The sequence below is a fragment of the Pseudoxanthomonas sacheonensis genome (genome assembly GCF_031455975.1).
GTDB classification, from domain to species: domain Bacteria; phylum Pseudomonadota; class Gammaproteobacteria; order Xanthomonadales; family Xanthomonadaceae; genus Pseudoxanthomonas_A; species Pseudoxanthomonas_A sacheonensis_A.
Map to the genome: position 1 here is coordinate 171,556 of NZ_JAVDTT010000002.1, position 115,343 is coordinate 286,898.

Annotated in this window: 91 protein-coding genes, 2 pseudogenes and 1 riboswitch (2 of these 94 only partly in view); of the genes and pseudogenes, 41 read left to right on the top strand and 52 right to left on the bottom strand. The window is 60.8% G+C overall.

What is annotated here, in order from left to right; all coding sequences use genetic code 11:
* From J2W94_RS07920 to J2W94_RS07995, 16 genes are all read right to left on the bottom strand, one after another.
* On the bottom strand, positions 1–1,302 hold the 5' portion of the coding sequence (locus J2W94_RS07920) for a M16 family metallopeptidase (protein ID WP_310091929.1). Its footprint begins 1,605 nt before the window's first position; only the first 1,302 of its 2,907 coding nucleotides appear in the window; it begins with the start codon at positions 1,300–1,302; its stop codon lies off the left edge, out of view.
* Positions 1,303–1,468: 166 nt separating this feature from the next.
* A complete protein-coding gene (locus tag J2W94_RS07925) occupies positions 1,469–4,540 on the bottom strand; it encodes a TonB-dependent receptor (protein ID WP_310091932.1) in 3,072 nt (1,023 codons plus the stop codon).
* 127 nt (positions 4,541–4,667) lie between these two features.
* On the bottom strand, positions 4,668–5,678 hold the full coding sequence (locus J2W94_RS07930) for a FecR family protein (RefSeq protein WP_310091935.1): 1,011 nt from the start codon (positions 5,676–5,678) through the stop codon (positions 4,668–4,670).
* A 5-nt stretch (positions 5,679–5,683) separates the two neighbouring features.
* On the bottom strand, positions 5,684–6,325 hold the full coding sequence (locus J2W94_RS07935) for an RNA polymerase sigma factor (RefSeq protein ID WP_310091937.1): 642 nt from the start codon (positions 6,323–6,325) through the stop codon (positions 5,684–5,686).
* A gap of 225 nt (positions 6,326–6,550) precedes the next feature.
* Positions 6,551–7,003, bottom strand: a complete 453-nt coding sequence (locus J2W94_RS07940; protein WP_310091940.1) for an I78 family peptidase inhibitor — start codon at positions 7,001–7,003, stop codon at positions 6,551–6,553.
* 348 nt (positions 7,004–7,351) lie between these two features.
* Positions 7,352–8,359 (bottom strand): DUF3363 domain-containing protein, encoded by a 1,008-nt coding sequence (locus J2W94_RS07945; RefSeq protein WP_310091943.1) that lies wholly within the window; start codon positions 8,357–8,359, stop codon positions 7,352–7,354.
* Between the two features lie 153 nt (positions 8,360–8,512).
* Complete coding sequence (locus tag J2W94_RS07950) at positions 8,513–9,589, bottom strand: 3-deoxy-7-phosphoheptulonate synthase (protein ID WP_310091945.1); 1,077 nt, start codon at positions 9,587–9,589, stop codon at positions 8,513–8,515.
* A gap of 449 nt (positions 9,590–10,038) precedes the next feature.
* On the bottom strand, positions 10,039–10,701 hold the full coding sequence (locus J2W94_RS07955) for a lytic transglycosylase domain-containing protein (RefSeq protein ID WP_310091947.1): 663 nt from the start codon (positions 10,699–10,701) through the stop codon (positions 10,039–10,041).
* Positions 10,701–11,213, bottom strand: coding sequence for a S26 family signal peptidase (locus J2W94_RS07960; RefSeq protein ID WP_310091949.1), 513 nt, complete (start codon positions 11,211–11,213; stop codon positions 10,701–10,703). The genes J2W94_RS07955 and J2W94_RS07960 overlap by 1 nt, the downstream gene beginning before the upstream one ends.
* Positions 11,210–11,674 (bottom strand): DUF2840 domain-containing protein, encoded by a 465-nt coding sequence (locus tag J2W94_RS07965; RefSeq protein ID WP_310091951.1) that lies wholly within the window; start codon positions 11,672–11,674, stop codon positions 11,210–11,212. The genes J2W94_RS07960 and J2W94_RS07965 overlap by 4 nt, the downstream gene beginning before the upstream one ends.
* Positions 11,671–11,844 (bottom strand): ribbon-helix-helix protein, encoded by a 174-nt coding sequence (locus tag J2W94_RS18160; protein ID WP_430540574.1) that lies wholly within the window; start codon positions 11,842–11,844, stop codon positions 11,671–11,673. The genes J2W94_RS07965 and J2W94_RS18160 overlap by 4 nt, the downstream gene beginning before the upstream one ends.
* Positions 11,845–11,927: 83 nt before the next feature.
* Positions 11,928–12,575, bottom strand: coding sequence for a ParA family partition ATPase (gene parA / locus J2W94_RS07975; RefSeq protein ID WP_310091957.1), 648 nt, complete (start codon positions 12,573–12,575; stop codon positions 11,928–11,930).
* Between the two features lie 196 nt (positions 12,576–12,771).
* Positions 12,772–13,605 carry a replication initiator protein A gene (locus J2W94_RS07980; protein ID WP_310091959.1) on the bottom strand — a complete coding sequence of 278 codons (834 nt, stop codon included), beginning with the start codon at positions 13,603–13,605 and terminating at the stop codon, positions 12,772–12,774.
* A 9-nt stretch (positions 13,606–13,614) separates the two neighbouring features.
* The gene (locus J2W94_RS07985; protein WP_310091961.1) at positions 13,615–13,842 is read right to left on the bottom strand and encodes a helix-turn-helix transcriptional regulator; all 228 of its coding nucleotides are present in this window, start codon (positions 13,840–13,842) and stop codon (positions 13,615–13,617) included.
* A 109-nt stretch (positions 13,843–13,951) separates the two neighbouring features.
* Complete coding sequence (locus J2W94_RS07990; protein WP_310091963.1) at positions 13,952–14,674, bottom strand: DUF2285 domain-containing protein; 723 nt, start codon at positions 14,672–14,674, stop codon at positions 13,952–13,954.
* A 207-nt stretch (positions 14,675–14,881) separates the two neighbouring features.
* The gene (locus J2W94_RS07995; RefSeq protein WP_310091965.1) at positions 14,882–15,220 is read right to left on the bottom strand and encodes a DUF2958 domain-containing protein; all 339 of its coding nucleotides are present in this window, start codon (positions 15,218–15,220) and stop codon (positions 14,882–14,884) included.
* Positions 15,221–15,410: 190 nt separating this feature from the next.
* Between J2W94_RS07995 and J2W94_RS08000 the strand changes: the two genes are divergently transcribed.
* On the top strand, positions 15,411–15,716 hold the full coding sequence (locus tag J2W94_RS08000; RefSeq protein ID WP_310091968.1) for a helix-turn-helix domain-containing protein: 306 nt from the start codon (positions 15,411–15,413) through the stop codon (positions 15,714–15,716).
* A 191-nt stretch (positions 15,717–15,907) separates the two neighbouring features.
* Here J2W94_RS08000 and radC read toward each other — a convergent pair whose 3' ends face one another.
* Together radC and J2W94_RS08010 are read right to left on the bottom strand one after the other, a co-directional pair.
* On the bottom strand, positions 15,908–16,414 hold the full coding sequence (radC, locus tag J2W94_RS08005; RefSeq protein WP_310091970.1) for a RadC family protein: 507 nt from the start codon (positions 16,412–16,414) through the stop codon (positions 15,908–15,910).
* A gap of 387 nt (positions 16,415–16,801) precedes the next feature.
* Complete coding sequence (locus tag J2W94_RS08010; RefSeq protein ID WP_310091973.1) at positions 16,802–17,188, bottom strand: hypothetical protein; 387 nt, start codon at positions 17,186–17,188, stop codon at positions 16,802–16,804.
* 71 nt (positions 17,189–17,259) lie between these two features.
* Here J2W94_RS08010 and J2W94_RS08015 point away from each other — a divergent pair, with 71 nt between their 5' ends.
* The 3 genes and pseudogenes from J2W94_RS08015 to J2W94_RS18165 form a co-directional block, all read left to right on the top strand.
* Positions 17,260–18,780: an NAD(P)-binding protein gene (locus J2W94_RS08015; protein WP_310091975.1), complete on the top strand. Its 1,521-nt coding sequence runs from the start codon at positions 17,260–17,262 to the stop codon at positions 18,778–18,780.
* 190 nt (positions 18,781–18,970) lie between these two features.
* Complete coding sequence (locus J2W94_RS08020) at positions 18,971–20,722, top strand: esterase/lipase family protein (RefSeq protein WP_310091978.1); 1,752 nt, start codon at positions 18,971–18,973, stop codon at positions 20,720–20,722.
* A 112-nt stretch (positions 20,723–20,834) separates the two neighbouring features.
* A pseudogene (locus J2W94_RS18165) lies at positions 20,835–21,020 on the top strand (hypothetical protein); the annotation flags it as partial.
* 184 nt (positions 21,021–21,204) lie between these two features.
* Here the strand turns inward: J2W94_RS18165 and J2W94_RS08030 are convergent.
* Positions 21,205–21,855, bottom strand: a complete 651-nt coding sequence (locus J2W94_RS08030) for a DUF2971 domain-containing protein (protein WP_310091980.1) — start codon at positions 21,853–21,855, stop codon at positions 21,205–21,207.
* Between the two features lie 410 nt (positions 21,856–22,265).
* Here J2W94_RS08030 and J2W94_RS08035 point away from each other — a divergent pair, with 410 nt between their 5' ends.
* Genes J2W94_RS08035 through J2W94_RS08045 form a run of 3 tightly spaced genes read left to right on the top strand, consistent with a single transcriptional unit; the run spans position 22,266 to position 25,408 of the window.
* A complete protein-coding gene (locus J2W94_RS08035) occupies positions 22,266–22,877 on the top strand; it encodes a hypothetical protein (RefSeq protein WP_310091983.1) in 612 nt (203 codons plus the stop codon).
* A gap of 1 nt (position 22,878) precedes the next feature.
* Positions 22,879–23,982, top strand: a complete 1,104-nt coding sequence (locus J2W94_RS08040) for a hypothetical protein (RefSeq protein WP_310091985.1) — start codon at positions 22,879–22,881, stop codon at positions 23,980–23,982.
* Between the two features lie 10 nt (positions 23,983–23,992).
* Entirely contained in the window at positions 23,993–25,408 is a 1,416-nt protein-coding gene (locus J2W94_RS08045; RefSeq protein WP_310091988.1) for a hypothetical protein, read from the top strand.
* Between the two features lie 465 nt (positions 25,409–25,873).
* On the opposite strand, the gene J2W94_RS08050 is transcribed toward J2W94_RS08045, so the two are convergent.
* The 3 genes from J2W94_RS08050 to J2W94_RS08060 all read right to left on the bottom strand — a co-directional run bounded on the left by J2W94_RS08050 (position 25,874) and on the right by J2W94_RS08060 (position 32,553).
* Positions 25,874–30,562, bottom strand: a complete 4,689-nt coding sequence (locus J2W94_RS08050; RefSeq protein WP_310091990.1) for a hypothetical protein — start codon at positions 30,560–30,562, stop codon at positions 25,874–25,876.
* A 426-nt stretch (positions 30,563–30,988) separates the two neighbouring features.
* Positions 30,989–32,305, bottom strand: a complete 1,317-nt coding sequence (locus J2W94_RS08055; RefSeq protein ID WP_310091992.1) for a type II toxin-antitoxin system HipA family toxin — start codon at positions 32,303–32,305, stop codon at positions 30,989–30,991.
* Positions 32,305–32,553: a helix-turn-helix transcriptional regulator gene (locus J2W94_RS08060; RefSeq protein ID WP_310091993.1), complete on the bottom strand. Its 249-nt coding sequence runs from the start codon at positions 32,551–32,553 to the stop codon at positions 32,305–32,307. The genes J2W94_RS08055 and J2W94_RS08060 overlap by 1 nt, the downstream gene beginning before the upstream one ends.
* Before the next feature lie 267 nt (positions 32,554–32,820).
* Here J2W94_RS08060 and J2W94_RS08065 point away from each other — a divergent pair, with 267 nt between their 5' ends.
* Entirely contained in the window at positions 32,821–36,954 is a 4,134-nt protein-coding gene (locus J2W94_RS08065; protein ID WP_310091995.1) for a HigA family addiction module antitoxin, read from the top strand.
* A 292-nt stretch (positions 36,955–37,246) separates the two neighbouring features.
* Here the strand turns inward: J2W94_RS08065 and J2W94_RS08070 are convergent, their stop codons facing one another.
* The 6 genes from J2W94_RS08070 to J2W94_RS08095 all read right to left on the bottom strand — a co-directional run bounded on the left by J2W94_RS08070 (position 37,247) and on the right by J2W94_RS08095 (position 55,246).
* Positions 37,247–38,473 carry a hypothetical protein gene (locus tag J2W94_RS08070; RefSeq protein ID WP_310091997.1) on the bottom strand — a complete coding sequence of 409 codons (1,227 nt, stop codon included), beginning with the start codon at positions 38,471–38,473 and terminating at the stop codon, positions 37,247–37,249.
* Between the two features lie 4 nt (positions 38,474–38,477).
* On the bottom strand, positions 38,478–39,032 hold the full coding sequence (locus tag J2W94_RS08075; protein ID WP_310091999.1) for a hypothetical protein: 555 nt from the start codon (positions 39,030–39,032) through the stop codon (positions 38,478–38,480).
* 545 nt (positions 39,033–39,577) lie between these two features.
* Positions 39,578–40,942 carry a hypothetical protein gene (locus tag J2W94_RS08080; RefSeq protein ID WP_310092000.1) on the bottom strand — a complete coding sequence of 455 codons (1,365 nt, stop codon included), beginning with the start codon at positions 40,940–40,942 and terminating at the stop codon, positions 39,578–39,580.
* A complete protein-coding gene (locus tag J2W94_RS08085) occupies positions 40,942–44,664 on the bottom strand; it encodes a hypothetical protein (protein WP_310092002.1) in 3,723 nt (1,240 codons plus the stop codon). Before J2W94_RS08085 ends, J2W94_RS08080 begins: the two co-directional genes overlap by 1 nt.
* A gap of 18 nt (positions 44,665–44,682) precedes the next feature.
* A complete protein-coding gene (locus tag J2W94_RS08090) occupies positions 44,683–52,851 on the bottom strand; it encodes a DUF7507 domain-containing protein (RefSeq protein ID WP_310092005.1) in 8,169 nt (2,722 codons plus the stop codon).
* A 1,315-nt stretch (positions 52,852–54,166) separates the two neighbouring features.
* Entirely contained in the window at positions 54,167–55,246 is a 1,080-nt protein-coding gene (locus J2W94_RS08095; protein WP_310092007.1) for an IS3 family transposase, read from the bottom strand.
* Between the two features lie 631 nt (positions 55,247–55,877).
* Between J2W94_RS08095 and J2W94_RS08100 the strand changes: the two genes are divergently transcribed.
* The 6 genes from J2W94_RS08100 (at position 55,878) to J2W94_RS08125 (ending at position 61,889) form a co-directional block, all read left to right on the top strand.
* Positions 55,878–56,498, top strand: coding sequence for a hypothetical protein (locus J2W94_RS08100; RefSeq protein WP_310092010.1), 621 nt, complete (start codon positions 55,878–55,880; stop codon positions 56,496–56,498).
* Positions 56,499–56,653: 155 nt separating this feature from the next.
* The gene (locus tag J2W94_RS08105) at positions 56,654–57,205 is read left to right on the top strand and encodes a hypothetical protein (protein WP_310092012.1); all 552 of its coding nucleotides are present in this window, start codon (positions 56,654–56,656) and stop codon (positions 57,203–57,205) included.
* Positions 57,206–57,234: 29 nt separating this feature from the next.
* The gene (locus J2W94_RS08110; protein ID WP_310092014.1) at positions 57,235–57,681 is read left to right on the top strand and encodes a hypothetical protein; all 447 of its coding nucleotides are present in this window, start codon (positions 57,235–57,237) and stop codon (positions 57,679–57,681) included.
* Positions 57,681–58,478 carry a hypothetical protein gene (locus J2W94_RS08115; protein ID WP_310092015.1) on the top strand — a complete coding sequence of 266 codons (798 nt, stop codon included), beginning with the start codon at positions 57,681–57,683 and terminating at the stop codon, positions 58,476–58,478. The genes J2W94_RS08110 and J2W94_RS08115 overlap by 1 nt, the downstream gene beginning before the upstream one ends.
* A gap of 26 nt (positions 58,479–58,504) precedes the next feature.
* Entirely contained in the window at positions 58,505–60,445 is a 1,941-nt protein-coding gene (locus J2W94_RS08120) for a carboxypeptidase-like regulatory domain-containing protein (protein ID WP_310092017.1), read from the top strand.
* 388 nt (positions 60,446–60,833) lie between these two features.
* Positions 60,834–61,889, top strand: coding sequence for an IS3 family transposase (locus tag J2W94_RS08125; protein ID WP_310093650.1), 1,056 nt, complete (start codon positions 60,834–60,836; stop codon positions 61,887–61,889).
* A 74-nt stretch (positions 61,890–61,963) separates the two neighbouring features.
* Here the strand turns inward: J2W94_RS08125 and J2W94_RS08130 are convergent.
* From J2W94_RS08130 to J2W94_RS08165, 8 genes and pseudogenes are all read right to left on the bottom strand, one after another.
* Positions 61,964–62,077, bottom strand: a pseudogene (locus J2W94_RS08130) (cation:proton antiporter); the annotation flags it as partial.
* Positions 62,077–64,059, bottom strand: coding sequence for a ferritin-like domain-containing protein (locus tag J2W94_RS08135; RefSeq protein ID WP_310092019.1), 1,983 nt, complete (start codon positions 64,057–64,059; stop codon positions 62,077–62,079). The pseudogene J2W94_RS08130 and the gene J2W94_RS08135, both read right to left, overlap by 1 nt.
* A gap of 70 nt (positions 64,060–64,129) precedes the next feature.
* Positions 64,130–64,543, bottom strand: coding sequence for a GFA family protein (locus tag J2W94_RS08140; RefSeq protein WP_310092021.1), 414 nt, complete (start codon positions 64,541–64,543; stop codon positions 64,130–64,132).
* A 64-nt stretch (positions 64,544–64,607) separates the two neighbouring features.
* Complete coding sequence (locus tag J2W94_RS08145; protein ID WP_310092023.1) at positions 64,608–65,621, bottom strand: aldo/keto reductase; 1,014 nt, start codon at positions 65,619–65,621, stop codon at positions 64,608–64,610.
* A gap of 117 nt (positions 65,622–65,738) precedes the next feature.
* A complete protein-coding gene (locus J2W94_RS08150) occupies positions 65,739–66,518 on the bottom strand; it encodes an alpha/beta fold hydrolase (protein ID WP_310092025.1) in 780 nt (259 codons plus the stop codon).
* Positions 66,519–66,569: 51 nt separating this feature from the next.
* A complete protein-coding gene (locus tag J2W94_RS08155; protein ID WP_310092027.1) occupies positions 66,570–66,995 on the bottom strand; it encodes a putative quinol monooxygenase in 426 nt (141 codons plus the stop codon).
* A gap of 52 nt (positions 66,996–67,047) precedes the next feature.
* Entirely contained in the window at positions 67,048–67,902 is an 855-nt protein-coding gene (locus tag J2W94_RS08160) for a VOC family protein (RefSeq protein WP_310092029.1), read from the bottom strand.
* Positions 67,903–68,593: 691 nt separating this feature from the next.
* A complete protein-coding gene (locus J2W94_RS08165; RefSeq protein ID WP_310092031.1) occupies positions 68,594–69,700 on the bottom strand; it encodes an SMP-30/gluconolactonase/LRE family protein in 1,107 nt (368 codons plus the stop codon).
* A 132-nt stretch (positions 69,701–69,832) separates the two neighbouring features.
* Here J2W94_RS08165 and J2W94_RS08170 point away from each other — a divergent pair, with 132 nt between their 5' ends.
* The gene (locus tag J2W94_RS08170) at positions 69,833–70,621 is read left to right on the top strand and encodes an alpha/beta fold hydrolase (RefSeq protein ID WP_310092033.1); all 789 of its coding nucleotides are present in this window, start codon (positions 69,833–69,835) and stop codon (positions 70,619–70,621) included.
* Between the two features lie 2 nt (positions 70,622–70,623).
* Positions 70,624–71,253 (top strand): response regulator transcription factor, encoded by a 630-nt coding sequence (locus tag J2W94_RS08175; RefSeq protein WP_310092035.1) that lies wholly within the window; start codon positions 70,624–70,626, stop codon positions 71,251–71,253.
* A 13-nt stretch (positions 71,254–71,266) separates the two neighbouring features.
* Here J2W94_RS08175 and J2W94_RS08180 read toward each other — a convergent pair whose 3' ends face one another.
* On the bottom strand, positions 71,267–74,398 hold the full coding sequence (locus tag J2W94_RS08180; RefSeq protein WP_310092036.1) for a sensor histidine kinase: 3,132 nt from the start codon (positions 74,396–74,398) through the stop codon (positions 71,267–71,269).
* A 403-nt stretch (positions 74,399–74,801) separates the two neighbouring features.
* On the opposite strand from J2W94_RS08180, the gene J2W94_RS08185 reads away from it, so the two are divergent.
* The 5 genes from J2W94_RS08185 (at position 74,802) to J2W94_RS08205 (ending at position 76,894) form a co-directional block, all read left to right on the top strand.
* Positions 74,802–74,990: a hypothetical protein gene (locus J2W94_RS08185; protein WP_310092039.1), complete on the top strand. Its 189-nt coding sequence runs from the start codon at positions 74,802–74,804 to the stop codon at positions 74,988–74,990.
* A 187-nt stretch (positions 74,991–75,177) separates the two neighbouring features.
* Positions 75,178–75,396, top strand: coding sequence for a carbon storage regulator (locus tag J2W94_RS08190; protein ID WP_310092041.1), 219 nt, complete (start codon positions 75,178–75,180; stop codon positions 75,394–75,396).
* Positions 75,397–75,503: 107 nt separating this feature from the next.
* Positions 75,504–75,761, top strand: a complete 258-nt coding sequence (locus J2W94_RS08195) for a type II toxin-antitoxin system prevent-host-death family antitoxin (RefSeq protein ID WP_310092043.1) — start codon at positions 75,504–75,506, stop codon at positions 75,759–75,761.
* Positions 75,749–75,910: a type II toxin-antitoxin system RelE/ParE family toxin gene (locus J2W94_RS08200; RefSeq protein WP_310092045.1), complete on the top strand. Its 162-nt coding sequence runs from the start codon at positions 75,749–75,751 to the stop codon at positions 75,908–75,910. The genes J2W94_RS08195 and J2W94_RS08200 overlap by 13 nt, the downstream gene beginning before the upstream one ends.
* 720 nt (positions 75,911–76,630) lie before the next feature.
* Positions 76,631–76,894, top strand: coding sequence for a hypothetical protein (locus J2W94_RS08205; protein WP_310092047.1), 264 nt, complete (start codon positions 76,631–76,633; stop codon positions 76,892–76,894).
* A 40-nt stretch (positions 76,895–76,934) separates the two neighbouring features.
* Here the strand turns inward: J2W94_RS08205 and J2W94_RS08210 are convergent, their stop codons facing one another.
* The 3 genes from J2W94_RS08210 to J2W94_RS08220 all read right to left on the bottom strand — a co-directional run bounded on the left by J2W94_RS08210 (position 76,935) and on the right by J2W94_RS08220 (position 81,229).
* The gene (locus J2W94_RS08210) at positions 76,935–78,605 is read right to left on the bottom strand and encodes a phosphoethanolamine transferase (protein ID WP_310092048.1); all 1,671 of its coding nucleotides are present in this window, start codon (positions 78,603–78,605) and stop codon (positions 76,935–76,937) included.
* Positions 78,602–79,273, bottom strand: a complete 672-nt coding sequence (locus J2W94_RS08215; protein ID WP_310093652.1) for a phosphatase PAP2 family protein — start codon at positions 79,271–79,273, stop codon at positions 78,602–78,604. The genes J2W94_RS08210 and J2W94_RS08215 overlap by 4 nt, the downstream gene beginning before the upstream one ends.
* A 234-nt stretch (positions 79,274–79,507) precedes the next feature.
* Positions 79,508–81,229, bottom strand: coding sequence for an ArnT family glycosyltransferase (locus tag J2W94_RS08220; protein WP_310092050.1), 1,722 nt, complete (start codon positions 81,227–81,229; stop codon positions 79,508–79,510).
* Between the two features lie 144 nt (positions 81,230–81,373).
* On the opposite strand from J2W94_RS08220, the gene J2W94_RS08225 reads away from it, so the two are divergent.
* Positions 81,374–82,090 (top strand): response regulator transcription factor, encoded by a 717-nt coding sequence (locus tag J2W94_RS08225; RefSeq protein WP_310092053.1) that lies wholly within the window; start codon positions 81,374–81,376, stop codon positions 82,088–82,090.
* A gap of 24 nt (positions 82,091–82,114) precedes the next feature.
* Here the strand turns inward: J2W94_RS08225 and J2W94_RS08230 are convergent, their stop codons facing one another.
* Together J2W94_RS08230 and J2W94_RS08235 are read right to left on the bottom strand one after the other, a co-directional pair.
* Positions 82,115–82,450, bottom strand: a complete 336-nt coding sequence (locus J2W94_RS08230) for a lipid-A-disaccharide synthase N-terminal domain-containing protein (protein WP_310092056.1) — start codon at positions 82,448–82,450, stop codon at positions 82,115–82,117.
* 7 nt (positions 82,451–82,457) lie between these two features.
* Positions 82,458–83,177, bottom strand: a complete 720-nt coding sequence (locus J2W94_RS08235; protein WP_310092058.1) for a glycosyltransferase family 2 protein — start codon at positions 83,175–83,177, stop codon at positions 82,458–82,460.
* Positions 83,178–83,468: 291 nt separating this feature from the next.
* On the opposite strand from J2W94_RS08235, the gene J2W94_RS08240 reads away from it, so the two are divergent.
* Both J2W94_RS08240 and J2W94_RS08245 read left to right on the top strand, forming a co-directional pair.
* Positions 83,469–84,167, top strand: a complete 699-nt coding sequence (locus J2W94_RS08240; protein WP_310092060.1) for a response regulator transcription factor — start codon at positions 83,469–83,471, stop codon at positions 84,165–84,167.
* The gene (locus J2W94_RS08245) at positions 84,157–85,422 is read left to right on the top strand and encodes a sensor histidine kinase (RefSeq protein WP_310092062.1); all 1,266 of its coding nucleotides are present in this window, start codon (positions 84,157–84,159) and stop codon (positions 85,420–85,422) included. The genes J2W94_RS08240 and J2W94_RS08245 overlap by 11 nt, the downstream gene beginning before the upstream one ends.
* 130 nt (positions 85,423–85,552) lie before the next feature.
* Here J2W94_RS08245 and cydX read toward each other — a convergent pair whose 3' ends face one another.
* Genes cydX through J2W94_RS08260 form a run of 3 tightly spaced genes read right to left on the bottom strand, consistent with a single transcriptional unit; the run spans position 85,553 to position 88,464 of the window.
* The gene (gene cydX / locus J2W94_RS08250) at positions 85,553–85,708 is read right to left on the bottom strand and encodes a cytochrome bd-I oxidase subunit CydX (protein WP_310092064.1); all 156 of its coding nucleotides are present in this window, start codon (positions 85,706–85,708) and stop codon (positions 85,553–85,555) included.
* A gap of 8 nt (positions 85,709–85,716) precedes the next feature.
* Positions 85,717–86,865 carry a cytochrome d ubiquinol oxidase subunit II gene (cydB, locus tag J2W94_RS08255; RefSeq protein ID WP_310092065.1) on the bottom strand — a complete coding sequence of 383 codons (1,149 nt, stop codon included), beginning with the start codon at positions 86,863–86,865 and terminating at the stop codon, positions 85,717–85,719.
* Positions 86,866–86,877: 12 nt separating this feature from the next.
* On the bottom strand, positions 86,878–88,464 hold the full coding sequence (locus J2W94_RS08260; protein WP_310092071.1) for a cytochrome ubiquinol oxidase subunit I: 1,587 nt from the start codon (positions 88,462–88,464) through the stop codon (positions 86,878–86,880).
* 173 nt (positions 88,465–88,637) lie between these two features.
* Here J2W94_RS08260 and cydD point away from each other — a divergent pair, with 173 nt between their 5' ends.
* Positions 88,638–90,473, top strand: a complete 1,836-nt coding sequence (gene cydD / locus J2W94_RS08265; RefSeq protein WP_310092073.1) for a thiol reductant ABC exporter subunit CydD — start codon at positions 88,638–88,640, stop codon at positions 90,471–90,473.
* Positions 90,470–92,116: a thiol reductant ABC exporter subunit CydC gene (gene cydC / locus J2W94_RS08270; protein WP_310092074.1), complete on the top strand. Its 1,647-nt coding sequence runs from the start codon at positions 90,470–90,472 to the stop codon at positions 92,114–92,116. Before cydD ends, cydC begins: the two co-directional genes overlap by 4 nt.
* A 210-nt stretch (positions 92,117–92,326) precedes the next feature.
* Here the strand turns inward: cydC and J2W94_RS08275 are convergent, their stop codons facing one another.
* On the bottom strand, positions 92,327–93,100 hold the full coding sequence (locus J2W94_RS08275) for a Crp/Fnr family transcriptional regulator (protein WP_310092077.1): 774 nt from the start codon (positions 93,098–93,100) through the stop codon (positions 92,327–92,329).
* 373 nt (positions 93,101–93,473) lie between these two features.
* Between J2W94_RS08275 and J2W94_RS08280 the strand changes: the two genes are divergently transcribed.
* The 3 genes from J2W94_RS08280 to J2W94_RS08290 all read left to right on the top strand — a co-directional run bounded on the left by J2W94_RS08280 (position 93,474) and on the right by J2W94_RS08290 (position 96,026).
* Positions 93,474–94,838 (top strand): DEAD/DEAH box helicase, encoded by a 1,365-nt coding sequence (locus J2W94_RS08280; RefSeq protein WP_430540575.1) that lies wholly within the window; start codon positions 93,474–93,476, stop codon positions 94,836–94,838.
* Positions 94,839–95,014: 176 nt separating this feature from the next.
* Positions 95,015–95,368 carry a 6-carboxytetrahydropterin synthase QueD gene (queD, locus tag J2W94_RS08285; RefSeq protein WP_310092078.1) on the top strand — a complete coding sequence of 118 codons (354 nt, stop codon included), beginning with the start codon at positions 95,015–95,017 and terminating at the stop codon, positions 95,366–95,368.
* A 265-nt stretch (positions 95,369–95,633) separates the two neighbouring features.
* Entirely contained in the window at positions 95,634–96,026 is a 393-nt protein-coding gene (locus J2W94_RS08290; protein ID WP_093285472.1) for a phasin family protein, read from the top strand.
* A 196-nt stretch (positions 96,027–96,222) separates the two neighbouring features.
* Here J2W94_RS08290 and bioD read toward each other — a convergent pair whose 3' ends face one another.
* Entirely contained in the window at positions 96,223–96,906 is a 684-nt protein-coding gene (gene bioD, locus J2W94_RS08295; RefSeq protein ID WP_310092080.1) for a dethiobiotin synthase, read from the bottom strand.
* A gap of 141 nt (positions 96,907–97,047) precedes the next feature.
* Here bioD and J2W94_RS08300 point away from each other — a divergent pair, with 141 nt between their 5' ends.
* From J2W94_RS08300 to btuB, 3 genes are all read left to right on the top strand, one after another.
* Positions 97,048–97,533 (top strand): GAF domain-containing protein, encoded by a 486-nt coding sequence (locus J2W94_RS08300; RefSeq protein ID WP_310092083.1) that lies wholly within the window; start codon positions 97,048–97,050, stop codon positions 97,531–97,533.
* Positions 97,530–97,928 carry a TfoX/Sxy family protein gene (locus J2W94_RS08305; protein ID WP_310092085.1) on the top strand — a complete coding sequence of 133 codons (399 nt, stop codon included), beginning with the start codon at positions 97,530–97,532 and terminating at the stop codon, positions 97,926–97,928. Before J2W94_RS08300 ends, J2W94_RS08305 begins: the two co-directional genes overlap by 4 nt.
* 48 nt (positions 97,929–97,976) lie before the next feature.
* Positions 97,977–98,221, top strand: a riboswitch (cobalamin riboswitch).
* Between the two features lie 130 nt (positions 98,222–98,351).
* Positions 98,352–100,256 (top strand): TonB-dependent vitamin B12 receptor, encoded by a 1,905-nt coding sequence (gene btuB, locus J2W94_RS08310; RefSeq protein WP_310092087.1) that lies wholly within the window; start codon positions 98,352–98,354, stop codon positions 100,254–100,256.
* 130 nt (positions 100,257–100,386) lie between these two features.
* Here the strand turns inward: btuB and gph are convergent, their stop codons facing one another.
* The 4 genes from gph to mddA all read right to left on the bottom strand — a co-directional run bounded on the left by gph (position 100,387) and on the right by mddA (position 104,393).
* Positions 100,387–101,037 carry a phosphoglycolate phosphatase gene (gene gph, locus J2W94_RS08315; RefSeq protein WP_310092089.1) on the bottom strand — a complete coding sequence of 217 codons (651 nt, stop codon included), beginning with the start codon at positions 101,035–101,037 and terminating at the stop codon, positions 100,387–100,389.
* Between the two features lie 248 nt (positions 101,038–101,285).
* Complete coding sequence (dinB, locus tag J2W94_RS08320; RefSeq protein WP_310092091.1) at positions 101,286–102,359, bottom strand: DNA polymerase IV; 1,074 nt, start codon at positions 102,357–102,359, stop codon at positions 101,286–101,288.
* Positions 102,360–102,386: 27 nt separating this feature from the next.
* On the bottom strand, positions 102,387–103,502 hold the full coding sequence (locus J2W94_RS08325) for an aromatic ring-hydroxylating oxygenase subunit alpha (RefSeq protein WP_310092093.1): 1,116 nt from the start codon (positions 103,500–103,502) through the stop codon (positions 102,387–102,389).
* Between the two features lie 105 nt (positions 103,503–103,607).
* Positions 103,608–104,393, bottom strand: a complete 786-nt coding sequence (gene mddA / locus J2W94_RS08330; protein WP_310092095.1) for a methanethiol S-methyltransferase — start codon at positions 104,391–104,393, stop codon at positions 103,608–103,610.
* A 190-nt stretch (positions 104,394–104,583) separates the two neighbouring features.
* Between mddA and J2W94_RS08335 the strand changes: the two genes are divergently transcribed.
* A complete protein-coding gene (locus J2W94_RS08335; protein ID WP_310092097.1) occupies positions 104,584–105,633 on the top strand; it encodes an alpha/beta fold hydrolase in 1,050 nt (349 codons plus the stop codon).
* A gap of 31 nt (positions 105,634–105,664) precedes the next feature.
* On the opposite strand, the gene glmS is transcribed toward J2W94_RS08335, so the two are convergent.
* Positions 105,665–107,491, bottom strand: coding sequence for a glutamine--fructose-6-phosphate transaminase (isomerizing) (gene glmS / locus J2W94_RS08340; RefSeq protein WP_310092099.1), 1,827 nt, complete (start codon positions 107,489–107,491; stop codon positions 105,665–105,667).
* A 211-nt stretch (positions 107,492–107,702) separates the two neighbouring features.
* On the opposite strand from glmS, the gene J2W94_RS08345 reads away from it, so the two are divergent.
* From J2W94_RS08345 to J2W94_RS08380, 8 genes are all read left to right on the top strand, one after another.
* The gene (locus J2W94_RS08345; RefSeq protein ID WP_310092100.1) at positions 107,703–108,998 is read left to right on the top strand and encodes an efflux RND transporter periplasmic adaptor subunit; all 1,296 of its coding nucleotides are present in this window, start codon (positions 107,703–107,705) and stop codon (positions 108,996–108,998) included.
* 67 nt (positions 108,999–109,065) lie between these two features.
* The gene (locus J2W94_RS08350; protein ID WP_310092101.1) at positions 109,066–109,788 is read left to right on the top strand and encodes an ABC transporter ATP-binding protein; all 723 of its coding nucleotides are present in this window, start codon (positions 109,066–109,068) and stop codon (positions 109,786–109,788) included.
* A 71-nt stretch (positions 109,789–109,859) separates the two neighbouring features.
* Positions 109,860–111,170, top strand: coding sequence for an ABC transporter permease (locus tag J2W94_RS08355; protein WP_310092104.1), 1,311 nt, complete (start codon positions 109,860–109,862; stop codon positions 111,168–111,170).
* A 46-nt stretch (positions 111,171–111,216) separates the two neighbouring features.
* Complete coding sequence (locus J2W94_RS08360) at positions 111,217–112,449, top strand: ABC transporter permease (protein ID WP_310092106.1); 1,233 nt, start codon at positions 111,217–111,219, stop codon at positions 112,447–112,449.
* Positions 112,450–112,551: 102 nt separating this feature from the next.
* Positions 112,552–112,917, top strand: coding sequence for a DUF3471 domain-containing protein (locus tag J2W94_RS08365; RefSeq protein WP_310092108.1), 366 nt, complete (start codon positions 112,552–112,554; stop codon positions 112,915–112,917).
* Between the two features lie 25 nt (positions 112,918–112,942).
* The gene (locus tag J2W94_RS08370) at positions 112,943–113,452 is read left to right on the top strand and encodes a nuclear transport factor 2 family protein (RefSeq protein WP_310092111.1); all 510 of its coding nucleotides are present in this window, start codon (positions 112,943–112,945) and stop codon (positions 113,450–113,452) included.
* Positions 113,453–113,510: 58 nt separating this feature from the next.
* On the top strand, positions 113,511–114,848 hold the full coding sequence (locus tag J2W94_RS08375) for a sigma-54-dependent transcriptional regulator (RefSeq protein WP_310092113.1): 1,338 nt from the start codon (positions 113,511–113,513) through the stop codon (positions 114,846–114,848).
* Positions 114,845–115,343 carry the 5' end (the start) of a sensor histidine kinase gene (locus tag J2W94_RS08380; RefSeq protein ID WP_310092116.1) on the top strand. It continues 833 nt past the right edge of the window, so 499 of the gene's 1,332 nt are visible here — the first part of the coding sequence; its start codon is at positions 114,845–114,847; the stop codon falls past the right edge of the window. Before J2W94_RS08375 ends, J2W94_RS08380 begins: the two co-directional genes overlap by 4 nt.

A 115,343-nucleotide genomic window follows, 5' to 3' on the forward strand; every position in this document is an offset into this window, starting at 1 on the left:
TTGGACGGCCGCAGTCCGGAAGAAGGTTCTGTTGCGCGCGATCTCTTCGCTGATTTCGGCTTGCGTGAAACCGTGCTCGACAGCTCGGCGGAGTTCTTGTTCAGCGATTGTGAGTGCGCGCTCCCAATCTCCTGGTTGTGAAGCCAGATCTACTGCCGAGACGTCCACCGTATCGAGCATTTCCGCGCCACTGGCTTGTCCGCCGTGGAGCGGCGCCCCGGGGGCGCGAGCTAGCGTCTCGAGACGCCTGGAGACAATTGCGTTGCCTATCCTGCGTAATAGCGATCGCTGCACTGACGCACTTGTGTTGGCTTCTCGCACCGGCTCGCGCAAGGTTGTAACCGAAACTGCAGTAGGGCTGTGCGGATCATGGAAATATGCAGCTTCTGCGCCGCCGGCGATACTTCCCAAGTCTGGATCACCTGGGTCTGGCCGAGCAGGTTTCCAGTCGGCGAACATCTCCCGGATACGCACCTCCGTGGCGTCGATGTCGAGATCGCCTACGACGACAAAGAACGCACGCTCGGGGCGATAGTAGGATTCATAGAAATCCCTCAATCGCTGCGCCGGAGCGTTTCGGATAACGTCGACAATGCCGATGGGCGAGCGTTTGGAAAAGAGCGCGTGTGGAAGCAGTGCACGCCATCGCGCATCGGCTGCGCGGTAGGCCGGCGTATTCCGTGCGCGCTCTTCGGAGAGAATGACGCCACGTTCGCGATCCACAGCGTCGGGCGTGATGGCCAGCTTGCTGGCGAGTTCCCGCATTAGAGAAAAGGTTGTGCGCAACGTTGCTTCTTCGACATTGGGCGCGTCAAGCTTGTATACGGTCTCATCGAAACCGGTATAGGCGTTGGTATGCGCGCCAAACGAGAGCCCATGACGCTGCAGGAGCCGGGTCATCTCACCTTCGGGAACGTTCTCAGAGCCATTGAAGGCCATATGCTCGAGAAAGTGGGCCAGCCCTTGCTGGTCGTCCGCCTCCATGAGTGAGCCTACGTTGAAGCGCATGCGGATCGATACCGTCTTTGTGGGGGTGGCATTGGAGCGGATCGCATAACGCATGCCGTTGGCGAGGCGGCCATAGCGCACATTCGGGTCTGGTGTCAGATCGCTTTCTTGGGAGGGCCAATCAAGAGTGCGTTCCCCTTTCCGGGGCGTGGCGGCTGCATCGAGGAAGGCTTGGGTTTGGCTCCCGGCGGGGAACGAGACGATTGCCGCAAACACGATCGCGGCGACTACCTGGCCCAGCGCCTGAGAGACTGCGGCGATGCGACCTTCGACGCCGCGGGCAAGTGAGAGCATGCTTATTCCTTGAGTTAGGGGATATGGAGCCGGATCTGTGGGCAGCGCATTGCCGCCTCGCTTCAGAGCGTGGAGTATTGTTGGACTCGTCGTCTCATCACTTGCTCTGCGCCGAAGCGCATGGGCAAGCGGTCGTGAGACCTGATCGTCACTCAATCACGCGGTTCTAGAGCGATTTCCGAAAGGAAACGTAGAAACGCCGCATTCGGGGATCAAGGTTGGCGTAACCACCGTCGCCATCTGTGGGTGACGGAAGCGTGTCAAAGACATTGTTGACGCCGAACGTGATCCGCCAACCGCTAAGCAACCCCTTGTTCCGAACTAACTCGCCCAGGTCTAAGCTCGCTTGCAAGTCGAGGTTGAAAGATTCGTCGATCTTTCGCGGCAGATATCCGAAGTTCTCGTATGCGAGATTTTTCACTGCCGAGATATACGATGCCGTCCCGCCGATCTCGTAAGAGCCGCGCCTCCAGAATAGACTGGAGTTTGCCCGAACCCGTGGAATCGTAAGGCCGACGAGATCGATTACCTCGACGCCAGACGGCGCAACTTCCTTGTTGTCGATGTTGTAAGTGGCATTGATCATTGTGTCGAAATCGCCGTAACGATCGGTTTGAAAGCTGTGGCGAGCGCGCAGGTCAACCCCGCGGACTCTGGAAGCACCAATGTTCAGCGATCGCGCATCGATACGCGTGATGGCGTTTGTAGTGGGATCGCGCGTCAGCCGCTCCGGATTGAAGAGGACGAGCGCCTCTGGGTTCACTATCGGCCCGACCACACGGTTCCTGTAGTCGATGTCATACCAGTCGATTGAGAGCGATGCTCCTTTTAACCATGTCGGTCGAAAGACGAAGCCGACGTTCCATGACTCGGATTTCTCCGGGTCGAGGTCCGGATTTCCGCCGACAGTGACATCCACAAATCCAACCGTTTCACCAGTCACCGGATCCACGGTATTCACGTACTGGCTTGCCTCCCAGCCTCTGCTGAACATCACCTGCAAGCCTGGCGTCTTGTAACCCCGGCTATAACTTGTTCGCAGTGCAACGCTGTCGGTGGGATGCCATAGCAGCCCGATGCGTGGCGTCGCCACCGTGTTGCGAAATACACTCTCATAGTCCACGCGCCCGGCCAGGGTTAGCTCCAGAGATCGGGTGAATGGCGCGCCGCTTGTCGGCCCCAGCAATGGTACGGCTGCTTCGCCATAGACCGCGGCGAAATCCTGAGCGTAGTTGTCCTCGAGACTGAAAGCGGAATTGCCGACAGTGTTCTGATGGATATCCAACTGCTGGCGACGCAGTTCGCCACCGGCGGAAGCTCTTACCGGCCCAGCCGGCAAATCGAGAAGACGCCCATCGGTATTGAAGGTGACGGCCGTGTTCTCGGAGGTTTCCGAGTATTTATAGATCGTAAGCAGCTGGCGAATCAGCTCGTTGGTGTTTGGTGATGTCGTGCGTCCATCTCCAAAAACGTTCAGGGCTCTTGTCGGGTCGGTTTCCTGGAGCAGGTAGTAGCCTATCGGAGTGATGTAGGGCGAGTCCGGGTCGAAAATATCGACCGGGTAGGGATCAAGCCGTAAAGATCCCGGCAACGTACTGGTGTCTTCGGTGGTGCGACTATAGTCAGCACTGAACTCATAGTGCCAGCCATCGAGCCAGTCCCCCCTGATCCCGGTCGTTAATGTCGTGGCATCGGTGGTAACCGCTCTCCACGAGGGACCGAGTTCGTAGAAGACCTTGGCCACCCGAACATCCACACCGAAGGGATTGAATGGATTGCTCGCCGGCACGTCCATCGTCGCCATTGGCGGCAGATCCTCGGTGTATATCTTGTTGCGGGAGAACGATGCGTTCGTAAACCAGACGCCTCCATCCGGACTGAGGTCGAGTTCGCTGGCCAACGTCATCGACTGACGCTCATCGCTCGGCATGATCCAGCGGTAGCGGGACCGGTCCACTTCCGCCGGTTCGATCGGCGCGTTTTCGTCGAAATCGGCGGGGGTCAAGCTTCGCCCATCCTGACCTTCCGGGATCGCCACGAAATCGGTCCCCAAGCCCGGCAGCAGCATCCCTGGTCTACCAATCGCCGTAACGGTTCCCGCTCTGGCGTTGGGTTGGACCCGGTTGACCGTCCTCGGCGGACGTCCGCCGCTGCTGAAGTAGTCGGGTTGCGATGCGAACGATCTCTCACTGGCCTTCAACCCGGCGAAGTCATAGGCGTCAAAGCCCAGCGTGATCGAATATTGCCGATCACTCGCTGTCTGTCCGCTGCCTCCCCAAAGAGCGCTTAATTGTCGCTCTTCTGCGTCGTCCCTAGACGTCTGGCCGTACTGGCCGCTCAATTCCAGGCCGGAATAGTTTCCCCGGGTGATGATATTTACAACACCGCCGATTGCGTCAGAGCCATAAACAGCGCTGGCGCTATCGGTGAGCACTTCAATCCGCTCGATGGCGCTCAACGGGATACTGGCCAAGTTCACAGCATCATTGGGCGTGGTACCTCCACGGGACGTGCCGCGTCCTGTTTGCGGCATGCGCCTGCCGTTGAGCAAGACCAGAGTGGCTGCCGCACCCAGGCCCCGCAGATTTATCCTGGGCTTCGCGCTTTGAAGCTCCCCGTTGTGCTCACGATCCAAGACGTTGTGTTCATTCTGACTCATCCGGCCCAGAAAGTCGGCGATATTCACTGCTCCGGATCGTTCGATCTGCTCGCGATCGAAGATCGTAACCGGCGACACCGCGAACTCGGACGCTCCGCGACGAATACGCGAGCCGGTAACGACGATCGGCTCGAATTCGGTCGGGTCGGCTAGCTGCTCGACCAACGGCTCGACGCGCCCGCGTTCGCCTTGAGAAGATGTTCCCGCGCTCCCACCCGGCGCCGCATCGATCTGCTTGATCACAATGGTCTTGCCGTTGACCATCCCCCAGGTCAAACCTGTTCCTGTCAGCAGCTTCTGCAGTGCCTCACGCCATGTCTGCTGACCGCTGAGAGCCGTTGCCTTCTTTCCGCGCACCAGGTTGCCGGGGTAAACGATCTGCAGTCCGGCTTGGCTCGCCAGTTTATCAAGCGCATCACCCAGATCGCCTGCCGGAATGGTGTAACTCCGTGGCGCTTCACTGGTTTGTGCGAATACAGGGGCAGCGGCGGAAGCGCCGACCATGGCGATCAGAATGGCAGCGAACAAAGACCGCCGCGCGAGGATCTTCTTGGCGATGGGACGGTTGTTGTTGTTCATGTATTCCCCTAGGCAATACGGCCCGCCGTCCCACCGCACCATGCAGTGTCGTACAGCAGATGTATGCCTAGAACAATGCAGGGAGGGCGCAACCCCTCCATAGCATCAAAAAGTGCGCGCTTACGCGCTACCTGCGTCGCAGTACGATCCGATCATCGGTTGGCCGTTCAGCGCGGATCGGCCAGCCATACTCCAGGGACTGCGCGAAGGTCTGTGGATCGCTGGTCTTGAAACGACCGCTGATGGGCAGATCACGCAGAGCAGGATCACCCAGTTCCAGTTGGATGGCCGAGTAGCGGTTGAGTTCGGCCAGCACTTTCTCCAGTGGCCAGTCGCGGATCACAAGCTGCCCACCGGTCCAGGCGCGTAGGCGCGTCATGTCGGCTTCGCGTAGGCTCTGCCGCGGACTGAGCCGACCGTCGGACTCGAATGTGACGCGTTCGCCCGGCGCCAGCGTAGCGGTGGCACCAGAAAGTCCAGACGGCGCTGGTTGCGCGGCGACGACGACCTGTCCTTCCAGCAAGGTGACTGCGCTAACACCTTGCTCTGCTCGCACCTGGAAACGCGTACCAGTTGCGGTGACGGTGCCGTGTCCTACATGGACGACGAACGGCCGCGCAGGATCGTGCTGCACCTGGAACTCAGCCTGCCCGTGCATAAGAGTCAGGTTGCGTTCCCGTCGACCGTACTGCACCTCAACCTCCGTACCGGTGTCGAGTACGAGCTGCGAACCATCTTCCAGGGCGATGGTGCTCTGTTCGCCCATCACGGTGGCATATCGCACCTGTGGGGAGTCACCAGGCGCCAGATACAAAAATAGCCCCGCAACTACTACAACGATGGCGGCAGCTGCCGCCATCTGTGGCATCCAATTGCTCAGGCGGCGCGACCATGGCGGCTGTCGGGCTTCACGGAGTGCAGCAGCGAAGGCAGCGTCGTCATGACTGTGCACGGCTGTGCTGCGTTGCCATATGTCGAGCAGCTCGTCGTAGGTGGTCGCGTGAGCAGGCTCGGCCTCATACCACCGCCGAAATGCGGCGCGCTCGAACTCGGTGCAGTCGTGCCCATGCAACCGCGCCAGCCATCGCCGCGCTGCGGTGCTGACCTCCGCATCAATCGTCTGAGGATTCGTATGCATACTGATTACAATGCACCATCGGCTCTGCCCCCTACCCACTGCTGCAGCAGGGCAAGGGCATGGATGATGTGCTTCTCGACAGTTTTCACTGAGATCCCGCAGTGCTTCGCAATCTGCGGATATGTCAGACCGTCGACGCGGCTGAGCATGTAGACCTGCCGACAGCGAGGTGGTAGCGCGACGATGGCAGATCGCAGCAACGCTTCGCGTTGCCCCTGTTCGATCAGGTCTTCCTGGCTTGGCACCTGCGACACCAGAACCTCGTCGGCCAGAGACACGTGTTTGTTGAGACCTCGCACGGCGCCGCGGCGGAAGAACTCGGCTACGATGTTGCTGGCGATCCGGAACAGCAGTGGACGCCAAGTGCTAGCCGGCTCGCTGTTACGATAGCGTAGAAGCCGCATCAGACTTTCCTGGGCAGCGTCCTTAGCGTCCTCGTCACTGGGCAAGTGGCTACGAAAATAGCACAGCAGGTGGCTCTGCTGCGCACGGGCGAACGCATCGAAAGCTTCCTCGTCCAGATACTGCTCCTCGGCGGGAAAGTCTCGCCGGAGATCGAGGAGATTGGGTTGCCCATGCGCCATCGCGCGCCTTCTGTGATCGTCGTTCTGTGCCGGTTTTTTAACCCAGACAATGGTGCCGCGCAAATGCAGATGACTTCTTGGAGGAACATCAGCCCTACTCGGAGCTCAACCCAAGCCTATATAGATGCCGAAGAAGGCAGCCCCCCTACCTTGGGACGACCAATGCCGTGTTTTGGTGGCTTTCCAGCGACGGATCGGAAGCACGCATGCTGCAGTACAGCAAGCACTCGCGCTAAACTTCTTCGACGATGCTGAACAACTGGACTAGTGACCAATGCGACCGCTGACTCAACCGCAGGTCGCCCGGATGATGGTGTTGCGGGCGTCGACCTCAAGGTTGAGGCGGTCCTCGTTGAAGTCGTCGGTCACCGCATCGCCCGGCCTGATCACGCGTACGGCGCTCGATGTGCTGTCAGCGATAGCTCGGTCTATCACCTCCTGCGTGGCTGCCTTGCCAATTGCCAGCTGTGCGCGCGCGGCATCACAGCGCATCGCGCTGGTGTCGAACGGCGAATGCACGGGATCGGCGGGCGCCGCTGGTCCGGAGGAGACTGAAGGCGACAGCTCCGTTGCCGGGGGTGTAATGCTGACGGGTTCCGGCAGCGGCGCGGGATCCTCGCTCATCTGTGTGTTCTCCGCGCCCTCCTCCTGTGAAGACGTCGCGTTGCAAGCTGCAAGCGAACACGTCAACGCCGCGGCGAGGGCGATCAACAGCATGACGTGTGGGGACGATGGAAACATGGCCACACTCCTGCGTTTGTGGTCTTTGCGTTCGAGTCGCTCAGGGAACCTTATAACCCGCGGATGGCCATCAGGTCAGCTACTACGCAAGTACTCGCGCAGCTAATCGACGATCCTTCCATTGCCGCATGTTCGGTGACCAGGAGGCAAAGAGGGGCTACGCTTAGATATTAAGGCACCGGTTGCCACGATCGCTCCGGCGCGGGCGGTCGCGATCACGGAAGCGGCCGCCGATTGCTCCAAAAGCGCCACTGAAGTATCGGTCACTAATCCAAGCCTATAGCACGCCGTGATAGTGAAGAAGCTTTTATCCGACCGACACGACGACTGCAGAATGGCGCCACTTCGCTAACGCTCGATCCCGCGCGCCGACGTGCGCTGCGTCGTACGGATGAGATCGCCGCGTTCACCCATCGTCCGCAGTGCTCGCTCCGCGTCCGGCCGCAGAATCCAGTGTGGACCCTGTCTCTTCTCCGCTAAGCCAAGCTCGGACAAATACTGCAGCCGCCCAACCAGCAACGCCCTGCGCTTGCGCCGTCCCAGGTCACCAGGCACGTTGCGCAGATCGGCAACGCCGTCGCGGACGCCGGCCGACAGCGCCTGGTCCAGCTCTGTCCAGCGGTCCTGCCGAACGTCGCGCTCTAGTGCCTGCGTGATCTCGCGCTCGCTGCACCGGCCCAACCATTGCGTAATGAGTTCCGATGCTCGGCGTCGCATGCCAAAGGCAATATAACCGCGGGCGATGACCAAGTCGGCGCCACGATCGTCCTTGCCGCGTAATACCAGGTGGATGTGTGGGTTGTCGGTGTCCCAGTGATCGACGGCGACCCAATCAAGCTTAGTGCACAGATCGCGCTCGACCTGGGCCATGTGGGCGCGAGTGAAGGCCTTCAGATCGCCCAGCGCGACGGCCTCCTGCGGCGAGACGATTATGCGGAACTGGTGCCTGTCTTCACGCCCGCGTCGCTCGAAAGCGGCGCTGTTGGCGGCATCGGTATCCGGGCCGTATAGCTGACCGGGTCCACCTTCACGGGTCACGCCGTCACGCTCGATGTAGCGCAGGTGCTTCTCGGTGGAACGGGCGCCGGCCTGCTTGAGTACCACCAGCCGGGTCTTGATGATGACGCGGCGGGCGCGATGGTCGAGACCTCTGCCTGCCAACCTAGCGGCGGCATGGCCGCGCCCAAGCGCAGCGCCTGGATGCACCCGCGGCGGCGTCAGCGTGCGGCCGATAGAACGCCCGGCTTTGGACGAGGCCTTGAGTACCTGGCCGATGAATCGCGGCGCGCGAGCCTGATCGCCATCGCGTGGCGGTCCGAGGCGCACACCGAAGTACTCGTCTCTTGGCTCAGACACGATCCAGTTCTCGCATTTTCCCCAAGGACATTGGCTCACAAGCCTCCGCTCTTACAGTACGCATGGCATGTTTGCGAGGCGCCAACGTACTTCCCTGCACCTGTTAACGAAACCAAGTCGAGCGTAGTTCTTAGAGGTTACCAACCCCCTTCGCTAAGCGATAAGGGCGAGAGGTTCGAATCGGCGGCGCACCTCAACCGCCCGTGAAAGGCGTTCAAGTACGCGTACAGAATCGTCCCAGCCGAGGCAACCATCGGTAACGCTCTGCCCATAAACCAATGCGCAGCCATCAATCAGATCCTGTCGGCCGGCCACAAGATGGCTCTCAACCATCACGCCGATGACACGGCTCTCGCCTCCCTCTATTTGTTCGGAAACGTCGTTGATCACCGCAGGCTGCCGCTCGGGATGCCTGCCGCTATTGGCATGGCTGGCATCAATCATCACCCTGGGGGTCAAGCCCACGCTGACCATAGCGGCGCCGGCGGCGTCCACGCTGGCTGCGTCGTAGTTCGGCGTACGACCGCCACGCAGAATTACATGGCAGTCTTCATTTCCGAGAGTGGTGACAATTGCGCTGCGGCCTTGCTTGGTCACAGACAGGAAGCGGTGCGAATGCGCTGCCGCTTGAGCCGCGTCCACCGCGATTCGAATGTTGCCTTCGGTGCCGTTCTTGAAGCCCACCGGACACGATAGGCCGGAGGCCAATTCGCGGTGAACCTGACTCTCCGTCGTGCGCGCACCTATCGCTCCCCAGGCCACCAGATCGGCGATGTACTGCGGTGTAATCATATCCAGGAACTCGCAGCCAGCCGGCAATCCCAACGCATTGATGTCGAGCAGCAATCGGCGTGCTGTCTGCAGCCCTTCGTCGATGCGGTAGCTGCCATCCAGCCGCGGATCGTTGATCAAGCCCTTCCAACCCACGGTTGTGCGCGGCTTCTCGAAGTACACGCGCATCACGATCTCCAAGGTGTCAGCGAAGCGCTGACGCTGGTGCTGCAGACGCTGCGCATAATCGAGTGCGGCCTGCACGTCGTGGATTGAGCACGGCCCGATCACCACAATCAAGCGGTCGTTGCGTCTGTGCAGGATGTCCCGCAACGCACGCCGAGCGCGGTCAACGGTCATCGAAACAGCAGAAGTGGCGGGATAGGAGTCCATCACTACTTCGGGGGCGGTGATGGGCTGGATGTCGAGGATGCGCAGGTCGTCGGTACGTATGTTCAAGGCAGGGCTCCGATTGGGTGCCACTTCCCGACGACATTAAAAAAGCCGCCAGGGACGTTGGCGGCTTTTCAAGGGAAACTCGTGTGATCGTTAGATCGTGCGCACCCCTTCCGCCGCCGGCATTGGAAAGCCGTAAAACCAGAAATAGTCGCGGAGGATGGTATGGGTCACAAGGCGATTGATAGCACAGCTCGGGATGACAAGGCAATTGGCCAAGCATGTCGCCGACCGAAGACTCCAGCGTATCCCAGCGGGAACCGACGCAAACGGCACGCCTGATCGCCCGCGGGGACAAGCCCTTGGCAATGCGTGCGGCACCGAGCTGTCGCGATGCGTGCCGTGACAATGCTAGTGGTGACACACACTTACCCACGCGCGCGTGCCGTCCCCTTCTATCTTGCCCTCCGCTCTTCGGCACTCGCTTCCGCTCCCACCTCGGCGATTCGGGTTCACTCCTGCGTATCGGCCGACTCACTTTCAGTATGCCGATCGCGTCCATGGCGCAAGCGAACGAACAGGCGCTCATCCGGTGATTCGGTGGCAAGGGAGAGCGAAGCAGGACGCACGGCTCCATTGACCGCAAACAGCGGGTCGGCAGGAGGAAGGTCTGAGTGATTGACCACCGATGTCGGCGTCTCTGCAATGCCGGCATCGCTGGACACCTGCGCGAGGTAACGGCGGGTCTCCGGCGGCAGCGGCCGCCCAAGCAGGTATTTCTCATAGCGGGCAGGACCGGCGTTGTAGGCAGCGAATGCGCCCGGCGCACCGAAGCGATTCACCAGTTCCCCTAGATACGCCGTTCCGGCCAGGACGTTGTCGCGCGGATCGTCCGGATCTTCGCCAAACCCATACCGTTGCCGCAGTTCCGCCCAAGTCGCCGGCATCAGCTGCATCAGCCCGATGGCGCCGGCCGATGAGCGGATCGGACGACCATCTAGCGTAGCGCAACCTGCACTCTCGGCCTGCATAACCGCACGAATCCAGATTTTCGGAACGTCGTATTTCCGGGAAGCCTCGGCGATGTGCGACTGCCAACGAGCGAGATCGCAGGCCGATGCCGGCTGAGGGGGCAGTGCTGTCACCAGCATGCAGAGGGCAAGACGAGCTCGCATCACCATGTCCACAGCGGTACCGCCTCGCCCAGGATCGCTTCATGCTGGACCGGGCCGAAGTACCGACTGTCGAACGAGGCCCGGCTGCGCGTGGCGAACAAAAACACTTCTCCATGCGCCAGCGCGCGGCAGCCTCTCCAGGGCACCAGCGGACGGCCGCGGCCATCTCGCGTACGAGCGATGGCCACGATCCGCCGCTCAATGCGGACCAAGCCGTTCTCTGCACACACCCTCTGCCCTTCTATCGCACCGACGTGCTTCAAAATCGGCAGATGCCGCGGCAGATAACCGCGCCCATCAGCCAATGCCGCTGCGGCGGCCGGCAGGCGTGCGAATACCAGCGTGCCCGGTTGCAGCGCATGCACGGTTCGCTGGGTATACCAACCCCCCGGGGCACTTTCGCTGGGGTTGTAGATCAGCCAGACCGGCCACCGCACGAAAGCGGCCAGACTGATCAACGCCACCGCCGCGGCAGCGACGCCCAAGAGAATCTTGCGTCGTCGCTGTGTCATGACAACAGCTCGCGGCGACGCCGCACGGCGGCGTGCTCGGTGGCTGAGTACGCCGGCGGATCGATGCCTGCGACTAGGCGCTGGTGCAGCACGCGCCAGTAGTCTTCGCTTACCTCCTCAGGGTCGATGCCCTGGGTTTCGATCGCATCGATCAGCTGCAGCACGCGTCGTGTCTTGGCGGGTGTGGCTACGTGCAGCATCAACTGCGCGCCAGGTTCCACATCAGCGAAACAGGCGATACGTTCGCCGGGACCCGCGGCACGCAGGATGCTCAAGCACCAGCGCACCGTGCCATATTCGTTGGCCTGCCAGTCCACCAGCCCGAAAGTAGACCCCGGCGCGAAGTACACATAGCGGTAGTGTGGATCCGGCACGTCTTCAGCTATGGGCTTGCCGAAACGCAGCCACTGGTTGAGCCGGTCGGCCACGAATACCAACCGGACGCGGGTCAGGGGAGTCATGGCGCTCCCTCCTGCTCCGCTTCTGGAAACTCGCGCTCGAGCAATTGCCGCAGCATCTCGGCGACGGTCATGCCCTGCTGAAATGCCACGACCTTGATGCGCCCCCGCAACTCAGGGGTCACGTCGATGGTCAGCCGTGCGGTGTAGAGCTCGGCTTTGCTGGGCTGCATAGTTTCGCCGTTGCCACTGCGCACCCATGCGTCGGCGCCAGGGTCTTTTGCGGGCCGAGGCCCCAAGCCGATACGTCGACCGTTCACCGTAGCCATCCTCTGACCTCATCGGCGAAGCGGCTAACTTCCTGCGCCGCCCGGCTTCGATCGTCGATCTCATCGACTAGCCGCCCCAACGCGGCGGCTTCGGCAAACACCACACGCTGGCTCAGGGTCGAAGCGAGTACGGGGAGAGGCCGCGACTCCTGCTCGCCCAGCACTTCGCGCAACTCACGTCCGATGACGCTACGCACGATGCAGCGGTTCACCACGAACGCGGCCTTGAGCCAGGGTTTGAAGATCCGCGCCTCGTTGACCAAGGCCACGATTTCGCTGCTGGCCCAGACATCGAAGGGCGAAGGTTGTACGGGAATCAACACCAGGTCCGCGGCGAGGATCGCCGACCGGGCCAACGCGGTCACGCGCGGCGGCCCGTCGATGACGACATAGTCGGTACGCTGTGCCAGCTCTGGCACTTCCTGGTGCAACGTCTCGCGCGCCAAGCCGACCACGCCGAAGCGGCGGCGCCCGCCGGCCTGGCTGCGCTTCTGAGACCAGTCGAGCGCCGAGCCTTGCGGATCGGCATCGATCACTGTGACCTGCTTGCCGCCGTTGCTGAGCTCGCCAGCAAGGTGCGTGGCCAGCGTGGTTTTGCCCACGCCACCCTTCTGGTTGAGCAAGGCGATAATCATGGCCGATCACCGCTTATCCACAGATTTCGTGGAGCGCTCGACGTTAGCCTAAATCCATAGGATTTAGAGTTAGAAGCGTTACGGGTCCGAATTCCATAAGCAGGACAAGGACTTGAACCCTCTTCGCACGCCTGATAGCACGAGGCTGACACTCCTGATAGCACGATAGGGTTTGCGCCTGATAGCACGACACTGTTCAAGACTTGTCCACAGTGCCGTGCACGGCACGGAAGACCAGCACTTCGTTGCGATGAGCAGTGAAGACGATGCCCAGCACGTACCCGGGCAATGGCTGGCGCTGCACGATCCGCCGCAGATCGAAAGCGAAGTCGGCGTAGCGCGAAAGGCTTCCAGACTTGGCGTGTAGGTGGCGAAAGTCGAAACGCCATCCGCTCACCTGTCGCCCGCCGTGCTTGCGAACGACTCGATACAACCAGCGCTCCAGCCCGCCCGTCAACGCGAAGTACGCACGATCCAGCGTCAACACCAAATGCTCGTCGAGCACACCGGCATAGAACCAGTCCGGCAGGACCAACTCCACGCCCAACGGCCGCCCTCGTTCGCTGCGCTCCTTCCACTCGTTGAGCCAGGAGAAGCGATGCAGGCGCCGGGCGCCTTGCTGCCGGATCGAGGTGGCCACCGTGGTGGACTGCAGCCGGTCGAAGGCCGCGCGCAGGCGTTGGTAGTCGCGGAGCGACGTACCGCGGCCGATGAAGCGCAGGATCTCGTAGGGCGTGGTCACTATCAGCCGCGAGGTCTGCAGCCCGGCATCGCGAGCTTGTACGAGTTGTGATGCCGCCCAAATCAGCACGTCGGCGTCCCAGATCGTGGCCAGGCCGTGTTCGATCGTGCCTTCCATCCGAATCGATACGTCGCCCATCCGGAAGTCGATAGGTACAGTCCTCCGCGACTTGGCCAGCGAAAAGAACGGCCAAGCCATCAGATCTTGCACATCGCGTGGCGCAAACACGCCAGGCAAGGCACTGAAGCGCACCAATGACAAGCGCTCGTTGTCGCTGGGAAGTGACACCGCGCACGCTCAGCGCACCGGGTAGTTAGGATCGGAGGTCGTCTCGCAGGTTCGCTCGGCCGACCAGGTTTCCAGATCGGCAATGGCGTAGACCACGCGACGGCCGAACTTGCGAAAGCGTGGCCCTCCGCCGATCACGCGCTGCTTCTCCAGCGTACGCGGCGAGAGCTTGAGGAACTCGGCGGCTTCGGCGTTGGTGAGGTAAGGGGTATCGCGCGGGGTCGCAGCCTGGGACATCGAGACAGTCTCCTTCCACGGCGAGCGAAGCGCCGCCGGTTGGGGCCAGTCTTGTGAGGCAGACTACGGTTGTGCAGGGACAATCTGCGGAGTGGCAGATTTCTCCGGGTCAGTTCAGCAAGTCGCGGTAACCGCCTTCCATAAGCTCCCGCCCGCGCTGCACCAGATAGCGCACCTGTGCGCGCAACTCGCTATCCGGGTTCCATTGCTCGGCTACGCGTTCATCTCCGAACAACACCACAGCAATATCGCGCTGTGTGGCGCCTGCCAGCGTTCCATCCAGCGCCTGCAAGGCACGCATGTGGATCGTGGCGCTACGCGGTGGACGGTTAAGCGCGGTGACTGTGTTCGCCCGCGTCCCCTGCAACAAGCCGAGCGCCGTCTCCAGAGTGAATCGGTACTGCTTGTGCTCGGCACCGGCCGGCATCGCGTACGCAAAGGGTTCGCCGTTGCGCATGTCAGGGGACAGGGTCAGTCTGACCAGTTCCCGGCCTGAGGTTCCCTGTAACCAGAGGTGCTGGCCTTCATGTGTCAGCGACTTGCGGCCCGGAATGGCCCATAGATCGAAGCATTGAGCGGCAGGATCGGTATGCGGGATCAATCGTACGACGGGACGCTGGCCGACGCACCAGATCGGACGTGCCTGACGTGCATCGAGCGAAGGGTCTTCCGCGAAGGACAGCCCCCAATCCGAATCCTCGTCCGAGCCTTGCCATTGCTCGCGGTACCGCGGGTTCCGCCGCAGGAATTCCCAAGCGGTACTGGGCGCATCCAAATGCAGCACATACAAATAGGCAGCCGAGGGCTGCCAACTGCGGTGAATCTCCGTCATCGCATTTTTTGTGAGTTGTTCAAAACGGCAGTATTGTCGCCGCAGGCGTGCACTACAAGATGAATTGAGGTGAACCGCCTCAGAAACGGGAGCAGCTTCGCACTATTGCGTGCAGAAATACGTAGAAGCGTAAAGGCGTGTTTCCAACAATACGGTTATGTACGTTTTCTCATTCGTCCGTAGTGAAGGGCGTCTACGCCGAGCCGCTTACGTACGGGTCAATCCAAGCGCTTGCGCATCACGCAAGTAGGCACTGAGGGATTGCTTGGCTACGAAGGCGATATCACAACAGACAGGCTGCCCCGCTAGTGCCGCCAGATCCGATAGCCGGACGTAATCGAGCTTGGGGGCACCTAACCCCAGGTCACAAACACCATAAGCCAGGTCCGGGTCGTCCGGGTCCAGTTCGGTCAACAACCAAACTGCGCCAGCATCAGGTACGAACAATTTCACGACAGGAAATGGGTCGTGATCTTCGTGTCTGGCTGAGCGCGCACCGTTAGCTAACAACAGGGCGCGCATTTCGCTGGATATAAGAGAGTTCACGCTGGTGATCGCTGTCTATTGTTCCCGTCAATAAGCATCATCCGTGTGAAATATTTACGTATGACTGCATCTTGCGCAATTCCAGAGAATATGAAAAGCACATAGCCAATTGGTGGCATCGCGAGGCCAGCTCCCGAATGAGTTAAATATAACGTGGTTAAGATTGTGCTGGTCGCTGACGCTTTTGTCTATGCAAAAGCGCACGGTTCAACGTGGCCGGCCTACCGGCGCTACTACCTTTGAGGCCGAACCCGCGCTGGCATTCGGAGTGGCCGTTCGGGCGGCGCGCACCGCCCAAGGCATCGCTCAGGAAACGCTTGCCTTCCGGGCAGGCGTCGAGCGGTCGCACATGGGCAAGATCGAACGCGGGGAGCACATGCCAACCCTGTCGCTCATCCTGAAGATCGCCGCAGCGCTGGAATGCAGTTCTGCCCAGTTAATGTCGGCTACGGAAGCTGGCCTGTCGAAGACTTGGTTCAAACCTCCTCGCGGATGATCCGCAACATGGGCTTGACCACCTGAGCGCGCAGAGCCTGTCAACGGTTGATTGACGAAAATTGCAACGGCACGTGATACCGATTTTGTCTTCACGATCGATCTTCTCATACGTCAGGGAGCGGTCATGCCTGCGCTCCTTGGGGGCTCCACGGACGAATCAAAAAGAGGGAGCCGAAGCTCCCCCGAAGTTCAGACCCAGCCTCTTTCGGCCAGAGACATGATGTTCGGTCCGGCCACGACGAAATGATCCAGCAACCGTACATCGACAAGTGCCAGCGCCTGCTTCAGGCGTGCGGTGACCGCCCGGTCCGCAGCGGACGGCTCGGCATCACCTGACGGGTGGTTGTGAGCGATGATCACTGCCGCCGCATTGACCTTAAGCGCGCGCTTCACCACTTCGCGCGGATGCACTTCAGCCCCGTCGATCGTGCCGTGGAACAGCTCGGCGAAATCCAGGAAACGATGCCGGGTATCCAGACTTAGCATTCCGAACACCTCACGTTCGTAACCTGCTAGCTTCGTTCCCAGGAACGACTTCACCACCGCCGGCGAGGAAAACAACATGCCGTCCCGTACCTGCAGGTCGACCACCCGCCGTGCGATCTCCAGGATCTGCTCCCGTGTCGCCGGCAGGTATTGCCCTTGCTCATCGCGCAGGAACAGCGAAGAATCGATAAGGGAAGAAAACTGCATCATGTCTGTGCTCCGATCTCAGGGCGGAATTGCCCGGAACCGGCGCCAGCACGGCGCAGCGGAGCAGTCAGGGGTCGAAGACGGCCGGCAGGACACCAGCGCCAATGGCGCGCAGCCCTTGACGGCGAGAACGCCGTGGTACCGTGGAGGAAACAAAAAGGCTGCCCCGCTTTTAGCTCCAGAACGGCGAGAACTCTCTCCAGTGGCCGCGTGCAATGGCCATAGCCTCGCAGTTGCAGACCCGACTGTTTCGCGTTGTTTTTCCTCGCAAAGATGTAGTCAATAGCGCTGGAGCTTGACCAGACAATGTCGATAGAAAGATTCTTCTGAGGCGCGTACATCCAGGAGTAGCAGACGATGGCTTCATTTCGACCCGGTGAAGACTTTGCACTAGACGTCCTGGAAGTCGCACGTCGCCTCCTGCGCAAGCAGAGCGCTTGCCATGCCGCAGAAATATGGGCGGAACTTTCCAGGCTCCTCGGTGGCGGTGAGCACCTCGAATATCACTATCCGTATCACATAAGACGTTTCTGGCCAGAGAGCCCCGTAGCCGTGATCGAAGCAGCTCTTTCCAGGCTGGAGGATCTGGGCCTGGTCCGAAGCAATGCTGATCGTGAAGCATCGAGTGGCCTCCCGATATGGGGACTTGCGGACTCTTGGCAGCCCCCCGACCCGCCAGGTGACGGTGGCGATTTCAACGGTGGTGATCGACCAGGCGGCGGCGGTGATGGAAATGATGGTGATGGCGGTGGCGGTCTTGCCGAAGTCCTGGGACATCCAGTTCTGTTTGCACTCGCTGATGAGGATTTTGATGAGCTAGTAGACACGCTGTTCGATGGTGCCAATCCATGAACGCTGACTCGATAGATCTGGTTGATAGCCTGTCTCTGTTGTCCTTGAAAGTTGCCTCTAACGTTTTCGATCTATCGAGCGGGCAACATCACATCAGTATTCGCGATCAGATGGTGCGTGCGCAATTGGTGGTACGGGACCTAAAGCGTGGCGATCCCAACCTCAATTCACTGTTGATAGTCGGCGCCGGTGTCGCGGGCATCGCCGCTGCCCTGGAAGCTGTCGATCGCGGCGTCGAACATGTGCTCGTCGTTGATGCCGGCTCGGAACCATTCGGGCTTTTCAAGGGCGTGAGCGGACGCTTCGTTGGCCCTTACATGTACGAATGGCCCAGTTCCTTTTCCAACAACCAGTCCTATCCGGGACATAAGGGAACCCGCTGGAGCAACCTCTCATCCTCGCCATTGCGTTGGAACCGGAAAAACCCCATTTCCGCAAACGCGCTTTTCAACAAGCTAACCCGCCTGCTCAAGATCCGTTTGGGCGCCGCGACCGGCGGCACCTTCAAACCTACTATCTGCATCAACGTCAACAAGGGGAAAATTTCCGACTTCGTAAAGAAATTTGCAAACAACGAGTCCGCGCGGACAATCAGCCGGCTTCTAAAACACACGCCTCCGAAGCCGACTGTATTCGGATACTGGAATGACGCCACCTGGCCCAGCCTTGCAGAAGCGGAAGCAACCATTGCGCCGCAATACATACTGTTGGCGGCTGGCATGGGCAAAGAAACGGTAAAACTTGTCGCTAAGGACAGGTTCGGAAATACCTATAACGGCCAGAATTTCTTAGGCACCAACTTCTGGGCAAAAGACTCGCTGATGAGTCCGAACACTCCCAATCTGAGAGTGAGTATTTTTGGCGGAGGAGATGGCGCCTTGCAGGATTCACTCAGAATCCTGACACGCCGACGCCATCCGCTGGAGTTCATCGAGTACTTGCTGGCCGATCCTGCCGTCAAGAAGGCGATTGATTCCGTGACGCCCGACCTGCTTGCAATTGACCGGCAAGGCCGCCAGTTCGGAACCTGGACCCTCAAGAACGCATTTCGCACGGTCGATACCTGCTGTAGGGAGATGTCGTTTCAACTGGCAAGCAAGAAGTTCGTGGCCCAGCGGGTCGCTGCGGGGATTAGCCTCGGGACGGGCACGGTTTCACTGTTCGTACGTGACCCCTATTTTGACAAGGCCTATCTCCTTAATCGCTTCCTGGTCCACCTGATTGTCGAATGCAAGAAAGCCCACCCATCCCTGTGGTCAGGAAGAGTCAATTTCGAGGTCCACTTCAACCATCAGGCAGTGGCATACGCAAAGTCGGGTTCCAGTCACGAAGTGACGATTCTGGCCTCGACGTCCTCGTCCAGTCACACTCACCCATGTGACGTCATTGCGGTCCGTTATGGCATCACGCCGGGCACGGTTCCCGGCGCCCAGATGATTCAGGTCAGCAAGAGCATGTCCAGACAGCGCACCACGCTGGCCAGGGTCGAGCTTCCTTTCGTTGCCGAGAAAGACTAAGGCCTAGAAAGGTACCGGGGAACTCTCGCTGCTACTAACTAGTAGACTCTAAATCTGCGTCCAAATAGTTCATGACCGGCTTTTAAGGCGGGCTCCGTTGGTTCAAGCATCTGGACAGGGGAAGACTATGGCATCGCGCTTTTCATCCTACGGACTGCTGTCAGTTCTGCTTACGGCATCGGCAGTTGTAATGTTGGCCGGGTTGTCAGGTTGTGACGAAGAGTCGAAAGCCGGCAAGTCTGTTCCTGATACAACACTGTCCAAGAGCGCTAAAGACGACCCCCACTGGGTGCACCAATCCTCGCCCCAGGCGAAGGTGGCGGTGGTCTTCGTGCACGGACTGTTCGGTACCACGACTGGCACCTGGACCAACGAGAACGGCGCCAGTTTTCTCGATCTCATCAAGACTGCACCGAATGTCGGCAGCAAGATCGACGTGTTCGCGTTCGGATTCACCTCCAACATGATTGCCGGCGGCTCACTCGACGTGTTTCAAGGGGCCGCGAAGCTGGAGGAATGGCTGAACTACAAACAGGTATGGGAGTACGACACGGTCGTATTCGTGGGTCATAGCATGGGAGGGTTGATAGTGATGCAGGAGCTCATCAACCACCCAGACCGGGTTGGCCAAGTTCCTTTGATGGTGCTTTATGCAACGCCACAGGAAGGGTCACAGGCTTCGGCGCTGGGCAAGATATTCTTACGCAACCCTGCCCTAGCCCAAATGGTGCCGGACGAAGCCAGCCAGTTCCTGATCGGTTTGGACAACGGCTGGGCGCACATGCCGAAACACCCACAAGTCGTCTGCGCTTACGAAACCAAATCGACCTACGGCATACCGATCGTTAAGCAATTCAGCGCCACCCGCTTCTGCGACGGCGCCAGGGTCGCTATTGGCGGCGCCGACCATATGTCCATCGTCAAGCCGGATCGGCAGGAGCATGACTCGGTCGTGAAGCTGGTCAACGCGCTCACACTCGTGCTCGGAACCGACCGCAATCCCAGGGTCGAAATGCCGGATTTTAAGGTGGAGGGCGACAAGCTGGTCTACACCATAAGGGATCCCGACAGCCCGGCGATGGCAAAGCTTATCAACCACAGCGCCCTACCGGTTCGCTACACCCGAGGAATTGCATCGAGCGAAAAACTGATGATCTCTCCCACTGACACCCCGAGGATAATCCAACCTGGACAAGTGGAAGAGCTCAAGTTCGACTTGCTGAGGCGGGGCGAGTGGAAGGACGAGTACAGCTTCACCCTTGGAACAGCTATCATGCCCACACGTACCGTAATCGTGCGTGTGCTCGACCCTAAAGCACAGCAGGCAAGAGCACAGAAGGCCGCGGAAGGTGTGATGTCGGACATCTCTGCTTACCTCAACGCTCCAGAGAATCAGGAGTCTTTCAAGAACCTTTCGTCCGATGAGCAGCAGCAGAAGATTGTCGAAGTCGCGGGAGAGTCATTGGAGACCCGTCTTCCAAGTTCATCGCCTGAGGTGCGCTGGGTTCTGACCGCAGATACGTTGTCCTCCATGGGCTGGCCCACGCTGGCTGCAAGGGCATTGCGTAACGCAGAGCGCGAATCTCCCGCGATCGTCAACACGCAAAGCGTTCAAGTACTGGCCAGCGCCGTTTCGCTGCAATCTGGCGACAAGAATATATTCAAGAACCACCGTACGCCTGATGTCGAAGTACCGCTTGAGTTCAAGAGCCAGGCCCGTTTTACTGCCCCCGACAACGATGCTGCCGTGTGGTCCGAGCTATCGGGCAGTTTGCAAGCCGTTCCTGCGCTAAGGCATTACGGCTTGACATTGGAAGGCGACATTCTGAAGGAGCAGGGCCGCTCAGCTGAAGCGGCCGCAGTCTACGGCCGCGCTACCGGGATTCGGCAAACACCTGAGCTGGACGCCAAGATCAGAGCTGTCAAAGACCTTCAGCCCTAGGCCCGACCCGCGGACCGCCTGTTGGACGTAAATATTTCACACCTAAGAGTAAATATTTCACACATTCGGCAGGTTTCGCCGCAGATTTTTATCTGCGAGCTATCAAGAACGCCTCAATGGCGGCTACCGCTTTAACGATAACCTGCAACTGACTGCTGGAATAGACAACATTCTGGACCGTGCCTACACCGAACATCTGAATCTGGCGGGCAGCGCGGATTTCGGCTATCCAGCAGAACCAATACGCATCAACGAACCTGGCCGCAACGCGTGGATGAAGTTGAATCTCCTCTATTGATTGGACTAGGTGGATACACCAGGCGACCGCCTCGTACTTGATCTGGATCGCGGCCCGGTCGCTTGGTGTGCCCTTGCAGAACATTCGAAATAACAGGCGCGCTACTCTGTGAAAACACCCCGCAACTGCGGAAACTCTGCATTTGTTCCGATCCGCTCTCAGTCCAGCACGATGGATACAACGGTCACAAGGCGTCAAAGTCCAACGCAAACTCTCCGGGACGTACTCTGCCTTGATGGAACCTCACATGTGAAAGCCGTCCAGATGCGCACGCGGTTCTCACTTCTGTGACGAAGTCGGGAGAGGCGGCACAGCCAAAGTAGATGTCGATCAGACAAGCAGGGTCGAAAGATACAAGTCCTACAGCGTCCTTCATGACTCGAAGTTCTTCCTCGTACTTCCAGCATTGCGCTTTGGTAGACAGGTTTCTCTTGATCGTGTCCGCCCGATCACGAAAATAATTCAACTCGACGTACTCGGCCTGATAATCCACCTTCAGTGGAATCGAAAAGAAATCCATATCCTTCGAGATGTCAAAGCCAAGCGCTAGCCCTTCGTGACTCTGGGCATAGTGAGACCACATCAGAATATTGTCGTTGATCTTGGAAAGCGAGAGAATGCCTCTCTTTTTGATGACTCCGTCTCTGGCCCGCACCGAAATATCTCGTATATGAGCAGGATCTCTGTCGAAGAGATCAAGTATGGCAGCCTCTTCCTGTCCACTCAGTCCTTGCGAAGTCACATAATCTTCTACGTCGCCCCGTGTATGCGAGTGGGTCTCAGAAAGTCGGCAATCGAAAGGATCGTTGAAGGTAGTTGGGTCGGCAAACCACATCTCGCAGTTCTTGAATATGTCTATCGTCCGGACGCCAGGACCTCTGAACTTGAATACTTGTTGCGGAAAGAGTCCTTCGGCCAGTCCCAACTTGAGAAGCTCACTTGTACGCGTAGTCAATTCTGTTTCTCTCGGCATGGATGTGCCCAACATTCTGACACGAAGCAGAATAGGAATGCCCAATCAGATAGCTGCACTCGTATCCGGCATTCCAATCAAAAACTATCGCGAAAGCCATTGGTACGTCGACCCAGGTGGACATCGCCCTCTCTCTGTCTAAGCCCAGATCAACGCACGAAGCTAGACGGATCCAGATGTGAATTATTTACGTTGCATCGAACTGAGCGACGTGCATAAGCTTTGCTGCCATCCCGGGGGAGTGGGCAAACTCCGTAACTGGGGAAAGAGCAATGATTTCAGCTATGCGTTGGGTGTGTGCAGGCATCGCACTCCTGCTATCAGGCTGCGCCGGATTCAAGGTCGTCGATGCGCCTGCCAATGAAGATACCGTCCAGGGTATCCGCTACTACGAACCGGCGCCCTTCTTGCTGGTCTATTCCGACGGAAAGGGCAACCTCACCAGCCAGATAATTGTGATGCCAGACATTACACAGAAGCGGGTGATTGACCTGTATGCCTACGCTTCGACCAACAAGAGCACGCTGGATTTCACGGATGGGATGTTGACAAAGTCCGCGGTAGAGATTGATAGCACTGCGGTTCCCTTGGCTCTGATTGACACTATTCAGTCCCTCGGCGTGGCAGCCATCGGCGCCGCTTTCAATGCGCCAGAATCAGGTGTGACGCATATCATTCCTGCTCCTTATCTTTTCAAGATAGTAGTGGACGCAAACGGAACCACGCTTGTAGGAGGACAGGGCGTGGGTCCGGACGGAAAACCGTTGAATCTGAAGATTAGCGTGACGAAAGAAGCGGCTACCGAGGAAGATAAAGCAGAATCTGGCGCGCCCCAGCCCCCAGCAAAACCCGAAGCTGCAGCATCGACCGAGAAGGACGACTGACATGAGATCTGGCGTCCACATTACTTTCGGGATCTGTGCGTTGGTGACGCTGCTGAGCGGTTGCACAACTGTTCTCAGCGGCAGACCCAAGGGCAAGGATCCAACAGGAATTCGCTATTCGTTGCCGGCGCCTCACGTCTTCTTGAATCCACAGCCCGATGGCACTGTCATAGTGGAAGTCAAATATCTGGCCGACCCCACCAACACGTACTCGTTGAATTTGAAGTCTTACCTATCAAAGGCCACTTTCAACGTTTCGCTCAAGGATGGAATGCTGACCCAGGTCTCCCTGAACTCTGACGCCACTGCAGTCCCAGCGGGCGTTGCGACCGCCGCCACTGCACTGCAGAATGCCCGGATAACGGCCGATCAAAACGAAAAGGAAGCCAAGAAGGCAAAGATTGAAGCGGACAAGCAAGTTGCAACGGCTGCCGCCAACGCAGTTCGAGAACAGAAGGAGAAGATTGCCCAGCTTGAAGGCAAGCTCGCCTTCGCGCTTTCCAACGCTGGCACGATGACCCAGGAAGAGGTCCTGAATATCAAGGCTGAGATTAACCACGAGAAGCTCGTACTCACGCAACTAGAAAGCAGATTGGTATCTGCAGGTGGGAGTCCGGCGGCCAACCAGCCCCTCAGTGCATTCATGGACCCAAATGCTACAGACGCAGGCCTTCTTGAAGCCTATGGGCCCGTTCTGTTTCGAGTGTTAACCGACGACACAGGAGCAGGAGTCAAGTTGGTCTCTGTCGAGAACCAGAGGACGTTTGAGACTGCGGCTTCCGCTGCAACGCCACAGACCGCACCTATCCAGGTCAGCCCCGAGAAAATCATCATCAAGACGGGGGACAAGGATAGGAAGATCCGGTTCTCCCTGAGTAGCCCCACGGAAATCACAAGCATCGGCCTTGTGCTGCCCGCTGCTGGCACTGCAAACATCCTTTCAGGCGATCAACTCAAACTCACCCATGATGAAAATAATCCTCTACAACTCGAAGTGTCGCTACCTGACACGCTGCCCAAAGGAATCTATCGTCTCGATGTAACTCTCAAAGTGACGGCTGGTAAGCAGCAGGAAAGCATCGAGATAAGCTGGCTTATCGATTGAGGACCGAATCATGGTTGCCCTCGAGTGCCATATCGGGATGGCCAGCCGCACCATAGAGATACCTGCCGGTTTCAAGGGCACGACGACTTTTCTCAAACGTCATTTCAGCACTGGCTCGAATGGCATCATTAAGCTCACCCCGATAAGCCATGTGGATGAACCGGCGCTGGTGGGAGATGAAGTCAGTGAGGTCGATGCCCTGGACTTGCATCGCGCTGCTGCCAGCCTCACCGGCAACATACCCGGCCAGAGGCCTATTTCTCGCATCGCCTTGGTACTCGCCGACCGCTACCGGTTCAACCGACACGTGTTTGGCATCATGTTCGACCGTGGCAAGCCAACGGAGGACGACCCCAATAAATCACGGCTGATCACCGGAACGCCCCGTGAGGCCTGCGCGGTCTTTCTGGGTGCCATTCAAAAACTCCGCCCCAACCAGGCCGACTATGATCGCGAAGTTGAGTTCACGGCCATCCACGAACTCGGCCATGTGTTCAATCTCGGCCACTACGACGATACCGCCAATTTCATGGCGCGTAGCCGCGTCGCGCAGCCCCACGATGATAGCTACTTCACCTTTCTGGAAGATCAACGCAACTGGTTAGCAGATTGCACGGCCAATCCATTAGTACACCCAGGAGGTTCGATCTTCGATCCAGTATCTGGGCTCAATGAAGCGCAGAGAGAGAACCTTTCCCAGGGCCAGCAACTCTCGCTAAGGATCGGCACAGCCGCCAGTGAGTTTCCTTGCTCAAGCCCAGTCGAACTGGACGTGAGCCTGTTCGTTACTGGATCGGAGTCGACCCGGCACTTCGTTCCAGACCGGCTGGATCCGGGCTACGAGGAGTTTCGTATATGGATCACACACCCAAATGGAGAACGACGATTGTTTCGATCTCCACGACAGTACTGCGCGCTGCCGAGCAGAGTCCAGGTAACCCGGAAACACCCGCGGTGCCGCGATATAAGCATATTCGACAGCGTTACTGGAAGGACGTTTGCAAAGCCAGGCACTTATGAGCTGCAAGCGGAGTTCAGTCTCGGGGCGCGCGGCTGGCTAAGGTCAAATCGCCTGATCGTGCGGGCGCTGGACGACCATCTGTGCTTGGAACCCGGACGCATGAAGCTTCTGCGCGATCATCGGGTCCGCGGCTTTCTGTATCACCGCAGCATGAAGGCCGCGGACCCGATGATCGCGCGGAAGTTGGCAAACCACTTGGAAAAGGTACCAGCAGGAAATGGCGCAAATGAAATTCGTTACGCGCTTGTGCGAGCCGCGACAACGGATATCAAGAATATGACGAAATCAGCCAGGCGATTTGTTAGCGAACAAATTAACCGCATAGAAGATAATGAGAAAGGCCTGGGAAAGCGTCAGATCTTCCACATCAATGAACTTTCGCATCGTTATGCAGAAGCACTTTGAAGTTTTCTTCACGACGCCACTGGTCTTCAGTGCCACGTCGAACACGCACTACTGCCCGCTCGGGATTCGTGGCGTCGCCCTCCCCAGCCCACAGCTTCGTAGTATGCTCAGACCCTCTAGATGAACGCCGCTCCGAGCCTCGCTTGCGCGTCATGATTTACGCATATGTTTTGAGCTCATTGGGGCCAAAGATCGGTACGCCACACCATTTTTCGGCGGACCTATGATGTGACAATGTTCTGCTCGCCATGGCATCCCCAAGGAGTTCTTGAAGGTCGCAAGAACGTGCACCGCCGATTTTGGTTCGCCAACAGCTCTCGCCGCTTTTCTAGTGGCGCCCGACGGATTTGCAAGGGCCGAACAATTTGCCTCCGACAATGTCTACATGACGCCGCATTCATCATTTGATGCAATAAAGCGAAAGACCCCGATGAAAACTTTGCCTTGTCTTGCCCGGACCCCATATCAAGGTCGATCGCCATCCCGAACTTTGCTCATGTCCAGCCACTGACTGGGCTCGTCCCATCCCCAAAGATGACGGTTCATTGCATTGGTTCCCTTCCGCTCGCGGTCGTGAATGGCGGCGTCCAGTTTTCCCCGGTTGAACTCGAAATGGCGCATCTTGGCGCGCCACAAATGGGTGTCATTGGCGTCACGATGTTTGGCGACAAGCTTCGTCAACCAAATCCAGCAGCGGCGATCGACACAGGTGAGAAACACCTTCCACGCGGCGTACGCCGCCTCGCCGGTCGTGGCCGTAAGGTACTGTTCCCACCAATAGTAAGAAAGCGAATGACCCAACTTCCTCGCAACCGCCTCTCTTCGAGTGGACGTCAACGTACCCACTGACCAGCCCTCGGGCCATTCTTCCTCTGCCAATACCGGCAACTCCGCCATTCCTCGGAGCATGGCCCCTCGCTTCAAGCGCCAGGTTGAACCCGAACCCTCATCAGCAGCTATTCTTTCCCCTAGCCAGCTTTCCGCGCCATTGACCAGCGCACAAACCACCAGGTCCAGGTAATCCTTCTCGGTAGTGGTCCGACGGACGCTGAAGAGTTGTTCGCGCACTTCAAGAACGGGGGCGCTTGCCGGCACCTTGAACGGTAAGTGCAATAGCTCATTGATTCCAGCTAACCCCACATGCCTGACCGGCATCTCGGCATTGAGGCGACGCCAGAGAGTTGCGCCTCTTGCCGGATCGACCTCGAGCAGAACCTCACAAATGGCCAGGAATAAACCACTCGCCGCGCTGAGTCTTTTTCTGAAGGAATCCGAAGATCGCTCCATGCCCTCCAGCCATGAGTCGACCTGGGCGGAAGCATGATCTACCAACATTCTGATATTGGCCGGGGGGAAATTGATCGCATAGAGTTTCGCCCCTTTGCCACGTGCGCTCTTGACGTAAGCGGCTCCTTCCTTCTGCATCGTGCGATACTTGTTTGTCTGGTACTCGTCATCAAATGCTCGCGTAATGTCGTTCTCGCCGTCCTCCTTCTCTTCAAACGAGACCCGGCCCAATGAATCAGAAGTGTCAATTGAGAATACGGCCGGCATATCCACTGCCGGCATCTCTGCAAACATCACTGTCTTGTCGATCTCGGCCGCGGCGACTTTGACGTCCAGCGCATCGGCGCCCCGGTCTTTCGCCTCTTGCAGCAGTCTCCACGAAGCAACTATGTTGCGCAGGTCAGAAAGAGGAAGATGCTTGGCTGCCGCCAGCACCGCTAAAGATCCATAGTCCATCTCATGGACCGATTGATCGCCACCGGCACTCCAGCCAGAAGACAACAGCTTCTGACCGAACATCAGAGGAGAACTGTTACCGAGCGCCACAAACGCGACGATCCGAAGACTTTCTTCTCCGATTTCCTGTGAGAAAGGATAAAGCTGATCGAAGGCATAAGCCGACAGTTCAATGGCGTGCGTGGCAAGATAGTCGAGAAGCGCCTCAATAGCGCGGCGGTTTCCCGTGCCCTTCGCTTCAAGAAACTCATCGATCCGAAAAGGCGGCATCGGATCGGTTTCTGCCAGAAGACGATTTGTCAGCCATGCAAGGTCGTCGCAGGCCATCGCATCCAGCTGGTCCTCGGCCCGGAGCGAAGCGATCTCTACGGCAAGTAACTGCATTCTTGCGAAGGGCTCCTGGTCGCCGCCATCGTGCATAGAAAGGCGCGCGCGGCGTGCCGCCTCACCTTCTTCCTTGCCCGCCAACAGCAGATAGTCGGGACCCCTCAATGCACCCCAGTGAAGCGCGCCTCCCGTACGATTCGGCACATCGTGGAGACGCTTCCGAATTGCGCTCGCCAGTGCGCCCGGAGCGAATCGCGCAGCTGCAGTCTCAAAGTCCTCGAAAGTGTGGTCTTCCTGGGACCAGTGGCGGCTCACATCCAACTTGGACACGTCCAACTGGTCCGCAATAGCTCGAACTTCCGACTCGACCGATGCAGGCACTTCAAATCTCGGGTCGGCCAGATAGGGACGAATTCGTTGCGCCTTCCGAAGGATGCTCAATTCGTCGTTCTGTAAGACCAGATCAACGTGTTCGCGCTCCAGCTTGAAAAAGCTGTTGGATGGGTTATCCAGATAATCCTTTTGACGGGAGAACACAGTATCTAGAGGCGGGTTTATGGCGTCCGCTTTCTCCTCGTACTTTTGTTCGCCGGTAAGCCATAACAGGAGAGCCCCAACGCGAGCCGGCAGTTGCGAATGAACCCCGGATTCCGGAGACCTTGCCACCACCGCATCGGCAATATTAGCCAACTCGCTTACCGTAGTTTGGTGACTTATCGAGTCGAAGGTAATGAGCCATTTCAATCCCTGCCAGGATCCGTTGTTGACCAACCCGACTGCAGCGGCGACCGCTGCAGCCTCAAAGACCTTGGTGGCCATACCGAGAGGCTTACCCTGCAGCAGCCGAGGAATCTCGGGGCTCAGATCCGGCTCCCCCGCATACTGAAGCCGCAGCGGTACGCCAAGCACTCGCATCGTTCCCGCCTCGTCGCGACCAATGCGCTCCATAAGACGCTTGGTACGGTGTTCTGCGCTTCCGTCATTCTGTGCTTTTTCAGCAGGTGAAGGACAAGTAACGATCGACACCCATTTTTGTAGCCGATCACACACTTTCTCCCACACCACAAGGTTCGAGCTCGACACCTGTTGCAGCGCCGTATTGGCCCAGTGCCTGGCAGATGCCTGTGCACGAGAGTGGGAGCGTTCGATAGCATCCATCAACGAGATGGGCACCACAGGTGCCAGGGCCACTACGTCTCTTCGATGTACGTCCGAGACATTCTGACTCTGCAAGAGCGCGGTCAGAATACAGCTGGCGATTTCCTGGCTGGGGGCACTCTTGGCGACCAGAATGGCCAGTGACGAGTCCAGAATATTTGCGGCCATCGGGGTCGCCTGGATGGGATCGATCCAGTGGGCGAGACTGGCCGCGATCTTGTCGCTAGGCGATGACTCAAGATGATTGATCAGAGCCAGTCCGAGCGCCAGAGCGATGGTCTCCGATTTAGGCCTGAACTTAAGCGGCTGGTCTGGGACAGGCTCCATCCAGGTGTTGTCGATGATCTCATTCAATCGCTTGTAATTGTTGGCGGAGTTCCTGTGAGGCTGGGAAACGACCTCCGATAGCTCGCTGACTGTAAAAGAGCTCGACGCTATGCCGGTCGCGGAATAGTCCTGCCAAACCTTCTTTGCCAGGTCCTGGAGCCAAGCCTCCCACTCGGCCTCGCTGAATACACGCCCTTCTCTCAAGCCGAGCTCATTGCGACCGTAAGCCCACAGCAACCTACTCACAGTTACGTCGCCATGGGTGGCGACACTCTCGCGAAATTTGACTACGAGCCGGAAAAGCCGTGGCATGCGCGCCAACGGTATGAGCTCCGGAGCGAGATCGGAGCGAACAAGCTTATGCAGGGCGAGCATCTGATCGAGCTCGCCTCCTTCTGAGATGTCATAGGGATCAATTCCTATCCGCGTCGGTACTCGCGACAGCCCGTGGAAGTTATTAAGGCCATTCTCGAGATAGTTCGTCTGGGTAGTCAGGATGACTCGTACCCTGCCTTTGAAGAGGTTGCCCTGCAGGATTTGAAGCAGTCTGATCCACTCGAATTCCGGCTCTTGGTTGAGCCCGTCGATAAGCAGCAGCAGTGCCGGGCCTTCAGCCTCCGGCCGCTCGAGCAGTGCGCGTAACCTCTTGCGCCAGAACTGATCGGAACGATGGGTCGTTAGCCTATGCAGTTCGCGAGCAATGAACTCAAGAACACTCGCGTCGGACAGTCCGCGAAGGTCCGGAAGCGATGAAGAAGGCAGGAGCACGACGATGGGGAGTGAAGGCAAAGCCTGATGCATCCATTGAAAAACGGCCCAGGTCTTGCCAACGCCTTCATTCCCAAACGCCACAGCCGGCCTATCCTGGCGCGATTTCCACCATGCCTCGAACTGGGAAATGATCGCTGTCCGCTCGATCGTCGCCTGGGCCGCCCCTATGGCAACGTTCTGTGCAAACTGGGCTCTTGCTTCGGAGTCGCTAGCCCACATCTTGCAAATCTTAGTGTCGGCGGCATTCTTGAGGGAGTCATAGGCAATGCACCAAGACTGTAGATCGCGGTTCAGTCGTTCGACAGCACTTTTGGCAATATCAGTAAGGCTTTTGGCATGCAATGCGACTTGGCGACCGTAGTGGCTCTCGACGATATCGGGCGCAACTGTGCACAAGGCTGCCAGATCAGGAACTCTGCCGGGAATTGGCGTCCAATCAATGACAAAGATCGGCAGCCCTGTTTTTTCCGCGTGATCGGTAAGTGTGTCTCGTGTTGTTTCGGCCACACTTCGGGTTGAAACAAGAATCCAGGCTTCCAGGTTTGGGTCACGCCTCAGCGCGTCATCCATTTCTCCTTGGAGCTCTCGATCCTTGAGAGGAGTAACATCGGCGTAGCGCTTGGATTCCAGACGCAAGTGACGACCCTGCTGACCTGAAGTACCGGCATCGCCTCCGTGTTGAAAACCGGACCTGGAAACGGCGAACTGGACTTGAAGCAGCCGGCTGAAAAGGTCAGCGGCGAGCCTCTCAAGCTTACCGGAGCTTTCAGCCTGCAGTGCGGCTTGAAGTGATGTCACGGCCTGCACTGTGTTGTCACTCGCCACCATGTAGATTCTTCCAGTTCAATTGTTGTGTCCGCGGCGATTCGATCCGCGCCCTCCGACGTCAGTCGACTGACAGATGCCAATCAGCGCGAAGTACGCACGCAAACAAGAAGCTTGGGATCAGCAAAAGTAACCCGTCATCAAACAAGCTTCAGTGTGTTTCAGTCCCTGCCACACCTACGTCCTCACATTACACCCGAACCATAAGCAAGCCCAACCATAGTGACCACCGGATTATGGCGGGCAAGCAAATCGAGACCGCGGGCATCACTGTGAATTATTTACGGTGGGAGTCGCGTGCTTGAACCCCGATGGGGAGCGAATTCTTAAGTCGTGACCACTGGCCTCGCCTTGTCGTTGCCAAGCCACTACCACGCGGCGGCTAATTGATCCGTGGAGAAGGACCCGGAATGGCCAAAGTTGCTGACGTCATTTTTCAAGACCTGCCAGCAACACACGCATTCTGGCCTGTACGCCACCACTAACGGACTCATGTAGTGCTTGCGGGAAATCCGCAGGCAGTTCGGCTTCGAGCGATGTGAGGGCATCATCGATGCGAGTGGCAACGTCCTCGACAGCGCCCCGGACTAACGAGCGCGAAAGGTCCGCCGCCTCTCCCGTCTGAAAGAAGTGTCTGGTTTGTATTTCGTCGATGCGGTAATGATTGTTGTGGCCGACCGACATGGCGAGCTTCATCTGCTTGCGCTCGATCTGGCGTGCATCAAGGCTCGGTTGAGCGGTCAACACATCGTAGAGTGGCGTCAGCGCGTAGCCCCCACCAGGATGCAGGAAGATGCTGAAGTTTTTGGCGTGTCCGTCCGTCGCGCCAATCAGCCAGAAGACAAGTTGCGCCTGAAACAAGGTGCGTTGATCGTCGGCCGGTGAGTCGGCGCCCATGAGCAGGTTCGCAATCATCGCTAAGCCTGGGCCACCCTCGTTCTGATACTTACGTGATGGCGGCACGGACAATGCCTGACAACAATCCTCCTGCGGTAGGCGGATCAAGCGGTCCCCACTCCAGACCCGGTCGAACCGCGCGATGACCAGCGCCTTAGTCTGGCCAAACGTCATGATCTCGGCGTGATTGACGGGCAGGCCAAGGTGCTTGAGCAACTTGAGGCAATAGAACTCGTTCTCGACGCTATTAGAAAGGTCGATGCCATTGGGCAACTCGCCGATTTGCGTCTTGAACAAATGCGTGGTCGGCGTGGTCCCAAATGGCTTGATCCATTGGCCGTCACTCCGGAGCAGCGCGGTCTTTTCCTGAGCACCCGCAACCGAGATCCTGAAATCGTCGTCTCGGCTTAGGCCCAGAGGCGCTTGCGCCAGTGACTTGAGCAGCCTTTCGATGGCGTCATCGTCGACCTGCTCTCCGGAGATCTTCGTCGTGGCTTCCGGCTCCACGGCGTCACCAGCAATGAATTGCAGGGCACCGACACAGTCCCTGCCAATTTCTGCCAAGAGGCTATAGGCGTCATAACCGGCAGCGCCGACCTTCTCGGCCACCCGCTTTCTTAGGTCCGCTGAGTCCGGCAGGAGGTTCTCGAACACGGCTGTGACGGGCTCGCCCCGCCATGAGTCCTCACGGAGTGGGAGCGACAGTGAGACGGGAAAGGCATTGCTTCGGTCCAACCACTCTCTGTCGTAGCGGAACTCGATCGCGCCGCTAGGCTCCTTGATCAGGTGTCCGACCAGACGATCGTTCTGGTAAACGCGCAGCGGTGGGTGGCGGCGGGCCCTGGCCATTATCCAACTAGGTCCTGGGGGTCCGGACTACGGCTGCGGACGGCGATCCTGAGCTCCAAGTCGAGCGTGGCCAGCACCGCTAGCATGGTGTCCAAACGAGTCGCCGGATTGCCGGTCTCGATCAGCGAGATCGTTTCCTGTCGCAAGCCGACGCGGTCGCCCAGCGCGCTCTGGCTCAGGCCAAGGCGCTTGCGATTTCTGCGAATAGTGGTGCCAATCTGTTTTGGTGTGCGGGCAAGGTCATGCATGGTTGCCTCCTTTCGAGGCACTATGTGCCACTCCCGATAAACCGTCAATATCGTATTTGGCGCATATTCTCAATTTATGTGCTAAATCTAATAAAATAGATTTATCGGTTATGGCTCATACCGCCCTTGCTCAGTAGGACTTAGACGTTCCGGGTCAATCTTCCAGCGAAAGCAACCCGCGATCGACCCCATTAGCCGATTTACCGGAATATTGTATTGTGTATCGCAACAGGCTACAGTCCTAGCCAGTTTATTTGGCCAGGCCTCATGTCAAAGCATTCGGCAAACAACTCCCCCGCTGCTGGCTCTTCCGCCATCCATCCCGGGCAATACATCCGGGAATCCATCCTGGCCCCGAAAAAGTTGTCAGTCCTGGCCGCAGCGAAGCTTGTGGGGGTAGGCCGACCAGCGTTCTCCAACTTTCTTCACGGTCACGTTGCGGCCACGCCGGAGATGGCGTCTCGTATCGAAGTCGCTTTCGGGGTGTCAGCCAGAACCCTGCTCGATATGCAATCTGCATTCGATGCGGCAGAAGCGAAAGCCAAAGCGCCTCCCGCCAACGCCGTTCCCTATGTAGTGCCCTTCCTAGGCATAAAAGGAAACGACTTAGAGACCTGGGTAAACCGTGCAATTACTCCTCGCTCAAGATTTTCGGTTCTGCTTCGTACGCTTGCGAACTCGACGAGCAGGTCCATTACCAAGATAGATTTTCCGGGAAACGATGATGCCGAGAGGCCTGGATGGGACGGCTACATCGAGTCCAAGGAAGCAACCCAATGGCTACCGGAAGGCATCTCTGGTTGGGAATTTGGAACCAATAAGGACATCAACCGCAAAGCGGACGATGATTTCGCAAAAAGCATCAAAGCCGTCAGCAAAGAGGATCGGGGGCAGACCACCTTTGTTTTTGTAACGCCTCGATACTGGGCGGAAAAGAAGGATTGGCTGCAGAAGGCTAAGGCCAAGAAGCAGTGGAAAGACGTTCGCGCCTATGACTCGAGTGACCTGGAACAGTGGCTGGAGCAGTCGCTGGCAGGCCAAACCTGGTTTGCAAACGAAACGCTTCGCCCTTCTGCCGATGTCTGGTCGCTCGATAAATGTTGGGATGACTGGGCCAATGTGACTAATCCGCCCTTGGTCGGTTCGCTATTCCTACCCGCCATCGAGGCCTCCAAACGTACCGTGGCTTCCCGGCTCACAAAAGACCCTGATGGTCCGATTTCGATAGCAGCGGATTCTGTGGAAGAGGGGCTCGCCTTCCTATCACAGATATTTGGGCCCGCCGGCGGCGTCGAGCTCGCAAAGTACCGTGATCGTGTCTTGGTGTTTGACCAGCCTGGCAGCTTGCCGAAACTGGCACAAGGCACCAAGGATTTCATACCTGTTGCGACCAGTCGCCAGGTGGAACGCGAGCTTGCTTCGCTTGCGCGATCAATGCACACCATCGTGATCTATCCACGTAATGCAGCTAACGTGACACCGGACGTTGTGCTCGAACCGCTCAACTACGACGCCTTTCGTTCGGCTCTTGAGGAGATGAAACTCGGGCGGGACGATGTAACGAGGTACATAAACGAATCGGGTCGTTCGCTTACCATCCTGCGGCGGCGGATTGCAAACGTAGCGGCCGTCCGTACGCCAGCATGGGCCGAAGATCCCGATATCGCATCCAGTCTGGTTCCCTTTCTTTTTGCCGGGGCGTGGAGTTCAGCAAACACCGCAGACCAGACCGTGCTGGCCTTGTTGGCGGATGAAAGTTCATACGAAAAGCTGGAGAAGGAATGCCAGCGACTAGTTTCGTTGGACGATCCTCCCCTCTGGTCAGTCGGAACATCCAGAGGCGTGGCCTCCAAGATTGATCTCCTGTTCTCCATTGCGGGATCAATCACAAGGCAGGATCTTCAGCGTTTCTTCTCCGTCGCAAAGCGGGTGCTAGGGGAAGACGACCCCAGCCTGGATCTCCCGGAAGAAGAGCGCTGGGCGGCCGCCATCCACGGCAAGTCCCGCGAGTTCTCCGCGGCCATACGCGATGGTGTTTCTGAAACCTTGGTACTTCTGGCTGTTCACGGGAACCACCTTTTCCAGGATCGACTTGGATTCAATTGCGACGCCGCCGCCTCGCATCTTGTCGAAGATCTGCTCACCCCCCTGAAAACACGCATTCTCGAAGCAAACGACCGGAATCTATCTGCTTACTCTGAGGCGGCGCCCGACAGATTTCTGTCGATCTTGGAAGAGGATCTGAAGACGCCAGAGCCAGAGACTTACGGTTTGTTGAAGCCCGTCGACACGGGGATGTTCGGTGGCTCCAGGCGGTCGGGACTGCTCTGGGCGCTTGAGGGACTGGCATGGAACGTTGAAACGCTACCACGCGTCGCTCTGATTCTCGCCCAACTGGCGGAAATAGACATCAAGGATAACCTGAGCAACAAACCTTTCAGTTCTCTCGATTCCATTGTTTGCTCATGGATGCCGCAGACCACGGCGGATCACGCGACACGTGTGAAGGTTGTTAAGAAGATCGCGGAAAAGCACCCCAAGGTGGCGTGGAGAATATGCGTCTCTCAATTCGATACTTCTAGCAAGATAGGAACTTACAGCCATAAGCCGACATGGAGGAACGATGCTTACGGATCTGGAGAGCCATTCGGTACCTGGGGGCCTGTTTTTGATTTCAAGCGGGAAATGCTCGAGATGGCCATTAACTGGAAGACAGGGCATTCAAAGGAAATGCTTTGCGATCTGATCCACAACTTGCCCGGTATGTCGGATGAGTATCAATCCCAGGTCTGGGGTTTGATCAAGGTCTGGGCAGATGCGGATGCATCAGATGCCGACAAGGCCTTTGTACGCGAGAAAGTGCGGGTGACGGTAATGTCGCGACGTGGTGCAAGGAGATCAAAGGAACAGAACTTCCCCCAGTTGTCGGCAAAGGCGAAAATTACTTACAAGGCTTTGGAGCCTTCCGACCTGCTGAACAAGCACGAATGGCTGTTTCGCCAGCACTGGGTGGAAGAATCGGCAGACGAGCTTCAGGACGATGACCACGATTATCACAAGCGCGAAGCGCGTATCGCCAAACTTCGGACAGAGGCGCTGAAGGAAATACTTGATGCCAAGGGCATTTCCGGAGTCCTGAAACTTGCTGAGATGGGGAAAGCGCCGTCTCTGGTTGGACGATACTTAGGTGCTGAACTGCTATCTACTTCAGCCGTTCCCGCCTTCCTGCTTTCTGCGCTTAGCTCTTCGGTTGAAAGCCTGTCGTGGGCAAGGAAGGAAGTTATCGCGGGCGCACTTCGATCGATTGAGGATGAGGATCGCGTTCGGGCAATTGAGAACATGAAGGGCGAGATTCCAGCTGCTCACCTTGTCCAGCTGCTGCTGCTGACGCCTTTTAGACGAAGTTCTTGGCGATTCGTCGATGATCTGGAAGAGGCGGATCGAAAGGTCTATTGGAAGAATGTGGTGCCGGACTGGAGCCCCGAGGAAGAAACCAACGAGGCAGTGCAACGTCTTCTCGTTGCCGAACGTCCTCGCGCCGCGTTCGCAGCGATCCATATCCATATGGAGATCCTCGCTCCAGAGTTGCTGTACCAGTTGATGGTCGACATGTTGAAGGAAGGACAGGATAGGCCCGGCGAGTATCAGATGGACCAGCACTACCTCGAGCGGGCATTCGTTCTGCTCGACAAGAATCCGGGTCTGACAGTAGAACAGAAGGCCGTTCTTGAACTCGGCTACATTGATGCGCTATCGAGGCCTTGGAGCCAGCGAGAAGGATATGGCATCCCGAACCTGGAAAGGTATGTGGAGCTGCATCCTGAGGTGTTTGTACATGCTGTTGCGTGGGCCTACCGCCGAGACGACGAAGGAAAGGATCCTGAGGAGTTCCAGGTCGCTCCGGACCTCGTCAAGAACTTTGCAAAGCGCGGATACAAACTCCTTGAGGGTCTGAGCCGGGTTCCAGGGCAAGATGATCTGGGAGAGTTGGAGGAAAAAAGACTCGGTGCCTGGGTAAAGGCAGTGAGAGAAGCTTGCTCGCAAATCGCGAGATTGGAAGTGGGCGACATCTGCATCGGCAAACTACTTTCCACTGCGGAGGTAGGAGATGACGGTGTGTGGCCTTGCGTGCCAGTGCGGCAGGTTCTGGAGGACATTCACTCCAGGGCCATAATGCGAGGCGCGCATACAGGCCTCTATAACTCCCGTGGCGCGATTTGGCGCGGAGAAGGTGGCGATCAGGAGCGTGGGCTAGCCGATAAGTATCGTGCGTGGGCAAACGAGCTTCAGTACTCGCATCCCTTTGTCGCATCGGAACTCCTGATGGGGATGGCGAGAACCTACGAAGCAGAGGCCAGTAGGGAAGATACGCAAGCCCGCATTAGGCGGCGCATGCGTTGATCTGTGGCTGCTTGCCGAGATAGCTAGAATGCCTCAGTCTGCAGACGACTTACGCGGATTGCAGGGCTATAACCCTACCTCTTCTGACGTCGTAGACCTGCGCCTTTCTGTCGCACTGATGATTTGCGGTCTGCGCAAGTTTGCCGAGGCTCAGGGAAAATCGCCAGTTCGATTCTTTCGCGCAATAAGGTGGGTAGCGACAATTGTGCCTTGTCGCTAGCAAGCCAAGTTCTGCAACATTGGGCGGCTATTTGACTCTGAGATGGTTCCGGGCCATGGGTCGCAAGCAAGGCTACTGTGAGATTCCGGAACTCGACCGCAGCGCCGTCTCAATACTCCGCGGCAACTCAGTTAGTCTGGACACCACCTTCGTGCCGTAGCGCGTGACGATCCTCTGCACGTGAGGCGCCATATACCGATCCGCTCTGAAGATGTCCACGTAAGGCGAGTAGGCTGCGTGCATCATGTCGGCGAAATCACTGTCCTTTGGCTCTCTTTCCGTCAAGGCCGCATCCGCGAACACCGTGTAGTAGGCATTGAGCATGACGTTCAACCCCGCTGAGCGTTCTTCAATTGCCGCGATGCCTGGCGTCTGGTCGCTGCCCGCCGAACGCTCCACGATGGCGGACCAGACCGACTCGATCAACTCGGGTCGCCACTCCTTTATCAGACGAGCCTGCTCCTCCGAATCACCGCCCTTTCGAATTGCACGCAGCTTGGTCGCAGCTTCTCTTACCACACCTGCTGCCTTTACCGATGGCCCGCGCAACCACGTGACTACTGGTGACAGCGTGTCGTGATGGTTGTGAAACCAGCTCATCATCCATTTGGGGTCTCTCAAACTTTCCAGGAATGCATCCTCCGCTTGCTTCTTGGTTGCTGTCCCGGCCACGTGGTTCCAAAGGATGCGTGCCGCACCGGGGCGCATGGGATAAGCGGCCAGCAGTTCGTCGAAGCCACGCTGGTTTTTGGAGTCCGACAGCGAGTCACGCGCGGACCCACGCAAGCTGCCGCGCCTGAAAGTGCTGGACTCGGCGGCTCTCCTTTGCTTGCGGTTCAACCCTGCTTTCAGCGAAGTCATTTTCTGACGAAATACTTGCACAAGATCGACGGGTGAAATTAAACCCTTCATCTCGGGGAACCAGTCGCCGTCTTCCGAGAGGGGGATAAACGGTAGCGGCTCGGAAGCACCGACCTGGGCGGCCTCCCCTGCGATCAGTCTGTCGAACGATACCAGCGCATTGCGGTCGCAGAGTTTGGACAGCAGGTTCGCACGATCCTCGGCGTAGGTCGCATGGGTGGCCTCTTGCGGCGCCATCTCGCAGATTGCAGCGCCCGAATAGACGAAACTAACCCTGCCTTCCTTTTTGAATTGTTCGAGACGCGCAAGGACAGATTCGACCTCGGCCGACATTCTTTTCGGATCTGAAAGGACAGAGTAGTCGCTGCTATCCAGGTAAACCAGAAGCTTTCTGGTCACGAGTACCTTCTTCGGCTGCTCATTCTTGGCGCCTGCCATATTGTCAGCTGGACTCGGGTGTGGAGAATCTAGCCTTGTAGTAAGGGCCCACACCGCCTCTTAAGCTGGATCTGTCGAACAGCTTGGCCTGGAACTGAAAATCCCGATCTATTTTCACAATCAATAGCTTCGAGAAATCTCCACAACGCTTCACAACGACGCGGTCGCTTGCCTTCTCTGGCGAAATGGTCTTCACCTCTACAAGCTCACCACGGATGGTGCCATCCGAGCCTGGATGCATACTGGCGTGGCGCCTTAGACCGAACTCTATTTCTGCGTACATCTCGCCAAGCTCGCCCCACACCTGCAGGTATCTGCCCGTGTTTTCGTAGTAGCGTTCGGCCAGCGACACCAGTTCGTAAAATATTTCGGTATGCTCAAGTATCCGATATGGAAACTCTTCTCGGCTCGGTGCGTGCTCTATTTCGCACAGTGAATCGAGTGGTTCGTCTTCGAGCTGGGTATTGATCCACTCCCAACTAATCCATTCCCCATCGTCCCAAATCCCATCGCCGTGCTCAAACTCTCGCCCGGTCATGGAGCAAATCGGTTTAGACATTAGCTTGCCCCCTCAATTCAAAGTTAGATCGCTGTGCAGTCAGGGCGAAGATAGGCCCTATATCTTTTGCGGTTGCTTGGTGAGCTTCTTGAATAGCGCCATCAGTACACGGCAATCCGCAGCCTGTTGGTCGTTGGCACTCGAAGTGATGTAAGCATCCACGCTTTCTCTGTGGCCCTGGTCTTGTTTTCAGCCATTGGCGTGCTCTACCCCCTGCATAAGCCAACTCGCGAAAAGCGGTCTCGACTTGAGAGAATCATCTGGCCGCGTCCACCTACGCGTTAAATCTTTCACTCGTTGGACGCCTCTGCAAGGAAGCGCGCCGAATTCTAAAAAACGTGTGCACACAAGTTGCACACACGCCACTTTAAGTTATTGAAAGATATAGGTTTCGATCAAGTCCATCACTGGGGGCAACATTTGGGGTAACTCTGAGAATCTCCGCGCAGATACTAGCTTCACGCCTCCTGTTAGAGAGTACCCATATCTTGCCGATGAGAAGAATCAGATCTCGATAGCGAGGCAGGGTGAGCTCCTGACCTCGACTATTGCGCTGTGCAGGTCAAAGTCACCGTAATCGAACTGTTCGCCGGCAACGCCGGAATCGCCACACCCGCTGTCGACTGCAATGCCGTAACCAGAGCTGGGCCGGTTACAGAAGGACAGGCCGCAGCTCCCGTAGTCACCACGCAGTTCGCTGTGGTGCAGGTAAGGCCGGTCGAAACTGGATCCCGCAGCATTGCGTTATCCGCCGCGTCCGGACCGGTGTTGGTTGCCACAATACTGTAGGTGGTGGGAACGCTCCTGATCACCGTGTCGTTAGCCTGGTCGATGTCTCCATTCGCACCCGGCGTATTCGTCTTTGTGATCGTTAGGCCAGCAACCCTACGGGTGTTGGTATATCTGCAGACAACGGCGGTACCAGTGCTGCCCACGGTCAAGGTGTTGCCGCTCAATACCCCGTCGCCCGTGCAGGTCAATACACCGTTGTACAAACCGACATTCGACCCCGCCAAAGTTTCGGCTAGAACAAGCGTTTCTCCGCCGTAGACGGTTATCGGAGTGCTGTCGGTATCGGTTTCGTTTGACGTACTCGCGTCGGAGACCAGCGTATCGATCACCGTGCCGCCGCGCGAGATCGTCAACGTGGCGTCGTCGCCTACCGATGCGTTCGACCACGTTTTCACGAGCGTCAACTGCGCGGGAACGCACTGGTTGGTTGAAAAGCTCAAGGCTGCCTGATCGAAGTTCGCGTTGTTGTCCATGGACACCACATAGGAGACCGTGGTTCCGGCAGGAATATTGACGACGCCCGATACCTGCACCCAAGGAGCGGTGCCCGAAGTCACCGGGGAAACCGGCGCCGGAAGGCTTGCGCTTGCGGTCGCCAGCAGCGCGCCCGCCGTGCCCACGCCCTGTCTGATGGAAACACTGGCCGTTGCCGCTGACAGATTGTCGCGCGTGGAGAACCAGCCCGAAAAGGTCGCCTGCCTAGTCACGCCCGGCTGCGTTCCTCCGCAAGCCGGTACGATGAACGACTGGTAGAAGTCATTGGAGCCGCTGGCGATATCCAGATAGTGCTGTCGCACGCCAACGCCGGTCGCGGGATCCGCGTCCAGCCTGGGGCCGCTAGTGCCGTAGTTGAAGGTGGCCCCGCCATCCACCTTGACCACATTCGAGCTGTTGCCTGCACCGAGCGTCCAGGGGGCGATCGAGTAACCGATGTTGTTACCGAACGCCGGAGGAGGATTCACTTCAAAACCCGGATTTCCGATCAGGTTTTGCGCACCAGCCTGCGAAGAACAGAAGAGCATGGCCAAGCCCAGCAGCCCAGAGAAAAATTGGCTGCTTGAGTTCAGCCCGCTGCGCATGCAGGCTCGGACGGTGCGGTTACGGAAATTCTGATTCATCAATAGCTACCCACGATGTTGATGAAGAAACCCTTGTGGTCGTAATCGAAATCAGTGAGGTCGTCGCTGAAATCGGTAAAGTTATAGCCTACGCCCACGCGGAAGTTCTTGTTGATGTCGCGATCCAAGCCGACCAGGTAGCCGCTGCGCGTGCCGCCGTCCCGCACGTCCAGCCAGCGGTACTCGGCCAGCGCGTGCCATTGCTGGCGGAGTTCGTAACGGATCTGTCCGGAAGCGAAGGTGGTCGCCGAGTCCGTCCATGCGCCGATGCCGCGTCCGAAACGCACCTCGCCCTCGCGCCGCGCAACCTTGCCGGCGAACTCCCAATGCGCGTCCAGCTTGTAGACGCCTTCCAGCGAAAACACTTGCGAGCGTTGGTCGTAGTCGACGCCATTGATCTGATCCAGCGTGGACAAGTCGTACAGGTACGTATAGCGGCCGAACACACCCCAACGAGTGCTGTTCCACGGACGCCAGGCGAAACCGACGTTGCCTTCGATGAATTTGGCCCCGGCTTGCGGGTCCAGCTCATCGTCGGTGTCCGAGTAGTTCAGGCGAGCGGCGATGCGCCAGCTCTCGTTGAACTTGTGGGTGAAGCGGTTGGTGCTGACCCACTGCTCGCGTTGTTCGGCGCCGGTGTCCTTGCGCCATTCCAGCTTGCTGTTCCAGTCGGTATCGGGCGAGGTGCGTCCGCCGTTGAGGCTGACCGCACGCCGGTCGACCACGCCCTGCGCACCGGTCAGTTCGCCGGACTGCAAGGTGAAGCCGGTGGTCCAGCCCTGCGACGGATAGAAATCCATGCCGAAGGTATGGGCCAGGCCGGATTCGCTCGGGGTTTTCAGGAACTGGCTTTCGTTGAACAGATTGACCTGGTTCGACAGACGCCAGCGCTGGCCCAGCGTCCAGCCGTTCTGCCGGTTTGGATTGAAGAGCGAGTCGTAGGCGGTGGTATCGGTTGAATAGGTGTAGCCGCCGTAGATCGTATGCTCCGGTGCCAGACGGTATTCCGCATTGACCGTGGCCGCGTCGCCACGGTCGCCGGTGCTGACTTCCGCACCGACCGACGACAAATCGCCGAACAGATACTTGCCGCCCAGGGTGAATGCATTGTTGTCCGCGTACTGGCCACCGTCGTCATCCAGCGTCACCTGTGCGGTGCCGTAGACATCCAGCGACGTGCCGAAGCGATGGGTGTACTTCACCGCACCGAGCGTGCCGGCCACATCTCCGACTAAGCGGTCTTCCTCGACCCGACGGATCTCGCCGCTAAGCGCACTGTGATCGCTGATGCGCCATTCGGCGGTGATCTGCGCCTGGGTCAGCGTCTCTTGGCCGCGCTCGGCCTTGCTGAAGCGCGCATACAGGCCGACGTTGGGCGTGAACTGTCCCAACACTTCGGCGCCGACTTCGGTGATGTCCAGGCCGTTGTCGTAGCGGCTGATCGAGTAACCGGCGCCGACTTCTCGCCACCACGCACCGGCGCTCCAATCCTGTTCGGTCCAACCCAACTCCTTGAAATTGGCGCGGGCCTCGACCGACTTGGCCTGGCCTTCTCGCGGGCCGACCGGGTTGAGCTGAGTGAAGGTGAAACCGCCGTTGTCGGAGAAGAACACCGGTGCGCTGAACGATTCGGTCTGCGTGTACTCGGCCTTGAGGTAAGTGCCTTTGCCCGCCTGCAACGTGATGTCGCCGCTGGCCAGGGTGTAGTCCTCGCCTGCGCGGTTTTCGTCGACGTAGGTCGCCCCCACGCCGATGTGATCGCCGAACCAGTGCTTGGCACGCACGCCAGCAGTGACGTCGTCCGGATCGAAACCGGACGGCACCCATTCGTAGTCCACTACCAGTCGCTGCTCGAAACCATCCAGCGGCGTGTCGCGGGTCAGCGTGGGGATGTTGTCGCGCGTGATCTGCAGCAGTGGACGCGTCAACAGCAGGCGGCCCTGCATTTCGTCGATTTCGTAATCGGCGCCGCGGGTCATCGGGATGCGGTTTTCGACGCGGCCGGTGGTCAGATCGCGTATTTCCAACACCACCACGTCCGAACCCGGCAGCACGTCCTGATGCTTCAGATAATAAAGGCTGCCGCCGGTGCCGATGAATTCGCTGTGGCCCGGGGCGGTCTGCGCCTCGGAGCCGAATGCGCGCACTTCGGTACCCGGATCGCCCCAGGCATTGGTCGCGCGCGAACGCCAGTTGAGCGCCGCGCCGTACAGCGAACGCACGTATTGCGCGTATTCAGTGCCGGTGAAGCCGGTATAGAAGTTGCCCCACAGCGCCTGGTTCTTGTCCCAATCCATGCGCAGGTAAAAACGGCCCATGGTGTCCACGTCGCGATAGGTCGTGGAGTCATCGCCGTAGACGGGATAGTAAAGATCCGGGTCGAGGCGGCGGAAGACATCCTGTGGGTCGGCGTTGGTGAAACCGTCGAACAGGTGCTCCAGGTCGCGTTCGGTGGTGTCGGCCTGCGCCGTCAGCAGGTACTTGCCCTTGAACTTGGCCTTTCCGTAGAAAGCCAGACGGCCATCGCTGATCACATCGTCGTCGTAGCGCGGGTCCACCAGCGACGGATCGGCCGAACCGCCGATCTTGTTCTGCGAAATCGTCACATCGGCCAGACCGACGCCGAAGAAGTACTTGCCGGTGACATCCACGTTGAGCGTGTGGTGGGCGGTCGAATTCTGCGACGTGGTCGCTGGTGCACCATCTAGGCGCGGTGCACCGCCCTGGATCTCGATGTCGAACGCATGCTGCCCGACCGGAACCAGATATTCGGCCACGAACTTGCGTTCCATATCGACCGGGTAATTGTCGCCGTTGATCTTCAGCGCATAGCCCTGGGGCAGGTTGCGGCCCTGGATGCGGATGCGCGAACCGTAGATCGGGATGTTCTGCTGACGTAGCCCGTTCTGGGCGAAGGCTTCATCGATCAGGCTTTGCGACTGGGCCTGGTCGATGCTCAGCGCGGTACCCAGATATTTCTCGGTGGTGTCGCGCAGGGCCTGCCCGCCGCGTTCGGCTTCTTCCGGCGAAACCAGCTGCAACTTGTTGGGATAGGTTTCGTCGAAGTTGCCGTCGGCATCGTAAGCGCGCAGCACGTAGACCAGCTCGTCGCCGGCGCGGAAACGGTATTTTGCTGGCAGCGTTCCGTCCCATTCGGCCGATACGATGTTGCCTACGTCCATCGGCAGCGTGACGATGGGATCGATCAGGTCGGCGTCGCTGGCGCGATAGATCGTCAGCTCGTAGCGCTTCACGAACGTGGAGTAGTTGCTACGCGTATAGAACTGCACCGGTTTGGTGATGGCAGTGCCGTCGAACGGCACGATGCCGGGCGCCGAGATCGACAGCTCGGGCTGGCCCAGCGCGGGATCTTCGGTGGCCCAGATCGCGCCGCCATTGGCCAACTGGATCGAGAACTTGCCCTTGGCCACGGCTTTGCCGGGTTGTTCCAGAGCGACGGTCACGCGGCGATCGGGCTGCAGCGTTTCCGACGACGCGTCATCGCCGGCGGCGACCACCGGCTTGCGTTCGCCGCGCGTGCGCAACCGGAACAGCAGGCCGTCCTGCGAACTGCAACCGGCGTCGGTGCAATTGACTTCTGGCGTCTGCGCGGCGCCTTCCATTTTGTCGGTGGCGGCCGGAGCCGTCTGCTGCGCAACCGCCAGTGGCGTCATTCCCGCCAGCAAGCTGATCAGGGTGTAGTCGAGTAGTTTCATCTTCATCTTCATGATCCAGCCCCCTTACTTGCCGGTGCCGGCAGGGGCTGCCGGATCGTTACTGGATTCGACACGCACCTTGGCGCGCACTGCTGGACTCAACTTGGCCGCAACCGCTTCGTAGACCGCCTTGGCGCGACGCATGCCCAGCGCCACGTTGTAGGCGTCGGAACCGCGCGGGTCGGCATGGCCGACGATCGCTATCGCTCCCCCTCCTTTCTCGTCGAGATAGGCAGCCACCTGGTCCAGGATCGGCAGGAACTGCGGCTTGACCGTCGATTTGTCGGTATCGAACAGCACCGTGCCCAGCAGCGGGCCGCCTTCGGCAATGCCGACGATCAGGGACGATGGATCGTCCAGTTCGGTGCGCACGCTGACCGTCAATGCCTTGGCGATGTTGGCGGGCACGTGGCTCATCAGTGCGCTCTTCACCGCCGTGGCACGATCGAAGGCCAGGCTTTCGGTATCACCATTGGCGCTGATCAGCACTTCGCCGCCGCGATACTCGACCACCTTGGCGGCGATTTGTTCGATCACCGGCAGGTATTGATCGCGCAGCTTGGCGCTGCCCGGAGCGAAGATGACTTCGCCCAGTTCCAGCTCCACCTGCTGTTCGCCGCCCTGCACTTCCTCGACCGGCAGCTTGACGCCGAAGTCGAAACGCACCGGAAGTCCGGGGGTGATGCGGCGCACTAGCGGATTGTCGGTGGTGAATACCGTTCCGGCCGGCAGCGTCGAGGGATCGACCTTGAGGATGAAGTTGCGGCCGCGGCCGCTGTCGCCGCCGGCGATGCCTTCCAGGTGGTAGCGGCCGAACTGGTCGGTTTCGATCAGCAAGCCTTCCACTGAGGCGATACGCACGCCCGGAATGCCGCGCTCGTCGATGCCGAAGTTGCTGATCACGTAATCCACCACGTAACCGCCCTCGCCCTGCGCGACGCGCCGTTCCACTTTCGGCTCGGCCGCGTTGAGGCCCTTGGCCGCTTCGCCGCTCTTCTCCATCGTGGTGTTGCCGGCGGCGTCCATGCGCACGGTCACGCCCTGCGCGCTGGTCAGCACGAAGTCGTCGGTGAAGGCCGGCTGGCTCAGACGCTGACGGATCACGACCTGGTGGTGTTCGACCGGATCGGCTATCGACTGGCGCGCACCGATGGCGCCCACGTCGATGCCATGCAGCAGCGGCGAACTGGCGTCGGCCTGCGGTTGCGCACCCGCACCACGATCCACGGTGGTCGAGTTGGCTACGTAGGCTGCAGGCGCAAAACCGCCCTGCACACGCACGCCGCTCAAGGCCGCGCTGTCCTGCCAGGTGTCGCCGTCGCGATCGTCGAACACGGTGCCGATCAACAGGCTGTCATCGACCAGCGCGTCAGCCACCAGGGTGACCGCAGCGGTGCTGCTGTTGGAGATCGGCGCGCCGGTCTGGGTAAAGGCTTGCGCCTGGTTGCGTTGCACGCCCGGGCGTACGCCCGCGCCCACGCGCATCGCATACATCAGCGTGGCGGTCTGGCCGGGTTCGATATCCAGGCCTTCGAAGCGCAACGGACTCTGGCCCACTGCGGTGGCCTGGCTGTCGCCGTCGACCACGCTCAGCGAACCTTCCACGTAGCTGAAACCGAGCGGCGGCGTATCCACGATGCTGCCGTTGATCAACCTGCCGTTGCCCACGTTCTCCACGCTCAGGGTGTAGCGCACCAGATCGCCGATCTTCACTTCGCGCACGGCGACGGTCTTGAGGATGCGCAACTGGTAGTCGGACAACACCGGATGCTCGGTGCTGCAGGCCAGCGCGCAAGTCGGCGAATCGCCGCCAGTGGGCACCACTGCATTGCCGACCGTGCCGGTCGCATCGGTATCCACCAGGGTGGCGTAGGCAAAGGTGTAGGTTCCGGGCAGCGTGCCGGCCGGCAGCGTGCACACCAGACCGCTCGCACTGGCCGCGCAACCCGACGGCAGCGCGCCGGTGAGGATCTGGTCGCCGCTGATCGTGTCGGTCAAAGTCACCGTATCGGTGGTGATCGAATTGGCCACGGTCACCGTCAGCGTGTAAGCCAGCGTGTCGCCCGCCGACACTGAAGTGCCCGATGCCGGATTGGACGTCTTGGACACGGTGATCGCGGTCGCCACGACCCGATGGGTGGTGCTGCAGCTGACGCAGGTCGGGCCGTCGTCGCCGCTGGGGACCACCACATTGCCGAGGGTGCCGGTGGCGTCTGCGGCAACGTGCGTGGAATACGCGAAGCTATAGCTGCCCGGCAACGCGCCAGCCGCCAACGTGCACACCAATCCGCCACCGCTCGCCGTGCAACCGGCGGGCAGTGCGCCAGTAAGCGTCTGGTCGCCGCTGATCGTATCGGTCAAGGTGACCGCGCCGGTGGTAATGGAGTTGGCCACGGTCACAGTCACGGTGTAGGCGATGGTGTCGCCCGGCGCCACTTCCGCACCCGACGCGGGGTTGGAGATCTTGGCCACGGTCACTACCGATGCGGCGATCGGATGCTCGGTGCTGCAGTTGGTGCAAGTGGGATTGTCGGTGCCGGTGGGCACCACGTTGTTGCCCAACCTGCCGGTCGCATCGGCGTCCACCGTGGTGGTGTAGGTGAAGCTGTAGTTGCCCGGCTGCGTGTTGGCCGCCAAGGTGCATACCAGTCCGCCGGCGCCGCCGGCGCAGTCCGCCGGAAGAGGACCGGTGAGCGTCTGATCGCCGCTCAAGGTGTCAGTCAACGTCAGCGCAGAGGTGGTAGCGGCGTTAGCCACGACCACCGCCAGCGTGTAGTTGATGGTGTCGCCCGGCTGCACGGTTTGACCGCTGGCCGGATTGGAAGTCTTGGAGACCGTGACCGCCAACAATGGAGTGCTTGTGGTGGACGAGTTGCTAGGCACGGCTGGACCCGTCGGCGGCGTGCCGGTGGCGGTCGCTGTGTTGTTCACCACGCCAGCGGCCACTTCGGCCTGGGTGACGGTGTGGACGCCGGTGCAGGTGGCGATGGCACCGGGCAGCAACGTGGTTACGTCGCACACCGCGGGCGCATCCAGCAACGCATCGTCGATCACGATGCCGCTGAGAGTGATATTGCCCGTGTTGGTCGCCACGAAGGTGTAGCCGATCGTGCTGCCGGCGAGGTTGCCTGAAGGCGCACCGGCGGTCTTGAGCAGGCTCAGCGCCGGGTTGGCGGCGATGGGCGTGGTCGTGGTGGACGGCGGCGAAGTCACCGGCGGACCTACCGGCGGCGTGCCGGTGGTTGTAGCGCTGTTGTTCACCGCGCCGGCATTCACTTCGGCCTGGGTGATGGTGTGCGTGCCGGTACAGGTGGCGATAGCGTTCGGCAGCAACGTGGTTACATCACACACCGCAGGCGCGTCCAACAGTGCATCGTTGATCACGATGCCGCTGAGGGTGACATTGCCGTTATTGGTTACTGCGAAGGTGTAACCGATCGTGCTGCCGGCGGTGTTGCCCGAGGGCGCGCCTGCCGTTTTGACGATGGTCAGCGCCGGGTTGGCGGCGATGGGAGTGGTCGTGATCGAAGGCGGCGAAGTCACCGGCGGACCCACCGGCGGTGTGCCGGTCGCCGTGGCGCTGTTGTTCACCTCGCCCGCGTTCACTTCGGCTTGCGTGATGGTATGCGTGCCAGTGCAGGTGGCGATGGCGCTCGGAAGCAATGTGGTTACGTTGCATACCGCAGGCGCATCCAGCTGCGCATCGTTGATCACGATGCCGCTGAGGGTGACATTGCCGGTATTGGTCACCACGAAGGTGTAGCCCAGCGTGCTGCCAGCGATGTTGCCCGAGGGTGTGCCTGCCGTCTTGACGATGGTCAGCGCAGGCGCCGCGGTGATTGGTGTCGTCGTGATCGACGGCGGCGAGGTCACTGGCGGACCCACCGGCGGCGTTCCGGTCGCCGTGGCGCTGTTGTTCACTGCGCCGCTATTCACTTCGGCCTGGGTGATGGTATGCGTTCCGGTGCAGTTGGCAATGGCGCTCGGCAGCAACGTGGTTACGTCGCACACCGCGGGCGCATCCAGCAACACGTCGACCACGGCGATACCGGTCAAAGTCACGTTGCCGGTATTGGTTACGACAAAGGTGTAGCCCAGCGTGCTGCCGGCCGAGTTGCCCGATGGCGTACCTGCCGTCTTGACGATGGTCAGCGCGGGCGCCGTGGTAATCGGCGTCGTCGTCGTGGACGGCGGCGAGGTCACCGGCGGACCCACCGGCGGCGTGCCGGTCGCCGTGGCGCTGTTGTTCACCGTGCCGGCATTCACTTCGGCCTGGGTGATCGTGTGGGTGCCGGTGCAGGTGGCGATGGCGCCCGGCAGCAACGTGGTTACGTCGCAAACCGCGGGCGCATCCAACTGCGCGTCATTGATCACGATGCCGCTCAAAGTGACATTGCCAGTATTAGTCACCACGAAGGTATAGCCAAGCGTGCTGCCGGCCGAGTTACCTGACGGCGCTCCTGCCGTCTTGACGATGGTCAGCGCAGGCGCCGTGGTGATCGGCGTGGTCGTGGTCGACGGCGGCGAAGTCACCGGCGGACCCACCGGTGGAGTTCCGGTAACCGTGGCGCTGTTGTTCGCCGCGCCGGCGTTCACTTCGGCCTGTGTGATCGTGTGCGTGCCAGTGCAGGTCATGTTGGCACCCACCGCCAGCGTCGCCGCCGGGCAGGTGGCCACGGCGTCGAGCTGCGCATCGTTCACCAACACTGCCGTCAGCGGCGTGTTGCCGGCATTGCTCACCAAGAAGCTGTAAGCGATGGTGTCGCCAGCATCAGTCAACGTCGGGCTTGCGCCCTGCGCCGTAGTGGGCGTGCCTGCCGTCTTGACGATGGTCAGGGCCGAAGTCGTAGTGATCGGTGTGGTCGTGGTCGACGGCGGCGAAGTCACCGGCGGACCCGAGGGCGGCGTACCGGTCGCCGTGGCGCTGTTGTTTACCGTGCCGGCGTTCACCTCGGCCTGGGTGATCGTATGCGTACCGGCACAGGTGGCGATGGCGCTCGGCAGTAACGTGGTTGCGTCGCATATTGCGGGCGCATCCAGCATCGCATCGATGACGGCGATAGCGGTCAAGGTTACGTTGCCGGTGTTGGTTACCAGGAAGCTGTAAGCGATCGTGTCGCCAGCATCGGTCAGCGTCGGGCTTGCACCCTGCGCTGTGGTCGCTGTACCCGCGGTCTTGGCGATAGTGAGAGTCGGCGCCGTGGTGATCGGCGTAGTCGTGGTCGACGGCGGCGAAGTCACCGGCGGACCCACCGGTGGAGTACCGGTAACCGTGGCGCTGTTGTTCGCCGTGCCGGCATTCACTTCAACCTGCGTGATCGTATGCGTGCCGGTGCAGGTCATGTTGGCACCCACCGCGAGCGTGGTCGCCGGGCAGGTGGCCGCGGCGTCAAGTTGCGCATCGTCCACCAGCACTGCGGTCAGTGGCGTGTTGCCGGTGTTACTCACCAGGAAGCTGTAAGCGATCGTGTCGCCAGCATCGGTCAGCGTCGGGTTTGCACCCAGCACCGTAGTAGGTGTGCCTGCCGTCTTGACGATAGTCAGGGCCGACGTCGTAGTGATCGGCGTGGTCGTGGTCGACGGCGGCGAAGTCACCGGCGGACCCGCCGGCGGCGTGCCGGTGGCCGTGGCGCTGTTGTTCACTGCGCCGTTATTCACTTCGGCCTGGGTGATCGTGTGCGTGCCGGTGCAGGTCATGTTGGCACCCACCGCCAGCGTCGCCGCCGGACAAGTGGCCGCGGTGTCGAGCTGCGCATCGTTCACCAATACCGCCGTCAGCGGCGTGTTGCCGGTGTTGGTCACCAGGAAGCTGTAAGCGATCGTGTCGCCAGCGTCGGTCAGCGTCGGGCTTGCACCCAGCGCCGTGGTCGCCGTACCTGCAGTCTTGGCGATGGTTAGGGCCGAGGTCGTGGTGATCGGCGTGGTCGTGGTGGACGGCGGCGAAGTCACCGGCGGACCCGAGGGCGGAGTACCGGTAACGGTGGCGCTGTTGTTCGCCGTGCCAGCGTTCACTTCGGCCTGGGTGATCGTGTGCGTGCCGGTGCAGGTCATGTTGGCACCCACCGCCAGCGTCGTCGTCGGGCAGGTGGCCGCGGCGTCGAGCTGCGCATCGCTCACCAGCACTGCGGTCAGTGGCGTGTTGCCGGTGTTACTCACCAGGAAGCTGTAGGCGATCGTGTCGCCAGCATCGGTCAACGTCGGGCTTGCGCCCTGTGCCGTAGTGGGCGTGCCTGCCGTCTTGGCGATAGTTAGCTCAGGCAGTCCCACAGGCGTGGTTTCGCCGCAGTCGTTGCCGACAGCCGCACAGTTCACTCCGTCCACGGCGACCGCGTTGACGATGGAAGCAGTAGCACCGGTCGGGAAGGGAGTAACGACCTGCACCACGAAGTTCAACGTGACGCTGCCACTCACCGGAATGTTCACGGCATTGGTGTTGGTGCAGTTGCTCGCGGCGCAGGTGAAGTTATTGCCCGCAGCGATGGCCGTGGTGTTGACCGGCAGGGTTTCCACCACATCGCCCACGAACAGGGTCGCGGCGAGACTGCCGCCGACATGCGTGACTTCGATCTCATAGGTGAGCGTGTCGCCAGCGGCAACCGCAGCACCTGCCACATAGGCCGAACCGTTCACCTGGGCCAGCGTTTTTTCGACCCGCAGCTGTGCCGGTGTGGGGGCAGCGGGGAAAGAACATGAGGCCAGGTCGCGAGCCTGATTGGCCGCGGTGGCCGCTACCTGCGTCAGCGTACCGGCGCCAAGATCGATACGGAAATACCTGCTGGGGTTCGTGTTGGTAGCGACATACAGGAGACCGTCGTTGCCGTAAGCCACACCCGCCCATTGCAGGGTGCTGGGTGCGCCGTTGAGCAGCGGACGCTGTTGCCGGGTGGCCTGTACCGATGTCGAACTGAAGTCGACCCTGTAAAGATCCACACCCGCCGTCAGCCAGCCATTGCCCGCGTTATCGAACGCGATGTCGCCGGAACTGGGATTGGTGGGGTCGAAATCGTAGGTCAGGCTTCCGTACGAAGTCAGCGAGTAGCTGAAAGTGCCGGAAGCTTGCAATCGCCAGACTGCGGGATTGTTTCCATTGCCGGCCACCAGGTAACCAACACCTGCCTGGTTCATGGCCGCACGCGGGAAATCGGGCGTGGTGATCGGACCGGCAGCGACGTACCAGCCGCCGTTGGCGGCGTCATAGGCGTACAGCGTCGCCTGGCCGCCGCTATAGCTGACGAATAGCAGCCGCCTGTTCGCCGGATCCACCATTAGCCCGTTGAGGTTGGGAGCGACGGGCAAGGTCAGCTCGGGCACTAGGACGTCAGGCGTGCCGCTGCCGACGGTGTAGCGATAGAACTCGCCGAGTCCAGTGACCGTCTGGGTAACGTTGAAGATCGAATCGACGGCGCAGAAGTCGACGCTGGGCACCAGCGTGGTGAGCGTGGTGTCCGCTGGGCTGGTCACTACGATTCCGCCACTGGTCGAACCGGTAGCGGTCGCACTGTTGCTCACCGATCTGGTGGCGGCTTCCCCAGCGGTGATGGTGTGGACACCGGTGCAAGTGGTCGTGTTGCCGGGTGCGGACGGAGTCAGCGTGGTGCTGCCGCAAGTGGCGGGCGCATCCAGCTGCGTATCGACTACCGCAATTCCATTCAACGTCACCGCGCCGGTGTTGGTGACCACGAAGGTGTAGGCGATGGTGCTGCCCGCGCTGCTGCCCGAAGGAGTGCCGGCAGTCTTTTCGATGGTCAGCGAAACTGTGGGCACGGCGGGCGGATTCACGCACGTGGCGTTGTCGCTGGTGTCCGCTTCCTGACCGGTGGGCAGCGATGCGTTGTTGTACAGACCGCTACCCGGCGTGGGAGTGGCCGCGCAAGTCGTGGGAGCCGAAGCGTTGGTGTAGACGTAGGTAATGCTGACGTTGAAGGTATGGGTGACGCCAGCTCCGATCGCTATGCCGGTTCCGGTCAGCTGGTTAGGGCCGTCGATCGTCGACGAACCTCCGGCTGGAGCGCCCGCACCGGAAGTGGTCCAGGCGATGCCGGTGATGTTGGTGTTGGCAGGAAAAATCGGGGTATCGGTCAATGCTCCATAAGTGCCGGCCGCGGCGCCGGAATTGGTCACCGTGATCGTGTAGGAGACCGTGTAAACGCCGAGAACGCTCGGACCTGACACACCAACCGCGGACTTGGCCACGTTGATCTGCGGCGCTACCACATCGTCGGTATCGCTCGCGCTAGCAACGCAGGTTGGATTGGTAGCTGCATCGGGGCAGCTGAAACCCGTTGGCACCGTGAGCGTCGCCGTATTGGAAACGGTCTGCGCCCGTGCCGAATTTCCGAGAAGGGTGTTAGCGAGCGCAAAAAGGCACAAAGTGAACAAGCGCAGGAAAGCCCGCGCTCTGCAGCGAGACGTATCAGTCACGTGAATCCCCTAATTCAATGTGTTCTGATCACGAGCTACTGGCACCGAAGTGACCTGCCCCCGACGATCAACCCCAAGCGCTACCGTTCTTGCTGATGCCACCAATGCCTGACTAGCAATGCGAGGCATCACCAGTCCGGCGTGGCGCGGGAGCAAGAAAGGCTGCGCGACGGCAATGTTAACGACGTCACATATTTAGCGTGAAAGACTGCACAAATGAAAAGTGACGCTCAGCGTCAGAATTCTGGGCTGCGACGAGGCCGTGTTGTCCTGCAAGCAAATGCAGCTGCGGTCGTGAAAACGTTACCAGGCAAGGCTCTGGCCTCTCAGAGGGGCCAATTCCCCGATCGGCTGCAGGGGAAATAATCTTGTTATCTGTATAAGCGATAGCAGACAATCGGCGCTATTTAGCCGACAATCGGCAAGCAGTCGGTCATACATTTAGTGGCGTGCGCCCTGCGGAGCGGTCACACGGGCGTCGATGCTGCACATAAACAAATGAGAGAGACGAATCCGGAGGCCTCCACCTACCAGGGACCTATCCGGCCTGCATCGGAGCATTTTGCCGCCTTAGAAAGTGGCGGGCGAACGCCTTATGCGAGCCAACTATCAAAGAGGGGAATGCTTGCCTCACGCCCCTTTTGTTGCTCCAGGATCAGGTGCCGCGATATACCAGCGCCACGGCTCATGGCCGGATTCGCAGAGAGCGACAGTGTCGCGCGTCGGCTTTAGCCAGACTCTAGTTTCTCTTCACCGCTCGTCCAGAATATGCGCTAAGACGAGGCTCCTATGTCCGATTTCTCTTGGGTAGAACATCTCAAAGTCGGCTGGCGGCCTGTACGGCACGGCTGGTGGCTTCAACATATGTCTTGGGATGAATTCGTACGCCGCTCAGGCAATGCGCCCACCAAAAATGAATTGATACGCAGCTTTCGGAATTGGGCGGACCAGCACAGAGGCTGCCACTACATACTTACTTGGGATAATCCAATGACAGAGAAGTCGAGCGTCTATATATGCAAGGAAGTAAAACCACTTCGGAGAACGCGTGAGCATTGACTGCTCCGTTCGATGATCTGAAGAGAGGCTAGCAATGGGCGTTTGCAGCGGCATAGCCGGCAGGCGTCGTCCACCCTAAGCTCTCGTGCGGTCGACAATGGTTGTAATGATATCTAAAGTCTTCAGCCACCCTGTCGAAATCATCCAATGAGGTGAAGCTGTTCCACAGGATCAGATTGTCGCGCACAGTTCGGTTGAACCGTTCTATGTAGGCATTCTGATAGGCCCTATATGGGGCGATATGCTCGATTGTGATCCCAGCAGCAGCTGCCCATTGCAGGAAAGCACGCCCAGTAAACTCAGGGCCATTGTCGCAACGTATCGTGCTCGGCAAACCGCGCCTTCCAACTAGTTCGGCAAGTTGCTCTGCTACAAGCGACGCGCTAGTGCCGAAACCTCCCTTGATCAGAAGACATTCTCGGCTGAAATCGTCGAGAACATTGAGCGTGCGCGCTGGCGCGCCGCTAACCAGACGGAAGTGCATGAAATCGATGGACCAAGTGAAATTGGAATGAGGCGCTACTGCAAGCCGATATTTCCCTTTAGGCCGCCTCGCGTTTCGGCGATACAACTGCAAGCCGGCGCCAGCATAGATCCGCTGCGCTCTCCCGATGCCGCAGACTTTTCCCGCGAGTACCTGGTGGAACATCGTTTCGAAGCCGTGGCCGGGAAACGCTGCCAAGTGTTCTTTCATGGTCCGAAGAATTACGGTGTCATCTCTTTCGTATTTGACCAACGAGACATGCGGGCTGGCCATGCAAAGCATCGCCTTGGCCTGGTTAATCGATACCAGCCCGGCGGCCTGCAATTGGCCGAACAGCTCTATGCGGCGTGACAGAGGAGGCGCCAGCCTACGCATGATGTGCTTCCATGCGGCCCGCTCCGCTTCATAACGTGTTGTTTTCCGCCTGAGCTGCTCCAGCTCCGCGCTGGCAGCCATGGCCTGTTGCACCTCACTAAGCGAAAGCCCGCTGTATCTGCGCCTCCACCCCCGGACACTGCCCGGGTGGCATTTGATACGGGCAGCTACCGTAACTGCAGGTATTCCTTCATCCATCGCCTGTACGGCAGCGTGGATTTGCTTTGCTGTATAGAGTCGGTTTGCCACAACACCTCCTCATTTTCAGGTCAGCCCGCCTGCAACCTCGAACGGAGTTACAGACTCGCCGTCATCGCAAGGCTTGTCATCGCTCGGAATTAAGCTCGCCATTCGGCGAATGGACGGGAAGTATCGCCCCGGGATGTTCAGATTCTGAGATCGGTGACCATGGTCGAACTCACACGTCACACAGCATCCAAGGTCAGCTCAGCCGGCTGACATGCTGGTACTTGGGAACGACAGAGATTGTGCGACTGCACCAGCCTGTGACGGACAAACGGCTGGTCCGCGGCACTGAACCAGCACCTGATTGCCAGTCTCGAACGATCCATTTAAGGACGCGAAAGGCCCTTTTGTACCAAATAATGTGATACCCATCACACTACAACAAGAACTCACACTTAATCTCAGTAAAGTGTGACGTGGGACGTCATAAAGTGCCTTACCATCCCGCCGTGCTAGCTAGCTCGGCAAGGAATGGTAGAGCAAATCGCAAGTAATTTCTCGATTTGCTCACAGTAAAAAGGGACCGGCTCCACGGTTGGCACGCTTTCTGCTCTACCACCTCGGGCCGTGACACCACGGCTTTAACGCTATGCCTGCCATCCCACCACCGACCGGACTCTAAAATTCCATGCGCATGACCTCCAAAACCCTTTTGGCTGCCGCACTGCTGGCTGCCGTTCCTATGCTGGCCAATGCTGAATCGACCTTCACCACCGGCACGGGCACGCCAATCACCGCCAGCGCACGTCTGGACTTCCAGGTGACGGCGCCGAAGATTCTGTATCTGCGTGTTGGTACCGGTACTGATTTTGCAACCACCGCGACCATTAATCAGATCGCTTTCACCGTCCCGGCTGCCACGATGGGCAACGGAACGCCGATCGCCGCCACAGCCGCTTCCGGCGACCTGGGCACCGGCGCAGTCACGGCCCGCGTCATCGGTAACAACGGCAACATTACCTTCACCTCGACCACGCTGGGTGCGCTGAGTAACGGTGCTGCCGGCGACACGATCAGCTATAGCGAAATCGCCGCGACGGTAACGGCGCTGACCTCGGCGGTACCGCTGCCGCACCCGACGTTGGCCGATGGTGCTACCACCACCGTGTCCCTGACCCCCACGACGGGCAAGGTCATCAACCGTGACGCCCGTTGGACGTTTGCATACGCAAACAACAATGTGATCGCCCCGGGCACCTACGGTGGCGTGAATACCAATAACAGCCGTGTGACCTACACCGCGTCCATGCCGTAAACGAGCGTAGCTCAACCCCGCAAGGTCTCCTCATGAGCCTTGCGGGGTGTTTCTCGTCAAAAGGGGATGCTCCGATTTCTACACCTGCTCGCGGCCTGCCGTGGCTGTTCTTGTCGCTTGCGCTTTGCGCATGCGATGCAGCCCATGCCTTTATCGTGAACATCGCACCGGGAACGCGCGCGGTGTATCTGCGTGTCGGCGACGGCGCGTTCACCGGCAACTACAACACCGGGGGCATCCCCGCATCGGGCGGCGCGATCAACGTGGTATCGGTATCGGTGCCTGCCGCGATGCTTGGCAACGGCACCAACCAGACCATGACGACCAACGCCTCAACAGGCGTCAGTAGCTACGATGGCTTCACGTTCTGCAACGTCCCCAACGAAATCTACGTGGGCGGCTTCTATCGGCTTCCCGGTTTCACCGGCACGGCAACGCTGACGGCAGCCGCGCCTGTGAATCTGGTCAATGCGGCCGGTAACACCATTCCCTTCTCACAGATCACCTGGACGAGCAGCGGCAACAACGATGGCGCGGCCACGCAACCAGTACCTGCAGGCACTTTTACCGGCGGTACGCAGACCCTGGCCAGCTTTCCTGTGAACACCTGGCGCGAGAGCTGCCATACCTTCAGCTACGGCAACGATGCCATCGTCGCGGCAGGCACCTACAGCGGCCGTGTCGTGTACACATTGAGTGCGCCATGAGACTACATGTTGCTATAGGGGCCTTGCGCATGGGCCTTCTTTTGATAATACCAACAGTGCCTGCGGCTGCGGGCACGACACATCGTGTCGACGACAGTGCCAGTCAGGTATTGGGCAACACTTTGCAGATGAAGTGGGATTCGGTCGCACCGCAAAGGGGTCAGCGCGCCACGGTTTCGGGCGCGATCACGGTACTGGTACGCCTCAATCTAGCGCCCTGGCAGGGTCGAACCGGGCGCGTCTACATGACGCTACCCGCACAGCCCACCGGCGCGATAACCGCCACTTGGACCACCCAAGGACGCATGTTACCGGGCACTCTGCGCGCCGGCGAACGCACGCTGGTTTATACCGGCTTGATGCCTACGGGCTTGTATGAAGACACGATGCGGCTGGTCATCCAGGCGGACGGCCAGCGCTTGGTGCGTGTGGAACAACTGAATTTTTCATTCGAGATTGATGTGGAGAGTCCCTGATGTGCCGTCATCTTGTGCAGGCTGGCGCCCTTGTGTTGAGTTTGCTGTACGCCGCGAACAGCATGGCGCAGGGATTCTCAGCGCTCGTCTCGCCACCTCGTTTCGAAGACACGGCCAAGGCCGGAACCACTTATCGCAACGTGGTGGAGATATCCAACGTCTCGGGCAGCGCAGCGCACTACACGTTAAAGACAGCCGATTGGAGTTTGGACGACAAAGGCGCAGCGGTTTTCTCCGAAACGCTGGCCCCTGACAGCTGTCGGCCCTGGGTCGGTATCGAAGCACCGGAAATCACTGTCGCGGCGAACGGCAAGCGCCGTTATCGGTTCGAGGTGGTAGTGCCACCGGAAGCCCCTAACAGTGAGTGCCGCTTTGCGATCATGCTGGAAGGCGATCCGGAGCAGGTGGCCAACAGTGCCGCTCCCCCGGTATCGGGTCGGATCGGCATCATCGTTTATCTCACGATTGGCGATGCGGCCGCCCAACTTACGGTGGTCGGCACAAAAGCCGACACCGTTGACGGACGGCTTGTGCCTGTCCTACAGGTACGCAACACGGGCAATGCACACGGTCGACTTGCCGGCTTCATTGAAGGCGTCGATGCCAGTGGTCGCAAGTTCGCCTTTTCGCCTTCCGGTCTGCCCGTGCTGCCTACAGAGTCGCGTGCCATCGCGCTGACCCCTGAGGGGGATGATCCGGACACGCCGGCGGCGACGATTACCTATCCGTTGAATTTGAAGGGCCGGCTGGAGTGGGGCGCGCAACGTCTCGACATCGATACCGTCATCTCACAATGAGGTGGCATCGCGAGCCCGCCCGGCGAGTGCTCGTCATCCTCATCGCATCCGTGATTATGGCCTCGGCTAATGCAGCCGAGCCCGATCCACAGGCGACTTATCGTGATCGAATCATCGCTCCGCAAGCGCTGGCGCCCTTGCCGCCCGACGATGAGGAACCGGAAGACACTGACGGGCTGCCACGCTCGATTCGCCTGGAGCTAAATGCGGCGCAGACCGAACGTGGCGACGACACGTTTGGCGAACAAGGGATATCGGGTGGGGCTTTTTGGGAAACCCCCACCTGGGGCAGTTTCTCGCTCGACGCCACGCTATTCCACAGCAATCGCGAGCGCTTCGAGGACGATGGTGGGTGGGGTGGCGCGGCGACCTTATGGCAACGCAACCTCTTCGTGGACGGCGGTTGGCGCTTGGATAATGGGCTTGGCGTCATCAACACGCCCTCGCTGGATCTGCAGCGCAACCAATATCGATTCTTCCTGCCGACCGTGCCCTTTGCAGGCGTAAGTACCCAGTGGACTCAGGACGAACACGGCACCGTTGTCTATGGCGCAGCCGGACGTGCTGGTCTCTACAACGGTACGCGCGTCGTCGGATTCGATCTGGCTGACGGCTACGTCGCTTCGTTCGGTAGCCAGTGGCGCTGGGCACCTGGCTGGACCGGTGCAGCTTCGTACCTGCGCACTCAGGGTCGTATTACCCCCGATGATCGAGGCGAAGCTGTGTTCGTCGACGATCAAACCCAAGCGGTGCACCTGGCGACCCAATGGGAAGGACAACGCGACGCCGTGCAATTGAACGTTTTGGGAAGCGACACCGAGCATGGCGCGGCGCAGGGCGTCTGGATCGATGCCAGTGCGCGTCGGGGACGCTATCGCCACAACTATGGCGCCTTCTCCTTGGACCCCGAACTGGCCTGGGGCGCGTTGCCGATCAACAACGACGTCCGCGGCGGCTATTATCGCATCGCCTATCAATTCGCACGCTGGTCGTGGAATGCGGGCATCGACGATATCCGATCGATCAGCGGCGACGGCTTCGATGGTCAATACGGCACAGGTTTCTTGCGGTATCAAGCCAGTAGCACGTTCGGTTACGGTGGCAGCCTCAGCGTTCGGCATACGTCCGAAAATACGTATGCCATGCAACTCTTCGCAGACAAGAGCACACATTGGGGTCAGACACGCGTCCAATTCGACCGTGCTGATGGTGGAAATCAAGGCGGCGACAGCTGGCTGGCCAGTATTGATCAGGCATTTCCGATGCGTGAAGGCACTCGCCTCTCGGCCTCGTTGGCCTATGGCGAACTGAGCTATTCCGGTGAGTCACCGACGGCCACGACCACCACCGCGTTCTATGGTGGTCGGGACCTGACCGACACGATATCCATCGACGGGACCGCTCGCTGGACCTATGGGAATGGTCCGAGTGCACTGCGGGGTCTGGATTTGAACCTAGGCGTCAACTGGCGCATCCGTCCGCGGTGGTCATTGGCCGCGGCGTTCTACCAGAGCCAAGGGTCGCAACGGTCTCCCTTCATCTTGGATCCGTTGGTCACCGATACGCCGTTCATCTCGCTCCCCCGTGACCGCTCGGTCTTTCTGACCCTGCGCTATGAACGGCAAGCCGGACGATCCCTGGCAGTACTGGGCGGTGCGCCAGGCACTGCCGTAGGTGGCATCGTGGGGTCAGTGTTTCTGGATGAGAATAACGATGGGGTACGCGCTGCCTCCGAACAACCGGCTGCCAACATCACCATCATCCTTGATGGCCGCTACTCGGTGAGGACCGACAGTAACGGTCAGTACGAATTCCCACGGGTTGCAGTGGGCTCGCACCGGATCACCGTGCTACCAGACAACCTGCCGCTACCCTGGTTCGTGGAGGAGAGCGCTGCGCAACAGACTATCGAGATTCGGGTCAGGCAAACCACGCGCCTGGACGTTGCCGCAGGACGTCAACGATGACCATACTGAACCAATCCTTTCTGATGCCCTTTCTATCGGAGCACGATCCCTCCCTATTCAGATCGCAGCTCAGATAAGGTTTTTGCTCCGGAATATTTCCGAAAGACACCGATCGCCTCAAGCGGCAAACCGCATACCCCAATGCGGGATTGGTATGGGGCAGAACGCCAAAGGTACTCGCAGCGGTCCTTTCCAGCGGCTTATTCTGAGGTGGTATCACAGGAGAGTATGATCATCGGGCCATGCGGGAAGAGGTCCGTCCGGCCCTAACGCCCTGTGGTGACGAGCCATATAACGATGGCCGCGCGGATCCCATCGGCCGCAGGACAGGTGGATCGGTTTAACTCGGGTGATTAGTGTGGCAAAGCGAGCATACACAGCCGAGCAAGTGTTTGCGGTAGTCCAAGCCGTTGCGAATGGCGTGCAACAAACGACGATAGCGCAGAATGTCGGATGCAGTAGCACTAGTGTTTCCAGATGGCACGCCCTGTACCGCGGCTTTTCGCTGGAAGATGTCCAGCGCGCCATGGAAGCCAATATAGAACTTGAGCAACTTCGGCGGGAAGCGACCCGTTTTGAGGGTGAACGTAGAGCTTGGCAGCTGCTCATACGCGCCATTCATCTACCGCTCTACAGACGGATACAGCTGCTCGGGCAGTTGCAGTCGGCAAATCTTGTATCCGCTCATCGAGCAAAGCGCATGCTCTGCATCAGCAACACCATGACGCCCCAAGTCAAATATGAGCGAGACAACACCGTCGTCCTTAGGGCCATGAAGGAATATCTCGCCTCCAATCCCAGCCACGGTTTAATACTCATGTATCACAGAATCCTCAAGGGCAAGCTGTGTGGCGAGACGCGGGCACAGAAGCTCTATATCGAGGCGGGGCTTCAGCTGTACAGGCGTAACTCGAAACGCACGGAACGCAGTAAACGGCGCCATCTAGACACCGCATTACATGAAAACGCGACATGGTCTATGGACTTCATGCACTTTCGGCTGACCAATAATGCGGCTGCACGCACCCTCAACGTGCTGGACGATTTCAGCCGAGAGTGTCTTTTGATCAAGGGCGGTTTCGGCACTAGTTCGTTGTTAGTAGCCGAGCAGCTCAACGAGCTCGTCGCTAGACGTGGAGTGCCGGCCCAGATTCGCTGCGACAACGGTCCGGAGTTTACTGGCAAGGCTCTGGCCGCTTGGGCCAGTTCCAAGGGCATCGCCATCAAACACACAGCCCCATTTAAGTTTTACCAGAACGGCTATATAGAGCGCTTTAACCTAACAATGCGGTCAGATCTTTTCCGATGGAACAAGTTCTCCTCGTTGGAGCACTTCCACCAGGTTGCGGAGGACTTTCGATATGAGTACAACCATATTCGCCCCCACCAGAGCTTAGGCTGGGTAACACCAGCAGCCTTCGCAGCCGTCAATCGTTTGCATTGACCGATTGAATCCGCGGCCAAGAGCGGACACGCCCTTAGCTACGACCTACCGACGTCAATGCGATTACGCATGCGATAGCCGAGGACCGAGCCGAGCCCAAGCCGATTGAACAGGGGAACCATCACCACCGCCGCGCCCAGCAGAATTACGGCCTGAATCAGTTGCATGTTGGATGCAGGATCGGCCATCAGCTGCGGAATCCATTTGCGCGATGGGTTCCGTCGCAGAACGGCTTGTTGCCCGATCCTCCACAGCGGCATAAGCGGGTGGTTGTCGTTCGGTTGATAGTCCTGCCCGTGCCACTGCAAATTTCGACGCTTCCGCTAACCAGGAGCGGTCCATCGGTTTCGGGATCAATATTCAGCGGACCACCGCGTTGTGCCAAAGGTTGGGATGCAACGGTGTCAGGCTCGCCAGACGCTTGAAAATGGATGGCATTGTGGCTTCCATCGCAGAACGGCTTGTTCGCTGATGCACCGCAACGACATAGAACCGCGCGCATACCAACTGGAATTCCGTCCAGAATCAGCTGCGCACGAATGCCAAGGGGCCCATTTTCCCTAAGCTGAACAAGGTTGACAGCCGGCGCCATTTCCTCTTGACCACCATCCCGCCGCCGGTAGCCAATTGCGCCCGAAGGACACATGTGGGCGACGGTGATCAGCGCCTCAGCGGTCGCCGCTTCAGGATGGATCCATTCGCCAGGCGTATTGGCCTTAAATACCGCTGGGAGCTCCAGTACGCAGTGCCGTGCATGAATGCAACGCGGGCCATCGTAGACTAGATCTACGGCCGACCCCCGAATTATCTTGGCTCCGTCACGTTGGATTAGCGGCTGAGGTGGGGCAGGTTGTGGTGCGACAGCTTCAGCGACTACACCGACTTGAGCGGAGTCACGCATTGCTTCCTCTTCCCGACGACAGCGCTCGGCATGGCCAGCAAGGCGCTTGGCCAAGTGGTCGGTAGCGGCGCCTGTCGCACGCAACATCGTCTGAAGGTCCGGGTACGCGCTTGCCAGCTTCTCGCATCTGATGGAAATCTCGTGCATTCGTTCTATTAAAACCTCAATACTTCCTGCCTCACCAATCATTGCCGCCGCCGAACGCACTGTCGCAAAGCTCAGACCAGCAGTCACGCCTGTGGCACTGGCGTTGGCGGGAAGTGAACTCAATTTTGTTGCGACCGACCCAAGCAGATGCATGAGTTCGATGCCTGCGGCGACTAGCGCGGTCTGCGTTGGTCGTCCTACATCACCATAGGCCAGCGCCACACATCGCAGACAATGGTTGTAGAGTGCATTACCTAGATCGAGCAGAGCGGCCGCCGGCTCTTCACGGATCCACAAGCGATCTTCCTGCGTCAGCGGGGGCCGCATCACCGGGTTGATGGCACCGGCGCGCGCAGGGCAAAAATCTGCTCGCTCTTGCAGCAACGCGTCGTACTCATAACCCATACGTAGGAACCGCTGATAGTGTGAGTCCACACTTTCAGAATCGGCGCCTTCGCCTTGGCGAACGATGGAATCGATGGCGCTCAATGCCGTTTCTAGGCAGCGCACGGTCTTCAAGCCCGGTAGCTGAGCCACATCTTCGTCGAGTTGATGCTCGGGATCTCCGACGAACAGTGTTGATTCGCCCATCAAGACACTTAGGTGTTTCAGTCCAGCAGCGACAGATCGGTACAGTTCACCAACGGTTTCATAGTCGGTGCAAACCGTCATTAGACGGTTCATATCGAGCGAGCGCGAGTAGCGCCGTGGTGGCTCGAATCCGTCCCCGTCCGCTATGTCCGTGCCATCAGGCCGCTCCAAATAGATAAAGTGCGCGAGCGTCTGTCGATCAAACGGCGCCAGTTTCACCACAATTCCGGCCGGATGGTAACCCGGTGCAATGGGAAAGTTCTGGTGGACAAAATGAGCCGGTGCACCCAGCGATGACAGGATATTGCAGACGATCGTAAGGTGACCCATTTCTTCGACCGACACGGCAACGATCTCACGGCGCCAACGATTTACCGCCTCCATTTCAGAGTCAGACAAGCTCTCCTCTGAACTCTGCTTAAGGCTAAAGGCTGCGTACAAGTAGCAGCACATCAGGTGATGCTCGATCTCGGCCGCCTCAGCCAGCAGTGCCCACAATTGTTCGCGCGAGGTAGGTACGGCAATTTGCAAGACCCGAATCTCCAGCCTAGTCGGTGGGTAGATAGCGGCCTGACCGGGCCGGCATCCTAAGTGATCCGTCCTATCCAGCGTTCTCGGAAAACTGGTGGACTTCTTCCGGCCATTCCATCCACGCCTGCGCGCTGGCACCCCAAATGCTGACCTGGGGGGTCAACCAAGGAGCAGCGACGTCGTCCAAGGTGCCAGTCTTAAGCCAGTCGAGCTCCGGCGTCGCTTCCAATTCTGCCATGATCGGTGATCCACACTTTGCACAGAAATGACGGCGGACAAACTTGCCGCTGCCGCCCTTGTGCTCATAGAAGATTGGGCGCTCTTTCGTAAACTCCAGTGTTCCTTTCTTGTAAGCGAGGATCACCGAGAACGAGGTTCCTGTTTGCCTTTGGCAGCTATGGCACTGGCAGGCCACCGTCATGACCGGATCAGATTCAGTCCGATAACGGACAGAACCGCACAGGCATCCACCTTCGAGTTTCATATTTCCGACCTTCAGTAGAAAAGAACGTTATTTGCTCGATCAATGGCTAACCGTCCAGGTCAATCTAATCGTCTGCTGGCAATGGAGCTTCGGCGTCAATCAAGCCAGCGCTGCGAAGATCGCGCCAGAATCCAGACGGCACTACTTCGAGCAGCGCGGCGCGATCTTCGGCGATACGCTCAGGCTTGCTGGCGCCCGGGATTACCCCCGCCACCGCCGGATGCGCCAGTGAAAAATGAAGGCCCGCAGCCTTCATGCTGATCCCGTATCCGTCGGCCAGCGTTTTAATGCGCGCGACTTTGTCCAAAATTGCCGGCGTCGCCGGCGAATACTCGAAGTTCGGGCCACCCACCAACGCTCCTGAGCTATAGGGCCCACCCACCACGATGTGCAGCCCACGCTCCATCACCTTCGGCATGACGCGCTGCAGCGCACGCGAATGATCCAAAAGGGTGTATCGGCCTGCAAGCAGGAAGCCATCCGGGCGAGGTTCGTCCAGATCGAGTAGGAGTTCGATAGGCTCGACGCGATTAACACCTAGCCCCCACGCTTTGATGACGCCTTCCTCTCGGAGACGATGGAGAGCCCTGAATGCCCCTTTGCGTGCTGTTTCGAATACAGCCAGCCATTCATCACCATAGAAGTCCTGCGCGACATCGTGGACCCAAACTATATCGATGCGATCCGTCCTAAGCCGCTTCAGGCTGTCATTGAGTGAACGAAGCGTTGCGTCGTACGAGTAGTCGTTGACAATCTTGTTTGGCAGGCCGTACTTGAATACATCGCCCTTCTCCCCGAGATCGCGAACACTGATGTCCTCTACCTCATCCAGGATCAGGCGGCCCACCTTGGTGCTGATTACATACGTATCTCGCGGTTTTCCCGCCAGCGCCTCACCCATTCGGATCTCCGCAAGTCCTGCTCCATAGAATGGCGCATTGTCGAAGTACCGAATGCCATCCGCCCATGCCGCCAAAACAGTTGCCTGAGCCTCCGCCTCTGGGATGTCACGAAACATGTTGCCGAGCGGAGCGGTGCCGAAACCAAGCTTTCCGGGCAGGAGCTCTTTCAATGACATACCGAGTTCCTCTATCTGCAGTTAAAGAATCAACTAGCCGAGTTACATCGCACAACACACTCAGATAACCGTCGGCTTGTCGAATGCCATCGATTCCAAGGGCGCGCTGTCGCCCGCCTATTCCGAAGGCGACACAGCGACCGACGCAGCTTCGGCAGCTTGCCGAATCAATGCGGCGACCGTTTCCGGCGCGGCGACATAGATTGCATGGCTCCCAGCCGAAACGACAACGGTTGCGCTCGCTCGTCCAGCCATACCACGCTGGGCATCTGGGGGAATCATCCTGTCGTCCTCTGTTACTAAGTACCAGCTTGGTTTGCTTTTCCAAGCGGGCGTTCCGACCTTCCCTTCAAAGGCCTGGACACCCCAAGGAACCTGGGAATCGGCCATGAACTGGGCGATCTCACTCGGGACATCCGACGCGAATGCTGACGCAAACTTGGATCTGTCCAGAGTCAGAAAGCCATCGGCCGACGGCACGATAGGCGGCCCTTGCGCGCCGGCAGGGGCGTTGGCGATCAACGAGGAAACGGATTCGCCCTGATCGGGCGCGAAAGCCGCTACGTAGACCAGCGACGAAACCTTGGGATCCGATCCCGCCTCTGTAATAACCACTCCTCCGTAAGAGTGTCCTACTAACACAACAGGCCCAGCAGCCCCTGCAATAGCCCGATTCGTCACGGCGACGTCATCTGCAAGCGAGTTCGCTGGATTCTGGACCACTACGACTGGAAATCCTTCTTTTGTCAGGATGCGATGGACACCCGCCCAGCCGGAACCGTCTACGAATGCGCCATGCACCAGAATGATCGTCGGTCGGCTTGTGGAGGGAGCCGCAGGAAGGGCCTCGGAGGTGGTCGCCATGGCCAGCGTTGCGAGAACAAAGAGATATTTCATGACATCACTCCTGGGATGTAAACATCGGACTGGGGCCTAACGACACCTGCTTCACGGCGAAGGCTCGACTCGATTCCCCAGGATCTCCATTCGAGTCGCCTTTACCCCGCCATCGGCGAGTTCCGGTAACCGGGCGAACCATGCTTGCACATGGGGCGTGGCGTTGTGGGCTTCAAAGTCCGCTTGTGTCGCAAAGATCTCGTAGAAAACAAAGTGCCCAGGTGTCTCCCGATCTTCCTGCAGGAAGTACATCAAGTTGTTTGGTTCAGCGCGAACTTTCTCGACCAGAGGCAACGTAATCGCGCGCAGTTCATCTTCCTTCCCCGGCTTCGCGCGCACTTCCGCGACGACGGCGTATGCGTCGGGTGGGATCACGTCGTAACGCGCCACATGGGAATCTGCCGCGAAAGCAGATGCAATCCCAAGTACAGCGATGACCAAGAGAACATTGATCTGGATTGACAGCGAACGCTTCATGGCTCTACTCCTTGCAATTAACCTGAATATGGAAACGACTTGTGATCCGATGCTATGCGCTAGATACAAGACGCTTGCGGGCCTCAAGTGCGCCATCGAATACGCGCTTGACCGGACCTAATGCCTGAACGAACTCAAGTTGCTCGCCCTCGCATCCTTTGCAATAGATCAGCCGCCAACCGTTCGACTTGCCTTCGGTGATGCCGTTGCTGTTTGCTTCGATCGGCGCGGATCGACGCTGCTCCTCCGACGTGACGGTGAGGACTCGATTGGCCCGAACATGGTTCATCCCGCGGCGCGCTGACTCGGCTTCCAGGTCGGCGATGAACTGATTGAAATCGACCTCATCCCGGATGTGGAAGCAGATGTGCATCATTCTGGGATAAGCAGGACTCATGTGATCAAGCGGTTCCGCGAACGCATTTCCGCTGCCGGTAGGCTGTTCCGAATCCCGATACTGCAGGAGCTCGATCACCACGTTGTCGAACTGGACGAAGCGGACATCCAGGCGCTGCGCACCGCTCCTCAGATCCGGTATGCCCATGGTCAGCGGATTAACTTTGCGAGCACGCGACTCGATCACTTGGTCGGTAAGCAACGTATTGTGGATACGCTCTCCATAGAAGTCCCCGTCGCGCATCACCTCGGTACCACCGAGAACCTCGGTATAGAACTCGAACGCTCGATCCATGTTCTGTACCGTAAGGCCGAAATGCTGCACCCCTCTCAGGCGTCCTCCGATCGAGCCGAGGGCTCTGGCTGCGGCCCCTTTCGCAGCAGGCCCCTGCGCGGCCAAGGCGGTGGGTATCGCCGAGGCGGCCAAGCCGCCAGCGATGGTGATTCCAGCTGCTTGCAGGACACTGCGCCTTTGGAGATCGGTGTCGTCGGGACCTGGCTCATGGATCATGGCTATTTCTCCTTCTGAGTTAACATGCGATCTGATTTCACGCATGGGGGTGTGGGCTGCCTAGCTATCGTTTTTTTCCAAAGTCTGATGGTCGCGATAGAGGCTTGGGTATAGCCTGACGGGGATGTCTCTCCGCCGTATTGCGCGCCACTTGTCAGTGTGTTCGTGGTTAAGAGACCGCCAATGTATGCCTCAGGCAGATCATTCAAAACGATCTGGCATCGGACTGGGATCAACGCTTCTTCCGGGAAGTTCACCAAGAGCGCCTGACACTCTCCGCGGCCACGGAAAACCTTTGATCCCATACGTATCTCGGCATGGAAGTTTTGCCTGGTTCTATCGTCTGTCGGCCCAAAGCAGCCGCGAAGCTCCGCAACCCTTTGATTGGCAGCGTCTACGATGAGTCCATCGGCAGGTCGCGATATAACGCTCCAAAACGAGTACCGTCGATCAGCATCGATCGGATACGGGTCAAATCCGACGGCGGAGGCTATGCATCTTCCGCCTTGGACCTCTTGCCGGTCTCGGATGCTTCGAAGGACATAGATTTCCTCGAATCTTTCGTCATGCCCTGTTGGCGAGTCACTCTGTTCGGCATAGACAGGCAATGTGATGACAACGCCGAAGATCAATGATGCTATCGAGATCCATGATCCCAGAATAGGCGCGGCTCGGTTTTGAACTGCAACGTTCATCGTTTCATCCAACCGATCGATGCGGCATGCAGGCTATGTATGTAGAGCCGATCTATGGTTTCGGTTGCGCCAGTCGTCTCTGGATAGGATCCGAGTGGATCCTGTAGGTCTTCGACAACATGACCGTCTTCATTGAAGGCGAAGACGTGCCCATAGGGGTTGCCAACTGGAAGCAAGGCTCGAGGCAGTCGCAGCAACACCTTGCGGAGGAACGGCTTGTCAGAAAGCTCATCTGCTGCAGGATTGCGTGGCCTGAACAAGCCGAGCCAGATTCGACCGTCCCGGCCGCGCATCAGGTTGTCTGGATAGCCAGGAAGATTGTCCAGGAGCACCCGTGCCGAAGGGGATCCACTCGAGACATCAGTATCACGTGCGGACGCATCGATCTTCCAGACCCTGTACCGGCCGGTCTCCGAGACAAATAGCGACCGTCCGTCTGCGGCCATTGCAATGCCGTTCGCGAATGAAAGGCCGTGCACCACCTCGTGCGTGAATCCTGTCGCTGGATCATAGGCGAGCACACGGCCGCTCGCAGCCTGCTCCAGGATGTCGTACAAACTCGCCTCGTACGTACCACCCCAGTCCACGGGCGCGAATCGCGTGGAGGCATCGGTGAAGTAGATGATTCCGTCGGCAGCCACCACAATGGAATTGGCGTAGCGAATGGGATCGTTCGGGCCGACCTGATCCACGAGTACGCGCACGCGACCTTCGTCGATGCTCAACAACCCGCGCATGGCATCGGCGGCGATCATGTTCCCGCCAGCGTCGAAGTCAAATCCGAGCACACGCCCGCCGGTATTGGCGAAGACCTTGGCGTGACTTACGTCTGGGTCCATGCGTAGGATGTTGCCACTGGTCATGGCGGCATATAGCTTGCCGTCCGGGCCTATTGCGAGGTGCTCGGGACCGTATTCCTCGCTTAGGTCGACGGTATGCAGATTCGCCAATCGCGCGTTCTGCGCATAAACACCCACGTAGCCTTGCGCCAGTGGCGCTGCCCAGGCTCGCGGGTCCGCATGCACCGGCCAGAAGCATAGATAGGCCAACGCCGCCAGGATGATTATCCCGATGCCCCACGCCACTTTTCGCTTGATGGACATCGGTTGATCGATTCCTGCGATGCAAGTGGCGCGAGCATGCCTCGGTGTCCCAGGGCGCGCATTCCCCGTTCGGGTAATTAGCACCCCTCCTTGTTCTGATATTAATTTAGCCTCAACTGCTTGGAGAACCGCATGGCCTCACAGCCCTGGCTATCGGTTGTGGAGGAGTTCGTCGAATCAAAAGACTGCCGAAGGTTATTCCTGCGTTACTGGCGCCCCGGAAGCGTTCGTGCTGTTGTGGCCATCGTGCATGAACGTGGGTCGCACAGCGGTCAGTATCGGCTTTTTGCCGAAGCCTTAGCTACGCGGGGCGTTGCCACTTGCGCTATTGATCTTCGAGGATGCGGTCGGTCGCCGGGCTCGCGCTTCCAACTCAGCCCGATCGATGGCTACCTCCGCGATACCCGCACGATGATGTCTCGCATAAGCGAACGCGATCCCACGAGTCCGCTATTTCTGTTCGGTCATGGGACCGGTGCGGTGGTCGCCTGCCTCCATGCCTTGCGACACGGAGACGAGTTGGACGGGATCATCTGCGAGGGGATTGTGCTCGATTCGCCTCGAAACGCCGCGATCTTGCGGATCTTCAGCGGGCTGGCCCCCTCTTTTTTCTGGCTGGCGGGCACTACGCTGCTCCGTGCCAACGATCGCCTACGCGAGGCCCTAGGCGAACTGTCGTTGCCACTGCTGCTGTTGCACGGATCAGAAGACATGATGGCACCGCCCTCCGGTAGCGAGTACCTTCATGGGCGCGTGGGTTCCAGCGACAAGACACTGCAGGTATTCGAGGGCTATTATCATGACCTGATCAACGATCACGGCCATGCTATCGTCCGTGAGAAGACCTGCCAGTGGATCGAGGCGCAACTAAACTCCAGCGCCGGTCGCCGTCGGATGGGCATTGAGTACATCAACGAGTAGCTATGAATACCATCCGCATTCTCGCTGTGGATGACCATCCCCTCCTCAGGGAAGGGATTGCTGCGCTGATTGCCGGTCAACCCGACATGCAACTGTCTGCGGAGGCGTCGACCGGCATGGAGGCCATCGAACGCTTCCGTGAATTCAGACCGGACATTACCTTGCTCGACATCCAGATGCCGGGAATGGGCGGCATTGAAGCGCTGATGGCCATTCGGAGCGACTTCCCTGACGCGCACGTAATCATTCTGACGACGTATGGCGGTGATGCGCTGGCACAGCGTGCACTCAAGGCGGGCGCGCACGCATACGTGCTAAAAGGATCTGTACGCAAGGAGCTACTGGATACGATTCGCTCGGTGCACTTGGGACACAAGCACATCACCGCCGACGTGGCCAGCGCGCTCGCCGCGCATCGGGGAGGAGAAAGTCTTTCATCGCGCGAGATCGACGTGTTGAGGCTGGTGGCCGCGGGGAACTCCAACCACGAAATCGGTTTACGTCTGTCGGTGAGCAAGGAAACGGCGAAGGCGCATGTGAAGCACATCATGGCCAAGCTGGGCGCCAATGACCGCACTCATGCCGTGACCTTGGCGCTGGCTCGAGGAATTCTTCCCTCGGTGAGTGAATAAGTCTCGGCGAACCTTAGTCCGAGCCGACGTAGGCACGACTCGCGGTAATTTTAAGCTCCACCAGCGTGCCGTTGCCGTCGCTGCGGATCTCCAAGCTTCCACCCAACTGGCGGGTCCGCTCCCGCATGCCCTGTATTCCCCAGTGACCGTCCCGACCGTGCGCGATCAACTGGGGCTCCAGGCCGACACCGTCATCACGCACACGTATCGAAAATCGTTCGGCGCCCCACTGAACTTCTACTTGCACCAGCTTGGCTCTCGCGTGCTGCACGGCGTTTCGAAATGCTTCACGGCCTACTTGCAAGACATCGTCGCGCACCAGTGGGATCAAGCGACGCGGCGTACCTTCGATAACGATACGGAACTCCGGCGCGCCGTCCAGCGAGAGCATCGGCATGTCCCGTGCCATTGCGCGCAGCGCTGCTTCGAGATCAGATTCGCTGGCACCAAAGGTGCGGAGGTCTGTGACCGCGTCCCGAGCCCTCTCCACGGTTTCATCACCGCGACTCAACGCCTCATCCAGCGCGATTGCGGCTTCTTGCGGTCGCGCCGGAAGGAGGTTACGTACTGCCTGCAACCGGAACATCAGACCATGAAATCCTTGCAGCAGAGAGTCATGTAGTTCGCGGGCGATGCGCGTGCGCTCTGTGACGCGTTCATCAAGACGGATCTCGAACCGTTGTAGCACTTGGCGCACGCGCAGCTGATAGATGAGCAACACAGAGCCCAGTACGAACAGGGCCATAAGTGTGCGAAACCAAATGGTCTGCCACCAGGGCTCGTGAATGGTGAGTTCCAACGCGGTCGTCTCGGACCATTGACCTCCGCTCGCAGCTGCCTGTACTTCCAGCCGGTAATCTCCTGGCGGCAGAGAATTGTAAGAGGCCACGCGCCGACTGCTGTCCACCACGTGCCACTCTTCTCCCAGCCCAACCAGACGGAAACGGTAGCCAATCGCAGTCGGATTCGTGTAGCTCAAGGCTGCGAATCCGGCGGTGAACGTGTTCTGCGAGTATGGCAAACTCAGTCTTGCCAGTACGGGTAGCACTTGTGGTTGTGACTGTGGCGGCCCATCGGGAAACCTGCGCCCGGCGATCGTCAGATCCGTAAACTCGACGGGAGGTACATGCCCCTGCATTCGGATTCGGTCGGGGTAGAACGCCGTGGCTCCCGAGAATCCGGCGAAGTACATTTTATGTGCCCGACTTTGGTAGCAGGCACCCCAGCCTGTGAAATCCTGGCCCGGAAGTCCATCTATCTGAGAGTAGCTCTGGATTTTTCCCGTTGCCGCGTCGAGCCGAGCGATACCCTTGTTGGTCCCAAACCAGATGCCTTCCTGCGCATCTTCAAGAATGCAGCTCACTGCATTACCCGGCAGCCCATCGTGGACGCGATAATTGCGGATGTGGCCAGTGGCTGGATCGAGCGCGTCGAGACCATTCTGCGTTCCCGCCCAGACCACTCCGCGCCGATCTACATGTACGGCGTTCACTCTGCCATTGCTCACGCTCCCAGGCGCACCGATGGACGGGAACGTCACAAACTCCTTCGTCACTGGATTGAAACGCTGCAGGCCGTACTGGTTAGTGCCCAACCAGATGTTCCCCGAGCTGTCTTCCGCCAGGGCGAGATACTTTGGATCAATTTTCGGCGGTTTGTAGTTCTCGAATCGGCCGCTCTTGTCGTCGAAGCGGGAAAGCCCGCCCCAAGTCGCAAACCAAACGTTCTGCGATCGGTCCACCAGGATATCGTTGACCACGTCATCTGCAAGACTGTTTTGATCGGCGGGATCGTGCTGGAATCGAACCACGCGACCCGATGGTTCGACTAGGACTATGCCGGTTCCCGTAGTACCGAGCCAGATGCGGCCACGAGCGTTCTGTGCCATCGAGATCACATCGGCCTGCAGACCCAGTCGCTGGTGCAGATCTTGTCGTTCACCTGACTGTTGATCGACACCTAACAGCATCCCCATGTAGCTGATCCACAAAGATTGGCCCTCTATCTCAAGAATGGAATTGACCATCTTCTCGCTGCGTATGCGGAGGGAGGTGGGTCTCGGAGGAAGTTTCTCGAAAAGTGGTTTCCGTGCGGGGAAAAGGTTGAGTTGCTCGCCATGCAAGGCCACCCAAATGTTGTCCTCCCGGTCCTGAAACAGCGTGACGATGTCGTCACCACCGAGGCTTTGCGGGTCACTGGGGCTATGGCGATACCGAATGAAGCGCTGACGATCAACGTCCAGGTGAAGCAGCCCCGCGCCTCCAGTGCCGAACCACAAACCACCGCCGCGATCCTCGAGCGCCGTGAATATTCCGAAGCGTGGCATCGGCGCGCCAGTGCTATCGACGAATCGGTAGTTGGTCAGAGTATTGGTCGTCCGATCAAATGTGGAGAGTCCGCTTCCGCCCGCATGATAGATCCAGAGTATTCCCGAACGATCTTCGATGAAGTTTATTTCCCTTGGCTCCCGGAGCGGTATCCGTGTGAGCACCCGACCACTGCTCCGGTCGATGGCTTCGAGCCCTGCAGAACTTGTTATCCAGAAAGTGCCCGAGTGGTCTTCCTTAGCAAATTTCAGATCGTTGCTGGCGAGCGAACCAGAGTCCTCGGGATCAGCTTGGAAATGCGCGAGAGCTCTGCCGTCCGAATCAATCCCGTATAAGCCTGCGGTGGTGCTCAGCCACATAGTCCCAGATCGGTCCTGATAAAACGATTGAGCCGTTGGACTGGACTTGCCGGCGTAGGAGATCCGACTGAAAGTCCCGGTCCGGGGATCGAAAATGTCTACGCCCTTCTCGGTCGAGATCCACAACCGACCAGACTTATCGTTATAAATAGCGTAGACGAACACGCCACTAAGCTGATTCCTGTTGTTTGGATCGGCTGCAAATACCACATGACTGTATCCATCGAATCGATACAGACCGTATTGCGTCCCGAACCACATGAATCCGATATCGTCCTGGGCAATCTGCCCGACTCTCGACGCCGAGAACTCCTGAGAGTTTTCTACGCGACTGAAGGCAATATCGTCGCCTTCGATCACAGTAATGGGGTGCGATTCCGCAGCGATGTGCGCGTGCGTCAATGCGCGAGCATCAGCGACAACAGAAAAGTACGACGCTGCAAGCGCCGCGAGGCCCATTAGACAGGGCCATCTATACAACGCAGACATTCCTATCATTCTGATAGACATGCGCCGGTACAGGTAGGTTAGTGGCAATGCTGCTTCAACGCAGTTCGAAGCTCGGAACGTGATGGATATTTTGCTCCCGGGACTTACCGAACTTGAGAGAGTCCGGATAGCGGGGTTTTGGCAGAAGAATAACCCGGTAGCCGCTCCTCCGGCCAAGAGAGCATCGGGTTTCCTGTAGGTGGACCCCTTATGGGTCGGAATCGGACATTGGCTCGCGCCGAACGATCCCTTGACCAGATGGCGATCGGCGGAGTTCTTCTGGCGGACCAAGACCCCCACTCGACGTGGCGACGATCGACATCTGTGTCATGGACGGGGCTTGGCCCAAAGACACCTGCAGGTTATCAAAAACATGCTGGCGGCCATGGCCGAGGGATGCGGCATCGACAAGCCGTCGCTCGCTTGGTGGGTCACCTTCAGGGTCATCGACGAAGGCAGTTGGGGCTCGCGCGGCGGGGTGACTTCGATCTTCGATCTGCTTGCCAGCGGGGTATTCACCGAGGCCAAGGCCGACGCCATCCGTCGGTTTTTGGAACGGTAGACAGTCTGAACAACCCGGCAGGAATGACGGGCCGTCCACAGCGTGTCAGCAGCCTGAGGGAGCTACGATTCCGAATGGCGCCACAGCGACCTTCACCTTGAGTTGCGCGGTGCAGTAGTACGGTCGCAGGCGTAACCTCCGACTTACTATCAGCTATCCTAAACAACTTCGCGATGAAGGAACATCGATGCTCAATCTTTCCCGACACGTTGGTCAGACGATAAAGATCGGAGACGAAATAACCATTACCGTTCTCCCCTTCAAATCGCATGGCGAGGTGCGCCTTGGGATCGCCGCGCCGAGCGCCGTGCCGGTCCACCGCTCCGAAATTTATGACCGCATACAGCGCGCCAAGCCGATCACTGCGGAACTGCCTGATGCGCGGGCAGCCAGCGACCCTGATTGAAGGGTGTCGATGTACGGAGTGAAGCCAGTACGCAGAGCTCTATATGAAATTTGCCTGCCTTGCACCGACTACTTGCGCGCTCCAAAGTGATACTGGAGTATCACTTCATGCGCACCGAACTCGTTACCACCCTCAAGCGGCAGGCGACCGAACTCCTCTCGGATATCGAACGGGACAAGGAACCTATTCTTATTACTCAACACGGCCTGCCAAGCGCCTACCTCGTGGACGTCGAGACCTATCAGTTGATGCAACAGCGCATGGCCGTGATGGAGGGCATCGCCCGTGGGGAGTTGGCGATCGCTGAGGCGCGCGTGGCCACTCATGCCCAAGCCAAGACGCGCCTCGCGCGATGGTTGAAATAATCTGTTCGGAGCCGGCGTTGAGCGACTTGGACGCCGTCGTCGATTACATCGCTCTAGAAAACCCGGCCGCCGCCGCAGAGTTGGTTAAGTGCATCGTTGAGCACGTAGGGCAGTTAGCTGACCACCGGATATCCCGACCAATAACCTAAACAGACCCTAAATTTACATGGATTCACGGAGAAGGCTTGAGGCGATAACTGAAAGGAAATCGATGGCTGACAGTCTGTGGTTTTTCTGACGGTAACTGCGACGGTAACCGCAAAAGTCTACAAACAATAAATCGTTCGGAAACAGTTACTTGAATACACTATACGAAACCACCCATACCACCACATCAAGCAACGCCTTGAATCCGGTATTGAATCAGCTAACCCCGCGTAATTGCGGGGTTTTTTGTTGCCGGGTCGAGGCCGGTACCGGCACGGATCCGACGGTTTTTCACGCCCGGACTTGCTCCAGATGCCGTTCCGTCACGGGCGGCGTCCCAGGTTGGCTGCCTTTCCTGCAGGTCGCCGTCGCGCGGCGGCCCCATCCTGCTCCGCACATCGCGGCGCTGGCCGCGTCGACCGCCCGCGGCAATGGCGCAGCCGCCCAGGGTGACTCGTGGCGGTCCCCGTTTGCGAGCGGAGATGCTTGGGAGACACGCCGTTCATCGCCTATGCCGACCTCAGCCGAGATCCAAAACCGTCAAGCATCGGAATAAAGCCGGCCACCGGCATCGGTGCGGTTTTAACCACCGGGACACGAGCTTGAAGCGAAACGAAGCGGGCGGATTAACCAAGAACCAACGTCGTTCCGACCGCCCTCCGACGGATCGTTAGGCATCCTTGTAGCGACTCTTCGAGTGAATAGCGATGAAGCATTCAAACATGGCGGTTGCAGAACGCGGCGGGCGAACTGAAGGCGATACGCAGATCACTGCCTACCCGCGACTTCTCCGGATATTCGCCGGATCGACCATCGCCGCAGCCCTATGCGGCCTCGCCGCTTTGGCGACGGACGGCAGCAAGGGGCTGCATCCTGCCCCATTCCTTGCGCTGGCCACGTTATTGGCGATCACGGCCGCCTGCGCGTTCCTCTCCATGTTGCTGTGCCTGTCGGGAGAGGCGGTCATTCGCTGGTGGAAACGCTAGGGCGGGAAATCGCTACCGTCGTTTTCGGCGCCGCGCTTCTCTATTGCCTGCTACGGCACTTCGCGAACAGATCGTAAGCGGGTTGATACTCGCGGGTGCTCACTTGCATCAGTCCCAGGATGGAGGGAAACAGGTTGTCGTGACTGACCGGTTCCGTCGCCTCGTGCCTCAGGCATGCGGTGTCCAGCTTGGCGTCCTGCACGAACCCTGGCGAGAACCACATCGCCATCGGTACCCGGGTCTGCTCCGCCGGTGCGATGGAGTAAGGCACGCCGTGCAGGAACAAGCCCTTCTCGCCCAGCGATTCGCCATGATCGGAAACGTAGATCAAAGCCGTGTCGTAGTCGGCCTGCGACTCGAGCAGGCCGATGGCCTGGGCGAGGAAATGATCCGTGTACAACAACGCATTGTCGTAGGCGTTTACGATGCCCTGGCGCTCGCACTCGCCCAGCTCGGAGTTTTCACAGGTGGGCGTAAAGCGCTTGAAGCGCGATGGGTAACGTTCGAAATAGCTGGGGCCATGATTGCCCAACTGATGCAGCACTATTACCTGGTCGCCTTTGGAGGGCGAAAGCTGCGCACGCAGATCCTTGAGCAGGATCTCATCCAGGCAACGCTTGCCGTTGCAAAGATCGGGATCTTTGGCGTCCGCCAGATGCTGGATCGGCAGACCGTCGCACACCCCCTTGCAGCCGGACTGGTTGTCGCGCCACAAGGTGGTCACACCCGCATGATCCAGTACGTGCAGCAAGGACTGGTGGCTGCGGATCTCCTCTTCGTTGTAATTGCGGCGGCCATAGGGAGAAAACATGCAGGGCAGCGACACCTCGGTACTGGTCCCGCAGGAACTCACCTGGGAAAAGTTGATGAGTCCGTCGACCTTGGCCAGTTCGGGCGTGGTCTGGCGCGCGTAACCGTTCAATCCCCAGTTCTGCGCGCGCGCCGTTTCTCCAACCACCAGCACCAGCAGCCTTGGTTTGCCGCCGCTGATGCGTGGGGTCTCCTTGGCGTCGGTTCCGATGGGAAGGAGCGCTTTTTTGGGCCCGGGAGGCGACGCCAGCGCCACGTTGGACAACGCAACGATGTAATTGGCCGGAGTCACCAGGTAGCGCACTTCGCGATGGTTCCGTACCAGCGAGGAGATGTCCTGGAATGAAAGCAAGGTCCCCGCGGCCGCCACCATTGCCATCATCGCCAGGAAAGCGGAACGGATGGCCAGCGCGCGGTGCCAGTTGCGCTTGAGCAGACGTATGCGCCACAGCGCCATCACCGGAACGAGGGTCAGTACGATGGGAATCAGGAGCAATGGAGATAACAGCTCACTGGACTCCTTGCTGTCGGTATGCAGCACGTTGCGCAGCATGTCGGCGTCCAGATACACGCCGTAGGCGCTCATGTAATGGGCGGCGAGCGCGGTGACCAGAAAAAGCACGGTCAGCAGCGGTTTGGCCGTCCAGCGATTGACCACCAGCCCCAGCAGCAGCGCATGCAATGCGGTCGTCACCAGGAACAACGATATCGCCAATCGCCACTGCTCCAGCGGATGGGCGAGCGCGCTATGCCAGAACGCGCCGTTGCTGAACATGGAAAAAAACAGACTGCAAAGCAGAATCAGCGCCTCGCTTCCGATAACCGGACGAAGTTTCCACCAGGCGATAGGCCGATCGTCTTTCCGATTGAGCGCTTCCTGGCTCCCGACGATGGTGCTCATGGCGCAGCCTCCACCCACTGGCCCTTCTGGCGATGTCCCAGCATCAGCAGATAAAGCGCCAGCGCGATGAGCCAGCAGATCATCAGCGCCCAGAGATCGTGAGAAAGAAAGTGCGCGCCGCGAAGCTGTTGCGCGACTCCGAATATGGCGCCCAGACCCAATGCGAAGCCAAGCCCCCACCAGCGCCAACGCGGACGCGTGCTCAGGAAGAAGAAATACAGTGCGATCCATGCATAGCCCGCGCTGGCATGGCCGGCGGGAAAGCACTTCGCATGACCTAGTATCGACGGCCGATGCATGAACAACCCGTAGTAGGCGTTATCGCCTCCGTAGCGCAGCAGATCCCAAGGGCAGTCCACGTTGGTCCAACGCTTCAACAGACCGACGGCGGCAGTGGAGAGCGCGGTGGCGAGCAGCAGGTAGACCAGCGGCCGCCGCCATTGCCTTGCTTGCCGCACCAGCAGCGATATTCCGACCATCAGCGCCAAGGTGAACCACATGTCCTTGCTGGCCTGACGGCCTGAGGCATGCAGCAGATCCTGAGTGAGGTATCCGGTCTGCAGATTCCAGGCGTGGCCCTCCATTGCGTACAAACGATCCGCGAGCCAGAGATCTCCATGCAGGCCCATCAGCACCACCGATAGACCGGCGAAGATCGTCAGCGGCATCCACAAGTGTTGGAAATAGAACCGCGAGCCGACATTCGGCCACTCGCGCACCGGATTGCCGCCCAGCGCGCCGGGGCCGATTGCCAGCCATGATCGTGGAGCGGGTAGAGGAGTAGGAGATTGCATCCGCGCGCGCATAGGAACAATTGGCGCGAATGATTGGAGTTGCTCTGTCGGAGAGCGGTCGGAGCGGGGTTCGCTGTCCGTTAAGACCCTGGATCGGTTAGCTGGGATTCAAGGAGTTTCGTCGTCCTCCGCCTTGAACGCGGGCGTCGTGCACCCCGGTTTCCATGCATTGCCCGGCACCAGCAACCAGCGGTTGCGATTGGACTGGCCGATATCGATCGCGCGTGCGCGGTTCACGCAGGGGCTCAAGGCCTTGTCCAGCACGAACACCCAGCGCCGCGACGGATCTTCCAGCAACCACGGCCCGGCCGCGGCCCACTGGTCCTGCCATGAGTGCTTGAAGCCGAAATCGACTGTGGGCCGGTCGCTCTGCAAGGCGTTCTGTTCGCGCCAAGCCACCATGCCCAGTTGCGCTTGCGGCCCGATGCGCTGGCTCACCCGCTGCATCAGCTTGCGGGCGGAACTGTCGGCATCCAGCGTAGGCGCCAGACCGAAGCCATAAGTCATCCACAGCAAGGCCGTCACCACGACTACCGCCGTACCCACGCGTCGGCGCCCGGCCCAGAGGATCACCGCCATCGAGGTCAGCCCGAAAGCGAGCAGCCAGAACAAGAAGGTGCGCAAGGTGGCCGTGTCGATGTCGCGTTGGGCGGCCAGCCGGTGGGCCCACTCGTTGGCGCCCAGCAAGCCCGACAACGCCAGGGCGGACATCACCAGCGCCAGCACCCCTACGTAACCCAACAGCGTCCGCTGCACGGCGACGCGACGCATCAGCGCTTGCAGCAGCGGCGCAGCGGCCACGCACAAGGCCGGCAGCATGGGGAAAATATAAACCTCGCGCTTACCGGGACTGGCGCTGAAGAACAGCAGGACCAATGCGCTCCACCCCAGCAGCAACCAGAAACGCCGATCGCCACGGCGCAACCGACGCCACCAGGCGGGCACCAGCCAGGGCAACAGCAAGGCGCCCGGCAGCCACAAGGTCACGATGACCTGCGCGAAGTACCAGAACGGCTGCACGTGGTGCCAGGCTCCCGCATAGCGTTTGCCGGTCTGTTTGAGGAGGATTTCGGCGGCATAAGCGTGGAAGGCGGGATCCGAACTGTTGTAAACCGCCCACAGCATCGGCACGACCCAAACGCCCGTACCCGCGACGAAGCACAGCGCGCCCACTAGCCAACGCCATCCATCGCGCGTGGGTAGCGTCGTGCGCGGCGCTTTGCGATCCCGCCACAGCAGCACAGCCCAGGGCAACAGCACCAGCACGGGAAGAAAACCCACGCCCTTGGTCACCGTGCCCAGCCCGGCGGCGAAGAAACCCAGCCACGCCAGTGGCCAGTGCGGTCCACGCAACAGATGGCGCAACAGCCCATAGAGCGACAAGGTGGTCATCGCCACCAGGACCATGTCGATCTGGCCGCGCTTGGCCTGCAAGCCGAACTGCAGACAGACGAACAAGGCGAGCGCCGCGTACTGGCCTGCCCTGCGGTTCCACAACCGCGCGGCCAGGTCGTAGGTCAGCCATAGGGTCAGCAGCGCCGCGAGCAGCGAAGGCAGCAGGAAGGCGACCCTCCAGTTGCCGATCGCTTCGTACGCCGCCGCCTGCATCCACATGAACACAGGCGGCTTTTCGGCGTAGAACTCGCTTCCACGATGCGGGAACAGCCATTGCCCCGACTCGACCATGTCGCGCGCGGCCAGGACGAAGCGCGGTTCATCCGGAGGCGAAGGATCCCGCATACCCAGTCCGGCCAGCAGACTGACCGCGATGAGTACGATCAGCAACGCCAAACGGGACGAGGACAGGGACATTCGTGGCAGGCGGGTCATTAGGGTGCGCGGCGCTCGCGGAAACGTGGCAATAGTGGATTTTGCAATGTAGGAAATATGTAAGAACAGACTCTGACGTTTTTCCGACCCGGGCGATGAAAACATCTCGTGCGCTGCTTTCCCAGCGACCCGGAGGGCTGAGTCGTGCGACTGCTGGTGGTAGAGGACAATGCGAGCCTGGTCGCCAACCTGTTCGATTACTTCGAAGCGCGCGGCCATACGCTGGACGCGGCTCCGGACGGCATCACCGGTCTGCACCTGGCTACCCAGCAGTCCTACGACGTGGTGATTCTGGACTGGATGCTGCCACGCATGGACGGCCGCGAGGTATTGCGCCGTCTGCGTAACGAGCGTCCCGCCCAACCGGTAGTCATGCTGACCTCGCGCCACGAACTGGCGGACAAGATTGCCGGCTTCCGTGCCGGTGCAGATGACTATCTGACCAAACCCTTCGCCCTGCCCGAGTTGGAAGTCCGCCTCGAAGCGCTGCTGGCGCGGCGCGATGGACGTGGAAGCAATCGCGTGCTCGAAGTGCACGGCCTGCGTTTGGACTTGCATACTCTGGAAGTCCATCGCGACGGACAACGGCTGCACCTGTACCCCGCCTGCCGCAAGCTGCTCGAAACGCTGATGCAGGCCAGCCCTGCTGCCGTTTCCCGCGAGCGTTTGGAGCGGACGCTATGGGTGGATCGCCCACCGGATGGCGACCTGCTGCGCTCCCATGTGTACGAGTTGCGGCGCAGCGTCGACGGCCCGTTTGCGGTGAAGCTGATCCATACCTTGCCGAGGGTCGGTTATCGGCTCGCGTTGCTTGGGGCCAGCGACGATTCTTATCCCGATGCACGTAACCAGGCCGAGTAAGCCACCACGGTTAGGAGGCGCCGGCTAGTGCGCTGCCCGGTCTCGCTTCCATCCACGGTGGCGGATATCCAGATACAGGCTGTAGATCGCGGTGAAGGCCGGGAACAGGTTCTGGATGACCCCTACCGAATCCTGCTTGGAGGAAAACAGGAAGTAGCTCAAAGTCATCAAGCTGCCGACGATGCTCATGTACCAGAACAATCGCGGGATCACCGGCTTGCGGGCGCGGCGCGAGGCGACGAACTGCACCAGCCAGCGCGCCCCGAACATCAGCGCGCCGACCATGCCGATCACCTTCCACGGGGTCATGTGCAGACCGGTCCAACTCAGCCACAGGATTTCCTGGTTCATCGGATGCATGTTCTGCTCACAGTTCCTCTGCGCGCGGAATCCTGCTGCGCTTTATCAACCAGGCTACGCCACGCAGATCGCTGATGCCTACCCAGGCGCGGTGGAGGTTGTTGTACTTTGAAACGCCGGCCGTACGGCCGCGGTGATGGACCGGGATGCTGACAGTGCGCCAACCGGCGCGCTGCATCAGCGCAGGCAGGTAACGATGCATGTGGTCGAAATAGGGCAGCTCGAGGAAAGCCTCTCGTTCGAACAGCTTGATGCCGCAGCCGGTATCCGGCGTGTCGTCGCGGAGCAGGCGGGAACGAATGGCGTTGGCCCATCGCGACGCCCAACGCTTACTGGCGCTGTCCTGTCGATTTACGCGCCAGCCAGCGAACAGGCGCACCTCGGCTGCTGCCGAGGTACACGCCTCTAACAGTTTGGGAATGTCGGCAGGGTCGTTCTGCCCGTCGCCGTCCAGGGTCGCTATCCAGCGCGAGCGCGCCGCCTTCACCCCGGTGCGGATGGCCGTGCTCTGCCCGCTCTGCACCAGATGGCGGATCACCCGCAACTCAGGCACTTGCTCCTGCAACGATTTTAGCTGCTGCACGCTGTCGTCGGTGGAATGGTCATCCACATAGACGATCTCGAAAGGCAGCCGCGAGCGCAGCGCCGCGACGATCTCGTGGACTAGGGGGGCAATATTGTCGCGCTCGTTGTACACGGGCACGACCACGGAAAGTTCGGGAGTCACGACAAATGCGTCTCGGTCATAGAGCTTGGCAAACGAGGGTGGGAGGCACGTCGGAAAACCAGCGCGCACGGGCAAGCCATACGTTAGCCACCCCCTCCGACTCCACAGTCGAGCAAGCGTGGAAAAAGGGCTGTCGGAAATTCGTCAGAACTCCGTTAGCCCGGCGTTAACCGTTCACTTCCACCACCAAGCCTACGGTACCGCCTGTTACAGGCGCTTTGACAGAGGGGCACCGATACTGGGAGCATCAATCCTTGCATCGCTCGCCGCGACAGGCTTTCAGGATTCTCCATGCGACTGTTGGTGATCGAAGACAACCGCAGCCTGGTCGCCAACCTGTTCGAATATTTCGAGGCCCGCGGCCACACGCTGGATGCGGCCCCGGATGGCATTACCGGGCTGCATCTGGCCAGCAAGGGCGCCTACGACGTGGTCATCTTGGACTGGATGCTGCCGCGGATGGATGGCCGTGAAGTGCTGCGGCGGCTGCGCGAGAACGAGAACTCCGGGGTACCGGTCATCATGCTGACCGCTCGCGACGAGCTTCCCGACAAGATCGCCGGATTCCGCGCCGGCGCCGACGATTACCTGACCAAACCCTTCGCCCTGCCAGAACTGGAAGTACGCGTGGAAGCGCTGATCGCCCGTGTGGCCGGTCGCGGCCGTAGCCGCATACTCGAGGTCCAGGATCTGCGCCTGGATCTGGCCACGCTGGAAGTGACGCGCGGCGGGCAAGTCCTGCACTTGTATCCGGCCTGCCGCAAATTACTGGAAACGCTGATGCAGGCCAGCCCCGCCGCGGTCAGCCGCGAACGGCTGGAACACGCCCTATGGGGCGACGAACCGCCCGACGGAGACATGCTGCGCTCGCATATCTACGAACTGAGGCGCAGCGTGGATGGCCCGTTCCCGGTCAAGCTCATCCACACCCTGCCACGCGTGGGCTATCGGTTGGCCGCCATCACCCAGGATCCCGCCGATGGAAACTAGGACGCCGCTGAAACAACGCATCCTGCGCTGGCTGGTCGTCTACGCGGTATTGCTCTCGGCCGCGGTGTTGATGGGCGGATACTTCATCCACGAGCGGGTGGAGCACCTGGCCTGGGAATCGCTGCTCAGGGCGGAACTGGACTACTACGGGCAGCGCATCCAGGCCAATCCGGCCTATCGCTGGCACGACACCGACACCCTGCGCCTGTTCGGAGTCCCCGGTGCTCCGCCGTTGCCGGCCAACCTGACGCCTCTCGAGGCGGGTTTGCACGACGACATGACCCTGGACGGGGTGAACAGCGTGGTGCTGATCGAGCAGATCGACGGAAAACCCTTGGCGATGGCGCTCAACCTGACCGAGTTCGAGGGCGTGGAGGGAACCATTAGCGCGGCCGTGGCCGCCGGGACCGTCATCGTCATCCTCATCCTGGGTCTGGTGGTGATGTGGCGCCTGGGTCTGGTGATCCAACCGCTGGCGGCGTTGGCCAAACAGGTGGAAGCGCTGAAACCGGCGCAGCCGAATCAGGAAGTGAATCTGGATGCCAACGCCAGCACCGAACTGGTGGTCATCGCCGATGCGTTCAACGACTACCTGCGCCGCAATCAGAGCTTCGTGGAGCGCGAGCACGCTTTCATCGCCAGCTCCAGCCATGAACTGCGTACTCCTATCGCGGTGATCGCCGGCGCCTCCGAGCTGGTGCTCGAACAGGCCGACGTGCCCGCCGCCGCACGCAATCAGGTGGCCCGCATCCACCGCACCGCGCGCAATGTGGAGCAGTTGATTTCGTTGCTGCTGACTCTGGCCAAGGATCCCGCGCGGCTGGCCGATTCCAGCGACCGGGTTGCGCTGGACCAGCTGTTGCCGGAAATCGTCGAGGACCATCAGCACCTGACCCGCGACAAGGATCTGGTGCTGGTGCAGCAGGCCATGCCGGCCTGCGAGATCGTCGCGCCTCTGACCATCGTGCAGGCCGCCATCGGCAACCTGTTGCGCAACGCCATCGAGAACAGCGATCGCGGCGAGATCCGCATCAGCCTGCGTGCGGATGCGACGGTGGTGATCGAGGATCCGGGCCACGGCATGTCGCCCGAGGAGATCAGCGAAATCTATGCGCGCCTGGCGCGCGGCGGCGGACGGGACGGCGGCGGCATCGGCCTGGAGCTGATCTCGCGCCTGTGCGAACATCTGGGTTGGAAGCTTGCGTTCTCCTCGGTGCCCGGCCGAGGCACCCGCACCACCCTGCGCCTGCGCTGATCGCCACTGAAAAACCCCTCGCGCGACGTCTGTGGGAGCGGCGTCCCGCCACGAGCTCTTGATCTTGTGGAGACTCCAAAAGCTCGCGGCGGGACGCCGCTCCCACGAGCGCCGCTTCTACCGCGTTGGTTCAATCAGCGCGCGCTTCTTCCGCCAGGCGCTTGGCTTCCTGTTCTTTCGCTTCGCGCGCGGTGCGGTCGTTCTCGCGCATTTCGTACCACATGCCGTTGAGGATGGCGAAACTCGCCGCCAGACTCACGCCGAGTATCCAGGAGAAATACCACATGGTTCACCTCAGTAGGAGTTGTGGTTCTGTTCCAGGCTTTCCGGGCTCACCTTGCCGCGCAGTACGCGGTACACCCAACTGGTGTAGAGGATGATCAGGGGCAGGAACAAGCAGGTCACCACCAGCATGACGAACAAGGTCAGGTGGCTGGAGGACGAATCCCACAGGGTCAGGCTGGAGGATGGGTGGGTGGAGGAGGGCAGCAGGAACGGGAACACCGCCACGCCTTCGGTGAGGATGATGCTGGCGATGGCCAATGCCGAAGCCAGGAACGCCGATCCGCCGCGTCCTGCGCGCAGCAGCAGCGCGCTCAGCAGCGCGCCCAGCACGCCCAGCACAGGGAAGATCCAGGTCCAGGGCATAGCCTGGTAGTTGGCCATCCAGCCGCCGGTTGCGGACGCGACCTGCTTGAACAACGGGTTCGATGCAGCCGCGGTGTCGGCGACTCCGACGATCGTATGGCCCGTTATCCCAAACGCCACCCAGATCCCCGCCAACACGAACAGCACCGCCGTCGCCAACGCCGCCAGCGAACCGTAGCGCCGCGCGCGCATCGCCACCGGTCCATCGGTCTTGATCGTCAGCATCGCCGCGCCATGCGCCACCAGCATGCTCACGCTGACCAGACCGCACAGCACCGCGAACGGCGAGAGCAGCGCGAAGAATCCGCCGGTGTAGTAGATGCGCAGGGTGTCGTCGAAGTGGAAAGGCGCGCCCAGCAGCACGTTGCCCATGGCCACGCCGAACACCAGCGCCGGCACGAACCCGCCGATGAACAAGCCCCAGTCCCACACTGCGCGCCAGCGTTTGTCTTCCACTTTGCTGCGGAACTTGAAACCGACCGGCCGCAATATCAGCGCGAACAGGATCAGGAACATCGCCAGATAAAAGCCGGAGAAACTGACCGCATATAGCGCCGGAAAGGCAGCGAAGATCGCTGCGCCGCCTACGATCAGCCACACCTGATTGCCTTCCCACACCGGGCCGACCACGTTCAACACCAGACGCCGCTCGGCGTCGGTGCGCGCCACTGCGGGCAACAACGTGCCCACGCCCAAATCGAAGCCGTCCATCACCGCGAAGCCGATCAGCAGAATGCCCAGCAGCAGCCACCAGATCAGGCGCAGGGTCTCGTAATCGAGGGGAATCGTGTCCATGTCGTTCTCCCGTCAGGCCGCGGTCGAGGAAGCGGCCGCCAGCGGCGTGCCTTCGTGGTTGGGGCGCCGCGCGCCGCCGGGCATGTCGTCCGGCCCCTTCAAGATCACCTTGCGCAACAGGTACACGTCGACCACCGCCAGCGAGGTGTAGATGACCACGAAGCCGGTCAGCGAAATGATCACTTGGTGCAACTTCAAGCCGGAGGCGGCGAGGAACGTCGGCAGCACGCCATCGATGATCCACGGCTGTCGTCCGAACTCGGCGATCAGCCAGCCTGCTTCGATGGCCAGCCAGGGCAGCGGCAGGCTGTACAGCGCCAGTTTCAGGAACCAACGGTACTTGTCCAGCTTCCGCACCGTCGCCAGCCAGAACGCCAGCGCGAAGAAGGCGATGAAATAGAAGCCCACGCCGGCCATCAAGCGGAAGCTCCAGAACAGCGGCGCCACCCGCGGAATGGTGTCGGCCGCGGCCTTGTCGATTTCCTGCTCGGTGGCGTTGCCGATGTCCTCGCGGTAGCGTTTCAACAACAATGCGTAACCCATGTCCTGCCAATGCAAGTCGAACATGGCCTTCGCATGCATATCGCTGCGGTCGGCGCGCAGCTTCTGCAGAGCCGCATAGGCGACCTGGCCGTTGCGGATGCGTTCCTCGGCGCGCTCGACCAACTCGTTGATGCCGGGGATCTCGGTATTGAACGAGCGCGTTCCGATCAGCCCCATCACCCAGGGGATATGCACTGCGTATTCGTTGGTGCGGGTTTCCTGGTTGGGGATGGCGAAGGCGTTGAAGCCGGCCGGGGCCGGTTCGGTCTCCCACATCGCCTCGATCGCCGCCAGTTTCATCTTCTGGTTTTCGCCGGTGACGTAGCCGCTCTCGTCGCCCAGCACCACCACCGACAAAGACGCCGCCAATCCGAAGCTCGCGGCCACCGCCATCGAGCGCTTCGCAAGGTCCACGTGCCGTCCCCGCAGCAGGTAGAACGCGCTGATCGACATCACGAACACCGCGCCGAGCACGTAGCCCGCGCTGACCGTGTGCACGAACTTGGCCTGCGCGACCGGGTTGAACAGCACCGCCATGAAGTCGGTGACTTCCATGCGCATGGTGTCCGGGTTGAAGGTGGCGCCGACCGGATACTGCATCCAGCCGTTGGCGATCAGAATCCACAAGGCGGAGAAATTGGTGCCCAGCGCGACCAGCCAGGTCACCATCAGGTGCTTGACCTTGGACAGCTTGTCCCAGCCGAAGAAGAACAGGCCGACGAAAGTGGCTTCCAGGAAGAACGCCATCAGCCCTTCGATCGCCAGCGGTGCGCCGAAGATATCGCCGACGTACTGGCTGTAGTAGGACCAGTTCATGCCGAACTGGAATTCCATGACGATGCCGGTAGCCACGCCCATGGCGAAGTTGATGCCGAACAGCGTGCCCCAGAACAGCGTCATCCGCCGCCAGATGTCGCGCCCGGTCATCACATAGACGCTCTCCATGATCGCGACCATGAAGGACAGACCCAGGGTGAGCGGCACGAACAGGAAGTGGTACATCGCGGTCAGCGCGAACTGCAGGCGCGACAACTCGACTACGGTCATGTCCGGCATGGCGCGGCTTACCCGGTGAAGATGCCGGCATTCTGCGCCCCTTCTCCGCCTGCCGCATTGATCTGGATCAACGTCCGCCTTGGACGCATAGCTACAATGCGTTCACCGGCACCTCCTGCCCGGAACCCACGGTTCGCCTTGATCGCCGCCCACTTCCCCTCGACGCCAACCGCATGGAAGCCGTAGCAACGGCGGAAACGGAAGCAGTCGCGCTGCGTCGGGGAAAGATCCGGCGCCTGAATGGGTTGGGGCGGGCCTGCAAAGGCCGCCTGCGCATCGCCGGCGCCTGCGGCGCGCTCGCGGGCTGGATGCTGATTCCGCAGGCGGCCGCCATCGCCTGGGCGGTGCAGCAAGTGCTGGTGGAGCATGCGAGCCCCCGCGACTCGATGGCCCCGCTGTGCGCGCTGTTGATGGTGGGATTGCTGCGTGCCGCGCTGGCCTGGATATCGCGCAGGCAAGCCGATGAGGCCGTGGAAGCCATACGCGCCGATCTCCGTAACGGACTGATCCGACGCCTGCTGGCGGGTGGACCGCTATGGCTGCGCCAACGCCGCAGCGGCGAACTCGCCGAACTGATGGGCACCCATGCCGATGCCATGGAAGGCTATTTCGGCGGCTACCTGCTGGCGCGCGCGGAAGTGATCGCGGTGCCGCTGGCCTTGTTGATCGCAGTGTTCTGCGTGGACCGCGTGGTCGGCGCGATCCTGTTGGTGACTTTGCCGCTGATTCCCTTGTTCATGATGCTGGTCGGCTGGGGTGCGGAAGCGGCCAGCCGGCAGCAACTCAAGGCGCTGGCGCGCATGGGCGGCTATTTCGCCGACCGCTTGCGCGGGCTGGGAGTGATCCGTCTGTACGGACGCGGCGATGCCGAGCTGGCGGGCATACGCGATGCCGCCGAAGGAGTGCGCGTGCGCAGCCTCAAAGTGCTGCGAATCGCTTTCCTGTCTTCGGCAGTGCTGGAATTCTTCGCCTCGTTGAGCGTGGCGATGGTGGCGGTCTATCTGGGTCTGACCTACTTGGGCATGCTGGACCTGCGTGGCGCGCCGCTGAGCCTGGGCATGGGCGTGTTCTGTCTGCTGCTGGCGCCGGAGTACTACGCGCCGTTGCGGCGTCTGGCCACGCATTACCATGATCGCGCGAATGCATTGGCCGCGCTCGATGAAATCGAAAGCGCTCTGGAAGACAGCACACGTGCCGCAGATGCGGCGCACGTGGGAGCGGCGTCCCGCCGCGAGCTCTTGCCCTTACCCTCTTCCACAACCCTGGAAAAACAGCCACAAGCAGGAGCAGAAGCTCGCGGCGGGACGCCGCTCCCACAGGGGCAGCTCCCACAGGGCCAGCTTTCGGCTCGACCGGCTCCCACTGCGGCGGCGATGCTTGAAGTCTGCGATCTCGTTCTGCGCCCGCTTGGCGCGGCACATGACGTGCTGACCGGCATCACCTTCGACTTGAACGCCGGCGGCGGCCTTGCGCTGTGCGGTCCGAGCGGCTCTGGGAAAAGCACGCTGCTCGACGCATTGGCTGGCTGGCTCCTTCCAACCGCTGGCAGCTTGTCGATCCCCGAAGCCACCCGCATTGGCTACGCTTCGCAGCGCCCTTACCTCTTCCACGGCAGCATCGCCGACAACCTGCGCATGGCTAATCCGCAAGCCAGCGAAGCGGAGTTGCACTCTGCCGCCGAAGCCGCGCAAGTGCTCCGCTTCGCGCACAAGCTTCCGCATGGGCTGGACACGATGATCGGCGAACGCGGCTTCGGCCTGTCCGGCGGCGAAGCCAGGCGTATCGCCTTGGCTCGCGTGTTCCTGCGCGATCCGCAGCTGTTGCTGTTGGACGAACCCACCGCATTCCTCGATTCCGAAACCGAAACCGCATTGCTCGCCGCACTGGCGGAGTTCGCGCGTGGGCGCACCCTGGTGCTGGCGACGCACAGTCAGGCCGCCATGCGCTTGGCCGGACAAGTCTTGTGGCTGCCGGATGGCGTGATTTCCCCGGCGGAGGGCATGCCGTGAGCGTATTCCGCCTGCACGCGCGATCCATCGCCCTGACGATCTTCCTGCTGCTGCTCACGCTGCTGGCAGGCACCGCTCTGCTGGGATTGGCTGGGCACTTCCTGACCGCCGCCGCGCTGGCGGGCGCGACGGCGATGGGGTTCAACTTCTTCGCTCCCTCTGCCGGCATCCGCGCGCTGACCTTCCTCCGCATCCTGTCGCGGTACGCCGAAAAACTCGTCGGCCACGACACGACCCTGCGGCTGGCGCGCGACCTGCGCGTGGACTTCTTCCACCGCGTGTTGCCGCTCGCTCCGCTGGGATTGGGAAGGCATCGCGTGGGCGATCTGCTGGCGCGGCTGGTGGCGGACATCGAAAGCGTGGATGGCCTGTTGGTGCGCGCGCTCGGCCCCTTGCTCGCACTGGCGGGATTGGGATTGGTCGCCGCCATCGCAGCGGGGTTCGTGCTGCCTGCGGCAGGAGCGCTACTCGCCCTCGTCCTGCTGACGCTGGGCGTCGGCATTCCCTCCGTCGTCTCCCGCAGCGCAACCCACGCTGAAACGGCGAGAGCGCAAGCGCGTGCGGACTTGCGCACCGCCGTACTCGAAGGGCTGGAAGGCGCGACCGATCTGGCCGCGCTGGAAGCGACCGGATCGTGGATCGAACATATCGACGCAGCCACCGCGGAAGCCGCGCGCTGCGAACGCGAGCGCAAGGCGCGCCTGTCGCTGGGCACCGCCCTGCATGCGACCGTCGTGGCCCTCTCGCTGCCGGCCATGCTGTGGTTGCTGCTGGACGCCGCGTACAACGGCCGTCTGTCCCCCGCCGCGGTGGGTGGACTGTTCTTCATGACCGTCGCCGTCTACGAAGCGTGCGCCGGCGCGAACCTGGCTTGGCAATCGCTGCAGGCAGCGCGCGCGTCGCAGCAGCGCCTGCAGCAGGTCGCCACGCAGGCGCCGCTAGTGGCCGATCCTGCGATGGCTCAGCCCGTGCCCAAGCACGCGGAGCTGGAATTCCGGGACGTCTGTTTCCACTGGCCGGACGAGGCGCGCGACGTATTGCGGGAAGCGAACCTGCGCATCGCTCCCGGACAACGCATCGCGCTGTACGGCGACAGCGGCGCCGGCAAGAGTTCGCTGCTGGCGCTGGCCCTGCGCCTGTGCGATCCGCAAAGCGGATCGGTGCGTTATGGCGGCGCCGACCTGCGCCAGTTCAAGCAGGCCGACTGGCACGCGCAGATCGCGTGGTTGCCGCAGGAAGCGCCGGTGTTCGCCGGCAGCGTCCGCGACAACCTGCGCATGGGCGCGCCCGAAGCCGACGATACGCAGCTGTGGGACGCGTTGTCGCAAGTGAAGATGGAAGGCGCGATTAGCGCGCTATCGGAGGGGCTCGATGCGTGGATCGGTGAGAACGGCGCCACGCTTTCGGCCGGCCAATCGCGCCGCATCGCACTCGCACGCGCATTGCTGCGCGACACGCCGTTGTTGTTGTTGGACGAGCCGACCGAAGGCCTGGATGCCGACACCGCCAACGAACTGCTGCTGGACCTGTCCGCCGCCAGCGGATCGCGCAGCGTGCTGATGGTCAGCCATGATGAATTGCCGGAAGGGGTTGTGCATGCCCGATATCGATTGATCGATGGGCATCTGGTCTTGGAAACGTGAGTCTTTATTTTAGAGACGAGCGGCGCGACTGCTTTTGACTCCCTTCTCCCACCGGGAGAAGGTGGCGCGAAGCGACGGATGAGGGCGTGCGAATTCAGGCTCACGGGAAGTTACAGTTCAAGCTGATTTTTCCTTCCCTCATCCGCCCTACGGGCACCCCGTATCAAGTACGGGGCAGGCTCTTCTCCCGGAGGGAGAAGGAAAGCATGATCAAGCCCGCGCTTCGGCTAGCGCCTGCAAACGCTTCGGATCCAATAACTCGATGTGATGCGGATCAGCAGCGGAGATCATCCCGTCCTGGCGCAGCCTGGTGAAGCTGCGGCTCACCGTCTCCACCGTCAGCCCCAGGTAGTCGGCGATATCGGCGCGCGTCATCGGCAGCACCAGTTGGTTGCCGCCGATGCCCTGCCGCTGCCGGCGCGCGGCCATGTCCAGCAGGAAGCCGGCCAGACGCTCCAGCGGCGTCATTCGCGCCAGCGCCATCAGGTTGTTGCGGGTCGCATCGAGTTCGACGCAGGCGCGTTCCAACAATTCGTGTTCCAGCCCGGGATGGCGTTCGCACAGTTCGCGCATGTCGGCCTGGGCGATGGAACAGAGCACGCTGTCGCTGATCGCCTCGATCGAGTGCCGATAGTGGGAGGCGCCGCTGAAACCGATGAAATCGCCCGGCATCAGAAAACCGGCCACCAGGCGGCGGCCGTCCGGCAACACGCGGATGCGGCGCAGGGCCCCGGAAGTGACGGTGAAGACATAGCGCCGCACATCGCCTTCGCGGGCCAGCATCTGTCCGGCCTGCAGACGGACATCGCCCGCCATTGCGTCCAGCGCTTCGGTCTGGTCGGTGGAAAGCGCGGTGCAGACGGCCAGATGGCGCACCAGACAGCGGGTGCAGGCATGGGTGCCGGTACGGCGCGACGGCGTTGCCGCCCGGATCGGGCCGGGAACGTCCTTGCCTCTGGGGCTGCGCAGGACGGGTGAATCCATGTCAGGAGCGGGGTTTCCCGTGCATGCGCCCATGATACTCCCGGGCCCTGTCTGAACGTCCGACACCACTAAGGAGGAGCTTTTGCGAGCGGGATCGGTTACAGTGCGCCCCGTTTGCAAGCGGCCGTCCGTTTCCCTTCGGGATCGCCGGCGCCTCAGGTCTCGTAAGTTGACCGATGCGCCCGCCCCCACTCCGACGCCATTCGCCTTGCAGATACGGCCCCGCCGCTTTGGCGCCGGCCGCCTACATTTCTCGCAGCGCGGTTCATCGGGAACGCTTCGGGTAATACCTCGATCTCTTCTGGTCTGTTGCCGTCCGCACTTTGCGTGGGCGACTGCGGCCGTTTCGATCGGAATACTGGAGCTTCATCGAATGTCTTTTGAAAACCTCGGGCTTTCGCCCTTCCTGCTGCGTGCCCTGAAAGAACAGGGTTACGACACCCCCACCCCCATCCAGACCCAGGCCATTCCGCTGGCCCTGGCCGGCCACGACCTGATGGCCGGCGCGCAGACCGGCACCGGCAAGACCGCCGCGTTCGGCCTGCCGCTGTTGCAGCACCTGGGCACCTCTCCGCAGGCGGTCAACGGCCAGCGCAAGCCGCGCGCGCTGATCCTGGCCCCGACCCGCGAGCTGGCCGTGCAGGTGCACGACAGCCTGCGCGACTACAGCAAATACCTGCGCATCCCCAGCACCACCATCTACGGCGGCGCCGGCATGGGCCCGCAGCAGGACGCGCTGCGTCGTGGCGTGGACCTGATCGTGGCCACCCCCGGCCGTTTGATCGACCACATGGACCGCCGCAACGTGGACCTGTCGGGCATCGAGATCCTGGTGCTGGACGAAGCCGACCGCATGCTCGACATGGGCTTCCTGCCGGCGATCAAGCGCATCCTCACCAAACTGCCCAAGCAGAACCGGCAGACGCTGCTGTTCTCGGCGACCTTCGTCGACAGCATCAAGCAGCTGGCGATGGAGTTCATGCACGAGCCCAAGCAGATCCAGGTCACCCCCAGCAACACCGTGGCCGAGACCATCAGCCACCGCGTGCATCCGGTCGACGGCACCCGCAAGCGCGAACTGCTGCTGCACATCCTGGCCGCCGATTCGCGCAAGCAGACCCTGGTGTTCGGCCGCACCAAGCACGGCTGCGACAAGCTGACCAAGTACCTGGAGCAGTCCGGCATCAAGGCCGCGGCGATCCACGGCAACAAGAGCCAGGGCGCCCGCATCCGCGCGCTGAAGGACTTCAAGGCCGGCCGCATCAACGTACTGGTGGCCACCGACATCGCCGCGCGCGGTATCGATATCGACCAGCTGCCGACCGTGATCAACTTCGACCTGCCGATGGTCGCCGAGGATTACGTGCACCGTATCGGCCGCACCGGCCGCAACGGCTCGCAGGGCGAAGCGATCTCGCTGGTGGCGCAGGACGAAGCCAAACTGCTGCGTGCGATCACCCGCATGCTCAAGCGCGACGTGGAAATCCGCGACGTGCCCGGCTTCGAGCCGATGCGTCCGATCCGCTGGGGCAACGACAATCCGCCCAACGAGCGTCCGGGCGGCAACAGCGCCCCGCGCCGCGCCAATACCGCGCGTCGTCCGCATTCGGAGGCGCCGCGTCATGCGCATGCCGGCCCGAAGCAGCGTACCGCCGGCGGCGCGCATCCGTCGGGCGGACAGCGCGATGGTGCGCGCAGTCCCAACCCCTATCGTCAGGGTGCGCGTCCGGCACGCTGAGCTTCTTCGGTAATTGATTCGGAAAGGGCTGGCCTTCGGGCCGGCCTTTTCTTTGTCATCGAGCAACCAAAATAAGGTCGTCATCCCGGCATTCGCCGGGATGACGACCTTTGATGAATATTTCTCGGTAATCCGGGCCTTCTTCGGCCCCAACCCACACAACTACAATGCCGCCCATGGACATCTTCAAAATCTTCACCCTGGAAGCCGCGCACCGGCTTCCCAACGTTCCGCCCGGCCACAAGTGCGCGCGCCTGCATGGGCATTCGTTCCGCATCGAAGTGCGCGTGACGGGCGAACCGGGGCCTGAAACCGGCTGGGTGATGGACTTCGGCGACATCAAGGCCGCGTTCCAGCCGCTATACGACCAGCTGGATCATCATTACCTCAACGACATCGAAGGCCTGGACAACCCGACCAGCGAACGGCTGGCGATCTGGGTCTGGGAGCGGCTCAAGCCCGCATTGCCTGCGCTGAGCGAGATCGTGGTCCACGAGACCTGCACCTCGGGCTGCCGCTACCGCGGCTGAGCCGGCGGCACATCTATTTATAGATGTGGGAGCGGCGTCCCGCCGCGAGCTTTCCCCCAGGCAATCACGCATTGTCGACCTGTGCCAGGTAAGAGCTCGTGGCGGGACGCCGCTCCCACGGCCCTATTGGGTCCATACAAGCGCTTGATTTTAAACGGGCCCTGACCGTTCGTCGGCTGACCATACGCCTGTTGTTGCATTGCAACAAAGGCCTGTATATGCTGCACCGCAACAAGTCGGTAAACCCCTTTCAGGAGACATCATCATGTCCGCACAGATCAACGAACAGTTCACCACCTTCACCCACCAGTTCGCCGCTGCCGCTGCGCGCGCCAACCGTCTGGCCCTGGAAAACGCCGAAACCGTGTTCGGCGTGCAGCTGAAGACCTTCGAGAAGAACGTCGAAGCCACCACCGCGTTCTTCGGCGAGCTGTCGGAAATCCGCGACGTCGAAGCCTACAAGACCGTGTGGCCGAAGGGCCTGCAGATCGCCAAGGAAAACGCCGAGCGCTTCGCCGCTGCCGGCCAGGAAGTGATCGGCCTGACCCTGAAGACCAACGAAGCCCTCGGCCAGCTGGCCAAGAGCCAGTTCGAAGCCGCCAGCGAAACCGCGCAGGCGACCGTGGCCAAGGCGACCAAGGCCGCTAAGGGCAAGTAAGCCAAGCAAGCAATCTGCAACACCTCGTCGTTTTATTGCGCGGCCCCCCTCCCTCCGCGCAACCGACCCGGCAGCCCCCACGCTGCCGGGTTTTTTATTGCCCGAGCGCGTAGGAGCGACGTGAGTCGCGAATTGTGCCGAGATCCTGGCTTCACGACTTACGCCCCAAAGGAAGTCCCCTTGGGGGACGGCGCTCCTACGGCAGCGGACCTTCGCGCGCCAACTTCAGCTCGCGCGACAAAGACTTGGCGTCCGGTGTCGGGCGAAAAGGCAATCTTCCCCAGCAGGGCGCTTGCAGGCGGACACGCAACAATTCGAAATTTTCGTCCTGGCGGTCCATGTCCGGATCGACGTGATTGGCGATCCAGCCCACCAGCTCGCAACCATCGTCGGCGATCGCGCGCGCCGTCAGTCGCGCGTGATTGAGACAGCCCAGGCGCATGCCCACCACCATCACCACCGGCAAGCGCAAGCTGCGCACCACGTCGACCTGATCCAGCGTGGCGGACAACGGCGCCGACCAACCTCCGACACCCTCCACCACCACCGCATCGGCCGAGACCCGCAAGCGTTCGAATGCGGACACGATCTTCCCCAATTCGATTTCCACGCCGGCCTCGCGCGCGGCGATTTCCGGCGCCAGCGGCGAAGGCAAGGCATAGGGATTGAGATCGGCGTAGCCGGGACGCGGATCGCTGGCTTCCAACAACGCCAGCGCATCCTCGTTGCGCCAGCCGGTGTCGGTCCGCTCGCAACCGCTGGCCACCGGCTTCATGCCGACCGCACGCAGTCCGTCCGATCGCAAAGCGTGCAGCAACGCGGTGGAGGCGATGGTCTTGCCTATGCCGGTGTCGGTTCCGGTGACGTAGAAATGCTTCATCTTGGAAATGGTGGCCGTTGCTCGCGTCGAATCTCGTTTACTTTTGCATGATTTAGGTTACGCATGTGCGCCTAATCAACAGGCGTAGCCACACCATGGCTGCACGGAACGCCGTCATCATGAAAGGGATAGAATCCGGCCATGTCCTTCGCCACCCAGACCCTGTCCGGCAGTAAGCCGGAACAGTATGCGCAGCTCGTCGCTCAGGCGCGCGCATTGATCCAGGGCGAGCCCGACCGCGTGGCCAACGCCGCGAACCTGGCCGCCCTCGTCTACCACGCCTTGCCCGATCTCAATTGGGTCGGCTTCTATTTCTACGACGGCGCCGAACTGGTGGTGGGTCCCTTCCAGGGTTTGCCCGCCTGCGTCCGCATCGCGCTGGACAAAGGCGTCTGCGGCGCCGCCGCGCGCACCCGCCAGACCCAGCGCGTGGCCGATGTGGAAGCCTTCCCCGGCCATATCGCCTGCGATGCGGCCTCACGCTCCGAATTGGTGGTGCCGCTGGTGCACGACGGCGAACTGGTCGGCGTGTTCGACCTGGACAGCCCGCGCGTCAATCGCTTCGACGAGGAAGACCAACAGGGCCTGGAAGCCATCGCCCAAGCCTTCCTGGACGCCCTGCAATGACCGCCGCGCCGCCGATCAAGATGCGCAACATCGGCCCCAAGTCCGCCGCCTGGTTGCGCCAGGTGGGCTTGCGGACCCAGGAAGACATCGCCGCCGCCGGCCCGGTCGATGCCTTCATGCGGGTCAAGCGCGCCGGTTTCCGTCCCAGCCTCAACTTGCTGTACGCGCTGGAAGGCGCATTGGCCGACTGCCATTGGCAGGAAGTGCCCGAAGCGCGCCGGCAGCTACTCGTGGCCGAATACGAAGCGGCCGCCGCCCTGCTTCCCGCACCGCGCGGACGTCCCGCCGCGTCGCCGGTCACCACCACGCACCACGAACAGCAGGATCACGAGGCATCGCCCGCGTTCGATCTGTTCGATTCGCCGGGCGACGACGACGGCGAACGCGAAGACTAAATCGGTCGCGCCCGACGCGCGGCTATGCCCGCCCGTCCCGCATCGCGTACACTTCGCGCGCTTCAAGGTGACCCTGCGGCACGCGCCAACGGGTTGAAACGGGAAGCCGGTGAGTCGTTCCGATCCAGGTCGCGAGCCACGATTCCGGCGCTGCCCCCGCAACGGTAAGCGAGCCAGCCAGAGCATCAGCCACTGCACGCATGTGCGGGAAGGCGCCGCGGCCGAAGCCGCACTCGCACGAGTGCCCTCTTCAACTCGCAAGCCCGGAGACCGGCCTTGGAGTTCACTGGTTGCGATGCGGCGGGCATTGCGGCGGCGGTCCGTGCTGCGGGCCTTCGCGCGCGCCTTAACTGGCAATTCCCACCGCTTGCGACTCCATCAGACCATTCCGCGTACGGGTCGTGCGCGGTGGAGAAGTTCGCCATGCAGCACCGTCTTCCCGTTTTCCCCTCGCTCCACGTCCTTGCCTTCGCCATCGCGCTGGTTCTTCCCTCGATGGCCCGTGCGGAGATCGCCGCCGACGCCACCGATCTCGACGAGATCGTGGTCACCGGCACCCGCACCGATGTCGCCATCGAAGACAGCCTGATGCCTGCGCAGGTGATCGACCGCGAAGAAATCGAACGCACGCAGGCGCGCTCGTTGCCGGAACTGCTGAAAGGCCGCGCGGGCCTGAACATCACCAACCAGGGCGGGCCAGGCAAGCTGACCTCGATCTTCCTGCGCGGCGCCGAATCCGACCACGTGCTGGTACTGGTCGACGGCATCCGCATCGGCTCCGCCACCGCCGGCCTGGCGTCTTTCCAGGACTTGCCCGTCGATCAGATCGAACGTATCGAAATCATCCGCGGCCCGCGCTCCAGCCTGTACGGTTCGGAAGCCATCGGCGGCGTGATCCAGATCTTCACCCGCAAGGGCGGCATGGGTTTCGAACCGCATTTCCGCATCGGCGCGGGCAGCAATAATCTGCGCGAGGCCAGCGCCGGTTTCAGCAATCGCGGCGAACGCGGCTGGATCAGCGCCGAAGGGGCGTACCAGGAGACCGACGGCATCAATGCCTGCCGTGGCGCGGGCTTTCCCGTCTTCCAGGGTTGCTTCGCCGACGAACCCGACCAGGACGGCTATCGCAACGTCTCCCTATCGCTGCGCGGCGGCGTTGACGTCACCGACGATGTGACCGTCGAGGGCCATTTCCTCAACGCCGATGCCGACAACGAATACGACGGCAGCATCTTCGGCGGCAACGAGACCGAAACCACCCAGCGCGTGCTCGGCAGCAAGCTGACCTGGACGCCGGGCGAGCGCTTCAAACTCACCGCGCAGGCGGGACGCACTGCGGACAAGTCCGACGCGTACTTCCGTGACGCGGGTGTCCGCAGCTACGTCAACACCTTCGACACGCAGCGCGACACGGCCTCGCTGCAGGCGGATTTCGCGTTCGCCGACGGACAGCTGCTGACCGCCGGCGGCGACTGGCAACGGGACGAAGTGACCAGCACCACCGAATTTCTGGTGAACGAACGCGACAACACCGGCGTCTTCGTCGAATACCAGGGCCGCTTCGGCGCGCACCAGCTGCAGGCCAGTGTGCGCAACGACGACAACGAACAGTTCGGCAACCACACCACCGGCAGCGTCGGTTGGGGCATGTCGTTGGGCAATGATTTCAGGCTCAACGCCAGCTACGGCACCGGCTTCAAGGCGCCTACGTTCAACGACCTGTACTTCCCGTTCGGCGGCAACCCGGACCTGAAGCCGGAAGAGTCGAAGAGCTTCAACCTCGGTATCGGGCAATACGCTGCGAACTGGACCTGGACGTTCAACGTGTTCCAGACGCGCATCGATGCGCTGACCGGCTACGACAGCTTCTTCAACCTGGTGCAGATAGACGAAGCGCGCATCCGTGGCGCGGAACTGACCTTCGCCACCACCTTCGCCGGCTGGGACCTGTCGACGCAACTCAGTTATGCCGATCCGCGTGCGCGTGCGCACCTGACCGCCGAAGGCGCCGACAATCCCAACTACGACAACCTGCTGCCCCGTCGCGCTCCGCGCACCGGTCGCATCGACCTGGACCGCAGCTTCGGCGCCTTCCGTTTCGGCACCACCCTCAACGGCGCCAGCGCACGCTACGACGACGCGGCCAACACTGTGCGTGTGGCCGGATACGGGACCGTGGATCTGCGCTTGGAATATGCAGTGAATGCCGACTGGACGCTGCAGGCACGCGCGACCAACGTGTTCGACCGGGACTACGAGACCATCGCCTGGTACAACCAGCCCGGCCGCGAGTACGGGCTGAGCCTGCGCTACCGGCCAGCGCGCTGAGCGCGCGACGTAGAGGCGAGCCCTTCGACAGGCTCAGGACATGCTTGCTCGGCCGCTTTTGAATTGTCGGCAACGCATCTCGACGCACGCCCGCACCCTCACCCCAACCCCTCTCCCGCTGGAGAGGGGCTCAGGCCGCGAGCAGTTCGCGCATGTCGTCGACCACCTGTATCCCCTTCACCGCATGCGGATCGAAGCCGCGCAGATAACCGTAAGTCACCAGCGCCATCGGCATCTTGGCCGCCACCGCCGTCTCCACGTCGGTGGCCGAATCGCCGACCATCAGGCATTGCGCCGGTTGCAGGCCGAAATGCTCGACCACGTGCAGCAGCGGCAGCGCACTGGGTTTGCGCTCGGGCAGCGTGTCGCCGCCGACGATGACTTCGAAATAACCGCCCAGGTCCAGCGCATCGAGCAGCGGACGCACGAAACGCTCAGGCTTGTTGGTGCACACCGCCACAGCGACGCCGCGATCGCGCAGCGCCTGCAGCGTTTCGACCACGCCCGGATAGACGGTGGGATACAGCAGCAGGCACTCGGCGTAATGGACCATGAAGCCCGGCATCACTTCTTCCAAGTCAATGCGCTTGCCGGCGTGTTCGAATGCGCTGGTCACCAATGCGCGCGCGCCGTCGCCTATCCAGCCGCGGATGACCGATTCCTCGACCCGCGGCAATGACCAGTCCGCCAGCGTGCGATTGACCGCCTCGGCGATATCGGACGCGCTGTCCACCAGGGTGCCGTCCAGGTCGAAGACGACAAGCGAATAAGGAAAGCTCAAGATTTTTCTCCAGATGAAAAGATTGCTTACCGCAAACTTATATCCCGTTCGTGGTGAGCTTGTCGAAGATCCCGCTCATGGTAAGCCCGTCGAGTATCCCGTTCGTGGTGAGCCTGTCGAACCACGCCTTTTGCATAATGCTTCAGAGCAAGCGGCTGTAAGATTCCTCCAAGAGCGTGGTTCGACAAGCTCACCACGAACGGTTGCTCAGGCTCAAACGGCTGCTAAGACTCACCACGAACGGTTCTCTATGGGTTCGACTCATTAAACAATGTGCCTTGGGACATTCCCTCCTCGCGCTCGCGAAAGCCTCCCAGCCCCACGCCCACCAACCGATACAGGGTTCCCTCCGGCTGCTCCACTCTCGCGCATAACGACAAGGCGATGTCCGTCAGCGTTTCGAGGGAATCCGGCGGCGTCTCCGGCGTATGGCTGCGGGTAAGAATGCGGAACTGGGAAGTCTTGAGCTTCAGCACCACCGTGCGCCCGACACGTTCGGTCTTGCGCGAAGCTTCCCACGTCTTCACCGCCAGGCGACGGATGGTGGGCGCCAATTCGTGCAGCGGCACGTCATGTTCGAACGTATCCTCGGCGGAAATGGATTGCACCGGCTGGTTGGGTTCGACCGGCCGTTCGTCGATGCCGCGCGCACGGCGGTACAGGGAAGCGCCGAAGCTGCCGAAATTGCGCTGCAGCTCGTCCATCGGGTACTCGCGCAGATCGCCGACCAGCTCGATGCCCAGCGCGGAAAGTTTTCCCTGCATCACCTTGCCCACGCCGGGAATCTTCGCCACCGGCAGCGGCGCCAGGAAGGCGTCGACCTGCTGCGGACGGATCACGAACTGACCGTCGGGCTTGCGCCAGTCCGAGGCGATCTTGGCCAGGAACTTGTTGGGGGCGATGCCGGCCGAAGCGGTGAGCGAAGTTTCCTCGCGGATCTGCCGGCGGATCTCTTCGGCGATGGCGGTGGCGCTGGGGAAATCGGTCTTGGGCTCGGTGACGTCCAGGTAGGCTTCGTCTAGCGATAGCGGTTCCACCAAGTCGGTGTGCCGCAGGAAGATGTCGCGGATCTGTTTCGAGGCCGCCTTGTAGCGCACGAAATCCGGCGGCACGAATACCGCCTGCGGGCATAGCCGCTCCGCGCGCACCGCCGGCATCGCCGAGCGCACGCCGAACTTGCGCGCCTCGTACGAGGCCGCGCACACCACCGACCGCGCGCCGCGCCAAGCCACCACGACGGGCTTTCCACGCAGGTCGGGATTGTCGCGTTGCTCGACCGACGCGTAGAAGGCGTCCATGTCGATGTGGAGGATCTTGCGCACAGGCGCATTATGCCGCGCACAGCCTCGCTAGGCATCGGTTCCCGAGGTCAGATCCGCGTGCAACAGGCGATGGAACAGGTGCTCGCCCGCTTCGCGCCGCACCGAAAGCCGGCCGGTGGAATAGGCGCGCGAATTCAGGCCGCGCTGCACCGATTTGCAGATGGCCATGTCCTCGTCCTGGATGATGTTGCCCACATCGATGCTGGCCCGGTTGCGTTCGCGCGCGGCCTCCGAGACATCGGCGAAGTAGAAATCGAAGATGACCTCGGTGCGGTCCAGCCCCAGCGGCAGGACCAGGTTCACATCCATCTGACCTTCGTACCAGTTGACCATGAAATTGGGGTGCAGCCAGTAGTACAACGCGCGGTCGCCGCCGCGCACCGAGGAGAAATCGGCGTGATCGCCGTCCTTCACCATCGGGCTGGACTGCAAGCAGTGGTGCTTTCCGTTTTCGATGGTGTAGTTCTTGAAATCCAGGACGCTGTTGAGGCCCTTGTGCAGGTGCGGCACGTGATAGCCGCCGTCGAGGTAGTTATCGACGAAGACTTTCCAGTTGCAGTCGAAGAGATAGTGACGGCGCTCGAACCAGTGCAGTTGGTGCAATCGCAGGGCGGCGAATTCCGCGATCAGATCCGGGCCCAGGAATTCCTCCAGGCTAGGGCCGTCCGCATCCAGGCGCACGAATACCCAGTTCTCCCACACCGCCGTCGCCACCGGCGCCAGTCCGTGCGTGCTGCGGTCGAAGTGGCACTCGCTGTTGAAGCTGGGCGTACCCTTGAGCGCGCCTTCCAATGTGTAAGTCCAGCCGTGGTAAGGGCAGCGCAGGTTCTTCGCGCAGCCGGCTGCTTCGGTCATCACCGCCGCGGCGTGGTGGCGGCACACATTGAAGAAACCCCGCAGCACGCCATCGTCCCCGCGCACCACCAGGATGGGTTCGCCAGCGATTTCGCAGGTGACGTATTGGCCGGGTTCGCGCAACTGGTCCACGCGTCCGGCCAGCTGCCAAGTGCGGGAGAAGGTGGTGCGGCGTTCGAGCGCGGCGATGCGTTCGTCGACGTACCACGAGGAGGGGATGGTGCTGGCTTCCGCCAGCGGCGTCGCAGGATCGTATTGTCCGAGGAGCTCGGTTACCGAGGCCTTCATACGTGCATGCCATCCAGGTCAGCGGCGATGTTATCGCCACTGTAACGGACAACCTCGGCGCATGGTATCGCCGCGCGGGGACGGCGATAGCATGCACAGCAATGCCTAACCCGGTCCGCGCGCCTGCAGGCGTTGCGCGGATTCCGAAAGGGCGTCGATGCCTCGCTGCCGCCCTGGGCGCGGCACCAGCATCGGCACCTGCTTCCGATAGTCTTCGTACTCGGGCAGCGCCGCGACCAGATCGCGTTCTTCCAGCTGGATGGCGATGAGGATGTAGGCGGTAGTCATCAGCGCGAACAGCAGGTGGGTCACGGTCATGGTGGGAGTGGCCCAGAAGGTGAAAAGCCAGGCCACATACAAAGGATGGCGTACCCAGCGATAGACACTGGGTGTCTTGAACGGCAGCGGCGTGTAGGTGCGTCCGCGGAACTGCAGCCACACCTGGCGCAGACCGAACAGGTCGAAATGGTTGAGCAGGAACGTGGTGTACAGCAGCAGCGCCCAGCCGAACGCATAAGCCGCGTACAGAGCGATCCGCGCCGCTTCGTTCTGCACGTTCCAGACCATGCCGCCAATCGGACTCCACAGCCAGAACAGCAGGATCAAGGCGAGGCTGGAAAGCAACGTGTACGTGCTGCGCTCGGCCGACTCGGGGATGATCCGTGTCCACACGCGCTTGAACGCCGGCCGCGCCATCACGCTGTGCTGCAGTGCGAACAGGGCGAGCAGGCCCAGGTCGATCATCACCGCGGTTCCGACGCTGGTGGTGCGCGCCGAGTCCATCGTTTTGGGCACCCACAGATTGCCGATGAAGCCGATGGCGTACAGGAACGTGGCGAAGAACACGGCGTAGCAAACCACGCCGTAGAGCAGGATCAGGGAACGTTTCATCGCGGCCTCGCTGTTTGCGGCACCTGCGCAGGCGTCGCCTGCGCGTGCTTGGGGAAGGATGCGGCAGCGTCGCGCGCGCGCAAGCGGCGCGACAGGGGAGTAATGTCCCGACGTGGCGCCGGAATGCGTGGATAACGTGGAGGAATGTCCCGGCTACACTCCGGTCGGGGCTCAGCGCAGGGAATCCTGAATGCAACAATCGATCCGCTACCTGACCACGAGAGACGGCGCGCGGCTGGCCTGGGCGTCGATGGGCAGCGGCGTGCCTCTGGTCAAAGCGGCCAACTGGCTGAGCCACCTGGAATACGACCTGGAAAGCCCGCTCTGGCGCCACTGGGTGCATTTCTTCGGCGACCATTTCCGCTTCGTGCGCTACGACGAGCGTGGCTGCGGCATGACCGGCGGCGATCCGCGCGGTCTGTCGCTGGAACACTGGCTGGCGGACCTGGAAGCGGTGGTCGACGCCGCAGGCATCGACGAACCTTTCGCCCTGCTCGGCGTCTCGCAGGGCGCGGCGGCGTGCGTCGCCTATGCGGTCAAGCATCCGCACCGCGTCTCCAAGCTGCTGCTGTATGGCGCCTACGCGCGCGGTCCTTATGAACGCGAAAATGAGGAAGCGGCGCGCCTATACCACGCCATCTCCGACGTCGCGCGCGGCGGCTGGGCCGACGAGAATCCGGTGTTCCGGCAGTTGTTCACGGCACGCTTCATTCCCGATGCGACCGAAGCGCAAGTACGTTGGTTCAACGAGTTGGCCCGCATCACCACCACGGCCGAAGCGGCCGGCGCACTGCTCGATTCGCGCGCGCACATCAACGTCACTTCGATGCTGGGCCAGGTCGCCGTGCCCACCCTGGTGATGCATGCGCGGCACGACGGCGTGGTGCCGGTAGAGGAAGGACGCCTGCTGGCGGCCGGCATTCCCGAGTCGCGCTATGTCGAACTGGACTCGCGCAATCACGTCCTGCTCGAACACGAACCGGCATGGGAACGCTTCTGTAGCGAGACCCTGGAGTTTCTCGGCGGCAAGGGCGAAGACGATGCGGTGCTGGCCACATTGACCGCGCGCGAGCGGGAGATCGTCGCCGGCCTCGTCGCCGGCCGCAGCAACGCGGAAATCGCCGCCGCCTTGTTCATCAGCGACAAGACCGTGCGCAACTCGCTTACCCGCATTTTCGAGAAGTTGGGCGTGCGCTCGCGCATGCAGGCGATGGCGCGGGTGCGCGCCGGTAAGCCCTAATGCCAGGCCGGCATGCGAAGCCGGCCGGCATTCATTCCACGGTGACGCTCTTGGCCAGGTTGCGTGGCTTGTCCACATCGGTGCCGCGGGCCAGCGCCGTGTGGTAGGCCAGTAGCTGCACGGGAATGGTGTGGACGATGGGGCTGAGCACGCCAGCGTGGCGCGGGGTACGGATGACGTGCACGCCTTCGGATTCGGTGAAGTTGCTGTCCTGGTCGGTGAACACGAACAACTCGCCGCCGCGCGCGCGCACTTCCTGCATATTGGACTTCACTTTCTCCAGCAGCTTGTCGTTGGGCGCGATCACCACCACCGGCATCGCCGCATCGACCAGTGCGAGCGGTCCGTGCTTGAGCTCGCCGGCCGGATAGGCCTCGGCGTGGATGTAGGAGATTTCCTTGAGCTTCAACGCGCCTTCCAGTGCGATCGGATAATGCAGGCCGCGGCCGAGGAACAACGCGTTCTGCTTGCCGGCGAACTTTTCCGCCCACAGTGCGATCTGCGGCTCCAGATTGAGCGCGTGCTGCACGCTGCCAGGCAGGAAGCGCAACTGCTCCAGATAATCTGCTTCGTCGGTCGCGCTAACGTTGCCGCGCAGCTTGCCCAACACTACACAGAGCTGGAACAAGGCCGCCAGCTGGGTGGTGAACGCCTTGGTGGAGGCCACGCCGATCTCGGCGCCGGCGCGGGTGTAGCAGACCAGTTCGCTGGCGCGCGGGATCGCGCTTTCCGGCACGTTGCAGATCGACAAGGTGTGCTTGTGACCGAGCGATTTCGCGTACTTCAGCGCCTCCATCGTGTCCAGGGTTTCGCCGGACTGCGAGATGGTGACGATGAGGTGCTTGGGATTGGCGTAGGCCGCGCGGTAGCGGTATTCGCTGGCGATTTCCACCGAGCACGGCAGGCCGGAGATCGCCTCGATCCAGTAGCGCGCGGTCAGGCCGGCGTAGTAGCTGGTGCCGCAGGCGAGGATCTGCACGCCTTCCACGTCGCGCAACGCGGCCTCGGCATTCTTGCCGAACAGCTCCGGCGAGAAGCCTCCGTCGATCACCGCTTCGATGGTGTCGGCGATGGCGCGCGGCTGTTCGTGGATTTCCTTCTGCATGAAGTGGCGGTACGGCCCCAACTCCAGCGAGGCCAGCGACACGTCGGAGACGTGCACTTCGCGCGCGACTTCGGCATTGGCCGAATCGAACACGCGCACGCCGCCGCGGCTGACTTCGGCGGTATCGCCTTCCTCCAGGAAGATCACCCGGCGGGTGGCCTGCAGGATCGCCGACACATCGGAAGCGACGAAGTTCTCGCCATCGCCCAAACCAATCAACAAGGGGCAGCCCATGCGTGCGCAAACCATGCGCTCGGGTTCCTTGCGGCTGACCACCGCCAGCGCATAAGCGCCGGTCAGGTCCTTGACCGCGTGTTGCAACGCGCCCAGCAGGTCGTTGCCCTCCTTCAGATAGTGGTGGATCAGGTGGGCGATGACTTCGGTGTCAGTCTGCGACTCGAACTGGTAGCCGAGCTCGCGCAGGCGCTCGCGTTGCTCCTCGTGATTTTCGATGATGCCGTTGTGCACCAGTGCCACGCCCTGGCTGATATGCGGATGGGCATTGGCCTCGGTGACGCCCCCGTGCGTCGCCCAGCGGGTATGGCCGATGCCCAGGTGGGCATGGAAGCCCTCGGCGATCGCGGCGCTTTCCATCTCGGCCACGCGCCCGGTGCGGCGCACGCGGCGCACGTCGCGCTCCTCCACTACGGCGATGCCGGCCGAGTCGTAACCGCGGTATTCCAGCCGCTTCAGTCCTTCGATGAGTACCGGAACCACATCGCGATCCGCGATCGCACCAACAATGCCGCACATGTATGACCGCTCCTGATTCCTAGGTGTCCAGTGTAAACGCCGAAACCGTGCCCGACCGTCCGTGCGGACGCCGAAAGTGTCCGCGCGGACACTTTCGTTGCGAAATATTTCCTTTCTATTCAAAAGCTTACAGTTGGCACAACCATTGCTTTGTTTACCGCATCCAAGACCGCATCCACACCTCCAGGCACCAACGGACACCCGACACCCCATGCAAACCAGCGACCCTTTCCGCATCCGCGACACCTCGGCCCAGGACAATGTGATCAAGCCGGCGGCCTCGGCCCGGCGCAATCGCAAGCCCTGGCTGATCGGCGGCATCGCCGGTGCAGTGGTGCTGGCGCTGGCGGTGTGGGTGATCAGCGGCTGGATGTCCGGCGGACGGTCGTTCGACGCCTCCCGGGTGCGGGTGGCCGAAGTCACCCGTGGCGACCTGGTGCGGGATATCTCGGCCGACGGTCGGGTCATCGCCGCCAACAGCCCGACCCTGTACGCCATCGCCGGCGGCACGGTCGCCCTCAAGGTAGTGGCGGGCGACGTGGTGAAGAAGGGCCAGGCGCTGGCCGAAATCGACAGCCCCGAGCTGCGCAGCAAGCTGGCGCAGGAAGGCTCGACCCTGGCCAGCATGGAAGCCGAAGCCAGCCGCGCGCTGCTGGATGCGCAGATCACCCGTTCCACGGCCTCCAAGTTGCTGGACCAGGCGCAGATCGAACGCACCGCCGCCGAGCGCGACCTGGAGCGTTACGAACGCGCCTACCAGGGCGGCGCCGTTTCGCAGAACGAATACGCCAAGGCGCAGGACGAATTGAAGAAGGCCGACATCGGCCTGGCCGCCGCCCGCAAGGATTCCGGACTGCAGGGCGAAGGCGCCGGCTTGGACTCCCGCAACAAGCGTCTGCTCGCCGATCGCCAGCGTGCGGTGGTCACCGAGCTGCAGCGCCAGGTCGATGCGCTCACCGTGCGTGCGCCCTTCGACGGGCAGATCGGCCAGGTGCAGATTCCGCAGGGAACCATCGTCGCCACCAACGGGCCGATCCTGAGCGTGGTGGACCTGAGCCTGTTCGAAGTGGAAATCAAAGTCCCGGAAAGCTTCGCCCGCGATCTGGCTATCGGCATGCCGGCGCAGATCACCAGCAATAACACCCAGTACGCCGCGCAGGTTTCGGCGGTGTCGCCGGAAGTGGTCAACGGCGAAGTCAACGCGCGCCTGCGATTCGCGCAGGGCAAGCAGCCGCCAGGTTTGCGGCAGAACCAGCGCCTGTCCGCACGCATCGTGCTGGACACGCGCCGCAACGTGCTGATGGTCGAGCGCGGTTCGTTCCTGGATCAGGACGGCGGCCGCTTCGCGTATGTCGTCGATGGCAGCCGCGCCGTGCGCCGCCCGATCCAAACCGGCGCCAGCAGCCTGAGCGCGGTGGAAATCGTCTCCGGCCTGCAGCCCGGCGAAAAAATCGTCGTCTCCGGCAGCGACCAGTTCGGCGATGCCGAGCGCGTGACCATCCACTGATCCATTCGAACCAACTCTCTGCCTTTCTCACTCCTCACAACCCGACAACCCGCCAAAGGAAACTCCGATGCTCGATATGCGCCAGGTCACCAAGGTCTACCGCACCGCGATGGTCGAAACGCACGCGCTGCGTTCGCTCGACCTGCACGTCAAGGAAGGCGAATTCGTCGCCGTCACCGGACCTTCCGGTTCGGGCAAGACCACCTTCCTCAACATCGCGGGCCTGCTGGAGAACTTCACCGGCGGCGAGTTCACCCTCGACGGCGAGAACGTGAAGGGCATGTCCGACGACGCGCGCAGCCGCCTGCGCAACCAGAAGATCGGTTTCATCTTCCAGGGCTTCAATCTGATCCCCGACCTCAATCTGTTCGATAACGTCGATGTGCCGCTGCGCTATCGCGGCTTGCCCGCCAGCGAACGCAAGCAACGCATCGAAGAAGCGCTGGGCCAGGTCGGGCTGGGTTCGCGCATGAAGCATTTCCCCGCCGAACTCTCCGGCGGCCAGCAGCAGCGCGTGGCCATCGCCCGCGCATTGGCCGGCAAACCTCGCCTGTTGCTGGCCGACGAACCGACCGGCAACCTGGACTCGCAGATGGCGCGCGGCGTGCTGGAACTGCTGGAAGACATCAACGCCAAGGGCACCACCATCATCATGGTGACCCACGACCCGGAGCTGGCCGCGCGCGCGCAGCGCAACGTGCACATCGTCGACGGCATGGCCACCGATCTATCGGTGGAGCCGAGTCTGATCCGCGTGGCGCATTCGGCGGAAGCCGGAGCAACGCTGTAGGGCGGGCACTGCCCGCCTCGGAACATCCGATCAAATGCGCGGCGGGCAATGCCCGCCCTACGGAGAAAACCATGTTCGGCTACTACTTCAAACTCGCCCTGCGCAGCTTCAAACGCAACAAGGTGCTGACCGCGCTGATGGTGCTGGCGATCGCCCTGGGAATCGGCGCCAGCATGACCACGCTGACCGTGTTCTACGTGCTCTCCGGCGACCCGGTGCCCACCCGCAGCGACCAGCTGTACTACGTGCAGATGGCGCCGGAGAGCATGAACGGCTTCACCCCCGGCGACGAACCGGCCCAGCAGGTGACGCGTTTCGACGCGGAAAAGCTGCTGCGCGAGAAACGCGGCGACCGGCAGGCGTACATGACCGGCGGCGGCGTCGCGATCACTCCGGAAAAGCAGGGACTGATGCCGTTCCAGGTGGATGCGCGCTACTCCACCGCCGACATCTTCCCGATGTTCGATATGCCGTTCCTGTTCGGCGCCGGCTGGAACGCGTCCGAGGACGAGCGCCACGGCCGCGTGGCGGTATTGGCCAAGGCGCTGAACGACAAACTGTTCGGCGGGGCCAACAGCGTGGGCAAAACCGTTCGCTTGGACAAGGTCGATTTCACTGTGGTCGGCGTGATCGACGAATGGCGGCCAACGCCGCGCTTCTACGACATGAACAGCGATCAGTTCGGCGAACTGGAGCAGGTGTTCCTGCCGTTCTCCACTTCGCGCGATCTGAAAATGGGACGCAACGGCAGCATGGACTGCTGGGGCGATACGGGATCGGATCCGGAGGGCTCGACCGGCCTGAATGCGCCTTGCGTCTGGATCCAGTATTGGGTGCAGCTGGACAGCGCGAGCAAGGCGTCGGCCTACAAGCAGTACCTGACCAACTATTCGGACCAGCAGCGCAGCGCGGGCCGCTTCGAACGACCGACCAACGTACGCCTGCGCAAGGTGATGGAGTGGCTGGATTTCAACAAGGTCGTGCCGGGCGACGTGCGCCTGCAGGTGTGGCTGGCGTTCGGCTTCCTGCTGGTGTGCCTGCTCAACACCATCGGCCTGTTGTTGGCCAAGTTCCTGCGTCGCGGTGGCGAGGTCGGCGTGCGCCGTGCACTGGGCGCTTCGCGTCGGGCGATCTTCATGCAGTGCCTGATCGAGGCCGGCACCGTCGGCCTGGCCGGCGGCATCGCCGGACTGGGGCTGGCATTGCTGGGCCTATGGGCCGTACGCCAGCAACCGGCCAGCTATGCCGAACTGGCGCACCTGGATCCCTGGATGCTGCTGACGACTTTCGTGCTGGCCATCGTCGCCAGCCTGTTGGCCGGAATCATCCCGGCGTGGCAGGCGATGCAGGTCACCCCGGCGATGCAGTTGAAGTCGCAATAACCCCCTTTACTCAATGCAGGCGTCGACGACGCCTTCGGAGATTGTCATGGAACTGCGCCCCATCCTTTCCACCCTGTCGCGGCACAAGACCGCCGCCGGTCTGATCGTGCTGCAGATCGCCCTGAGCTGCGCGATCATCTGCAACGCGCTGTTCCTGATCGGCGAGCGGGTCGATCGATTGAACCTTGTCAGCGGCGTGGCCGAGAACGAAGTCGTGCGCGTGCAACTGACCGGAATCGGCGAAGACGCCGATGCCGAAGCGCTCACCCGCAGCGATCTTGCGCTGCTGCGCGGCCTGCCCGGAGTCAAGGCGGCTTCGGTGACCAATCAGGTGCCGTTCGTGAATTCGTCCTGGAACACCTCGGTCAACATGGTCAAGGATCAGCAGCAACCGACCCTCAGCGCCACCACCTACATGGGCGATGAGCAATTCCTGGCGGCGCTCGGCCCGAAACTGGTCGCCGGCCGCAACTTCACCTCCGACGAGTACATCGAGTGGTCGGCGCTGGACGCTCCTGGCAGCAAGGTCTCGATTCCCTCGGTGATCATCACCCAGAGCATGGCCGACAAGCTGTTCCCAGGGCAGAACGCCGTCGGCAAGAGTTTCTATAGCTGGGGCGAAGACGCCATTCGCGTAGTCGGTGTGGTCGATCATCTGGTCCGCCCCAGCGAGCAAGGCGGCGCGGTGGCGCACGAGTACTCGATGATCTTCCCGATCCATGTTCCCTTCTCCATGGGCGGCAACTACCTGCTGCGCACCGATCCGGCGCGCCGCGGCGAAGTGCTGAAGGCGGCCGTGGCGGCGCTGGAAAAAAACAGCCCGAACCGCATTATCTTGCAAGACAACACCAAGACGATGGAGGAACTGCGTGCCCAGTACTATCGCCAGGATCGCGTGATGGTCTGGATGTTGGTGGCGGTGATCGTGGCCCTGCTGGTGGTGACCGCGCTGGGCATCGTCGGATTGGCCAGTTTCTGGGTGCAGCAGCGCACCAAGCAGATCGGCGTGCGCCGCGCGCTAGGCGCCACCCGCGGCCAGATCCTGCGTTACTTCCAGACCGAGAACTTCCTGCTGGCCACTATCGGCATCGTGTTGGGCATGTTGCTCGCCTACGCCATCAATCAGTTGCTGATGGGCAAGTACGAGTTGCCACGCCTGCCGCTGTACTACCTGCCAGTCGGTGCGGTGCTGCTGTGGTTGCTGGGCCAGATCGCTGTCTACGGTCCGGCACGCAAAGCGGCGTCGGTACCCCCAGCGGTGGCCACCCGCAGCGCATGAAACCAGCCCGCACGTTCGCCTTCCGGCGAGCGTGCGGGAAGGCCGACCGAGGTTCATGGTTCGCTGCTTATAGTCGCGCTTCCTCCCCGGAGCGGTGCCGCCATGAACAAAACGCTGATCCTTCCATTGTCCCTCGCACTGGCCTTTTCGGTCTGCTTTTCCAGCGCAGCGCAGACGACGGAACCGCCCGCGGACAGCGGCGTGTTCGTATCGGAAGGCACGCTGGACACGTATGTCGGCACCTACGTCATCTCGTCCGGTTTCGAAATCAAGGTATGGCGCGAAGGCGAGCGGTTGATGCTGCAGGCCACCGGGCAGGCGGCCTGGCCGCTGCAGGGCATCTCGGAGACGGTGTTCCGCGTGCAGGAGGTCGGCGCCAAGGTGAGCTTCGGCGTCAACGCCGCGGGGGAAGCCGATCAGCTGGTGCTGTTCATGGACGGTCGCGAGACCAAGGCAATACGAAAATAGTCCTCCACCACCCGCAGGAACCCCGATGAAGATCTCTCTGCCGCTGCTGTCCTTCCTCTTCATCGCGATCTTGCAGGCACCGGCGGCGACCGCCGCCGATGCGGCGCCTGCCGACGGCCAGGCGCCGGAACCGCTATTCGGGGAAATCTCCGCGCTGGACACCAAAGTGTTCGACGCGTTCAACCACTGCGCGGAGCCGGGACGGCTGGACGAACACGCCGGCTACTTCTCGCCCGACATCGAGTTCTACCACGACACCGGCGGCGTCACCTGGACCAGGGACGAGATGATCGCCGGCACGAAGAAATACGTGTGCGGCCACTTCACCCGCGAACTCATCCCCGGCACCTTGAAGGTGTACCCGGTGAAGGATTTCGGCGCCATCTCGCAAGGCGTGCACCGTTTCTGCCAACTGGACAGCGGCAAGTGCGAAGGCCTGGCCGATTTCGTGATCGTCTGGCGCCAGGAGCAGGGTCGGTGGCAGATCACCCGCGTGCTCAGCTACGGCCACCGTGCGGCGGCCGAGGCCCGATAGACGTTACGATGCGCCCGGACCGACACCAACACACTAACCGACACATCATCGACCCCGCATGCCCAGCCTACTGATCATCGACGACAACCCCGCGGTCGCCACGGCGCTGGAAGTGCTGTTCTCGCTGCACGATATTTCCACTCTGCATGCGCAGACACCGGAGGCGGGATTGGCGGTGCTGCAGAGCGAATCGGTGGACCTGGTGATCCAGGACATGAACTTCACCGAGGACACCACCTCCGGCGACGAAGGCGTGGCGTTGTTCGCGCAGATCCGCGCGCGGCATCCGGACCTGCCGGTGATCCTGCTGACTGCGTGGACGCATCTGAGCAGCGCGGTGGAACTGGTCAAGGCCGGTGCCGCCGACTACGTGGCCAAGCCGTGGGACGACCGCAAGCTGTTGGCAACGGTCAACAACCTGCTTGAGCTGGCCGAGGCGCGCAGCGAACTGGATCGGCGCCGCAACCGCGAACGCGCGCGCCAGGAACAGCTGACGCAAAAATACGATCTGCGCGGCGTGGTGTTCGACGATCCGGCCAGCGAACGCGTGATCGCGCTCGCCTGCCAGGTCGCGCGCTCCGACCTGCCGGTGCTGATTACCGGGCCCAATGGCAGCGGCAAGGAGAAGATCGCCGAAATCGTGCAGGCCAATTCGTCGGTGAGGAACGGCGCATTCGTGACGTTGAATTGCGGCGCGCTGCCTTCCGAATTGATCGAGGCCGAACTGTTCGGCGCCGATGCCGGCGCGTACACCGGCGCCAACAAAGCGCGCGAGGGCAAATTCGAAGCCGCCGATGGCGGCACCCTGTTCCTGGACGAAATCGGCAACCTGCCGCTGGCCGGTCAGATGAAGCTGCTGCGCGTGCTGGAAACCGGTCGCTTCGAGCGCCTGGGTTCCAACCGCGAACGCCACGTCACCGTGCGCGTGATCAGCGCGACCAATGCAGATTTGCCGGCCCTGATCCGCGACGGCAGTTTCCGCGAAGACCTCTACTACCGCCTCAATGCCATCGAGCTGGCGCTGCCGCCACTGGCCGAACGTCCGGGCGACATCCTGCCGCTAGCCGAGAGTTTCCGTCCTGCCGACAAGCCGATCGGCGACAGCGCCCGCAGCGCTCTGCTGCGCCATCCCTGGCCCGGCAACGTGCGCGAATTGCGCAATGTCGTGCAGCGCGCAGGGCTGCTCGCCACCGGCGACCGTATCGAAGCGGCGGATCTCAACCTGCCCAAGGCCGCGATGGTGAAACAGGCATCGGTGGCGGAGCCGGATCGTGCCGGGATCGAAGCCGCGTTGGCGCGCGCAAGCGGCGTGATCGCACAGGCCGCCGCCGATCTGGGCCTCAGCCGCCAGGCGCTGTACCGGCGCATGGACCGTTTCGGTATTCCCCGCGAATGATTCGCCGCTCCGTCGCCGGCCGGCTGTTCTTCTGGGTACTGCCCTTGCTGGCGGCTTCCATCGCATTGCCGTTGCTACTGCTGGAATGGCTGGACGATGCGAAGCTGGTGGGCGTCTTGTCCGCGCTGGTGATCGTGCCGCTGGCGGTGTGGGTGATCCGCCGCGCGTTGGCCCCGCTGAACTCTCTATTTCGCGCGCTGTCCGGCAGCGTCAACACCTATCGCGATGGCGAATACAACTTCGGCATCCACTGGCAGGGGCACGACGACCTGGGCGATCTGGTGCGCTCGCACGTCGAACTGGGCGAAGTGCTGCGCGACCAGCGCCAAGGGTTGGTGCAGCGCGAACTGTTGCTGGACACGATGGTGCAGAACACGCCGGTGGCGATGCTGTTGGTGGCCGCCGGCGGCGATGGCGAGCGCCGCGTGGTGTTCGCCAACCTGGCCGCGCGCAAGCTGCTGCATAGCGGCTGGAAGCTGGAAGGCCAGCGTTTCG

Excerpts from the sequence above, each read along its gene's own strand:
- J2W94_RS07925 (WP_310091932.1), bottom strand. The coding sequence starts at position 4,540 with ATGAACAACAACAACCGTCCCATCGCCAAGAAGATCCTCGCGCGGCGG.
- J2W94_RS07930 (WP_310091935.1), bottom strand. The coding sequence starts at position 5,678 with ATGCATACGAATCCTCAGACGATTGATGCGGAGGTCAGCACCGCAGCG.
- J2W94_RS07940 (WP_310091940.1), bottom strand. The coding sequence starts at position 7,003 with ATGTTTCCATCGTCCCCACACGTCATGCTGTTGATCGCCCTCGCCGCG.
- J2W94_RS07955 (WP_310091947.1), bottom strand. The coding sequence starts at position 10,701 with ATGCGAGCTCGTCTTGCCCTCTGCATGCTGGTGACAGCACTGCCCCCT.
- J2W94_RS07960 (WP_310091949.1), bottom strand. The coding sequence starts at position 11,213 with ATGACACAGCGACGACGCAAGATTCTCTTGGGCGTCGCTGCCGCGGCG.
- J2W94_RS07965 (WP_310091951.1), bottom strand. The coding sequence starts at position 11,674 with ATGACTCCCCTGACCCGCGTCCGGTTGGTATTCGTGGCCGACCGGCTC.
- J2W94_RS18160 (WP_430540574.1), bottom strand. The coding sequence starts at position 11,844 with ATGCAGCCCAGCAAAGCCGAGCTCTACACCGCACGGCTGACCATCGAC.
- parA (WP_310091957.1), bottom strand. The coding sequence starts at position 12,575 with ATGATTATCGCCTTGCTCAACCAGAAGGGTGGCGTGGGCAAAACCACG.
- J2W94_RS07985 (WP_310091961.1), bottom strand. The coding sequence starts at position 13,842 with ATGTCCCAGGCTGCGACCCCGCGCGATACCCCTTACCTCACCAACGCC.
- J2W94_RS07990 (WP_310091963.1), bottom strand. The coding sequence starts at position 14,674 with ATGACGGAGATTCACCGCAGTTGGCAGCCCTCGGCTGCCTATTTGTAT.
- J2W94_RS08000 (WP_310091968.1), top strand. The coding sequence starts at position 15,411 with ATGCAAAAGCGCACGGTTCAACGTGGCCGGCCTACCGGCGCTACTACC.
- radC (WP_310091970.1), bottom strand. The coding sequence starts at position 16,414 with ATGATGCAGTTTTCTTCCCTTATCGATTCTTCGCTGTTCCTGCGCGAT.
- J2W94_RS08010 (WP_310091973.1), bottom strand. The coding sequence starts at position 17,188 with ATGTCCCAGGACTTCGGCAAGACCGCCACCGCCATCACCATCATTTCC.
- J2W94_RS08015 (WP_310091975.1), top strand. The coding sequence starts at position 17,260 with ATGAACGCTGACTCGATAGATCTGGTTGATAGCCTGTCTCTGTTGTCC.
- J2W94_RS08020 (WP_310091978.1), top strand. The coding sequence starts at position 18,971 with ATGTTGGCCGGGTTGTCAGGTTGTGACGAAGAGTCGAAAGCCGGCAAG.
- J2W94_RS08030 (WP_310091980.1), bottom strand. The coding sequence starts at position 21,855 with ATGTGGTTTGCCGACCCAACTACCTTCAACGATCCTTTCGATTGCCGA.
- J2W94_RS08035 (WP_310091983.1), top strand. The coding sequence starts at position 22,266 with ATGATTTCAGCTATGCGTTGGGTGTGTGCAGGCATCGCACTCCTGCTA.
- J2W94_RS08040 (WP_310091985.1), top strand. The coding sequence starts at position 22,879 with ATGAGATCTGGCGTCCACATTACTTTCGGGATCTGTGCGTTGGTGACG.
- J2W94_RS08045 (WP_310091988.1), top strand. The coding sequence starts at position 23,993 with ATGGTTGCCCTCGAGTGCCATATCGGGATGGCCAGCCGCACCATAGAG.
- J2W94_RS08050 (WP_310091990.1), bottom strand. The coding sequence starts at position 30,562 with ATGGTGGCGAGTGACAACACAGTGCAGGCCGTGACATCACTTCAAGCC.
- J2W94_RS08055 (WP_310091992.1), bottom strand. The coding sequence starts at position 32,305 with ATGGCCAGGGCCCGCCGCCACCCACCGCTGCGCGTTTACCAGAACGAT.
- J2W94_RS08060 (WP_310091993.1), bottom strand. The coding sequence starts at position 32,553 with ATGCATGACCTTGCCCGCACACCAAAACAGATTGGCACCACTATTCGC.
- J2W94_RS08065 (WP_310091995.1), top strand. The coding sequence starts at position 32,821 with ATGTCAAAGCATTCGGCAAACAACTCCCCCGCTGCTGGCTCTTCCGCC.
- J2W94_RS08070 (WP_310091997.1), bottom strand. The coding sequence starts at position 38,473 with ATGGCAGGCGCCAAGAATGAGCAGCCGAAGAAGGTACTCGTGACCAGA.
- J2W94_RS08075 (WP_310091999.1), bottom strand. The coding sequence starts at position 39,032 with ATGTCTAAACCGATTTGCTCCATGACCGGGCGAGAGTTTGAGCACGGC.
- J2W94_RS08080 (WP_310092000.1), bottom strand. The coding sequence starts at position 40,942 with ATGAATCAGAATTTCCGTAACCGCACCGTCCGAGCCTGCATGCGCAGC.
- J2W94_RS08085 (WP_310092002.1), bottom strand. The coding sequence starts at position 44,664 with ATGAAGATGAAACTACTCGACTACACCCTGATCAGCTTGCTGGCGGGA.
- J2W94_RS08100 (WP_310092010.1), top strand. The coding sequence starts at position 55,878 with ATGACCTCCAAAACCCTTTTGGCTGCCGCACTGCTGGCTGCCGTTCCT.
- J2W94_RS08110 (WP_310092014.1), top strand. The coding sequence starts at position 57,235 with ATGGGCCTTCTTTTGATAATACCAACAGTGCCTGCGGCTGCGGGCACG.
- J2W94_RS08115 (WP_310092015.1), top strand. The coding sequence starts at position 57,681 with ATGTGCCGTCATCTTGTGCAGGCTGGCGCCCTTGTGTTGAGTTTGCTG.
- J2W94_RS08140 (WP_310092021.1), bottom strand. The coding sequence starts at position 64,543 with ATGAAACTCGAAGGTGGATGCCTGTGCGGTTCTGTCCGTTATCGGACT.
- J2W94_RS08145 (WP_310092023.1), bottom strand. The coding sequence starts at position 65,621 with ATGTCATTGAAAGAGCTCCTGCCCGGAAAGCTTGGTTTCGGCACCGCT.
- J2W94_RS08150 (WP_310092025.1), bottom strand. The coding sequence starts at position 66,518 with ATGAAATATCTCTTTGTTCTCGCAACGCTGGCCATGGCGACCACCTCC.
- J2W94_RS08155 (WP_310092027.1), bottom strand. The coding sequence starts at position 66,995 with ATGAAGCGTTCGCTGTCAATCCAGATCAATGTTCTCTTGGTCATCGCT.
- J2W94_RS08160 (WP_310092029.1), bottom strand. The coding sequence starts at position 67,902 with ATGATCCATGAGCCAGGTCCCGACGACACCGATCTCCAAAGGCGCAGT.
- J2W94_RS08165 (WP_310092031.1), bottom strand. The coding sequence starts at position 69,700 with ATGTCCATCAAGCGAAAAGTGGCGTGGGGCATCGGGATAATCATCCTG.
- J2W94_RS08170 (WP_310092033.1), top strand. The coding sequence starts at position 69,833 with ATGGCCTCACAGCCCTGGCTATCGGTTGTGGAGGAGTTCGTCGAATCA.
- J2W94_RS08175 (WP_310092035.1), top strand. The coding sequence starts at position 70,624 with ATGAATACCATCCGCATTCTCGCTGTGGATGACCATCCCCTCCTCAGG.
- J2W94_RS08180 (WP_310092036.1), bottom strand. The coding sequence starts at position 74,398 with ATGGGCCTCGCGGCGCTTGCAGCGTCGTACTTTTCTGTTGTCGCTGAT.
- J2W94_RS08185 (WP_310092039.1), top strand. The coding sequence starts at position 74,802 with ATGCTGGCGGCCATGGCCGAGGGATGCGGCATCGACAAGCCGTCGCTC.
- J2W94_RS08190 (WP_310092041.1), top strand. The coding sequence starts at position 75,178 with ATGCTCAATCTTTCCCGACACGTTGGTCAGACGATAAAGATCGGAGAC.
- J2W94_RS08195 (WP_310092043.1), top strand. The coding sequence starts at position 75,504 with ATGCGCACCGAACTCGTTACCACCCTCAAGCGGCAGGCGACCGAACTC.
- J2W94_RS08200 (WP_310092045.1), top strand. The coding sequence starts at position 75,749 with ATGGTTGAAATAATCTGTTCGGAGCCGGCGTTGAGCGACTTGGACGCC.
- J2W94_RS08205 (WP_310092047.1), top strand. The coding sequence starts at position 76,631 with ATGGCGGTTGCAGAACGCGGCGGGCGAACTGAAGGCGATACGCAGATC.
- J2W94_RS08210 (WP_310092048.1), bottom strand. The coding sequence starts at position 78,605 with ATGAGCACCATCGTCGGGAGCCAGGAAGCGCTCAATCGGAAAGACGAT.
- J2W94_RS08215 (WP_310093652.1), bottom strand. The coding sequence starts at position 79,273 with ATGCCGCTGACGATCTTCGCCGGTCTATCGGTGGTGCTGATGGGCCTG.
- J2W94_RS08220 (WP_310092050.1), bottom strand. The coding sequence starts at position 81,229 with ATGACCCGCCTGCCACGAATGTCCCTGTCCTCGTCCCGTTTGGCGTTG.
- J2W94_RS08230 (WP_310092056.1), bottom strand. The coding sequence starts at position 82,450 with ATGCATCCGATGAACCAGGAAATCCTGTGGCTGAGTTGGACCGGTCTG.
- J2W94_RS08240 (WP_310092060.1), top strand. The coding sequence starts at position 83,469 with ATGCGACTGTTGGTGATCGAAGACAACCGCAGCCTGGTCGCCAACCTG.
- J2W94_RS08245 (WP_310092062.1), top strand. The coding sequence starts at position 84,157 with ATGGAAACTAGGACGCCGCTGAAACAACGCATCCTGCGCTGGCTGGTC.
- cydX (WP_310092064.1), bottom strand. The coding sequence starts at position 85,708 with ATGTGGTATTTCTCCTGGATACTCGGCGTGAGTCTGGCGGCGAGTTTC.
- cydB (WP_310092065.1), bottom strand. The coding sequence starts at position 86,865 with ATGGACACGATTCCCCTCGATTACGAGACCCTGCGCCTGATCTGGTGG.
- J2W94_RS08260 (WP_310092071.1), bottom strand. The coding sequence starts at position 88,464 with ATGCCGGACATGACCGTAGTCGAGTTGTCGCGCCTGCAGTTCGCGCTG.
- cydD (WP_310092073.1), top strand. The coding sequence starts at position 88,638 with ATGGAAGCCGTAGCAACGGCGGAAACGGAAGCAGTCGCGCTGCGTCGG.
- J2W94_RS08275 (WP_310092077.1), bottom strand. The coding sequence starts at position 93,100 with ATGGATTCACCCGTCCTGCGCAGCCCCAGAGGCAAGGACGTTCCCGGC.
- J2W94_RS08280 (WP_430540575.1), top strand. The coding sequence starts at position 93,474 with ATGTCTTTTGAAAACCTCGGGCTTTCGCCCTTCCTGCTGCGTGCCCTG.
- queD (WP_310092078.1), top strand. The coding sequence starts at position 95,015 with ATGGACATCTTCAAAATCTTCACCCTGGAAGCCGCGCACCGGCTTCCC.
- J2W94_RS08290 (WP_093285472.1), top strand. The coding sequence starts at position 95,634 with ATGTCCGCACAGATCAACGAACAGTTCACCACCTTCACCCACCAGTTC.
- bioD (WP_310092080.1), bottom strand. The coding sequence starts at position 96,906 with ATGAAGCATTTCTACGTCACCGGAACCGACACCGGCATAGGCAAGACC.
- J2W94_RS08300 (WP_310092083.1), top strand. The coding sequence starts at position 97,048 with ATGTCCTTCGCCACCCAGACCCTGTCCGGCAGTAAGCCGGAACAGTAT.
- J2W94_RS08305 (WP_310092085.1), top strand. The coding sequence starts at position 97,530 with ATGACCGCCGCGCCGCCGATCAAGATGCGCAACATCGGCCCCAAGTCC.
- btuB (WP_310092087.1), top strand. The coding sequence starts at position 98,352 with ATGCAGCACCGTCTTCCCGTTTTCCCCTCGCTCCACGTCCTTGCCTTC.
- J2W94_RS08325 (WP_310092093.1), bottom strand. The coding sequence starts at position 103,502 with ATGAAGGCCTCGGTAACCGAGCTCCTCGGACAATACGATCCTGCGACG.
- mddA (WP_310092095.1), bottom strand. The coding sequence starts at position 104,393 with ATGAAACGTTCCCTGATCCTGCTCTACGGCGTGGTTTGCTACGCCGTG.
- J2W94_RS08335 (WP_310092097.1), top strand. The coding sequence starts at position 104,584 with ATGCAACAATCGATCCGCTACCTGACCACGAGAGACGGCGCGCGGCTG.
- glmS (WP_310092099.1), bottom strand. The coding sequence starts at position 107,491 with ATGTGCGGCATTGTTGGTGCGATCGCGGATCGCGATGTGGTTCCGGTA.
- J2W94_RS08345 (WP_310092100.1), top strand. The coding sequence starts at position 107,703 with ATGCAAACCAGCGACCCTTTCCGCATCCGCGACACCTCGGCCCAGGAC.
- J2W94_RS08350 (WP_310092101.1), top strand. The coding sequence starts at position 109,066 with ATGCTCGATATGCGCCAGGTCACCAAGGTCTACCGCACCGCGATGGTC.
- J2W94_RS08355 (WP_310092104.1), top strand. The coding sequence starts at position 109,860 with ATGTTCGGCTACTACTTCAAACTCGCCCTGCGCAGCTTCAAACGCAAC.
- J2W94_RS08360 (WP_310092106.1), top strand. The coding sequence starts at position 111,217 with ATGGAACTGCGCCCCATCCTTTCCACCCTGTCGCGGCACAAGACCGCC.
- J2W94_RS08365 (WP_310092108.1), top strand. The coding sequence starts at position 112,552 with ATGAACAAAACGCTGATCCTTCCATTGTCCCTCGCACTGGCCTTTTCG.
- J2W94_RS08370 (WP_310092111.1), top strand. The coding sequence starts at position 112,943 with ATGAAGATCTCTCTGCCGCTGCTGTCCTTCCTCTTCATCGCGATCTTG.
- J2W94_RS08375 (WP_310092113.1), top strand. The coding sequence starts at position 113,511 with ATGCCCAGCCTACTGATCATCGACGACAACCCCGCGGTCGCCACGGCG.